The 110,311-nt window shown below is 70.3% G+C and carries 99 protein-coding genes, 9 tRNA genes, 2 pseudogenes and 1 riboswitch; of the genes and pseudogenes, 62 read left to right on the top strand and 48 right to left on the bottom strand.

Annotation, left to right across the window (positions count from 1 at the left end):
- The 5 genes and pseudogenes from SSP08S_RS63845 to SSP08S_RS42765 form a co-directional block, all read left to right on the top strand.
- Positions 1–142, top strand: a pseudogene (locus SSP08S_RS63845) (DNA polymerase III subunit gamma/tau); the annotation flags it as partial.
- 130 nt (positions 143–272) lie between these two features.
- Positions 273–1,526, top strand: a complete 1,254-nt coding sequence (gene purD / locus SSP08S_RS42750; RefSeq protein WP_019073797.1) for a phosphoribosylamine--glycine ligase — start codon at positions 273–275, stop codon at positions 1,524–1,526.
- 301 nt (positions 1,527–1,827) lie between these two features.
- A complete protein-coding gene (locus tag SSP08S_RS42755; RefSeq protein WP_019073798.1) occupies positions 1,828–3,678 on the top strand; it encodes a M48 family metalloprotease in 1,851 nt (616 codons plus the stop codon).
- Between the two features lie 199 nt (positions 3,679–3,877).
- Positions 3,878–5,395: a N,N-dimethylformamidase beta subunit family domain-containing protein gene (locus tag SSP08S_RS42760; protein ID WP_019073799.1), complete on the top strand. Its 1,518-nt coding sequence runs from the start codon at positions 3,878–3,880 to the stop codon at positions 5,393–5,395.
- Positions 5,396–5,465: 70 nt separating this feature from the next.
- Positions 5,466–6,365: a phosphoribosylaminoimidazolesuccinocarboxamide synthase gene (locus SSP08S_RS42765; RefSeq protein WP_019073800.1), complete on the top strand. Its 900-nt coding sequence runs from the start codon at positions 5,466–5,468 to the stop codon at positions 6,363–6,365.
- A gap of 56 nt (positions 6,366–6,421) precedes the next feature.
- Here the strand turns inward: SSP08S_RS42765 and SSP08S_RS42770 are convergent.
- The 9 genes from SSP08S_RS42770 to SSP08S_RS42805 all read right to left on the bottom strand — a co-directional run bounded on the left by SSP08S_RS42770 (position 6,422) and on the right by SSP08S_RS42805 (position 11,156).
- Positions 6,422–6,497, bottom strand: a tRNA-Gly gene (locus tag SSP08S_RS42770).
- A gap of 23 nt (positions 6,498–6,520) precedes the next feature.
- Positions 6,521–7,138, bottom strand: a complete 618-nt coding sequence (locus tag SSP08S_RS42775; RefSeq protein ID WP_019073801.1) for a response regulator transcription factor — start codon at positions 7,136–7,138, stop codon at positions 6,521–6,523.
- On the bottom strand, positions 7,135–7,329 hold the full coding sequence (locus tag SSP08S_RS62135; protein WP_158697290.1) for a hypothetical protein: 195 nt from the start codon (positions 7,327–7,329) through the stop codon (positions 7,135–7,137). Before SSP08S_RS62135 ends, SSP08S_RS42775 begins: the two co-directional genes overlap by 4 nt.
- A complete protein-coding gene (locus SSP08S_RS42780) occupies positions 7,326–8,621 on the bottom strand; it encodes a sensor histidine kinase (RefSeq protein WP_051106087.1) in 1,296 nt (431 codons plus the stop codon). The genes SSP08S_RS62135 and SSP08S_RS42780 overlap by 4 nt, the downstream gene beginning before the upstream one ends.
- A gap of 20 nt (positions 8,622–8,641) precedes the next feature.
- Entirely contained in the window at positions 8,642–9,418 is a 777-nt protein-coding gene (locus SSP08S_RS42785; RefSeq protein ID WP_019073803.1) for an ABC transporter permease, read from the bottom strand.
- Positions 9,415–10,353: an ABC transporter ATP-binding protein gene (locus tag SSP08S_RS42790; protein ID WP_019073804.1), complete on the bottom strand. Its 939-nt coding sequence runs from the start codon at positions 10,351–10,353 to the stop codon at positions 9,415–9,417. The genes SSP08S_RS42785 and SSP08S_RS42790 overlap by 4 nt, the downstream gene beginning before the upstream one ends.
- A gap of 122 nt (positions 10,354–10,475) precedes the next feature.
- Positions 10,476–10,551 (bottom strand) — tRNA-Gly (locus tag SSP08S_RS42795).
- 80 nt (positions 10,552–10,631) lie between these two features.
- A tRNA-Gly gene (locus SSP08S_RS42800) sits at positions 10,632–10,703 on the bottom strand.
- A 135-nt stretch (positions 10,704–10,838) separates the two neighbouring features.
- Entirely contained in the window at positions 10,839–11,156 is a 318-nt protein-coding gene (locus tag SSP08S_RS42805; protein WP_019073805.1) for a histone-like nucleoid-structuring protein Lsr2, read from the bottom strand.
- A 382-nt stretch (positions 11,157–11,538) separates the two neighbouring features.
- Here SSP08S_RS42805 and purS point away from each other — a divergent pair, with 382 nt between their 5' ends.
- From purS to purL, 3 genes are read left to right on the top strand one after another with little or no spacing between them, the layout of a single operon-like run.
- A complete protein-coding gene (gene purS / locus SSP08S_RS42810) occupies positions 11,539–11,802 on the top strand; it encodes a phosphoribosylformylglycinamidine synthase subunit PurS (protein ID WP_015659417.1) in 264 nt (87 codons plus the stop codon).
- Positions 11,799–12,479 carry a phosphoribosylformylglycinamidine synthase subunit PurQ gene (gene purQ, locus SSP08S_RS42815; protein WP_019073806.1) on the top strand — a complete coding sequence of 227 codons (681 nt, stop codon included), beginning with the start codon at positions 11,799–11,801 and terminating at the stop codon, positions 12,477–12,479. Before purS ends, purQ begins: the two co-directional genes overlap by 4 nt.
- Positions 12,476–14,734, top strand: a complete 2,259-nt coding sequence (gene purL / locus SSP08S_RS42820) for a phosphoribosylformylglycinamidine synthase subunit PurL (protein ID WP_019073807.1) — start codon at positions 12,476–12,478, stop codon at positions 14,732–14,734. Before purQ ends, purL begins: the two co-directional genes overlap by 4 nt.
- Positions 14,735–14,802: 68 nt before the next feature.
- Here the strand turns inward: purL and SSP08S_RS42825 are convergent, their stop codons facing one another.
- Positions 14,803–15,921: an FAD-dependent oxidoreductase gene (locus tag SSP08S_RS42825; RefSeq protein WP_019073808.1), complete on the bottom strand. Its 1,119-nt coding sequence runs from the start codon at positions 15,919–15,921 to the stop codon at positions 14,803–14,805.
- A gap of 372 nt (positions 15,922–16,293) precedes the next feature.
- On the opposite strand from SSP08S_RS42825, the gene SSP08S_RS42830 reads away from it, so the two are divergent.
- From SSP08S_RS42830 to purM, 3 genes are all read left to right on the top strand, one after another.
- Positions 16,294–17,091 (top strand): maleylpyruvate isomerase family mycothiol-dependent enzyme, encoded by a 798-nt coding sequence (locus SSP08S_RS42830; protein WP_019073809.1) that lies wholly within the window; start codon positions 16,294–16,296, stop codon positions 17,089–17,091.
- Between the two features lie 188 nt (positions 17,092–17,279).
- Positions 17,280–18,809, top strand: a complete 1,530-nt coding sequence (gene purF, locus SSP08S_RS42835; protein ID WP_019073810.1) for an amidophosphoribosyltransferase — start codon at positions 17,280–17,282, stop codon at positions 18,807–18,809.
- Between the two features lie 33 nt (positions 18,810–18,842).
- Positions 18,843–19,916, top strand: coding sequence for a phosphoribosylformylglycinamidine cyclo-ligase (gene purM, locus SSP08S_RS42840; protein ID WP_019073811.1), 1,074 nt, complete (start codon positions 18,843–18,845; stop codon positions 19,914–19,916).
- A 129-nt stretch (positions 19,917–20,045) separates the two neighbouring features.
- On the opposite strand, the gene SSP08S_RS42845 is transcribed toward purM, so the two are convergent.
- The gene (locus tag SSP08S_RS42845; RefSeq protein ID WP_019061825.1) at positions 20,046–20,303 is read right to left on the bottom strand and encodes a DUF3073 domain-containing protein; all 258 of its coding nucleotides are present in this window, start codon (positions 20,301–20,303) and stop codon (positions 20,046–20,048) included.
- Between the two features lie 275 nt (positions 20,304–20,578).
- Positions 20,579–21,670 carry a Leu/Phe/Val dehydrogenase gene (locus SSP08S_RS42850; RefSeq protein WP_019073813.1) on the bottom strand — a complete coding sequence of 364 codons (1,092 nt, stop codon included), beginning with the start codon at positions 21,668–21,670 and terminating at the stop codon, positions 20,579–20,581.
- 222 nt (positions 21,671–21,892) lie between these two features.
- On the opposite strand from SSP08S_RS42850, the gene SSP08S_RS42855 reads away from it, so the two are divergent.
- Complete coding sequence (locus tag SSP08S_RS42855) at positions 21,893–22,738, top strand: DUF8083 family protein (protein ID WP_019073814.1); 846 nt, start codon at positions 21,893–21,895, stop codon at positions 22,736–22,738.
- 511 nt (positions 22,739–23,249) lie between these two features.
- On the top strand, positions 23,250–23,456 hold the full coding sequence (gene bldC / locus SSP08S_RS42860; protein WP_003949541.1) for a developmental transcriptional regulator BldC: 207 nt from the start codon (positions 23,250–23,252) through the stop codon (positions 23,454–23,456).
- A gap of 401 nt (positions 23,457–23,857) precedes the next feature.
- On the opposite strand, the gene SSP08S_RS63850 is transcribed toward bldC, so the two are convergent.
- From SSP08S_RS63850 to SSP08S_RS42905, 10 genes are all read right to left on the bottom strand, one after another.
- Positions 23,858–24,034 carry a DUF6274 family protein gene (locus SSP08S_RS63850; RefSeq protein ID WP_245608065.1) on the bottom strand — a complete coding sequence of 59 codons (177 nt, stop codon included), beginning with the start codon at positions 24,032–24,034 and terminating at the stop codon, positions 23,858–23,860.
- Between the two features lie 468 nt (positions 24,035–24,502).
- A tRNA-Asp gene (locus SSP08S_RS42865) sits at positions 24,503–24,577 on the bottom strand.
- A gap of 95 nt (positions 24,578–24,672) precedes the next feature.
- Complete coding sequence (hrpA, locus tag SSP08S_RS42870) at positions 24,673–28,641, bottom strand: ATP-dependent RNA helicase HrpA (protein ID WP_019073815.1); 3,969 nt, start codon at positions 28,639–28,641, stop codon at positions 24,673–24,675.
- Positions 28,642–28,720: 79 nt separating this feature from the next.
- The gene (locus SSP08S_RS42875) at positions 28,721–29,029 is read right to left on the bottom strand and encodes a hypothetical protein (protein WP_019073816.1); all 309 of its coding nucleotides are present in this window, start codon (positions 29,027–29,029) and stop codon (positions 28,721–28,723) included.
- 69 nt (positions 29,030–29,098) lie between these two features.
- Positions 29,099–29,172, bottom strand: a tRNA-Phe gene (locus SSP08S_RS42880).
- 24 nt (positions 29,173–29,196) lie between these two features.
- Positions 29,197–29,271: transfer RNA gene (locus tag SSP08S_RS42885), tRNA-Asp, on the bottom strand.
- 49 nt (positions 29,272–29,320) lie between these two features.
- Positions 29,321–29,393, bottom strand: a tRNA-Glu gene (locus SSP08S_RS42890).
- An 80-nt stretch (positions 29,394–29,473) separates the two neighbouring features.
- Complete coding sequence (locus SSP08S_RS42895; protein WP_019073817.1) at positions 29,474–31,060, bottom strand: metallophosphoesterase family protein; 1,587 nt, start codon at positions 31,058–31,060, stop codon at positions 29,474–29,476.
- Between the two features lie 170 nt (positions 31,061–31,230).
- The gene (locus tag SSP08S_RS42900) at positions 31,231–31,581 is read right to left on the bottom strand and encodes a metallopeptidase family protein (protein ID WP_026179323.1); all 351 of its coding nucleotides are present in this window, start codon (positions 31,579–31,581) and stop codon (positions 31,231–31,233) included.
- 4 nt (positions 31,582–31,585) lie between these two features.
- Positions 31,586–32,758 carry an LLM class flavin-dependent oxidoreductase gene (locus tag SSP08S_RS42905; RefSeq protein ID WP_078532712.1) on the bottom strand — a complete coding sequence of 391 codons (1,173 nt, stop codon included), beginning with the start codon at positions 32,756–32,758 and terminating at the stop codon, positions 31,586–31,588.
- 85 nt (positions 32,759–32,843) lie between these two features.
- Between SSP08S_RS42905 and SSP08S_RS42915 the strand changes: the two genes are divergently transcribed.
- Entirely contained in the window at positions 32,844–33,602 is a 759-nt protein-coding gene (locus tag SSP08S_RS42915; protein WP_019073821.1) for a helix-turn-helix domain-containing protein, read from the top strand.
- On the opposite strand, the gene SSP08S_RS42920 is transcribed toward SSP08S_RS42915, so the two are convergent.
- Positions 33,581–34,006: a hypothetical protein gene (locus SSP08S_RS42920; protein WP_019073822.1), complete on the bottom strand. Its 426-nt coding sequence runs from the start codon at positions 34,004–34,006 to the stop codon at positions 33,581–33,583. The two genes, SSP08S_RS42915 and SSP08S_RS42920, sit on opposite strands and share 22 nt — an antisense overlap.
- 456 nt (positions 34,007–34,462) lie before the next feature.
- Here SSP08S_RS42920 and SSP08S_RS42925 point away from each other — a divergent pair, with 456 nt between their 5' ends.
- The 7 genes from SSP08S_RS42925 to SSP08S_RS42955 all read left to right on the top strand — a co-directional run bounded on the left by SSP08S_RS42925 (position 34,463) and on the right by SSP08S_RS42955 (position 44,419).
- The gene (locus SSP08S_RS42925) at positions 34,463–34,972 is read left to right on the top strand and encodes a hypothetical protein (RefSeq protein WP_019073823.1); all 510 of its coding nucleotides are present in this window, start codon (positions 34,463–34,465) and stop codon (positions 34,970–34,972) included.
- A gap of 220 nt (positions 34,973–35,192) precedes the next feature.
- Positions 35,193–37,349 carry a DEAD/DEAH box helicase gene (locus SSP08S_RS42930; protein ID WP_026179325.1) on the top strand — a complete coding sequence of 719 codons (2,157 nt, stop codon included), beginning with the start codon at positions 35,193–35,195 and terminating at the stop codon, positions 37,347–37,349.
- Positions 37,350–37,501: 152 nt separating this feature from the next.
- On the top strand, positions 37,502–40,567 hold the full coding sequence (locus tag SSP08S_RS42935; RefSeq protein ID WP_019073825.1) for an FG-GAP repeat domain-containing protein: 3,066 nt from the start codon (positions 37,502–37,504) through the stop codon (positions 40,565–40,567).
- A 69-nt stretch (positions 40,568–40,636) separates the two neighbouring features.
- The gene (locus tag SSP08S_RS42940; RefSeq protein WP_026179326.1) at positions 40,637–42,205 is read left to right on the top strand and encodes an amino acid permease; all 1,569 of its coding nucleotides are present in this window, start codon (positions 40,637–40,639) and stop codon (positions 42,203–42,205) included.
- A gap of 109 nt (positions 42,206–42,314) precedes the next feature.
- Positions 42,315–42,387: transfer RNA gene (locus tag SSP08S_RS42945), tRNA-Lys, on the top strand.
- A gap of 440 nt (positions 42,388–42,827) precedes the next feature.
- Positions 42,828–43,397, top strand: a complete 570-nt coding sequence (locus SSP08S_RS42950; RefSeq protein WP_019073827.1) for a hypothetical protein — start codon at positions 42,828–42,830, stop codon at positions 43,395–43,397.
- 68 nt (positions 43,398–43,465) lie between these two features.
- Complete coding sequence (locus tag SSP08S_RS42955) at positions 43,466–44,419, top strand: hypothetical protein (protein ID WP_245608066.1); 954 nt, start codon at positions 43,466–43,468, stop codon at positions 44,417–44,419.
- A 116-nt stretch (positions 44,420–44,535) separates the two neighbouring features.
- On the opposite strand, the gene SSP08S_RS42960 is transcribed toward SSP08S_RS42955, so the two are convergent.
- From SSP08S_RS42960 to SSP08S_RS42970, 3 genes and pseudogenes are all read right to left on the bottom strand, one after another.
- Positions 44,536–45,765, bottom strand: coding sequence for a hypothetical protein (locus SSP08S_RS42960; RefSeq protein ID WP_019073829.1), 1,230 nt, complete (start codon positions 45,763–45,765; stop codon positions 44,536–44,538).
- A gap of 41 nt (positions 45,766–45,806) precedes the next feature.
- Positions 45,807–47,310: pseudogene (locus SSP08S_RS56970) on the bottom strand (site-specific integrase).
- Positions 47,307–47,999 (bottom strand): helix-turn-helix domain-containing protein, encoded by a 693-nt coding sequence (locus tag SSP08S_RS42970; RefSeq protein WP_026179328.1) that lies wholly within the window; start codon positions 47,997–47,999, stop codon positions 47,307–47,309. The pseudogene SSP08S_RS56970 and the gene SSP08S_RS42970 overlap by 4 nt, the downstream one beginning before the upstream one ends.
- A 94-nt stretch (positions 48,000–48,093) precedes the next feature.
- On the opposite strand from SSP08S_RS42970, the gene SSP08S_RS42975 reads away from it, so the two are divergent.
- The 5 genes from SSP08S_RS42975 (at position 48,094) to SSP08S_RS42995 (ending at position 53,284) form a co-directional block, all read left to right on the top strand.
- Positions 48,094–48,324: a hypothetical protein gene (locus SSP08S_RS42975; protein ID WP_019073831.1), complete on the top strand. Its 231-nt coding sequence runs from the start codon at positions 48,094–48,096 to the stop codon at positions 48,322–48,324.
- Positions 48,325–48,764: 440 nt separating this feature from the next.
- Positions 48,765–49,838 (top strand): DUF3631 domain-containing protein, encoded by a 1,074-nt coding sequence (locus tag SSP08S_RS42980; RefSeq protein WP_019073832.1) that lies wholly within the window; start codon positions 48,765–48,767, stop codon positions 49,836–49,838.
- 212 nt (positions 49,839–50,050) lie between these two features.
- Positions 50,051–50,803 carry a DUF2637 domain-containing protein gene (locus SSP08S_RS42985; protein WP_019073833.1) on the top strand — a complete coding sequence of 251 codons (753 nt, stop codon included), beginning with the start codon at positions 50,051–50,053 and terminating at the stop codon, positions 50,801–50,803.
- 130 nt (positions 50,804–50,933) lie between these two features.
- Positions 50,934–51,578 carry a plasmid mobilization relaxosome protein MobC gene (gene mobC, locus SSP08S_RS42990; RefSeq protein ID WP_019073834.1) on the top strand — a complete coding sequence of 215 codons (645 nt, stop codon included), beginning with the start codon at positions 50,934–50,936 and terminating at the stop codon, positions 51,576–51,578.
- Complete coding sequence (locus tag SSP08S_RS42995; RefSeq protein ID WP_019073835.1) at positions 51,575–53,284, top strand: relaxase/mobilization nuclease domain-containing protein; 1,710 nt, start codon at positions 51,575–51,577, stop codon at positions 53,282–53,284. The genes mobC and SSP08S_RS42995 overlap by 4 nt, the downstream gene beginning before the upstream one ends.
- Here the strand turns inward: SSP08S_RS42995 and SSP08S_RS43000 are convergent, their stop codons facing one another.
- Both SSP08S_RS43000 and SSP08S_RS43005 read right to left on the bottom strand, forming a co-directional pair.
- Positions 53,285–53,830: a flavoprotein gene (locus SSP08S_RS43000; protein WP_019073836.1), complete on the bottom strand. Its 546-nt coding sequence runs from the start codon at positions 53,828–53,830 to the stop codon at positions 53,285–53,287. It lies immediately after the preceding gene.
- Positions 53,827–55,098, bottom strand: coding sequence for a helix-turn-helix domain-containing protein (locus SSP08S_RS43005; RefSeq protein WP_019073837.1), 1,272 nt, complete (start codon positions 55,096–55,098; stop codon positions 53,827–53,829). The genes SSP08S_RS43000 and SSP08S_RS43005 overlap by 4 nt, the downstream gene beginning before the upstream one ends.
- A 176-nt stretch (positions 55,099–55,274) precedes the next feature.
- Between SSP08S_RS43005 and SSP08S_RS43010 the strand changes: the two genes are divergently transcribed.
- The 7 genes from SSP08S_RS43010 (at position 55,275) to SSP08S_RS43040 (ending at position 61,599) form a co-directional block, all read left to right on the top strand.
- Positions 55,275–55,706, top strand: a complete 432-nt coding sequence (locus SSP08S_RS43010) for an ATP-binding protein (protein WP_019073838.1) — start codon at positions 55,275–55,277, stop codon at positions 55,704–55,706.
- 39 nt (positions 55,707–55,745) lie between these two features.
- Positions 55,746–57,029, top strand: a complete 1,284-nt coding sequence (locus SSP08S_RS43015; RefSeq protein WP_019073839.1) for a UDP-N-acetylglucosamine 1-carboxyvinyltransferase — start codon at positions 55,746–55,748, stop codon at positions 57,027–57,029.
- Entirely contained in the window at positions 57,026–58,255 is a 1,230-nt protein-coding gene (locus tag SSP08S_RS43020; protein ID WP_019073840.1) for a metallophosphoesterase, read from the top strand. Before SSP08S_RS43015 ends, SSP08S_RS43020 begins: the two co-directional genes overlap by 4 nt.
- Positions 58,252–58,791 carry a dCTP deaminase gene (gene dcd / locus SSP08S_RS43025; RefSeq protein ID WP_019073841.1) on the top strand — a complete coding sequence of 180 codons (540 nt, stop codon included), beginning with the start codon at positions 58,252–58,254 and terminating at the stop codon, positions 58,789–58,791. The genes SSP08S_RS43020 and dcd overlap by 4 nt, the downstream gene beginning before the upstream one ends.
- Positions 58,788–59,324, top strand: coding sequence for a dCTP deaminase (locus tag SSP08S_RS43030; protein ID WP_019073842.1), 537 nt, complete (start codon positions 58,788–58,790; stop codon positions 59,322–59,324). Before dcd ends, SSP08S_RS43030 begins: the two co-directional genes overlap by 4 nt.
- On the top strand, positions 59,321–60,436 hold the full coding sequence (locus SSP08S_RS43035) for a glycosyltransferase family 4 protein (protein WP_019073843.1): 1,116 nt from the start codon (positions 59,321–59,323) through the stop codon (positions 60,434–60,436). The genes SSP08S_RS43030 and SSP08S_RS43035 overlap by 4 nt, the downstream gene beginning before the upstream one ends.
- 119 nt (positions 60,437–60,555) lie before the next feature.
- On the top strand, positions 60,556–61,599 hold the full coding sequence (locus SSP08S_RS43040; protein ID WP_019073844.1) for a serine hydrolase domain-containing protein: 1,044 nt from the start codon (positions 60,556–60,558) through the stop codon (positions 61,597–61,599).
- Positions 61,600–62,242: 643 nt separating this feature from the next.
- Here SSP08S_RS43040 and SSP08S_RS60095 read toward each other — a convergent pair.
- Both SSP08S_RS60095 and SSP08S_RS62145 read right to left on the bottom strand, forming a co-directional pair.
- Positions 62,243–63,424: a hypothetical protein gene (locus tag SSP08S_RS60095; protein ID WP_245608067.1), complete on the bottom strand. Its 1,182-nt coding sequence runs from the start codon at positions 63,422–63,424 to the stop codon at positions 62,243–62,245.
- A gap of 251 nt (positions 63,425–63,675) precedes the next feature.
- Complete coding sequence (locus SSP08S_RS62145) at positions 63,676–63,840, bottom strand: hypothetical protein (RefSeq protein ID WP_019073846.1); 165 nt, start codon at positions 63,838–63,840, stop codon at positions 63,676–63,678.
- An 886-nt stretch (positions 63,841–64,726) separates the two neighbouring features.
- Here SSP08S_RS62145 and SSP08S_RS43055 point away from each other — a divergent pair.
- From SSP08S_RS43055 to SSP08S_RS43065, 3 genes are read left to right on the top strand one after another with little or no spacing between them, the layout of a single operon-like run.
- Positions 64,727–65,608, top strand: coding sequence for a CPBP family intramembrane glutamic endopeptidase (locus SSP08S_RS43055; protein WP_019073847.1), 882 nt, complete (start codon positions 64,727–64,729; stop codon positions 65,606–65,608).
- A 48-nt stretch (positions 65,609–65,656) separates the two neighbouring features.
- Positions 65,657–66,952: a sensor histidine kinase gene (locus SSP08S_RS56975; RefSeq protein ID WP_019073848.1), complete on the top strand. Its 1,296-nt coding sequence runs from the start codon at positions 65,657–65,659 to the stop codon at positions 66,950–66,952.
- A gap of 4 nt (positions 66,953–66,956) precedes the next feature.
- Positions 66,957–67,649: a response regulator gene (locus SSP08S_RS43065; RefSeq protein ID WP_019073849.1), complete on the top strand. Its 693-nt coding sequence runs from the start codon at positions 66,957–66,959 to the stop codon at positions 67,647–67,649.
- Positions 67,650–67,686: 37 nt separating this feature from the next.
- On the opposite strand, the gene SSP08S_RS56980 is transcribed toward SSP08S_RS43065, so the two are convergent.
- Positions 67,687–68,061, bottom strand: coding sequence for a hypothetical protein (locus SSP08S_RS56980; RefSeq protein ID WP_174479448.1), 375 nt, complete (start codon positions 68,059–68,061; stop codon positions 67,687–67,689).
- A gap of 41 nt (positions 68,062–68,102) precedes the next feature.
- Between SSP08S_RS56980 and SSP08S_RS43075 the strand changes: the two genes are divergently transcribed.
- Positions 68,103–68,528 carry an STAS domain-containing protein gene (locus SSP08S_RS43075; protein ID WP_019073851.1) on the top strand — a complete coding sequence of 142 codons (426 nt, stop codon included), beginning with the start codon at positions 68,103–68,105 and terminating at the stop codon, positions 68,526–68,528.
- A 123-nt stretch (positions 68,529–68,651) separates the two neighbouring features.
- On the opposite strand, the gene SSP08S_RS43080 is transcribed toward SSP08S_RS43075, so the two are convergent.
- Positions 68,652–68,930: a hypothetical protein gene (locus SSP08S_RS43080; RefSeq protein WP_019073852.1), complete on the bottom strand. Its 279-nt coding sequence runs from the start codon at positions 68,928–68,930 to the stop codon at positions 68,652–68,654.
- Between the two features lie 385 nt (positions 68,931–69,315).
- Between SSP08S_RS43080 and SSP08S_RS56985 the strand changes: the two genes are divergently transcribed.
- From SSP08S_RS56985 to SSP08S_RS43095, 3 genes are all read left to right on the top strand, one after another.
- Positions 69,316–69,681 carry an STAS domain-containing protein gene (locus SSP08S_RS56985; protein WP_019073853.1) on the top strand — a complete coding sequence of 122 codons (366 nt, stop codon included), beginning with the start codon at positions 69,316–69,318 and terminating at the stop codon, positions 69,679–69,681.
- Between the two features lie 64 nt (positions 69,682–69,745).
- Entirely contained in the window at positions 69,746–70,489 is a 744-nt protein-coding gene (locus tag SSP08S_RS43090) for an ANTAR domain-containing protein (protein WP_019073854.1), read from the top strand.
- Positions 70,486–71,253, top strand: a complete 768-nt coding sequence (locus SSP08S_RS43095; protein ID WP_026179330.1) for a GAF and ANTAR domain-containing protein — start codon at positions 70,486–70,488, stop codon at positions 71,251–71,253. Before SSP08S_RS43090 ends, SSP08S_RS43095 begins: the two co-directional genes overlap by 4 nt.
- Before the next feature lie 347 nt (positions 71,254–71,600).
- Here SSP08S_RS43095 and SSP08S_RS43100 read toward each other — a convergent pair whose 3' ends face one another.
- On the bottom strand, positions 71,601–71,999 hold the full coding sequence (locus tag SSP08S_RS43100) for a DUF5994 family protein (RefSeq protein WP_019073856.1): 399 nt from the start codon (positions 71,997–71,999) through the stop codon (positions 71,601–71,603).
- Positions 72,000–72,040: 41 nt separating this feature from the next.
- Complete coding sequence (locus tag SSP08S_RS43105; RefSeq protein WP_019073857.1) at positions 72,041–73,045, bottom strand: acyl-CoA desaturase; 1,005 nt, start codon at positions 73,043–73,045, stop codon at positions 72,041–72,043.
- Between the two features lie 205 nt (positions 73,046–73,250).
- On the opposite strand from SSP08S_RS43105, the gene SSP08S_RS43110 reads away from it, so the two are divergent.
- Positions 73,251–73,925, top strand: coding sequence for a DUF5994 family protein (locus SSP08S_RS43110; protein ID WP_026179331.1), 675 nt, complete (start codon positions 73,251–73,253; stop codon positions 73,923–73,925).
- Positions 73,926–73,997: 72 nt separating this feature from the next.
- Here the strand turns inward: SSP08S_RS43110 and SSP08S_RS43115 are convergent, their stop codons facing one another.
- Positions 73,998–74,531, bottom strand: coding sequence for a MarR family winged helix-turn-helix transcriptional regulator (locus SSP08S_RS43115; RefSeq protein WP_019073860.1), 534 nt, complete (start codon positions 74,529–74,531; stop codon positions 73,998–74,000).
- A gap of 87 nt (positions 74,532–74,618) precedes the next feature.
- Here SSP08S_RS43115 and SSP08S_RS43120 point away from each other — a divergent pair, with 87 nt between their 5' ends.
- Both SSP08S_RS43120 and SSP08S_RS43125 read left to right on the top strand, forming a co-directional pair.
- Complete coding sequence (locus SSP08S_RS43120; RefSeq protein ID WP_019073861.1) at positions 74,619–75,527, top strand: alcohol dehydrogenase catalytic domain-containing protein; 909 nt, start codon at positions 74,619–74,621, stop codon at positions 75,525–75,527.
- Between the two features lie 46 nt (positions 75,528–75,573).
- Positions 75,574–75,957, top strand: a complete 384-nt coding sequence (locus SSP08S_RS43125; protein ID WP_019073862.1) for a limonene-1,2-epoxide hydrolase family protein — start codon at positions 75,574–75,576, stop codon at positions 75,955–75,957.
- A gap of 33 nt (positions 75,958–75,990) precedes the next feature.
- On the opposite strand, the gene SSP08S_RS43130 is transcribed toward SSP08S_RS43125, so the two are convergent.
- The gene (locus SSP08S_RS43130; protein ID WP_019073863.1) at positions 75,991–76,182 is read right to left on the bottom strand and encodes a hypothetical protein; all 192 of its coding nucleotides are present in this window, start codon (positions 76,180–76,182) and stop codon (positions 75,991–75,993) included.
- A 275-nt stretch (positions 76,183–76,457) separates the two neighbouring features.
- On the opposite strand from SSP08S_RS43130, the gene SSP08S_RS43135 reads away from it, so the two are divergent.
- The 7 genes from SSP08S_RS43135 to SSP08S_RS57000 all read left to right on the top strand — a co-directional run bounded on the left by SSP08S_RS43135 (position 76,458) and on the right by SSP08S_RS57000 (position 82,060).
- On the top strand, positions 76,458–77,396 hold the full coding sequence (locus SSP08S_RS43135; RefSeq protein ID WP_019073864.1) for a metal ABC transporter solute-binding protein, Zn/Mn family: 939 nt from the start codon (positions 76,458–76,460) through the stop codon (positions 77,394–77,396).
- A gap of 71 nt (positions 77,397–77,467) precedes the next feature.
- Complete coding sequence (locus tag SSP08S_RS56990) at positions 77,468–78,301, top strand: metal ABC transporter ATP-binding protein (RefSeq protein ID WP_019073865.1); 834 nt, start codon at positions 77,468–77,470, stop codon at positions 78,299–78,301.
- Positions 78,288–79,181 carry a metal ABC transporter permease gene (locus tag SSP08S_RS56995; RefSeq protein WP_019073866.1) on the top strand — a complete coding sequence of 298 codons (894 nt, stop codon included), beginning with the start codon at positions 78,288–78,290 and terminating at the stop codon, positions 79,179–79,181. The genes SSP08S_RS56990 and SSP08S_RS56995 overlap by 14 nt, the downstream gene beginning before the upstream one ends.
- A complete protein-coding gene (locus tag SSP08S_RS43150; protein ID WP_019073867.1) occupies positions 79,178–80,017 on the top strand; it encodes a metal ABC transporter permease in 840 nt (279 codons plus the stop codon). Before SSP08S_RS56995 ends, SSP08S_RS43150 begins: the two co-directional genes overlap by 4 nt.
- Complete coding sequence (locus SSP08S_RS43155) at positions 80,017–80,442, top strand: Fur family transcriptional regulator (RefSeq protein ID WP_019073868.1); 426 nt, start codon at positions 80,017–80,019, stop codon at positions 80,440–80,442. The genes SSP08S_RS43150 and SSP08S_RS43155 overlap by 1 nt, the downstream gene beginning before the upstream one ends.
- A gap of 54 nt (positions 80,443–80,496) precedes the next feature.
- Entirely contained in the window at positions 80,497–80,667 is a 171-nt protein-coding gene (gene rpmF / locus SSP08S_RS43160) for a 50S ribosomal protein L32 (protein ID WP_019073869.1), read from the top strand.
- A 121-nt stretch (positions 80,668–80,788) separates the two neighbouring features.
- Entirely contained in the window at positions 80,789–82,060 is a 1,272-nt protein-coding gene (locus tag SSP08S_RS57000) for an MFS transporter (protein ID WP_019073870.1), read from the top strand.
- Positions 82,061–82,117: 57 nt separating this feature from the next.
- On the opposite strand, the gene arsM is transcribed toward SSP08S_RS57000, so the two are convergent.
- Positions 82,118–82,900 carry an arsenite methyltransferase gene (arsM, locus tag SSP08S_RS43170; protein ID WP_019073871.1) on the bottom strand — a complete coding sequence of 261 codons (783 nt, stop codon included), beginning with the start codon at positions 82,898–82,900 and terminating at the stop codon, positions 82,118–82,120.
- 104 nt (positions 82,901–83,004) lie between these two features.
- Between arsM and SSP08S_RS43175 the strand changes: the two genes are divergently transcribed.
- Genes SSP08S_RS43175 through SSP08S_RS43190 form a run of 4 tightly spaced genes read left to right on the top strand, consistent with a single transcriptional unit; the run spans position 83,005 to position 85,038 of the window.
- Complete coding sequence (locus SSP08S_RS43175; protein ID WP_019073872.1) at positions 83,005–83,400, top strand: ArsR/SmtB family transcription factor; 396 nt, start codon at positions 83,005–83,007, stop codon at positions 83,398–83,400.
- Positions 83,397–84,146, top strand: a complete 750-nt coding sequence (locus SSP08S_RS43180; RefSeq protein WP_019073873.1) for an aquaporin — start codon at positions 83,397–83,399, stop codon at positions 84,144–84,146. Before SSP08S_RS43175 ends, SSP08S_RS43180 begins: the two co-directional genes overlap by 4 nt.
- Before the next feature lie 26 nt (positions 84,147–84,172).
- The gene (locus SSP08S_RS43185; RefSeq protein WP_019073874.1) at positions 84,173–84,595 is read left to right on the top strand and encodes an arsenate reductase ArsC; all 423 of its coding nucleotides are present in this window, start codon (positions 84,173–84,175) and stop codon (positions 84,593–84,595) included.
- Positions 84,592–85,038, top strand: a complete 447-nt coding sequence (locus tag SSP08S_RS43190) for an NUDIX domain-containing protein (protein ID WP_019073875.1) — start codon at positions 84,592–84,594, stop codon at positions 85,036–85,038. The genes SSP08S_RS43185 and SSP08S_RS43190 overlap by 4 nt, the downstream gene beginning before the upstream one ends.
- 367 nt (positions 85,039–85,405) lie before the next feature.
- Here SSP08S_RS43190 and SSP08S_RS43195 read toward each other — a convergent pair whose 3' ends face one another.
- From SSP08S_RS43195 to SSP08S_RS43210, 4 genes are all read right to left on the bottom strand, one after another.
- Positions 85,406–86,359: an SGNH/GDSL hydrolase family protein gene (locus tag SSP08S_RS43195; RefSeq protein WP_043260194.1), complete on the bottom strand. Its 954-nt coding sequence runs from the start codon at positions 86,357–86,359 to the stop codon at positions 85,406–85,408.
- A gap of 162 nt (positions 86,360–86,521) precedes the next feature.
- The gene (locus SSP08S_RS43200; RefSeq protein ID WP_043260195.1) at positions 86,522–88,741 is read right to left on the bottom strand and encodes an MMPL family transporter; all 2,220 of its coding nucleotides are present in this window, start codon (positions 88,739–88,741) and stop codon (positions 86,522–86,524) included.
- A 130-nt stretch (positions 88,742–88,871) separates the two neighbouring features.
- A complete protein-coding gene (locus tag SSP08S_RS43205) occupies positions 88,872–89,513 on the bottom strand; it encodes a GTP cyclohydrolase II (RefSeq protein WP_019073878.1) in 642 nt (213 codons plus the stop codon).
- A 143-nt stretch (positions 89,514–89,656) separates the two neighbouring features.
- Positions 89,657–90,154, bottom strand: coding sequence for a MarR family winged helix-turn-helix transcriptional regulator (locus tag SSP08S_RS43210; RefSeq protein ID WP_019073879.1), 498 nt, complete (start codon positions 90,152–90,154; stop codon positions 89,657–89,659).
- A 68-nt stretch (positions 90,155–90,222) separates the two neighbouring features.
- On the opposite strand from SSP08S_RS43210, the gene SSP08S_RS43215 reads away from it, so the two are divergent.
- A complete protein-coding gene (locus SSP08S_RS43215; protein ID WP_019073880.1) occupies positions 90,223–91,353 on the top strand; it encodes a dihydrofolate reductase family protein in 1,131 nt (376 codons plus the stop codon).
- A gap of 27 nt (positions 91,354–91,380) precedes the next feature.
- Here SSP08S_RS43215 and SSP08S_RS43220 read toward each other — a convergent pair whose 3' ends face one another.
- Together SSP08S_RS43220 and SSP08S_RS43225 are read right to left on the bottom strand one after the other, a co-directional pair.
- Complete coding sequence (locus SSP08S_RS43220; protein WP_019073881.1) at positions 91,381–92,304, bottom strand: NADP-dependent oxidoreductase; 924 nt, start codon at positions 92,302–92,304, stop codon at positions 91,381–91,383.
- A gap of 86 nt (positions 92,305–92,390) precedes the next feature.
- Positions 92,391–92,762, bottom strand: a complete 372-nt coding sequence (locus SSP08S_RS43225) for a winged helix-turn-helix transcriptional regulator (RefSeq protein WP_019073882.1) — start codon at positions 92,760–92,762, stop codon at positions 92,391–92,393.
- A 226-nt stretch (positions 92,763–92,988) separates the two neighbouring features.
- Here SSP08S_RS43225 and SSP08S_RS43230 point away from each other — a divergent pair, with 226 nt between their 5' ends.
- The 5 genes from SSP08S_RS43230 to SSP08S_RS43250 all read left to right on the top strand — a co-directional run bounded on the left by SSP08S_RS43230 (position 92,989) and on the right by SSP08S_RS43250 (position 97,919).
- Positions 92,989–94,194: an alginate lyase family protein gene (locus SSP08S_RS43230; RefSeq protein WP_026179334.1), complete on the top strand. Its 1,206-nt coding sequence runs from the start codon at positions 92,989–92,991 to the stop codon at positions 94,192–94,194.
- 52 nt (positions 94,195–94,246) lie between these two features.
- A tRNA-Met gene (locus SSP08S_RS43235) sits at positions 94,247–94,320 on the top strand.
- Positions 94,321–94,484: 164 nt separating this feature from the next.
- Positions 94,485–95,588 carry a PP2C family protein-serine/threonine phosphatase gene (locus SSP08S_RS43240; protein WP_158697292.1) on the top strand — a complete coding sequence of 368 codons (1,104 nt, stop codon included), beginning with the start codon at positions 94,485–94,487 and terminating at the stop codon, positions 95,586–95,588.
- Positions 95,589–95,751: 163 nt separating this feature from the next.
- Positions 95,752–95,908: riboswitch (cyclic di-AMP (ydaO/yuaA leader) on the top strand.
- An 11-nt stretch (positions 95,909–95,919) separates the two neighbouring features.
- Positions 95,920–96,927 carry a M23 family metallopeptidase gene (locus SSP08S_RS43245; protein ID WP_019073885.1) on the top strand — a complete coding sequence of 336 codons (1,008 nt, stop codon included), beginning with the start codon at positions 95,920–95,922 and terminating at the stop codon, positions 96,925–96,927.
- A gap of 47 nt (positions 96,928–96,974) precedes the next feature.
- On the top strand, positions 96,975–97,919 hold the full coding sequence (locus SSP08S_RS43250) for an aldo/keto reductase (RefSeq protein ID WP_019073886.1): 945 nt from the start codon (positions 96,975–96,977) through the stop codon (positions 97,917–97,919).
- A 6-nt stretch (positions 97,920–97,925) separates the two neighbouring features.
- On the opposite strand, the gene SSP08S_RS43255 is transcribed toward SSP08S_RS43250, so the two are convergent.
- From SSP08S_RS43255 to SSP08S_RS43270, 4 genes are all read right to left on the bottom strand, one after another.
- The gene (locus SSP08S_RS43255; RefSeq protein ID WP_026179335.1) at positions 97,926–99,230 is read right to left on the bottom strand and encodes a PrsW family intramembrane metalloprotease; all 1,305 of its coding nucleotides are present in this window, start codon (positions 99,228–99,230) and stop codon (positions 97,926–97,928) included.
- A 49-nt stretch (positions 99,231–99,279) separates the two neighbouring features.
- Complete coding sequence (gene trmB / locus SSP08S_RS43260; RefSeq protein ID WP_019073888.1) at positions 99,280–100,083, bottom strand: tRNA (guanosine(46)-N7)-methyltransferase TrmB; 804 nt, start codon at positions 100,081–100,083, stop codon at positions 99,280–99,282.
- Between the two features lie 102 nt (positions 100,084–100,185).
- Positions 100,186–101,439, bottom strand: a complete 1,254-nt coding sequence (lhgD, locus tag SSP08S_RS43265; protein WP_019073889.1) for an L-2-hydroxyglutarate dehydrogenase — start codon at positions 101,437–101,439, stop codon at positions 100,186–100,188.
- 149 nt (positions 101,440–101,588) lie between these two features.
- Complete coding sequence (locus SSP08S_RS43270; protein ID WP_026179336.1) at positions 101,589–103,013, bottom strand: NsdA family TPR-like regulatory protein; 1,425 nt, start codon at positions 103,011–103,013, stop codon at positions 101,589–101,591.
- A 671-nt stretch (positions 103,014–103,684) separates the two neighbouring features.
- Here SSP08S_RS43270 and SSP08S_RS43275 point away from each other — a divergent pair.
- The gene (locus tag SSP08S_RS43275) at positions 103,685–105,784 is read left to right on the top strand and encodes an asparagine synthase-related protein (RefSeq protein ID WP_019073891.1); all 2,100 of its coding nucleotides are present in this window, start codon (positions 103,685–103,687) and stop codon (positions 105,782–105,784) included.
- Between the two features lie 402 nt (positions 105,785–106,186).
- Positions 106,187–109,453: an AfsR/SARP family transcriptional regulator gene (locus tag SSP08S_RS57005; RefSeq protein WP_051106089.1), complete on the top strand. Its 3,267-nt coding sequence runs from the start codon at positions 106,187–106,189 to the stop codon at positions 109,451–109,453.
- Here SSP08S_RS57005 and SSP08S_RS58470 read toward each other — a convergent pair.
- A partial coding sequence (locus SSP08S_RS58470) for an NPCBM/NEW2 domain-containing protein (protein WP_174479449.1) occupies positions 109,440–110,311 on the bottom strand: 872 nt, incomplete at its 5' end. The genes SSP08S_RS57005 and SSP08S_RS58470 overlap by 14 nt on opposite strands.

Raw genomic sequence — 110,311 nt, forward strand, 5'->3', positions numbered from 1 at the left:
CCCCGTTCACCACACGGTCTCCGCCGAGGACGACACCCCCGAGGACGACGACCCCGACCTCGACGAGTCGGCCCTCTCCGGCCACGAACTGATCGTGCGGGAGCTGGGAGCAACGGTGATGGAGGAGTTCACCAACGAGTAGGGAGCGATCGGGCAGGGGCCCTTGTCGGCACTCCGACACCGCCCCGCACGATCACCCGACACCACCCCGTACGACTACCCCGGCACCGCCCCGGACCACCCCGCCCTCCCCGTGTCCTAGGCTGACCCCCGTGAACGTCCTTGTCATCGGTACCGGCGCCCGCGAACACGCCCTGTGCCGTTCTCTGTCCCTCGACCCCGACGTCACCGCGCTGCACTGCGCCCCCGGCAACGCCGGCATCGCCGAGGTCGCCGAGCTGCACCCGGTCGACGCCCTCGACGGCGCCGCCGTCGCCGCGCTGGCCACGGAGCTCGGTGCCGAGCTGGTCGTCGTCGGTCCGGAGGCACCCCTTGTCGCGGGGGTCGCCGACGCCGTGCGCGAGGTCGGCATCCCGGTCTTCGGCCCCTCCGGGGAGGCCGCGCAGCTGGAGGGCTCCAAGGCCTTCGCCAAGGAAGTGATGGCGGCGGCCGGTGTCCCGACCTCCCGCTCCTATGTCTGTACGACCCCGGAAGAGGTCGCGGAGGCTCTCGACGCCTTCGGTGCGCCGTACGTCGTGAAGGACGACGGACTGGCCGCAGGCAAGGGAGTCGTCGTCACCGACGACCTCGAAGCGGCGAAGGCGCACGCGGCCGCCTGCGAGCGCGTGGTCATCGAGGAGTTCCTCGACGGCCCCGAGGTGTCGCTCTTCGCGATCACCGACGGCGTGACCGTCGTCCCGCTCCAGCCCGCGCAGGACTTCAAGCGCGCGCTCGACGGCGACGAGGGCCCGAACACGGGCGGCATGGGCGCCTACTCCCCGCTGCCGTGGGCCGACCCCAAGCTGGTGGAGGAAGTACTCCAGTCTGTCCTCCAGCCGACCGTCGACGAACTGCGGCGCCGCGGCACCCCCTTCTCCGGCCTCCTCTACGCCGGTCTCGCGATCACGTCGCGCGGTGTGCGGGTCATCGAGTTCAACGCCCGCTTCGGCGACCCGGAGACCCAGGTGGTCCTGGCCCGCCTGAAGACCCCGCTGGCCGGCGTCCTGCTCGCCGCGGCGAACGGCACCCTCGAAGACCTGGCCCCGCTGCGCTGGAGCGAGGACGCGGCGGTCACCGTCGTCATCGCCTCGCACAACTACCCCGACACCCCGCGCACCGGCGACCCGATCACCGGCCTCGACGAGGTGGCCGCGCAGGACGCCCCGTACGCGTACGTGCTGCACGCCGGGACCAGGCACGACGGTGACGCGGTCGTCAGCGCGGGCGGCCGGGTCCTGTCCGTCACGGCCACCGGCACGGACCTCACGCAGGCCCGCCAGCGTGCGTACGCGGCCGTGGCCCGCGTCCGCCTGGACGGCTCCCAGCACCGCACGGACATCGCGGCGAAGGCGGCGACGGGCGAGTAACCCCAAGCGCTCCCGCGCACCGATGAACCCCACAGGCCCCGATCCCGTCTCAGGATTCGGGGCCTGATCCTTGCCCTCACCCTTGCCCTCCGTCATCCACCTTTCCCCTGAGCCATTCCATCGAGTGACCGATGCCCCATCCGGCTGACGGGGGCCGGGGCCCCAACTATGGTGCGGCGCAAGCGTTCCGGCACTTGGCCCACCGGCATTGCGATGTCAGTGGCGGGTGCCACAGTGGGGGAGTGAGCAACGCCAGCAGAGCGGGACAGCACGGAGGGGGTGAGGTCCGGTCGTGACCGGTATGGGTGTGGAGGCGGGCGCGCAGGCGGCGCGTTCCCGGGCCTTGGCCGTGCTGCGCATCCGCAGCCGCGCGCTGGCCGTCGCCCTGTTGCCCGCCGCCGTCGCGGTGATCCTGCTCGCCGGCGGTTCCACCGGCCATCTCGTGGGCCGGGGCTGGGACCTCGCCCGCTGGATCATGGGCGTGACCGCGGTCCTCGTGCTGCTCGCGGCCGGCGCGATCGCGCTGGTCGTGGCGCGCTCCCGCCCAGCCGTGAGCCCTACGGTCGCGATCGCCGAGGAGTCGGCCCCCGACCTGTACCGCATGGTGCGCGACCTGGCCGACCGCCTCGACGTCCCCGCGCCCTCCGCGATAGCCCTCACCCCGGACTGCGACAGCTGGCTGGAGGACCGCACCCACCCGGCCCACGGCCCGCTCCCGCAGGAGGACCGCGACGAGATCACGGGCGTACGCGGCCTCACCCCGGCGCGCTCCCGTCGTACGGCGGCCTCGCCCGTCCTTGTCATCGGCTCCCCGTTCCTCTGGTGGATGCGGGTCGGTGAGCTGCGCGCGGTGCTGGCCCCGGTCGTCGCTGGTACGGGACCCTCCGCGCACCCGGACATAGCCGCGGCCCGCCGTTTCGTACGGGGCCTGGACGCGGCGGTGGCCGTGGCCTCGGCGCCCCGTGGTCCCGTGTTCCGCTCGGTGCTCGCCGGTGTCGGCTGGGTGGCGCGGCTGCTGCTGCGCAGTTGCCGGGTGCACGCGGCCGAGATGGAGCGGGGGGTGGCCGCAGCCGCCGCCGAGCGTGCACAGGCTGTGGATTACGGACTGCGGATCGTCGCCCAGGAGCAGGTGGGACTGGCGTACGCGGGCTGGGACCGGCTGCTGACCCGGGTCGCGCTGCCCGCGTGGCGGATGGGCCGCTGGCCGTCCCGGCTGGACGCGGGCGTCGTCGCGGCGCTCACGGAGCTGTCCCGCCGGGACCGGCTGGCCGAGGGCTTCGCCTCCCGGCTCGGCGAGCGCCCCGCCTGCGACCTGCTCGAGGAGCCCGGCACGATCGACGAGGCGACCTCGCTGCTGGCCGCCCGCCTCTTCCACGGCGGCCCGGCCGAGGCCGGTCCCGACTGGGCGCCGGTGGACTGGCAGGAGTACCCGGAGGAGGTCGTCGACCGCACCTGGCGCACCGACGCGGCCCGCCTCCACCGCGTCCTGGACACCCTCGGCGTCCGCCGGTCGCCCGACCCCGTCACCCCGCACCACGACGCCCCGACCCTGGCCCGGGTGGTGGACCACCTGACGGACCCGGCGGCGGACGCCTCCGGCCGGTACGCGGAGTCGGACGCGGACGACGAGCGCTACGCGACCGGCCCGACCGTCACCACTCCCCCCACGGAGCCGGACACCGCCCCCCGCTCCCCAGAGCCCTACAAGGCAATGGCCGCCGACGACGACGAAGAGCTCGGCGAAAGCTGCTCGCCGCACAGCGCGGCCCTCGCCGCCGGGCTCACCGCGGAGCTGGCGCGCGAGGAGGCGGCGACCCCGGCGACCGGTTCGGCCCCGCCCGGGCAGGGGCCCGACGCCGCGCTCTGGGACGACGGCTCGCTGCCCCTCTTCCCGCTCCAACCGCCGCGCAGCGGACGGGAGTTGCTCGCCGATCACGTCACGGCGATGGTGTGCTGCGCCGCGATGGACACGGCCGGCGCGACTCCCGGCCTCGACTGGCTCGACGGCCCCACCCTGCTCGTCAACGGCACGAGAGCGGCCGACCTCGCCCCGAGGGTCCTCAGCCTCGTGGAGGACGGCGACCCGGCCCCGCTGCGGGCCTGGCTGATCGACCTGGGCATACGCCCGGAGAAGCCGGTACGCCTCGTCTGAGGTCCCGCCCCACCACCCCTCACGCGTATCGGAACCCAGAGCTCCACTTTTGGTCAATTCGCAACGACCAGTGACAGAGTGAGTGCTTAATGTGATGTGCTGGGGCCGATCCCGTGCGCCGTCCGGTATCGGGCAAAGGCATGCGGCATACGACAGTTGGGCGAAGAACCGGCACGGGGGCACGAGGGAGGGGAGCGACATGGGGTCGGAGCAGATCCGCCGCTGGGAGTCGGGAGCGCTGGCGCACGCCGTGACGGACCCCTTCGGACAGGGCCCGGTCCCGTGGCTCCGGGGCAGCGAGACCTACTTCGACGACACCGGTCACGTGGTCCCCTGGTACGTGGACCCGACCCCCGCCCGGACCCCGGCGCACGCCCCCGGCAGGAACACCCCCAAGGTCCCCGCCCCGCGCGCCTCCGCGTCCGGAGGCGGCCCGCGCTCGGCCGACGACGTGCGCCGCCAGATCAAGGGGTTCACCAACGCGAGCGCGGTCGCACCCGGCGAGGCCCTCGACTTCCATGTCACGGTCGACCCGCCCCAGGAGTTCGGCGTCGACATCTACCGAATCGGCCACTACGGCGGTGACGGCGCCGCCAAGATCACCACCAGCCCCCGTCTCTCGGGCATCGTCCAGCCCCCGCCGCTCACCGCCGACCGCACGGTCTCCTGCCACCACTGGTGGCTGTCCTGGCGGCTGCAGATCCCGAGCTACTGGAGCATCGGCGCCTACGTAGCCGTCCTCACCACCGCCGACGGCTACCGCTCCCACATCCCCTTCACGGTCCGCGACAACCACCCCGCCGACCTGCTGCTCCTCCTGCCGGACATCACCTGGCAGGCCTACAACCTCTACCCGGAGGACGGCCACACCGGCGCGAGTCTCTACCACGCCTGGGACGCCGACGGCCGGCTGCTCGGCGAGTCCGAGGCCGCGACCACGGTCTCCTTCGACCGCCCGTACGCGGGCGCGGGCCTGCCCCTGCACGTGGGCCACGCCTACGACTTCATCCGCTGGGCCGAGCGCTACGGCTACGACCTCGCCTACGCCGACCACCGCGATCTGCACGCGGGCCATGTCGACCCCACCCGTTACCGGGGGCTGGTCTTCCCGGGCCACGACGAGTACTGGTCGACCTCCATGCGCCGTACCGTCGAGCTGGCCCGCGAGCACGGCACGTCCCTCGTCTTCCTCTCCGCCAACACCATGTACTGGCAAGTGGAGTTGGCCCCTTCCCCGTCCGGTGTCCCCGACCGGCTGCTCACCTGCCGCAAGCGCCGGGGCCCGGGCCGCCCGGTGCTGTGGCGCGAAGTCGACCGCCCCGAACAGCAGTTGGTGGGCATCCAGTACGCCGGCCGGGTCCCGGAGCCGCATCCCCTGATCGTCCGCAACGCCGACCACTGGCTGTGGGAGGCGACCGGCACCGCCGAGGGCGAGGGCATCGAGGGCCTGGTCGCGGGCGAGGCCGACCGGTACTTCCCGCGCACCCAGCTCCCCCCGCACGACGAGCGCATCCTGCTCGCCCACTCCCCGTACACGGACAACGAGGGCGCCCTCCGCCACCAGGAGACCTCCCTCTACCGCGCGCCGTCCGGCTCCCTCGTCTTCGCCTCCGGCACCTTCGCCTGGTCACCGGCCCTGGACCGCCCCGGCCACGTCGACGCCCGCGTCCAGCGCGCCACCGCCAACCTCCTGGACCGCATCTGCAAGCACGACTGACCCCGTGACCGGAGGCCGGCCGCGCATACGGGACAATCGAGCCAGTTGGACAGACCCACTGGAGGAACCCGTGTCCGGATTCGTAGAAAAGCCCGAGCCGCTCCAGGTCCCGGGCCTGACGCACCTCCACACCGGCAAGGTGCGCGAGCTGTACCAGAACGAGGCGGGCGAACTCGTGATGGTCGCCAGCGACCGCCTGTCCGCCTACGACTGGGTGCTGCCGACCGAGATCCCGGACAAGGGCCGTGTCCTCACCCAGCTCTCCCTCTGGTGGTTCGACCAGCTCGCCGACCTGATCCCCAACCACGTCCTCGGCACCGAACTCCCGCCCGGCGCCCCCGCCGACTGGGCCGGCCGCACCCTCATCTGCAAGTCCCTCCGCATGGTCCCGGTGGAGTGTGTGGCCCGCGGCTACCTCACCGGCTCCGGCCTGCTGGAGTACAACGCCTCCCGCACGGTCTGCGGCCTCGCCCTCCCCGAGGGCCTGGTCGACGGCAGCGAACTCCCCGCCCCGATCTTCACCCCGGCCACCAAGGCCGCCGTAGGGGAGCACGACGAGAACGTGTCGTACGAGGAGGTCGCCCGCCAGGTCGGCGCGGACACCGCCGCCCAGCTGCGCCAGGCGACCCTCGCGATCTACTCCCGCGCCCGGGACATCGCCCGCGAGCGGGGCATCATCCTCACGGACACCAAGTTCGAGTTCGGCTTCGACGGCGAGACCCTGATCGCCGCCGACGAGGTCCTCACCCCGGACTCCTCCCGGTTCTGGCCGGCCGAGGAGTGGGAGCCGGGGCACGCGCAGCCGTCGTACGACAAGCAGTTCGTGCGCGACTGGCTGACCGGGCCGGAGTCCGGCTGGGACCGCAAGAGCGAGCAGCCTCCGCCGCCGCTGCCGCAGCAGGTCGTGGACGCGACCCGCGCGAAGTACATCGAGGCGTACGAGCGCCTGACGGGCCAGAGCTGGAGCTAGCCGCCAAAAAACGGGGCACGAAAAAACCCCGGTCCACCCGGACCGGGGTTCTTACTTGGAGCGGACGACCAGGTTCGAACTGGCGACCTCAACCTTGGCAAGGTTGCGCTCTACCAACTGAGCTACGTCCGCGCTGCGCCGTGGCGCGAGAGCAACTATACCCAACCTCGCTCGCGTGCGAGACGCACTGCCGTATGACGGTTCTCGGCACCGAGTTTCGAGGCGGCCGAGGAGAGATAGTTCCGTACGGTCCCCTGGGACAGCGCGGCCCGATCGGCGATCTCCGCGACCGGCGCCCCGTCGGCGGCCAGTTCCAGGACCTCGGCCTCGCGCGCGGTCAGCGGGGAGTCCCCGGCGGAGATGGCGTCGGCGGCCAACTCCGGGTCGACGTACCGCTGTCCGGCATGCACCGTACGGATGATCTCCGCGAGCCGCTGCGCGCTCACCGTCTTCGGCACGAACCCCCGCACCCCCGCCGCGAGCGCCCGCTTCAGATGCCCGGGCCGCCCGTGCCCGGTCACGATCAACACCTGGCAGTCAGGCAGTTCGGCCCGCAGCGATGTGGCGACCTTCACACCGTCCGCCCCCGGCATCTCCAGATCCAGTACGGCCACATCGGGCCGATGCGCCCGCGCCATGGCCAACGCCTCGGGCCCGGTCGCCGCCTCCGCGACCACCAACAAATCGTCCTCAAGCCCGAGCAACGCGGCCAGCGCCCCCCGAATCAGATGCTCATCATCGGCGAGCAGCAGCCGTACGACGTCGGCGGTCATGACGCGACTCCGGTGACGGGGGTGGTGGCGGGCAGCGGGCGGGCGGTGAACCGGCGAGCTGCGGGCGCCGGGCGGGTGGTGACTCCGCGCGCGGCCGACGGCGGGCGAACGTCGCCCCGGCCTGCGGCGGACAGCGAGCCCACCATGACTCCGCTCGCGCACACCGCCGGCCGCCCGGCGATCCCGGTCACGACCCGACACCCCCCGCCACCGCCGGCAGCGGCACAGTCGCCCTCACCCGGAACCGGTCGTCGTCCACAGTCCCCGCCTCCAGCTCCCCGCCGACCGCGCTCAGCCTCTCCCGCAGCCCGACCAGCCCCGCCCCACCGCCGCCGGAACCGATACCCCCACCGACGGAACCGGTACTCCCGCCACTGTCCCCGACACCCCCGCCGACCGCCGTCGCCCCGTCGTTCTCCACCGTCAGCACCACGTTCCCCTCCGCCACCCGGACCGCGACCGCGCAGCGTCCCGCGTTGCCGTGGCGCAGGACGTTGGTGGTCGCCTCGCGGACCACCCAGCCGAGGGCCGACTGGACCTCGGACGGTAGCCCCGCCGCCTGCCCGGTCACCTCGCACTCGATGCCCGCGGCGGTCAACACGCCCTGCGCACCGGCGAGTTCGACGTCGAGCGCGGCCTCGCGATAGCCCCGTACGACATCGCGTACCTCCCGTTGCGACTCGCGGGCGATCCGCTGCACCTCGATCATCTGGTCCACGGCCTCGGCCCGCCCGCGCCGTGCGAGCTGTACCGCGAGTTCGCTCTTCAGCGCGATCACCGACAGGTTGCGGCCCATGACGTCGTGCAGGTCGCGCCCGAACCGGAGCCGTTCCTCGGCGACGGCGAGCCGGGCCCGGGTCTCGCGGGCCTCGTCGAGTTCGTAGACGGCGTCGAGGAGCCAGACGGAGAAGACAGCGGTGAAGGCGAGACCACCGCCCGCGATGAGGACGATGAACGCGGTGACGAGCGCGGTCGCGGCGGCCACACCGAGCGCGAGCTGCAGGACCAGCGTTCCGCCGACCACGCCCGCCACCACCGCGAGGACCTGCCGCAGACCACGCACCCCGAGCGTCAGCGTGCCGGTGCCGAAGCTCAGCACGCCCACCAGGAGCGTGGTCGCGGCGGCCTGCGCCTGGTCGTCGTCGTGACCCCGCTCCCCCAGGACGACCGCGACGAGGGCGATCAGCGCGGTCACCGCCCCGAGGAACCACAGCAGCCGTACGGGCTGTGCCCGCAGGTCGCGCGTCCAGTCGAGCGCCCGGGAGGCGGTGGCGGAACAGAGCAGCGCGTGCACGGTCACGAGCACCGCCATCCAGCTCGCGGCATCCGTCCCGACCTGTGCGAACAGCGGCAGCCCGACCGCCGCGACCTCGATCAGCGCGAAGAAGTGGAACGACCACCGGGTGTACGTCTCGACCTTCGCGGGCGTGGTCTTCCGCCCCCACCAGCCGCCGGAGCCGCGCGTGCTGCCAGATGTCCGCATGATCCGGTGCTCTCCGTACGTCAGCGCCGCGGTTCCCAGCGGAACCACCGCCGTACAGCAAACACCGCGAGGACGGTCCAGGCCAGAGCGGTCAGGACGGCGGTCAGCGCGTCGTAGGCGGACAGGTCGCCGGTCCAGCCGCCGCCGATCAGCCGGATCGCGGGGGAGAGGGGGAGGAACCGGCAGACGTCGGCGACCCGGTCGGACAGGAGCTGGAGCGGGACGATGATCCCGGAGCCCATCATGGACACCAGCACCACCGGCAGCGCGGTCACCTGCGCGCTCTCCGCCGTCCTGGTCACACTCGCCGTGAGAGCCGCCAGCGCGGCGCACAGGACGAGGCCGAACAGCAGCCCCAGGAAGGCGAGTTGGGGTATCGCGGGCGCCCCGGCGTCCAGCAGCAGCACACAGGCCGCGGCCAGCAGCACGGACTGCACGAACCCGAGGCAAACCGCCGGGAGCGCGGTCCCGGCGAGGATCTCGGAGTCGCCGAGCTCCCCGGTGCGCAGCCGCTTGAGGACGAGTTCCTCCCGGCGCGCGACGAAGGCGCTGACGAGGGACGAGTAGACGGCGAAGAGCAGCGAGAAACCGATCGCGGCGGTCAGCATGACGGAGCCGACCGACAGTCCCTCCCCCTTCAGATCCATCTGGTCGATCGCGGGCCGCACACTGAACGGCAGCGCCAGCGGCACGAACAGCGCCGTGACCACCGCGTTCCGGTTCCGCCCGAGCAGGCTCAGCTCGGCCCGCCCGAGCGCCCGCATCCGCCCCGCCGGAGTGGTCGCCACGGCGTTCATACGGCCACCTCCTGCTCCCGCGCGATCCCCAGGAACGCCTCCTCCAGCGAGGCCGACCGCATCTCCAGCCGCCGCAGCTCGATCCCCGCCCGCTCGGCCCACACCAACACACCGGTGGCCGCCCGCTGCAACTCGTGCGTCCGCAGCCGTACGACCCTCCCGTCCACCTCGTGCCCGACGACCCCCAGTTCGCCGAGCGGCGGCAGGTCCCCCACGAAGTACCCGGCGGGCAGTTCGAAGGAGATCCGCGAGGGCCGCCCCGCCGTCACCTCGGCCGGAGTGCCGGTGACCGCGATCCGCCCCTCGCTCATGATCGCGAGCCGGTCGGCGAGCCCCTCGGCCTCCTCCAGGTAGTGCGTGGTCAGCAGCACGGTCGTCCCGCCGTCGCGCAGCGCCCGCACCAACTCCCAGGTGTCCCGGCGCCCTTCGGCGTCCAGACCGGTCGTCGGCTCGTCGAGGAACAGCACCTCGGGCTCCCCGAGCAGCGCGAGCGCGAGATCGAGCCGCCGCCGCTCACCCCCGGACAACTGCTTCACCCGTACGGCGGCCCGCCGCTCAAGCCCGACCAGCGCGAGCGCCTCCGCCACCGGCCGCGCCCCGCTCGTGCAGCCGGCCCACATCCGCGCGGTCTCGGCGACGGTCAGCTCGGACGGAAAGCCGCCCTCCTGGAGCATCACCCCGGTCCGCGGCCGTACGGCGGCCCGCTCGGTGTGGGGATCGTGGCCGAGGACCCGCACCCGGCCGCCGGACGGCGCCGCGAGCCCCTCCAGCACCTCGACGGTCGAGGTCTTGCCGGCGCCGTTGGTGCCGAGCAGAGCGAAGACCTCTCCGCGCCGCACGGAGAATGTGATCCCCCGCACAGCCTCGAACCCGCCCCCGTACACACGGCGTAGGTCGGTGACCTCAATCACGTGTTCGTGTTCGTTGGTGTCCATGGCTCCAGCGTCCCGGCGGCGGAGGCGCGGCGGCAGTGTCCGGTGTCATCACTCGGCATGACAAATGTCAGACGGACGCCAGGTACGGCAAAAGCCCCGGTCCAGTGGACCGGGGCTTTCTCTGGAGCGGACGACCAGGTTCGAACTGGCGACCTCAACCTTGGCAAGGTTGCGCTCTACCAACTGAGCTACGTCCGCATTGCCTCCGACCGGCTCTCACCGATCGGCGCGAGCACCAGCCTACCCGATCCACCAGAGTGGTCCGGACGGCGATGCAGAGCGGGTGACAGGAATTGCACACTGCGCCTTCCCCCTGGAAGGGGGATGTTCTGCTACTGAACTACACCCGCATGTACTCCGTGAGCTGGGCCTTTCGGCCTCGCCCCTCGGCGTGCTCCGAACTCTAGCTGACCAGGAGGGGTGCTGCGCAAGTCGGTTCCCCCGAGGGCCCGGTGACCGGTCGTCGGGGGAACCGCGCGGTCCGGCTACTGCGCGGCGGCGAACGCCTCGTAGACCTTCTTGGGGATGCGTCCGCGGGCCGGTACGTCCATCTTGTTCGCCTGTGCCCAGGCGCGGACGGCCGCCGGGTCGGGGGCCACCTCGGTCTGGCGGTAGGCCTTGCCCGACCTCGACCGCTTGCGACCTGCGTCCACGTACGGCGCGAGCGCCTTACGCAGTTTCTTGGCATTGGCTTGATTCAGGTCGATCTCGTACGACTTGCCGTCGAGTCCGAAGGCGATCGTCTCCGCCGCTTCCGAGCCGTCGATGTCGTCAAAGAGAGTGACCACGACCTTCTGCGCCACGAATATCGGTCCCTTCGTGCGACACCTGAAACCGCACTATCCGCGAGGGCGCACGGAGACGCCACGGAGGTGCGGAGATGTCGACTGTCCGCCTGTTAATGGGCAAAGTATCGGCTATTGCCAATTCATTTGTACAGTGCCCGGCAATGCAATGTGAAGCCCGACTAAATCTTCCCGCGTGTCTCCGCGCAATAGTGAACCGGGATCGATCCGGGATCTTTCCCTGAACTTTTCGTGAAGACCCCCACCCGATGCCGGATCGTGACGGTCCTCACGTAGATTCCTACAACTCTACCCGCGTAGAAATTTTGTGCGGGTAGTCTGAAGACACCTGTCGAAGACCCGCAGGAACACGCTCAGCACCACAACACCGGGAGTGCCAGTGGCACGCGTCGTAGTCGACGTCATGCTCAAGCCGGAGATCCTCGACCCCCAGGGCCAGGCGGTCCAGCGTGCGCTGCCGCGCCTGGGTTTCGAAGGCATCTCCGACGTACGTCAGGGAAAGCGATTCGAACTGGAAGTTGACGGCCCGGTCGACGAGGCCGCGCTCGCCCGCATCCACGATCTTGCGGAATCCTTCCTCGCCAACACCGTGATCGAGGACTTCACCGTCAAGGTGGAGGAAGTCGCGGAGGCCGCGAAGTGACCGCTCGTATTGGCGTCGTCACTTTCCCGGGCAGCCTCGACGACCGGGACACCCAGCGCGCGATCCGCCTCGCCGGCGCCGAACCGGTCGCCCTCTGGCACAAGGACAAGAACCTCCACCAGGTCGACGCGGTAGTCCTCCCGGGCGGTTTTTCCTACGGCGACTATCTGCGCGCGGGTGCCATCTCCCGCTTCTCGCCGGTGATGGAGACGGTCATCGAGCAGGCGAAGTCGGGACTCCCCGTCCTCGGTATCTGCAACGGCTTCCAGATCCTCACCGAGGCGCACCTCCTCCCCGGCGCGATGCTCGGCAACAACCACCTGCACTTCATCTGCCGTGACCAGAAACTGCGGGTGGAGAACGCGGACACGTCCTGGACCGGTGACTACACCGCCGGCCAGGAGATCCACATCCCGCTGAAGAACATGGACGGCCGCTACGTCGCCGACGAGCACACGCTCGACGAGCTGGAGGCGGAGGGCCGTGTCGTCTTCCGCTACCTGGACGTGAACCCGAACGGCTCGCTGCGCGACATCGCCGGCATCACGAACGCCGCCGGGAACGTCGTAGGCCTCATGCCGCACCCCGAGCACGCGGTCGAGCCGCTGATCGGGTCCGGCCGCACGGACGGCCTTCCCTTCTTCACCTCGATCCTCAAGAAGCTGGTCAACGCATGAGCCGGACGCCTCTGGACACGGTCGAGCACGCGGCCGAGACCCCCGACGTCGAGCTGCCCTGGGCCGAACTCGGCCTGAAGAAGGACGAGTACGAGCGCGTGGTCGAGATCCTCGGCCGCCGCCCGACCGGCGCCGAGCTCGCCATGTACTCGGTCATGTGGTCCGAGCACTGCAGCTACAAGTCCTCCAAGGTCCACCTCCGCCAGTTCGGCGAGAAGGCCCCCCAGTCCGACGCCCTGCTCGTCGGCATCGGCGAGAACGCGGGCGTGGTCGACGTCGGCCAGGGCTACGCGGTCACCTTCAAGGTGGAGTCGCACAACCACCCGTCCTACGTCGAGCCCTACCAGGGCGCGGCCACGGGCGTCGGCGGCATCGTGCGCGACATCATCGCCATGGGCGCCCGCCCGGTCGCCGTGGTGGACCCCCTGCGCTTCGGCGCGGCCGACCACCCCGACACCAAGCGCGTCCTCCCGGGCGTGGTCGCGGGCATCGGCGGCTACGGCAACTGCCTGGGCCTGCCGAACATCGGCGGCGAGGTCGTCTTCGACGCCTGCTACCAGGGCAACCCGCTGGTCAACGCCGGTGCCATCGGCGTCATGCGGCACGAGGACATCCACCTCGCGAAGGCCTCCGGCGCGGGCAACAAGGTCATCCTCTACGGCGCCCGCACGGGCGGCGACGGCATCGGCGGCGCGTCGATCCTGGCGAGCGAGACCTTCGACGACGCGAAGCCGTCGAAGCGCCCGGCGGTCCAGGTGGGCGACCCCTTCCAGGAGAAGCTGCTGATCGAGTGCACGCTCGAGGCGTTCGCCGAGAAGCTGGTCGTGGGCATCCAGGACCTCGGCGCGGCCGGACTCTCCTGCGCCACAAGCGAGTTGGCGTCCAACGGCTCCGGCGGCATGACGGTGACCCTGGACGACGTACCCCTCCGTGACTCCACGCTCTCGCCCGAGGAAATCCTCATGAGCGAGTCGCAGGAACGCATGTGCGCGGTGGTCGAGCCGTCGAAGGTCGACCGCTTCCTGGAGATCTGCGAGAAGTGGGACGTCATCGCCACGGTCATCGGCGAGGTGACCGACGGCGACCGGCTGGAGATCTTCTGGCACGGCGGCAAGATCGTGGACGTCGACCCGCGCACGGTCGCGCACGACGGCCCGGTCTACGAGCGCCCGTACGCCCGCCCGTCCTGGCAGGACGCGCTCCAGGCGGACGACGCCAACAAGCTTGCCCGGCCCGGGACTTCGGAGGAACTCAAGTCCCAGGTCCTGGCCCTGGTGTCGTCCCCGAACCAGGCGTCGAAGAAGTGGATCACCTCGCAGTACGACCACTTCGTGCAGGGCAACACGGTGCTGGCGCAGCCCGAGGACTCGGGCATGATCCGCATCGACGAGGAGACCGGCCTCGGGGTGGCCATCGCGACGGACGGCAACGGCCGGTACGCGAAGCTCGACCCTTACGCGGGCGCGCAGTTGGCACTCTCGGAGGCCTACCGCAACGTGGCGACCACGGGCGCGAAGCCCCTCGCGGTCTCCGACTGCCTGAACTTCGGTTCGCCCGAAGACCCGGCGGTCATGTGGCAGTTCGCGGAGGCCATCCGTGGACTCGCCGACGCCTGCCAGCAGTTGGGCACCCCGGTGACGGGCGGCAACGTCTCGCTCTACAACCAGACGGGCGACGTCGCCATCCACCCGACCCCGGTGGTCGCGGTGTTGGGCGTGATCGACGATGTGGCGCGCCGCACGCCGGTGGCGTTCCAGGAGGAGGGCCAGCTCCTGTACCTCCTCGGCGACACCCGCGAGGAGTTCGGCGGCTCGGCCTGGTCCCAGGTCGTCCACGACCACCTCGGCGGCCTGCCCCCGAAGGTCGACCTGGAGCGCGAACGCCTCCTCGCCGAGATCCTGATCTCCGCCTCCCGCGACGGCATGATCGACTCGGCGCACGACCTGTCCGACGGCGGTCTGATCCAAGCGGTCGTGGAATCGGCCCTGTTGGGCGAGAAGGGCGCACGCCTGATCGTCCCGGACGGCCTGGACGCGTTCACCTTCCTCTTCTCGGAGTCGGCGGGCCGCGCGGTCGTCGCCGTCCCGCGCTCGGAGGAACTCCGCTTCAACGACATGTGCGGCGCCCGGGGCCTCCCGGTCACGCGCATCGGTGTCGTCGACGGCGACTCGGTGGACGTCCAGGGCGAGTTCGCGCTCTCCCTGGCGGAACTGCGCGAGGCCCACGAGGGGACGATCCCGGCGCTGCTGGCGTAGCGCACGGGTGGGGAAAGCGTCCGTGGACGCGGTCACGGTGATGACCGCTCCACGGACGCTTTCGTCTGTCAGCCCTCCTGGTCGAAGAAGGCGAACGGGTCCGTACCGATGGCCTCGTTGGTGGCCACGGCCTCGGCGGCGGCTGTGGCGCTACGGGGGAACAGTGCCTCCTCGTATGCGGTGAGCGCCCGCTCGATGTCGTCCGGGTACGCGGCGATGGCCAGGGCGAGTTCGGCGCCGTCCTGCATGGCGAGGTTGGCGCCCTCGCCGTCCGGCGGCGCGAGGTGGGCGGCGTCACCGACCAGGGTCACTCCCGGGAGCCGTTCCCAACGGTGGCCGATCGGCAGGGAGTTGAGGGGGCGCAGGACCGGAGCGGTGTCGCTGTCGGTGATCAGGGCGGTGATCTCGGGGGCCCAGCCCTCGAACTCCGCGGCGATGCGCGCGGTGGCCGCGGCGGCGTCGGTGAAGTCGATGCCGTCGAACCACTCCAGCGGCCTGGCCAGCGTCATATAGGCGTGCAGCGTCTCGCCGCTCTCGCGGTGGGCCGCGATCCACTGCCTGCTCGTGCCCTTGTCGAACACGAACAGCGATCCGCCGCCGACCGCCTTCGCGGCGGCGGGATGCCGGGTCTCGGCGTCGTAGAGGTAGGTCTCGACGAAGGTGCGGCCGAAGTACTCCGGGGTGGCGTCGGACAGCAGCGGCCGTACGCGGGACCAGGCGCCGTCCGCGCCGACGAGCAGACCGGTGACGACGGTCCCGCCGTCCGCGAGGACCACCTCGTGTCGGCCCTCGCCGAGACCGCGCACCCCGGTGACCTTGTGTCCCCACCGCACGGTGCCGGCCGGGAGCGAGTCGAGCAGGATCTGCCGCAGTTCGCCGCGCTGCACCTCGGGGCGGCGGCCCGTGCCGTCGTCCGGGTTGTCGAGCAGGACGGTGCCGTCCGGGGCGAGGACGCGGGTCGCCTGCCGCCCCGGCAGGACGATGGCGCGGAACTCCTCCAGCAAGTCGGCTTCCTCCAGGGCGAGTTGGCCGTTGTAGTCGTGGATGTCGAGCATGCCGCCCTGCATCCGGGCCATCGGCGAGGCCTCCGCCTCGTAGACCGTGGCCGGTATGCCGTGGACGTGCAGGACACGGGCGAGGGTCAGTCCGCCGAGTCCGGCGCCGATGATCGTGACGTGCGTGGTCATGACGATTCCTTGCGTGCGACGGGCCTGCCGGACGGCTGTCCGGTGGGATCCCCGTCAGGTTTCAACGCGGCACCGACAGCCCGCCGACGCGCCGCCGACACCTCCGACAGAACGCCGATACGGCGTCCTCCTGGCGGAGGAGACCCGCGATTTGATGCCCGTCACGACCGCCGCCACCGTGATCAGCGCCGCGCGCAACGCCCTGATCGAGGAGCACTCCCGTCGTATCGACGCCGGCGAACCGACCATCGCGGTCACGGCCGAAGCCCCGAACGAACCGGGCGCTCCTGCGCGTCGGTGGAGCACGGACTCGGCGACCACGCGCGAAAACCGCGATGAGACCGCCCCCCGACACCCACTAGGCTCCCCGCCATGCCCACGGCCAAGAAGCGTGCCCGCACCTATGACCCGGCGAAGACCCGCACCGCGGTGCTCGCCCAGTTCGGGAACGTACGGGAGGCGGTGGCGGGCCTCGGCCCCGAGCAGTTCGCGTTGCCGACCCGGCTCGGGGAGTGGACCGTGCGGGAACTCGTCGCGCACATCGGGGCCGCGCTCTCCGCGATCGGACGCTTCCTCGACCGGCCGGAGCCCGGCGCGCCGGACGCCGCCCTACTCGACTGGCCGTTCGCGACCTCCGCCAGCTCCGACGCCCTCGCCGACCTGGCCCACCGACTCGCCGAGCGGAACCCCGACCTCGGCACCTACCTCGCCGACATCGAGCAGACCCTCACCGGGCACCTGGACGCCCACCCCGGCACCCGGCTCCTCGAAACCAACGTCGGCGCCATGCCCCTCGCCGACTACCTCGTCACCCGCACCGTAGAACTCGTCGTCCACACCGACGACCTGAACGCCGCCGCCCCCGGCCTCGACATTCCCTACGACCGCCAGGCCCTCGCCGCCTGCACCCGGCTGCTGGCCGACGCGCTCGCGGTGAAGGCGCCGGGGGGTTCGACGGAAGTGCGGATCCCGCCGTACGCCGTCGTGCAGTGCGTCGAAGGGCCCCGGCACACCCGCGGCACCCCGCCCAACGTCGTGGAGACCGACCCGCTGACCTGGATCCGGCTCGCGACCGGGCGGACGTCGTGGAAGGACGCCGTGGAAGAGGCGAAGGTCAGGGCCAGTGGGGAGCGGGCCGACCTCGGGGGGCTGTTGCCGATCATGTCCTGAGTGCGGTTCGGGGGCGGTCGGGGCGCGGCAGGATGTGCGACCGCTCACCTCGTAGAGCGGGCGGCGGGGCCGTCGTAGCGTCGCTTTCCGCGTTTTCGCTGGTGAGGGCGGTGGCGTCGGCGAGTGATCCATTGCAGGCGTGTATCCCGAATTCGGACCAGTGGTCGATCTCGCCTACACTCGGTGCCGTGCCACGTGGTGACGGTCGACTCAGTCATGATCTGCTCCCCGGCGAGAAAGGACCCCAGGACGCTTGTGGCGTCTTCGGAGTCTGGGCTCCCGGTGAAGAGGTCGCCAAGCTCACTTACTTCGGGCTCTACGCCCTCCAGCATCGAGGCCAGGAATCCGCGGGAATCGCGGTCAGCAACGGCTCCCAGATCCTCGTCTTCAAGGACATGGGCCTCGTTTCGCAGGTCTTCGACGAGACCTCGCTCGGTTCGCTCCAGGGTCATATCGCGGTCGGTCACGCCCGCTACTCGACCACCGGCGCCTCCGTGTGGGAGAACGCCCAGCCGACGTTCCGCGCCACCGCGCACGGTTCGATCGCGCTCGGCCACAACGGCAACCTGGTCAACACCGCCCAGCTCGCGGAGATGGTCGCCGACCTCCCCAAGAAGGAGGGCGGCCGCACCCCGCGCGTGGCCGCGACCAACGACACCGACCTCCTGACGGCCCTGCTCGCCGCCCAGGAGGACCTCGACGGCAAGCCGCTGACCATCGAGGAGGCCGCCCACGCGGTCCTCCCGCAGGTCCAGGGCGCCTTCTCGCTCGTCTTCATGGACGAGCACACCCTCTACGCGGCCCGCGACCCCCAGGGCATCCGCCCGCTGGTCCTCGGCCGCCTGGAGCGCGGCTGGGTCGTCGCCTCCGAGTCCGCCGCCCTCGACATCTGCGGCGCCGCCTACGTCCGCGAGATCGAGCCGGGCGAGTTCGTCGCCATCGACGAGAACGGCCTGCGCACCTCCCGATTCGCGGAAGCGAAGCCCAAGGGCTGTGTCTTCGAGTACGTCTATCTGGCCCGCCCCGACACCGACATCGCCGGGCGGAACGTGTACCTCTCCCGTGTGGAGATGGGCCGGAAACTCGCCAAAGAAGCTCCCGTAGAGGCCGATCTGGTCATAGCGACTCCGGAGTCCGGCACCCCGGCCGCGATCGGCTACGCGGAGGCCTCCGGCATCCCGTTCGGCGCCGGCCTGGTGAAGAACGCCTATGTCGGCCGTACGTTCATCCAGCCCTCGCAGACCATTCGGCAGCTCGGCATCCGCCTGAAGCTGAACCCGCTGAAGGAAGTCATCAAGGGCAAGCGCCTGGTCGTCGTCGACGACTCGATCGTGCGCGGCAACACCCAGCGGGCGCTGGTGCGCATGCTCCGCGAGGCCGGGGCAGCCGAGGTCCACATCCGGATCTCCTCGCCGCCCGTGAAGTGGCCCTGCTTCTTCGGCATCGACTTCGCCACCCGCGCGGAACTCATCGCCAACGGCATGACCATCGACGAGATCGGCACCTCGCTCGGCGCCGACTCCCTGTCGTACATCTCCCTGGACGGCATGATCGAGGCGACCACCATCGCCAAGCCGAACCTGTGCCGCGCCTGCTTCGACGGCGAGTACCCGATGGACCTCCCGGACCCCGAGCTGCTCGGCAAGCAGCTCCTGGAGACCGAGCTGGCGGCCGGTCCGGCCGCCACGGCCGCGGCCGACGCGATCCGTCGCCCGTAAGCCCCGTATCGCCAACCCGAAAGATCCCAGGCAATGTCTGAGAGTCCCGCTTCCGGTGCCTCCTACGCGGCTGCCGGTGTCGACATCGACGCCGGCGACCGCGCCGTAGAACTCATGAAGGAGTGGGTGAAGAAGACCCAGCGCCCCGAGGTCCTCGGCGGCCTCGGCGGCTTCGCCGGGCTCTTCGACGCCTCCGCCCTCAAGCGGTTCGAGCGCCCCCTGCTCGCCTCCGCCACGGACGGCGTCGGCACGAAGGTCGACATCGCCCGCCGCCTCGGCGTCTACGACACGATCGGCCACGACCTGGTCGCGATGGTCATGGACGACATCGTGGTGTGCGGCGCGGAGCCGCTCTTCATGACCGACTACATCTGCGTCGGCAAGGTGCACCCCGAGCGTGTCGCGGCCATCGTCAAGGGCATCGCCGAGGGCTGTGTGCTGGCGGGCTGCGCCCTGGTGGGCGGCGAGACCGCCGAACACCCCGGTCTGCTCGGCCCGGACGACTTCGACGTCGCCGGCGCCGGTACGGGCGTCGTGGAGGCCGACCGGCTGCTCGGCGCGGATCGCATCCGCACGGGTGACGCGGTCATCGCCATGGCCGCCTCCGGACTTCACTCGAACGGGTACTCGCTCGTCCGGCATGTGCTGCTCGACCGGGCCGGCCTGGACCTGGAGGCGCGGATCGACGAACTCGGCCGCACCCTCGGCGAGGAACTCCTCGTGCCCACGAAGATCTACTCGCTGGACTGCCTCGCGCTGACCCGTACGACCGACGTGCACGCCTTCTCGCACGTCACCGGCGGCGGACTGGCCGCGAACCTCGCCCGGGTGATCCCGGACGGCCTGCACGCCGTCGTGGACCGCTCCACCTGGACCCCGGCGCCGATCTTCGACCTCGTCGGGAAGACGGGCCGGGTCGAGCGCCTGGAGCTGGAGAAGACCCTGAACATGGGCGTCGGCATGATCGCGATCGTGCCCGAGGAGTCGGCGGACGTGGCCCTGGAGACCCTGGCCGACCGCGGGGTCGAGGCATGGGTCGCCGGCGAGATCACCGAGCGCGGCGACCACGCGACGGGCGCGGCCATGGTCGGCACGTATTTGATCTAAAGCGCCGCGGTCTGATCACAGCGGCCGCCTGCCGAACGGCAGCACAAAACCCGGTCCGGCGGTGTTGCCCCGGACCGGGTGAGGTGCAGTTGTTCCGGATATGCGGAAACTGCGAGGGACGCTGTTGCGTCAAGCGCCTCGACGTTGCGACTGAGGACCGGACTCGTCGTCCTCGTCCTCATCGTCGTCGTTATAGAGATCCGCGTACTGAGCGTACGGGTCGTCTTCTTCCTCGTCGTCGTCCTCGAACGGCTCGCCATTCGGCGGCTGGCTCGAAGTCGAAGCGCCCAGCTCATTGGCCAGACGCGAGAGGTCAGTCCCGCCGCTGCTGTACTTCAGCTGGCGGGCGACCTTCGTCTGCTTGGCCTTTGCCCGGCCGCGCCCCATGGCTCGACCCCCTCGGATACGAGGCTCGGTGGCCTCAGAGTCTTGACACGCGTTCATGATCTGGAACGGACTCTCCGTGGAGAGACCGGTCCGTAGGGCTTCCACGGTACCTGAGCCCGCGCCCATACGGTACGTCGCCCGCAGCACGTGCCGGGCCACAGGACCCGCGAGGTGCCCTGTCCTCGCTGGTCAACCGCGATTTTAACCACTTCTTGGCAGGCGACCCGCCGACGAACGTGAGAGTTCTCTCGAAGTCTTCGCCGGCGGGTACCGGCTCACCTGTTCCGCGAGGCCGCCTCGTGCATCCGCTGCTCGGCGATCCGGTCGGCCGCAGCGGCCGGCGGAATACCGTCGTCCTTCGCACGTGCGAATATGGCCAGCGTGGTGTCGAAGATCTTCGCGGCCTTCGCCTTGCACCGCTCGAAGTCGAACCCGTGCAGCTCGTCGGCGACCTGGATCACACCGCCGGCGTTCACCACGTAGTCCGGCGCGTAGAGGATTCCGCGGTCGGCGAGGTCCTTCTCGACGCCCGGGTGCTCCAGCTGGTTGTTGGCCGCGCCGCACACGACCCTGGCGGTCAGCACCGGCACGGTCTCGTCGTTCAGGGCACCGCCGAGCGCGCAGGGGGCGTAGATGTCCAGCCCCTCGACCCGGATCAGCGCCTCGGTGTCCGCGACGGCCCGCACCCCGGCCGGGTGCTTGTCGAGGATCCGTCGTACGGACTCCTCGCGCACATCGGTGATCACGACCTCGGCGCCCTCGTCCCGCAGGTGCTCCACCAGGTGGTGCCCGACTTTGCCGACGCCCGCGATGCCGACCGTACGGCCGCGCAGCGACGGGTCGCCCCACAGGTGCTGGGCGCTGGCCCGCATGCCCTGGAAGACGCCGAAGGCGGTCAGCACGGAGGAGTCGCCCGCGCCGCCGTTCTCCGGCGAGCGCCCGGTCGTCCAGCGGCACTCGCGCGCGACGACGTCCATGTCGGCGACATACGTGCCGACGTCGCACGCGGTGACATAGCGCCCGCCCAGCGAGGCCACGAACCGGCCGTAGGCGAGCAGGAGTTCCTCGGTCTTGTCGCGCTCCGGGTCGCCGATGATCACGGCCTTCCCGCCGCCGTGGTCCAGGCCGGCCATGGCGTTCTTGTACGACATCCCGCGGGCGAGGTTGAGCGCGTCGGCGACGGCGTCGGCCTCGCTCGCGTAGGGGTAGAAGCGCGTGCCGCCCAGAGCGGGGCCCAGCGCGGTGTTGTGGATGGCGATGACGGCCTTGAGGCCGCTGGCCCGGTCCTGGCAGAGCACGACTTGCTCATGACCGCCCTGGTCCGAGTGGAACAGGGTGTGCAGGACGCCGTTGTCTACGTCGGTCACTGTGGTGACTCCTGGGTAAGTGGCGGCGGTTGGAGACAGGCCCCCGTAGGGGTGGCGGGTGCCGTGGCACGAGCGTAGGGCCTGCGTGTGGCCGCCATCGGTGCAGTGTTCAGGATCACCTACCGAAGGGGGGTGGCCGTGCGACGATTTGCATAGTTTTCCCGCCCGTTTGTGAGCGGGTTCCGAAGGTTTTCCTGACGGTCGGCGGGGGAGGGAGCAGGCGTGCCCAAGAAGGTGTCCTCGGTGATCGTCCCGTACGCGACCTATCTGCGGGTCTACGAGCCGCTGGCCGCTTTCCCGGAGCCGGAGCGCGGCCACTGGGCGCGCTACGCCCGCCGGCCCGACCGTCCCTCGTACCAGGACGAACTCCGCCGCGCGCTGGCCGACTTGCTGCCCCTCCCGCCGGTCGCGGTGCCGGTGCACGAGAGCGCCGACGCCTTCGTGGTGGAGGTCGACGGCGTGGTCTGCGTCTGCCCCTGGCGCACCCGGCTGCGCGGCTGGCAGGCCCTGGGAGACCTCGCGGAGGAACTTCCGCCGTCGGTCCTGGACGCCGTACTGCCGCCGCTCGTACGGCACCAGGCCACCCAGGACTACGAGCGCTGGCTGGCCCGCAACCCGGACGCCCGGCCGTGGATCCGGACGGCGACCTGGCAGGTGCCGCTGAACTGGTTCGTGCTCGTCGGGGACGAGGAGCGCCGCTACGACAAGGCGTCCGGGGACGATCCGCCGATGCTGCGCTATCGGACGCCGATGGTGCAGGCGCGGCGGCGCACGGCGCGGGCGCTGCGGACCCTGAAGGACGCGATCGACGACGGGCCGCTGATCGACGGTCTGGTGGACGTGGGGCGCTGGCTGGAGGAGTTCCATCCGCGTTCGCTGGTGGAACTGGACTACGGCGGGCTGGTGCACGTCCTGCCGGCCGGCGAGCTGGAGGACGACCACTCGGCGGCGGACGTGGCCGCGGGCATCGAGGCGCTGCGGACCGGGGACGGGGCGGCGGCGGGCGAGGCGTACGGGCGGCTCGTGGAGCGGTGGCGGTCGGTCCGGGACCGGCGTTCGGCGAACTGACGCCCGGGCCGACGAGGCTGACACCTTCGAACAAGTGCGCATAGGATTCTTACGGTTCGTCAACACGGGACGTAGGTCCCGATCCGGACGATTGATGTCAAGGGTGACGGATCGCACGTGCAGATCCCTTGCGCCCCTTGCCCGCCCTCATGCCAAAATAGGACAAGGAGTCCGGGGAGGACTCTGTCCGTCCCGTTGTGGGCGGAATCTCAGCATTGCGTGCTTTGGGGGGTCTCGATGACTCCTGATCATCCTGTGACTGATCGTCACAGTGGTGTGACTGTCCGTTATGGCATGGTCCATCGGCTTCCGTCGCTGATGGACACCTGGGATGGCAATTCCGTCGGTTTGGCCGTAGCGGTTGGACAGATGGTGTAGTTGTAGTGCCGAGGACATGCCGTTCGTCCTATAACCGACTCGACTCGCGTCCGCCATTTCGGGCAACGCGGGTCAAGGTGCAGAATTTAGAGGAAAGAACCGAGAAGGTTCGGTTCTCCCGAGGAGGCCGCTCATGACCGCTCGCACCCCTGATGCCGAGCCGCTGCTGACCCCGGCTGAGGTCGCCACGATGTTCCGTGTTGACCCCAAGACGGTCACGCGGTGGGCGAAGGCCGGCAAGCTCACTTCGATTCGCACGCTCGGCGGACACCGCCGTTACCGCGAGGCGGAGGTCCGTGCACTGCTCGCGGGCATTCCGCAGCAGCGCAGCGAAGCCTGACCAACTGAATAAGGGCGAAACGGCTGGTCCCCCAACCGGTCAAGCGCCCGACAGCACAGCTCCAAGCGACGCGGGTTCTGCCCCAACAGGGCCCACGCCCAACGCTCTTAGACATGTGAACACAGGGTGCGTCGTAGATCGCGCTGGACTCCGCCGGGTCCAGCGCGATCTTTTTTGTGCCTGGTCGTGGCTCCGTGCGCGCCTCACGAGGGGTCCTGTGAGGGACCTTGTCGGAGTCTGGGGAGGGCTGTCGGATCTCCTGTGGACCATCGCTCACAGGGGTGCAATTGCACATATTAAATTGACCAGTTGTAGGTGAGTCTTAAGTTCCACCGTTTCAAAAACTTATGCGGTGACACCCGTCACATGCCAGAGGACTTGTTGCCCATGGTCTATGTGCGCTAGGGGAGTTGGTCCGGTGGATCGTCCTGGGGCTCCGGTGACGGAGGGGAGTCCAGGGCCAGCCGCAGCAGTCGGTGGCAGATCGGACAGTGCCGGGTCACATGGCGGTAGGAACTGGCGGCCGACAGATGCGCACGGAGCAGAGCCCGCGTCTCACGCCTGACCGAAGCCGCCATACGCCACCTCCAGTGGCCCTGCGGGAACGGGGCCTGGTTTCTGGGTACCGGGCGCCTGCGGCGGCGTCAAGGGGGCCGTCTGCGCCGGGCGCCGTCGCTGGGGGTGCCGTCCCTGGGGGCTCCGCCCCCAGACCCCCATCGGCCCTGAAGGGGCCTCGTCCTCAAACGCCGGACGGGCTGGATGAAGCCGGCCGGTGCCGATACGCCGCCGCGTGTGCACGAAAAACCCACCCCCCGAAGGAAGTGGGTCTCGTTCACTGGCGACGGAGACACGAATAAGGCCCGCGTCTCCGGAGAGGTGCGGGCCCTGGTCGTTCACTGCGGTCCTGACGGGATTTGCTGTACCCGATTGCGGCTGCGCCGCGGGCGCGGCTTCCACCTCGACAGGGCGGCGAGCGCGGTTGGTGTCGGCGGGGGTACGAGTGAGGCCCGCGTCTCCGGAGAGGTGCGGGCCCTGGTCGTTCACTGCGGTCCTGACGGGATTTGAACCCGCGGCCTCCACCTTGACAGGGTGGCGAGCACTCCAAGCTGCTCCACAGGACCTGGTTTCGCGGCACTTGATGGTGCGTTGTGCTGCGAGACGAGACTGTACAGGAGGGTGGCCCGCCTGGTCGAACTCACCCTGTGTGCAGGTGCTGTTACGGCGCGGCGGCGTCGATGGCCTTCACGATCCGCTTGTCGGAGACCGGGTACGCCGTGCCCAGCGCGTGGGCGAAATAGCTGACCCGGAGCTCCTCGATCATCCAGCGGATGTCACGGACGGAGGAGGGGACCGGGCGGCCCTGCGGGAGTTGTTCCAGGAGCCAGGCGTACTCGTCCTGCATCTCGTGGACCTTCTCCATGCGTGTGGTGTCCCGCTGGACGCCTGTCGGCATCTGCTGGAGACGGCGGTCCGCGGCCACCAAGTAGCGCATCAGGTCAGGCAGGCGACGTATCCCGGCCGCCGTCACGAACCCGGGCTTCACGAGGGCGTCCAGCTGCGCGCGTACGTCCGCGAGGTTCGGGAGGAGGGCCGGGCTGTTCGCGGCCTTCAGACGGCGCTCACAGGCCTGCCAGGCGGCCAGCACCTGTTGGACCTGGCTCACGGCCCGGACCGTCGTGTCGACGATCTCCGCGCGCACCCGCTCGTACAGCTTCCGGTACGACTCCTCGTCCCACGCCGGCCCGCCGAAGTCACCGATGAGTTTGTCGGCCGCCGCGAGCGCGCAGTCGTCGAACAGCGCCTGGATCGAACCGTGCGGATTCGCGGACAGCGCGAGCTTCTGCGCGTTGGTCAGCTTTTCGGAAGCGAACTTCGCTGGATTGACCGGGATGTTGCGGACGATCAGCCGCCGCGTGCCCTTCCACATCGCCTCGGCCTGCTCGGCCTCCGTGTCGAAGAGCCGTACGGAGACGGTGTCGCCGTCGTCGACCAGGGCTGGATACGCCTTCACCGGCTGGCCCGCCCGGCGGGTCTCGAAGACGCGCGACAGCGTGCCGATCGACCAGTCGGTGAGGCCCTTCCGCTCCAGGGACTCCCCGCCCTCGCGCTCCGCGGTCGCCGCGGCCGCCTGCGAGATCGCCTGCCGTGCCTTCGGCTTCAGCCGGAGCTTCAACGCCTCCAGGTTCTTGTCCTCGGCGATCTTCCGGCGCCGCTCGTCGACGATCCGGAAGGTGATGAGGAGGTGGTCCGGGACCTTTGACCAGTCGAAGTCGTCGGCCGTGAAGGGGACTCCGACCATCCGCTTCAGCTCGCGGGCCATGGTGGTGGTCAGGGGCTCCTGGAGGGGGACCGCTTGGCTGAGGAAGCGTTGGGCGAAGTTCGGTGCCGGTACGTAGTTGCGGCGGATCGGCTTCGGGAGGGAGCGGATCAGCTCCGTCACGACCTCCTCCCGCAGGCCCGGGATCTGCCAGTCGAAGCCCTCGTCGGTGACCTGGTTGAGGACGTGCAGCGGGATGTGGACCGTGACACCGTCCGCGTCCGCGCCCGGCTCGAACTGGTACGTCACCCGGAACTTGAGCGGCCCCTGCCGCCACGAGTCCGGATAGTCGTCCTTGCTGATGTCGCCCGCGCGCTCGTTGATGAGCATCGAGCGCTCGAAGTCGAGGAGTTCGGGCTCCTCATGGCGCTTGTGCTTCCACCACGAGTCGAAGTGGGCGCCGGAAACGACGTGTGCGGGGACCCGCTGGTCGTAGAAGTCGTAGAGCGTCTCGTCGTCGACCAGGATGTCCCGGCGCCTGGCGCGATGCTCCAGCTCCTCCACCTCGGTGAGGAGTTTGCGGTTGTCCGCGAAGAACTTGTGGTGCGTGCGCCAGTCGCCCTCGACGAGTGCGTTGCGGATGAAGAGTTCGCGGCTCGCCTCCGGGTCGATGCGGCCGTAGTTGACCTTGCGCTGCGCGATGATCGGGACGCCGTAGAGCGTGACCTTCTCGAAGGCCATCACGGCCGCCTGGTCCTTCTCCCAATGCGGTTCGCTGTACGTCCGCTTGAGGAGATGGCCGGCGAGCGGCTCGACCCACTCGGGCTCGATCTTGGCGTTGACGCGTGCCCAGAGGCGCGAAGTCTCCACCAGTTCCGCCGACATGACGAAACGCGGCGTCTTCTTGAAGAGGGCCGAACCCGGGAAGATCGCGAACTTGGCGCTGCGGGCGCCGAGATACTCGTTCTTCGCGCCGTCCTTCACGTCCTTCATGCCGATGTGGGAGAGCAGTCCCGCGAGGAGGGAGACGTGGACGCTCTGCTCGGCCGCGTCCTCCTCGTTGAACTGGATGCCCATCTGCTTGGCCACCGTACGGAGTTGGCTGTAGATGTCCTGCCACTCGCGGATGCGGAGGAAGTTCAGGTACTCCTGCTTGCACATCCGGCGGAAGGCGGAGGAGCCCCGCTCCTTCTGCTGCTCGCGGATGTACCGCCACATGTTCAGGAAGGCCAGGAAGTCGCTCGTCTCGTCCCGGAAACGGGCGTGCTGCTGATCGGCCTGCGTCTGCTTCTCGGCGGGGCGTTCGCGCGGGTCCTGGATGGAGAGCGCGGCGGCGATCACCATGACCTCGCGGACACAGCCGTTCTTGTCGGCCTCCAGGACCATGCGGGCCAGCCGCGGGTCCACGGGCAGTTGGGCGAGCTTGCGGCCGGTCTGCGTGAGCCGCTTCCGGGGGTCCTTCTCAGCCGGGTCCAACGCGCCCAGTTCCTGGAGGAGTTGGACACCGTCACGGATGTTGCGGTGGTCCGGCGGGTCGATGAACGGGAACTTCTCGATCTCGCCGAGGCCGGCCGCGGTCATCTGGAGGATGACGGAGGCGAGGTTCGTACGGAGGATCTCGGCGTCCGTGAACTCCGGGCGGGCGAGGAAGTCGTCCTCGGAGTAGAGCCGGATGCAGATGCCGTCCGACGTACGGCCGCAACGGCCCTTGCGCTGATTGGCACTTGCCTGGCTGACCGCCTCGATGGGCAGCCGCTGCACCTTCGTACGGTGGCTGTAGCGGCTGATCCGGGCGAAGCCGGGGTCGATGACGTACTTGATGCCCGGGACGGTGAGGGAGGTCTCGGCGACGTTCGTCGCCAGAACGATCCTTCGGCCCGTGTGCTGCTGGAACACACGATGCTGCTCGGCGTGCGAGAGCCGGGCGTAGAGGGGGAGGACCTCCGTGAACCGGTAGTTCTTCTTCGTGAGCGCGTCCGCCGTGTCGCGGATCTCCCGCTCCCCCGAGAGGAAGACCAGGATGTCGCCCTTGCCCTCGCCCTGGAGCTCCTCCACGGCGTCGCAGATCGCGGTGATCTGGTCACGGTCGGAGTCCTCGGAGTCGTCCTCGAGGAGCGGGCGGTAACGCACCTCCACCGGATACGTCCGGCCGCTCACCTCGATGATCGGGGCCTCGCCGAAGTGCCGCGAGAAACGCTCCGGGTCGATCGTCGCCGAGGTGATGACGACCTTCAAGTCCGGGCGCTTGGGCAGCAGTTGGGCCAGATAGCCGAGCAGGAAGTCGATGTTGAGGGACCGCTCGTGGGCCTCGTCGATGATGATCGTGTCGTAGGCGCGCAGTTCGCGGTCGGTCTGGATCTCGGCGAGCAGGATGCCGTCCGTCATCAGCTTGATGAAGGTCGACTCCTGGTTCACCTGGTCGGTGAAACGGACCTTCCAGCCGACGGCCTCGCCGAGCGGGGTGTCCATCTCCTCCGCGACACGCTCCGCCACGGTCCGGGCGGCGATACGACGGGGCTGGGTGTGCCCGATCATGCCGCGGACGCCGCGACCGAGTTCGAGACAGATCTTCGGGATCTGGGTCGTCTTGCCGGAACCGGTCTCACCGGCCACGATCACGACTTGGTGATCACGGATGGCTGCCGCGATGTCGGCCTTCTTCTGGCTGACCGGCAACTGCTCGGGATACGAGATCGCGGGGATACGGCGGCGCCGCTCGGCCATCCGCTCCTCGCCGCGGGCCACCTCGGCCTCGATCTCGGCGAGCACGGCGGCACGGGCCTCCGGCTTCCGGATCCTGCGCGCGCCTTCGAGCCTGCGCCCGAGCCGGTGCGCGTCGCGCAGGGTCAGCTCGGTCAGGCGGGGGGCGAGATCGCCGAGGGCGGGGGCGGCGGGAGTGCCGGGGGCGGAGGCGGGGTGCGTAGACATACGCCGTCCAGGATCTCACCTCGGCGAAATTCCTGGCGAATGAATTGTCCGGGGCCGGTGCTGCTGCTGGGGGCGCTGGTTATTGCTGGTCTGTGCTCGACCGGGTGTCGGCGTCTTGTTGCTGCTGGCGCTCGGCGTCCTGCTGCCTGCCCGCTTCTTTGGACATCGACTGGGCCGTGTTCGAAACGGCCTTGATGCCCAGGTATGCCGTCGTCAGCCCCGCCATCGCGGTGAACGCCGAGGTCAGGACGCCCACGATCACCGCCCGGTCGCCGTCCAGCTGCCACACCCCGAAGATCGCCACCGCGGTGATCGCCACGTTGCTGCCCACGACCGCGAGCAGCCCGTACCGCGCCCGTATCTTCTCCAGGTCGATGTCCTGGCCCATCGCGCCCCACCCTGTGTCGTCCGGCCACGACGAAAGCCCCGTCCCGATGGGACAGGGCTTTCGATCCGGTGGCTGGGGCCGGGGTCGAACCGGCGACCTATCGCTTTTCAGGCGATCGCTCGTACCAACTGAGCTACCCAGCCACGAGGCTTCCGGGGAAACCTCAGCGGTCCTGACGGGATTTGAACCCGCGGCCTCCACCTTGACAGGGTGGCGAGCACTCCAAACTGCTCCACAGGACCAAGCTGTTGCGCGCGAACTGGCTGAGCCAGTGTCGCACACGGTGTTGCGTGCCCCCAACGGGATTCGAACCCGTGCTACCGCCTTGAAAGGGCGGCGTCCTAGGCCGCTAGACGATGAGGGCTATCGGCCCGCCTGGGCGCTTCTCAGCGCGTCGGGGACGTGAGAAGCATATGGGATGGCGGGAGGTATCGCCAAAACGGTTTACGGGGTCCTCGACGGGGCCTCCGACGCCGGACTCGGAGAGGGGCTCGGGGACGGGCTCGAGGACTGCGGTGCGCCCGGCAGGTTCTCCTTCGGGAGGTGGCGGCTGACCTCGGCCGTCGTCAGGCCCAGGCCGCCCAGTTTGATCTCGTCCCAGGCCTGGAGGCGGTGGGTGTCGCGGTCGATGTAGAGGATCGACGCCTCGATGGGGTCGGGGTACTTGCCCTCCACCGCGCGCAGGCCGCTGCCGCCGGTCGAGCCCTCGATGCGCAGGCGGGTGCCGTGCTTCATGACCTCGGTGCCCTCGTGGTGGAGGTGGCCGGCCAGGACGAGCGGGACCTCGCCGTCGGTCTGGCGTGCCGCCGACGGTTCGTGGACCAGGGCGATGTCGACGGGGGTGCCGGCGGCCCGCTGGTCGCGGAGGGAGGAGGCGAGCTGGTCGCCGGCCAACTCCTCGGCCGCGTTGCCGCCGGGGGCGACCGAGCGGTCGGGAGTGAACTGGGGGTCGCCGATGCCCGCGAAGCGCACGCCCGCGACCGTCTCCGCCCGGCCCTCGTCCAGGACGTGCACGTTCTTCATGCGCTCCAGATGGCGCTGGGTGACCAGGGAGTCGTGGTTGCCCCTGACCCAGACGTAGGGGACGCCGAGGTCGGCGACGGGGTCCAGGAAGCCGTTCTCCGCCGCCGTGCCGTGGTCCATGGTGTCGCCGGTGTCGACGATGACGTTCACCTTGTACTGCTCCACCAGCGACGCGATGATCTTCCAGCTCGCGGGGTTCAGGTGGATGTCCGAGACGTGGAGCACGCGGATCGTCGTCGGGTCCGGCTGGTACGCGGGGAGAGTGGACGTGACGTCGTACAGCTTGGTCACGTTGGTCACCAGGCGGGCCAACTCCTGCTGGTAGACGTCGAATTCGGTGACGATGCTGCGCGCGTTGCCGACCACGGAGGGGGCGGAGGAGAGCAGCCCGGAGAACTTGGGTTCCAGGATGGACTTGGGGTTCCAGGTCGCGTAGGCGGTCGCGCCGGACGCGGCGAGGAGGGTGAGGGCCAGGCCGCCGGCGGTGAGGGCGCGGCGGGGGCGGCGGTAGACGGCGAGGCCGAGGGCGGTGGCGCCGAGGACGACGGCGGTGCAGGAGCGTACGGCGAGGTCGAGGGTGCCGTGTTCGACGTCGTGGGCGACCTCGTCCTGGAGGCCGGAGATGCGTTCGGGGTGGTCGACGAGAGCCTGGGAGCGTTCGGGGTCGAGCTGGTCGACGTTGACGTCGAGGCGTACGGGGGCGTGGTGGCTGTCGAGGGAGAGGGCGCCGAGCGGGGAGATGTTGATCTTGGTTCCGCCGGTGAGGGAGGGGCGCAGGGTCATGGTGGTGTTCATGGGGCCGACCTGGGCGCGGACATTGCCGACGATGAGCAGGCCGAGCCAGGCTCCGACGAGGACGACCGTGATCAGGCCGAGGGCGCGGGGCCAGGGGTGGGGCTGGGGGACGAGTTCGAGCGTGGGGCGGGGGCGGCGGGCGCGGTAGTGGTGGGTCAGGGCGCGCTGGGCCCGGCGGAGGCGGTTCAGGGCTGCGACGGGGACGCTGGCCATTGGTCCCGTATGCCCAGGAGTGGGGGTGGGTATGCGGGGCGGGGCGTGGGAGTGGGTCAGGGCCTGGCCGGCGGATCCCGTCGCAGACGCGGGGTCCGGCACGCTTACCTGCGGCGCAGCCGCTGATCAGGCACTGTCACTTTCCTGCGACCTGATCCGCCGGACAGGCCCTAGCCCCAGCCGAGTTCGTGGAGGCGTTCGTCGTCGATGCCGAAGTGGTGGGCTACTTCGTGGACGACGGTGACGGCGACCTCGTGGACGACGTCCTCGGTGGTCGCGCAGTAGCGGAGGGTCGGGCCCATGTAGATCGAGATCCGGTCGGGGAGGACGCCGGCGTACCACTCGCCGCGTTCGGTGAGAGGTGTGCCTTCGTAGAGTCCGAGGAGTTCGGGGTCGGACGGGTCGGGTTCGTCCTCGACGAAGACGGCCACGTTGTCCATGACCCGCGTCAGTTCGGGCGGAATCCGGTCCAGGGCCTCGCTCACCAGCTCTTCGAACGCCTCGCGTGTCATTTCCAGCACATGCCTATTGTCCGGGACGAACGCGGGTTCGGGGCGGTGACGGGGTCGGCAGGTCGGGGATGAGTGCGGCGACGCGTTCCAGCTGCTCGCGCTGGGCGCGCAGGTTCAGGGCGGCGGGGCGGGTGACGAGGTGGCGGGCGCCGGCGGTGACGTACTGGCTGAGGCGTTGGGCCACCTGCTCCGCGGTGCCCGCGGCGACGGCCTGGATCTTCTCCAGTTCGGGGAGGGGCATGCCGTAGGTGGCCCGGGCGTAGTCGTCGAGTGCGGCTCGGGCGGTCCGGGGGTCGTCGTCGATTCGTACGGTGATGAAGAGGGCCGGGGTGATGGCCTCGGGGGTTCGGCCCGCCGCTGTCGCCGCCTCGTGGATGTCGTGCAGGCCGGTCGTGTAGTCGGCGGGGTCGGGCGGGTAGGGGAGCCAGCCGTCGTAGAGGCGGCCGGTGCGGGCCAGGGCGGTGGGGGTGGCGCCGGCGAGCCAGACGGGTGGGCCGGTGGGGCGGGTGGGCCGTAGGGCGGGCGGGAGGTCTGTGAAGTGGTGGAACTCGCCGTCGAAACTGTCGGCGCCCTGCCAGAGGGCCCGCCAGAGCCGGACCGTCTCGTCGAGGCGGGCGAAACGGCGGGGCCACGGGACTTCGGAGAGGTCGTAGAACGGCCGCCCGAAGCGGCCGGGGAAGCCGGCGCCGACGGCGAGGGTGAGGCGGCCGTCGGAGAGCAGGTCGATGGAGGCGAGGGCCTGGGCGGTCTGGACGGGGCGGCGCAGGAAGGGGAGCAGGGCGCCGGTGCCGAGGGTGGCCGTCTCGGTGGTGACGGCGAGGGCGGCGAGCATCGTGAGGGCTTCGATGCGGGGGGTGATGAGGGAGTCGTTGACGAAGAGGGAGGTGAAGCCGAGGTGTTCGGCGGTGCGGCCGAGGGTGATCAGGTCGCGGGGGTTGTCGTCGGTGGCCCATTGGGCGGTTCCGGTGGGGAGTAGGACGCCGAGGTTGATGGGGGTGGTGGTTGGCGGTCCGTCGGCTGATGGGGGTGGGGGTGTGCGCCTAGTAGTTCGGGAGTTCCGTTGGGGGGCGGCTGCGGGTAGTCCGTGGTTGCCCGCGCAGTTCCCCGCGCCCCTGGGAGACGCGGGCTCGGTTCCAGTAGTGGCTGCGGGTGGTACGCCGGTGTCGGCGGGGTTGGCGGTGTTCATGGGCTCGATGGTCGTAGGCGGCGGGTATGGCCTCAATTCCCTGCGCGGAATGGCCGGTTGGGGCGAGGCGCCGTAGAACTGGTCCGTGGACTTTTCCCAGGTGCTGCGTGAGTGTCGTGCGGGTCGTCGGCTGAGTCAGCTGGAGTTGGCGTCGCGGGCCGGGACCACTCAGCGGCATCTGAGTTTCATCGAGTCGGGGCGGTCGGTGCCGGGGCGGAACATGGTCGTGCGGCTCGCCGAGTCGCTCGAACTGCCGTTGCGGGAGCGGAACGAGCTGTTGCTGGCGGCCGGGTTCGCGCCGGTGTACGCGGAGAGTTCGCTGGAGGGGCCGGTGCTGGCGCCGGTGCGGGCGGCGATCGGGCACATCCTGCGCGGGCATCTGCCGTATCCGGCGGTGGTGGTGGATCGGAAGGGGCAACTGGTCGATGCCAACAGCGCGTTCGGGGTGATCACGGAGGGTGCGGCGGCGGAGTTGCTGGGGCCGGGGGCGAATGTGTACCGGCTGGCACTGCATCCGGACGGGGTGGCGCCGCGGATTCTCAACCTCGCCGAGTGGGCGCGGCACATCGTGGCGCGGCTGGGCGGGTTGCCGGAGCTGCGGGCCGAGTTGGCCGGTTATGTGCCGGAACTGGGGTCGTCGGAGGGGCAGTTGGGGTTCGCGGTGCCGTTGCGGCTGCGGTCGTCGTACGGGGAGCTGCGGCTGATGACGACGGTGACGACGTTCGCGACGGCGGTGGATGTGACCTTGGCGGAGCTGAAGTTGGAGGCGTTCCTGCCGGCCGACGCGGCGACGGCCGAGGCGTTGGCCGCCGCGTCGGCGGATCAGGCACCGGGGAACATGTAGTCGGTGCGGATGCGGCCGTCGCTGTCGAGCGCGAGCAACTCCATCCCGCCGCCCACCACTTCGCCGTCGGCGACGGTGACCGTGTCCCAGTGGAACCGGACCAGGTCGTCGAGCCGTACGGCGTCGGCGCGGGCCCGGAAGCTGAACTCGCCTTTCTCGACGAAGCGTTGGTAGCTACGTGTGACGCGGGTCTCGATGGCGTCGTAGCCCCGGGCCCGCAGGGTCGGGTGATCGAAGCCGAGGCCGGCCGCGAGTTCACGGATCTCGGCGGGCGGCTGGAGGACGTGGGTGCCGTCCTCGGCCCAGAGACTCTCGATCGCCGCCCGGCGGCGGGCGGGGTCCGGTTCCGCCCACTGCGCGATGTAGCGGGCGGCAAGGTCCTGGGGTTCGGTCGTCCCGGTCATCCGTGACTCCTTCGAGCGCTGCGGTCGATGCGGTGCCGATCGTGCTGGGGGCGGGGGCTGGGGGCAATTCCCGGCAAGGAGTGGGCGACGGGGGTGGGGCAGGCCTGGCCGGGGGTGGGTGACTGAGGCGGGGCAAGTTCCGGCGAGGAGTGGGCGACGGGCGCGGGGCAAGCCCCGGCCGGGAGCGGGCGACTGGGGTAGGGCAAGTCCCGGGAAGGCGTGGGCGACGGGGGCGGGGCACATCCTGGCCGGGAGTGAGCGGCGCGCGCGGCGCAACCCCCGGCCAGGACTGGGCGACTGAGGCGGCGCATGCCCCGGCCAGGAATGAGCGACGGGCGCCGGACAAGTCCCGGCCGGAAAAGCGTGCCGGGGTGCTGGGCGCGTGTCTTCCGGTGGGCGGTGGGAGTTGAGAGGGCGACTCCTTTTTCCGCCCTCGGAGGTGGCCCCGTGCGCCCCATGTACGTACCCGTCCGTCTGGCCGCCGCGGTCGCCGTCGTCGCCGCTGCCGCCGGCTGTATGAGCGTGGGCGACGACGCGGGCGGCGGTGCCAAGCCCTCGCACTCGGCCGGGCGGCACGCCGGTGAGGTGCCGGACGGCGGTTCGGGGGCGCCGGGCGGCGGGCTCGGGTACGGCGGGTCGGCGGGGGACGGGAAGCACGGGCACGGGAAGCCCGAGCCCGGTGAGTCGGCGTCGGGGTCGGCCTCGCCGTCGCCGGCGGGGGGCGCGGCCAGTCCGTCCGCCTCCACGGCGCCCAGGCCGGGGACGAGCGCCAAGCCCGGCGCGCCCACCACCGCCGCGCCGCAGCCGACCCCGTCGCGGACCCCGCCGCCCCCGGACCCGACGCCGAGCCAGCAGCAGCCGTCCCCGGACCCGACCGTCGCCGAACCCTCGTCCTCGGCGCACGAGGACCCGGCCCCGCAGCTGGTGGACCGCGAGCCGGCACCCGCGGCCGGATCACCGGCGTAGGAGCGGTTGTGACGCAGGTCAATCGAGGCCGGTTTGCCTCGGGGGGTGGTGGGTGCGTATGGTGGTAGATCGTTTGATCCCATTGCCCGGCGCCACTGCAGAGCGCGCCGTGTGGCGCGTACTCTCCCTTGCCGTGGCGGACCGCATTGAGGCGGTCGATAGCGAATCACGGAGTTGACGGGCGCGTGCCGACGGAGACTCCGGAAGGTTTCGCATTCGCATGTCCATTTCCAGTACTGATCACGTCGTCATGCCCGAGAACGAGGGCACCGAGACGGCCGTAGACACCGCCGCGGAGGCCCCCGAGGTGACGTTCGCGTCCCTCGGTCTCCCCGAGGGCGTCGTGCGCAAGCTCGCGCAGAACGGCGTGACCACCCCCTTCCCGATCCAGGCGGCGACCATCCCGGACGCCCTGGCCGGCAAGGACATCCTCGGCCGTGGCCGCACCGGCTCCGGCAAGACCCTCTCGTTCGGTCTGCCGCTGCTGGCGACGCTGTCCGGCGGCCGCACCGAGAAGAAGCGCCCCCGCGGCATCATCCTCACCCCGACCCGCGAGCTGGCCATGCAGGTCGCCGACGCCCTCCAGCCCTACGGCGACGTCCTCGGCCTGAAGATGAAGGTCGTCTGCGGCGGCACGTCGATGGGCAACCAGATCTACGCCCTTGAGCGGGGTGTGGATGTACTCGTCGCCACCCCGGGCCGCCTCCGCGACATCATCAACCGCGGCGCCTGCTCGCTCGAAGACGTGCAGATCGCGGTCCTCGACGAGGCCGACCAGATGTCCGACCTGGGCTTCCTGCCCGAGGTCACCGAGCTGCTCGACCAGATCCCGGCCGGCGGCCAGCGCATGCTGTTCTCGGCGACCATGGAGAACGAGATCTCCACGCTGGTCAAGCGCTACCTCAAGAACGAGGTCACGCACGAGGTCGACAGCGCGCAGGGCAACGTCACGACGATGTCCCACCACATCCTCATCGTGAAGCCCAAGGACAAGGCGCCGGTCACCGCCGCGATCGCCTCCCGCAAGGGCCGCACGATCATCTTCGTCCGCACCCAGCTGGGCGCCGACCGCATCGCCGAGCAGCTGCGCGACGCCGGTGTGAAGGCCGACGCGCTGCACGGCGGCATGACGCAGGGCGCCCGTACGCGGACGCTGGCGGACTTCAAGGAGGGCTACGTCAACGCGCTCGTCGCGACCGACGTCGCCGCCCGCGGCATCCACGTCGACGGCATCGACCTGGTCCTGAACGTGGACCCGGCCGGCGACCACAAGGACTACCTGCACCGCGCCGGCCGTACGGCCCGTGCCGGCCGTACCGGAACCGTCGTCTCCCTCTCCCTGCCGCACCAGCGCCGTCAGATCTTCCGGCTGATGGAGGACGCGGGCGTCGACGCCGGCCGTCACATCATCAACTCCGGTACGGCCTTCGAGCCCGAGGTCGCCGAGATCACCGGCGCCCGTTCGATGACCGAGGTCCAGGCCCAGTCGGCGGGCGACGCCGCGCAGCAGGCCGAGCGCGAGGTCATTCAGCTCACCAAGGAGCTGGAGCGGGCCACGCGCCGCGCCGCCGAACTCCGCGAGGAGTCCGACCGCCTGGTCGCCCGTGCCGCGCGCGAGCGGGGCGAGGACCCGGAGGTCGCGGTGGCCGAGGCCGCAGCGGCCGTCGTCGAGGCGGCTGCCGCCGCGCCGGTCGCCGAGGCGCCGGTGCGCGAGGAGTCGTCGTACGACCGTCCGCGCCAGCAGCGCGACGACCGGGGCAACTACGAGCGCCGTGACCGTCGTGACGACCGTCCGTCGGGCGGCTTCCGCCGCGACGACCGTGGCGGCAACGACCGCGGTGGCCGTTCCTTCGAGCGTCGTGACGACCGTCCGTCCGGTGGCTTCCGCCGCGACGACCGTCGTGACGACCGACGTGACGGTGACCGTGGCGGCCGTTCTTTCGATCGTCGTGACGAGCGTCCCTCGGGTGGCTTCCGGCGCGACGACCGTCCCTCGGGCGGCGACCGCGGTGGGCGTTCCTTCGACCGTCGTGACGAGCGTCCCTCGGGTGGCTTCCGCCGGGACGACCGTCCGTCGGGCGGCGACCGTGGCGGCCGTTCCTTCGAGCGTCGTGACGACCGTCCGTCCGGTGGCTTCCGCCGGGACGACCGTCCGTCGGGCGGCGACCGTGGCGGCTTCCGTCGCGACGACCGTCCCGCGACCGGTCACCGGGGCAGCGACCGCCCGTTCAACCGTGACCGCCAGGGCGACCGCCCGGGCTTCCGCGCCGGCGGCCACGACCGTCCGTCCGGCCACCGCGGCACGACCGGCACGGGTACCGGCACCGGCACCTTCGGCCGCCGCGACGACAAGCCGCGCTGGAAGCGCAACGGCTGACGTCGACGGCTGACGCCAAGTGACGTGGCGCAGCACTGAGATGGCCCCCGCCCGGGTTCGGGCGGGGGCCATTTTTGCGCACTCTTGGCTGTGTGTTGACTGTATGATCAGCCGACTTCCATGGGGTTCAGGTCTGTTTCCGGGGGGAAACTTTGGCTCGTCGTGTCTTCACAGGCATCGCCGTCTCTGCCGTACTCGCGGCCGGGCTCGGCCCGCTGCTGCCGGCGCCCGCGTTCGCGGTGGGGGACGCACAGGAGACGGTCGTACCGGCCACCCTGCGCGGCACCTACACCTCGGCCGCGCTGCTCGCGTCCTCGACCCAGGGCGGCCACGACAGCGCCGGGGCGCAGGGCGTCTTCCACCGGGTGGAGGGCGTCACGCCGACGCTGTGGACGCGCTACTCGGACGGTGTGGCGGTGCCCGTGCCGGTGCGGACCGGGGCGAGCATCCGGGCGACCGGTACCGATGTCCTCGCGTACCAGTACCCGGACGGCCGGTTCGAGTTCTGGGACCCGACCGACGGTACGACCCGGAGTCTCCAGGTCCCGGCGGGCCTCGGCGTCCTGAGCGCCTTCGACGACCTCACCCTCGCCTTCCGGAACTCCACCGCCGAGGACGGCACCAGCACCCGGATCATGCATCTGCTGACTCCCGGCCCCGACGGCACCACCCGGGACGTGACCGTCACGGGCGGACCGGCGGGCCTGATCGTCGGCCTGCCGGCCGGCACGGACGCCACGAGCGTGTTCTTCCGCTCCTCGCTGGACGGACAGCAGGTGCTGATCGCCGTGGACCGGGAGACCGGCCAGGTGCAGAGCACGAGCGGTCCCCTGCCCCTCGAGTACACGCATGTGTACGCGTCCCGGGACCACGTGGTCGTCGCCGCCTACGACAAGGCCAAGGTGCTCGTGCTGCCGCGCGCCGACCTGTCGGCGACCCCGGCCGAGGTGGTGCTCAAGGGTGTCAGCGACGGCGCGAACGCGACGCACGACCTGGCTCTCGTGGGGGACTGGCTGGTCAACGGCACCGGTGCGGTGACGGCCCAGCCGATCGCCGGCGGCGCCTCGGTGACCCTCATGCCGTCGTCGTCGTTCGGGATCGCGGCCGGCCCCGACGGCACCGCCGTGAAGATCGGCCGCACCGGGAGTGACGACTGGGGCATCCAGCGCATCCAGCCCGGCCCGGCGGGCGTCCCGGTCGTCACCCAGGTCAGGGCGCTGCCCAAGCCGCCGGTCAGGATCCAGGGGCTGTCCCTGGAGCAGGGGCGGCTCCTCGTCGCCGACACCGGTGGCCCGAACGGATACCGCGACGACTACATACGTACGGTCTCCGTGACCGGCACGCCGGAGTTCGGCGCCCGCTCGTCGTTCGACGGCGCCCAACTGAACCTCGGTACCTGCACGTTGACGGAACTCGGCTGCTCCCAGCTCTACGGCACGGCCGACGGCCGCGCCGCCTGGCTGACGAAGGACACCACGACGAGCGACCGTATCCGCGTCAACGGGCCCGCCCCGTACACCTTCTGGGAGCGCGCTGTCCCCGCGGGCGGCCGCATCACGGACGTCTCCGGCCGCTATCTGATCCACACCACGGCGACCGCGCAGACCGTCTACCGGATCGGCAACGACGGCAACCCGGCCCTCACCCGCACCCCCGGCGCCGCGGCCCTCTCCGGCGACACCCTGTGGACCCCGGGCACCACCCCCGGCACCCTCACGGCCTACAACCTCACCACCAGGAAGACCGAGACCCTCACCACCGACACCGGCTGCGCACCCACCGAACTGCGGGCCAACGGCCGCTGGCTGTACTGGAGTTGCGCCGACGGCACGGCGGGCGTCTACGACCGTACGGCGAAGAAGTCCGTCCAGGTACCGTCCGGCGAGGCGGAGTTGGGCGACGGATTCGTCGTCACGCACGACAGACAGGCCGGGCAGCTGGTCCTCACCACGGTCGCCGACGGCACCCCCGCGAGCCGGGTGATCGGCGCGCTGCCCGACACCGGCGTCTCCCAGCGCGAGGTGCGCTGGACGGTCGACGAGTCGACCGGGAACGTGGCCTACGTCGACGACCAGGAGCGCGTCCACCTCGTGCCGGCCGGTGTCACCCAGCAGCAGCCGCTGCGCCTGCTGGCCCCGGTCGAGGCGGCCCCCTCCGTCCAGGCGCACGAGCGCGACACGACCGAGGACACCCTGGCCGCCGTACTGCTGTCGAAGCCGTCCGCGAGCTGGCGGCTGACCGTGCGCGACCGGGCCACCGGCAAGGTCGTGGACACGCGCGACGGCGGCGCGGCGCGCGGCGAGCTGAAGGTCGGCTGGTCCGCGTCCTTCGGGGCGACGCTCCTGACGAAAGGGTCGTACGACTGGACGCTGTCCGTCGCACCGGCCGACGGGGTCGGCGCCCCGGTGACGGCGAGCGGCACGGTCGCGCTGCGCGGCGGTTCCCCGGCGCGCCACGACCACGTCGGCGGCGATGCCGTAGGTGATCTGCTGACGCTTGACCCGTCCGGCGCGCTGACGTATCAACTGGGCACGGGCAAGGGCGGGTTCGCCGGAAAGGTCACCGGCACCGGCTGGGCGACGAGCGTCAAGGCGGTCCCCTTCGGCGACCTGAACGGGGACCACTGCAACGACGTCCTGGTCCGCCTGAGCAGCGGCGCCCTGCGCGCGTACAGACCGGCCTGCGACGCGGCGCTCAAGCCGTCGACGGCGTACACGTCCTTGGGGACGAGCGGCTGGAACCAGTACGACGTGCTGACCGCGCCCGGCGACATCAGCGGTGACGGCCGCCCGGACCTGATCGCGCGGAGCGCGTCGACGGGGACGGTGTACCTGTACAAGGGCACGAGCGCGGGCAAGCTGTCGGCGCGCGTGAAGCTGTACGCCGACTGGAAGACGTACAAGAAGGTCGTCGGCGTAGGTGATCTGAACGGTGACGGCATCGGTGACCTGCTGGCGCAGGACAAGTCGAACAACCTGTACCGCTACTACGGCACCGGCCACGGCACGTTCGGGGCGCGGGTGAAGCTGTTCACCGCGTGGGGCGGGTCGTACAACGCGGTGGTCGGGGTCGGGGACATCACCGGGGACGGGAAGGCGGACCTGGTGGAGCGGGACTCGGCCGGGGTGCTGTACCGCAACGGCGGTGACGGGAAGGGGTCGTTCGGGGCGCGGGTGAAGATCGCGACCGGCTGGGGCGGGTACAGGGGCATTTTTTAGCCACATCGAGTCCTTATCGATTCCTTAAGTGGCGCATGTCACGTCCCCGGCGGGGGAATCGCTGGGGGCATGACAGATGACGCCATAGCGAGTGGGCTGTCAAAGGGAGACGCTCCCGGTGACTCCGGTCTCTCCGACGAGGAACGCCTTGCCCAGCTCGGCTATACGCAGGTTCTCGCCCGCCGCATGTCGGCGTTCTCCAACTACGCGGTCTCCTTCACGATCATCTCGGTCCTGTCCGGCTGCCTGACCCTCTACCTCTTCGGCATGAACACGGGCGGCCCGGCGGTCATCACCTGGGGCTGGGTGGCCGTAGGCCTGATGACGCTGTTCGTCGGCCTGTCGATGGCCGAGATCTGTTCGGCCTACCCGACATCGGCGGGCCTGTACTTCTGGGCCCACCGCCTGGCACCGCCCCGTTCGGCCGCGGCCTGGGCGTGGTTCACGGGCTGGTTCAACGTCCTCGGCCAGGTCGCGGTGACCGCGGGTATCGACTTCGGTGCCGCGTCGTTCCTGGGCGCGTATCTGAACCTCCAGTTCGACTTCAAGGTCACCCCGGGCCGCACGGTCCTCCTGTTCGCGGCGATCCTGATCCTGCACGGCCTGCTGAACACGTTCGGGGTGAGGATCGTCGCTCTCCTCAACAGCGTGAGTGTGTGGTGGCACGTGGTGGGAGTCGGCGTGATCGTCGGCGCGCTGGCGTTCGTCCCCGATCACCACCAGTCGACGACCTTCGTCTTCACGAAGTTCGTGAACAACACGGGCTGGGGCAGCGGTGTGTACGTGGTGCTACTGGGCCTCCTGATGGCGCAGTACACCTTCACCGGCTACGACGCCTCCGCCCACATGACGGAGGAAACGCACGACGCGTCGACGGCCGGCCCGAAGGGCATCGTCCGCTCGATCTGGACGTCGTGGATAGCCGGCTTCGTGCTGCTGCTGGGCTTCACGTACGCGATCCAGTCGTACAACGCGGAGCTGAAGTCGCCGACGGGGGCGCCGCCGGCGCAGATCCTGCTCGACGCGCTGGGAGCGACGTCGGGCAAGTTGCTGTTGTTGGTGGTGATCGGGGCACAGCTCTTCTGCGGGATGGCCTCGGTGACGGCCAACAGCCGCATGATCTACGCCTTCTCACGCGACGGCGCGCTGCCGTTCTCGCGGGTCTGGCACACGGTGAGCCCGCGCACCCGGACTCCCGTCGCGGCGGTCTGGCTGGCGGCGACGGGCGCACTCCTCATGGGCCTGCCGTACTTGATCAACTACACGGCCTACGCGGCGGTGACCTCCGTCGCCGTCATCGGCCTCTACATCGCGTACGTCATCCCGACACTGCTACGACTGGCAAAGGGCGACGACTTCCAGCGCGGCCCGTGGCACCTGGGCCGCTGGTCCCGGCCGATCGGGGTCGTGTCGGTGGTCTGGGTGGCCGTGATCACGATCCTCTTCATGCTCCCGCAGGTCTCCCCGGTCACCTGGGAGTCCTTCAACTACGCGCCGGTCGCTGTGCTGGTGGTGCTCGGCTTCGCGGCGGCTTGGTGGGCGGCTTCGGCCCGGCACTGGTTCCTGAACCCGGAGCACGCGCGCACGAAGGCACGGGAGGCGGCGCGGGCGGGCGCGCCCGAACCGGTAGATCCGTAACACTCCGGACCCGCCCGGGCGCCTTCCCCTCATCCGGCACGGCCGTGTCCCCGATACCCGATCGGAGACACGGCCACGTCCCGCTATGCTCGGGGAGGCAACATCGCGGGGACCCTTAGCTCAATTGGCAGAGCAGTGGACTTTTAATCCATTGGTTGTGGGTTCGAGTCCCACAGGGTCTACGGTGCGGGTGATGGGGGTACCCCCTCTGACCTGCTGTGCAGCGTCCGGGTCGGCTTCGGTCGGGTCGGGCGCTGTGGCGTTTTCAGGTCTCTGCGTGAGCGATGCGTGAGCGGATGTTCGATCACGGCCGCGCGTTTGGTGATGCTGACAAGACTCCTCGCGGGTGCGTCGGAGAGGCTTCGCAGCGACGCGGCGCCTCTCGCCCCGTGCTGCGGGAGCCGACGGACCGGCCGCAGCCGAAGCTGACTAGCTCATCTGTCGTTTTCTCAGCCTGCGATGTCAGAGCAGTAGCCCACACCCTGCCACCTGATCTGCCATGACTGACGGCAGCTGACTCAACATCAAACTTCAGTGGACTACTGCGTGCGGGACAGCGCAATCCCATGCCGCTTTAGGCTTGGGCACGCGCGCAACGCTAATCACGAGAGGGCTCCTGCTGATGGCCAAAGAGATCACCGGTGATGTGACACGCTGGGACATCTCAGCGGCAGACCTGCCCGAGACGGTGCTCACTGCCCCAACGGGCGACCGCGTGTTTCTGCTCCCCGACTCAAGCATCGACGAGATGGCCGTCTACCGGGACGATGTGGCCGGCTTGATCAAGACACTGCGACATCGTGGCGTGGACATCGACTTCGCATGCGCGCGAGAAGACCGCCGCTATCTCAGTGAGTACGGGGCCACCGAGGTGGTGGCCACCATCGCTATCGCTGTGGCCACCACGCTCACCACCGATCTGGTCAAGAGCATCGTTCTGACTGCCTGGCAGCGGGCACGCTCCTCACTGGGGCCCGGCTGCCCTGCTGAGGAGGTCGACGAGGCGCGTGTGACGGTCAAGATCGCTGAGATCGTCCGGACCGAGAACGAAACGGCTATCCGAGGTCTGGAGATCACCAGCCGGCTGGCAGACATCGAGAACCTCATCCAAGCCGCCGTGTCCGACCCGGCCCGTGTCGGGCTTCCCCCGGCAGAGCCGGACGATGCCGCTCCGGAGGACACCACCGGATGAGAGTCTCCGGCCTTGTCATCCGCACCGGGGTACCTTTGCCCCCGGCGTCAGGCCCTGTACGTCTGGCCATGATGCACCAGGACGGTGTGACGGCCCTGCGAGAATCCATGCGCCTGTACGGGCAGTGCTGTCGCAGTATCTCCCTCACCTGGGGCCTGTCCCTGGCCCGCTTTCCGTCCTGGACATCGACGACAGAGGAAATTCACCGTCGCGGACTGTGGACGATGAGCGCACAACGGGACTTCCTTATCCGCGTGTGGTCGCAGGCCCGACGCCGACTGCGAGCCAACATCGCAGCACTCACCTCGCCGTCTCAGTGGTCTATCGGTGCATCCACCTCCAACCGGTGGAGCCACCGCCAGTACATGGCGATGGCGCGTTTGCCGCACACACCGCACGACACGCGCCAGCCAACCGATCCGTGGCAGGACCTGGAAGCGGCGGCACGCACCTCTCTGGGCCGTGCCGTCGACGCCTACAACTTCCTGGAGGACAGCGAGCTTTCCGAAGTTGCCCACCGACACGCTCATCAAGTCGCAGCTCTCGTAGGCGGGCTCTTCGACTGCAACATCGAGTACTCCGAGGACACCTACTGGGACGTCTGCCGCCTCACGCTTATGCACAGAAGATGGGGCATGTCTGCCGGCTTCACCGCGACTCGAAATTGCTCCTTGTGCGGGCAGGACATCGATTACTGCCCGCACCTGCTCGATACCCGATACGACGTCACCGTGCGGCATGACGCTGACGGAGCGTGCAACGTCTGCGGCTTGCGTAGCTGTTCACACACCGATGGTGAGACCGTCTCCGCCTTTCCGCGATCCGTCATGTCCGAGCTGCAGCTCCACGAAGTGAGTTGGGTGTCCCGGCCCAGAGACCCCTTGGCCCGCTTCACCAAGATTGAGTTGAGCCAGGAGGTACTCCGGCTCGGCTTGGGAGAAGACCCGACAGGCAGAGACATCTGTTGCTACCGGTGTCTTCACCCCTGCAGCGGATTTAGCCGGCTGCCGAATCGGAACTAGGGGACCCGTCCCGCATCGGTGGCAGCTTCCTGGACGCGGCGGCCGACGTTTCCGCCCCATACCAGAACTGTTTAAGCCACCCGTCAGCAGAGGTCAGAGAGATCGGCCCGCCAGAGCTATTGCGCGGAACTGGCAGAGGAGGAACGCGCTTCCAGACGCTCCTCGATTGCCGCTACAGCGTCATTAAGTCGACGGTAGACCTGTGCCGAGAGTCCCATGCGCTTCAAGCCATGCTGCAATGGGTCGCGCATGTGCTTCTCGCAGACGACGAAGTCCGCGTACCCGGCTGCACAGGACAGGTAGACCATGTCCGTGAGATCGTTCCGTCGCCACGTGGTGCCCTTGTTGAGGTGTCGGCTCTGTAGCATTTCCCGGAAGAGGCCGACGGCCGGAGCCTCTCCGATGGCCCGCACCCATCCCTTGAACCCCCACTGGCGGAACAGTTCCTTCGGGACGTCTGCCGCAGCTGCCTCTTCTGCCAGTTCCTGCTGTAGGTCCTTCACGAGGTGGATGTCGATGGCCCTGCGCTTCTGCTGTGAGTCCTGATCCAGCTCGTCCAGCCAGTCACTGAAGCGCTGGCTCGCTGCTATCCACCCGGTGTCCGGTCCGTCCTCGACTTGCTGGGTGTCGAGGATGGCGTCGATGGAAACGGAGGCAGTGAGCAGCGCCTTGGTTTGGAAAGCCAAGCGATTCTGTGGCGTTGGCATTCGCTCAACACCAGTCCACCGGGTGGGGGCGTATAGGGCGTCCGCGTCGAGGGTGAAGACCGGGGCGGAGTGTACTCTGTCGGGCCGGTCCATTCGGTGGCAGAAGGCATCGTGAAGCTCGTTCCGCCGGACCTGCAAAGGATCACGCATCTGCCAGCCGCGGCTGTACTGCAAGATCGTCAGTCCGAGGCCGTAGCGCTTGTCCGTGCTGAACGTCTTGCCGGTCTCGAAGTAGTGGCCGGCAGAGGCAGGTAGAACGATTTGACGTTGGTTCACCCACTCCTTCAGCTTTCGGGCAGCGACCCGGTCCATCTCGCTGCTCTTCTCTGCGCCGCGATCGGCGTTGCTCAGCATGCTCCACTGGTTCTGGTCGAGGTACACGACGAGCCGTCTTGCCAGCTGATCACCGGCCTCCTGCAGCGGCATCTCAAAGAGGACCTGATCGCCGCTCAGAGTGGTGGCGAGGAGCGCTCCGTAAGCCGGAGTGAAGTCGAGTCGGGCTAGGACGCTCGTGTCTTCGAACGGGGACGGGTCCAATGGAAAGCGGGCCTCCTTCCCGTCCGAGCGGGTGAAGATGGTGCACTCTGCCGCGCGGTCCATCGTGATCAGAGTGATGGACAGGTTGCTCTCGTTTTCCACGACACCAATGTTGCGCGGTTTCTCTCAGGATGTGGCCTGATTTATTCTGCGGTCTTATCAAGGCGGACGCGTGGCACTAGCCGGGCCGCTGCTTCAGCGGCTGCCAGGTCGACCTCGGGGAGCAAGCTCGTGTACGTGTCCGAGGTCAGCGTGATTGTGGAGTGGCGAAGCGTTTCCTTGATCGTGTGGAGGTCACCGCCACCGCCGTGGGTGAGGGTTGCCGACACATGACGTAGATCACGAAGGGTGATCGGCGGTAGGCCGGTGCGGGCCAGGATCTGCCGGAACGTCTCCGACGCGGTCTCGGGGTGGAGCCAGGCGCCGTTCTCCTGGGTGAACACCTTGCCGGTGTCCTGCCAGGCGTCACCCCACTTCTCCCGCTCCTTCAGTTGGTGGGCGCGGTGCTCGCGCAGGGCTGCGATGTTCAAGCTGTCCAAGGCGATCGTGCTGGCGCTGCCGTCCGTCTTCGGCTCGGACTCATACGTGTCCCAGCCGTCCACCACGATTTCCTTGGCGGGCGTGATGAGGCCGGCGTCGAGGTCGATCTCGTGCCAGTCCTGGCCGACCGCCTCGCCGCGACGGAGGCCGCGGGTACCCATGAGGTGGAAGATCGCGTACAGGCGGTCACCCTCGGCCGCGTCGAGGAAGGCGCCGAACTGCTGCGGGGTCCACACCATCACGGGGCCGGGGATCTCGCCCGTCCCGCTCATCGGTCCAGAGGAGAGGCTTCGGGCGCTTGCCGGACTCCAACTCGACGTGGGACGCCGGGTTGAAGGTGATGAGTTGTTGGGCGATCGCGGAGTTCAGGGCCGCGCGCAGGGTGCGGCGGATCGCCTGACGGGATGCCGGACCGGTGATCTTCCGGAACGGCTTCATCTCCGCCAGTTTGGCCCGTTCAACCGCGAGCAGCTTCCGCTCGGCTCCTACAGGGCGGCCGGGCTTACTCGGCTTGCAGCGGGCGATCTGCTCGCGGCGGGCCTCGTTCTCGGCCGCGATGACCTCGTTGTCGTCGGCTATCCCGTCGAACATCTCCACCAGGTGGCCGACGTTGAGGCGGTCGAGGCGTACCTGGCCGATGCGCGGCTTCAGGTGGACGCGTATGTGGGACGCGTAGCCGTTGAGCGTGGTCTTGCGGCGCTTCTTCGCTGCGAACCACTGATCGAGCCACTCGCCAACGGTGAGGCTGCCACGGAGAGCCAGGCCCGCCCTGAGGCGGCGCCGGGTCTCCTCGATGGCGGGCAGCGGGGCCTTCTCGGCTGCGACCTCCTCCAGCAGAGCGATGAGGCGCTGGAGGCTGTCGGGGTCGTCCTTGTCCGCCAGGGCGAGCAGAGCGCGGACGTGGTCGAGGTCGGCCTGAGCCGTCTTCAGGGACTCGTAGCCGGCGCGGCTGAAGGAGCGGCGGGTGCCGTCTTCGTGCGGCGGGAGTTCCTGACGTATGGAGTACGAGCCGTGTTTGCGGCTGGAGAGCTTGGGGCACTTCTTGCCGAGCGGCTTGCCGGTGTGGGGGTCCCGGCAGTAGCAGCGGCGGTGGGTGGAACCCTTCAAAGATCGTTTTCCTCGGTGGTGTCGGGGTCGGTTTCGGGTGGGTCGACATCGGAGAGTTCCGGCGGCAGGGTCGGTGGCCTGCCGCCGTCTTCGCGGATGAAGGCGCGGGCGCTGCGGAGCCGGTACTTGGCTTCCAACGCCCTCTCTGCGTAGTCGGCTTGCGCGAGTACGGCTTCTTCGCGTTCTGCCTGGTTGGGTGCTGTCTCGGCTTTCCAGCGCTCGTGCTTCTCGCCCTTCAGAGCGGCCAGGGCGGCACGCTGGTGGCGGATGTGGGCGCGGAAGGAACGGAGCATGGCGTCTTCCCTGCCGAGCTCCTCACTGTCGCCGGTGAACCAGCGCATGGCATCCCAGGTCCGTTCGGAGTGCTGCAACGGGAGGCGCTGGACTCGGTCGACGTAGCCGACGGGGTAGAGCAGGCAGATCGGGTAGGTGTCCAGGGCTTCGGCGAGGACGAGGATGTCGACCAGGGGCAGGTTGGCGCGGCGGCTGGACTCCATGTTGGCGATCACGTTGCGGGGGATCGGGTGGCCGATCTCCTCGCAGCGGTCAGCTAGGTCCTGGGCGCTCATGCGCAGCTCCTTCCTTCGTCTGCGGACCTCGGCGGCCACCGTGGCCATCACCTGGTCCACCCACTCCGGGACGTCGTCCTCGTCCCTGTCCCTTCCAGCATCCGAACCGCGTTGTGTCATGCAGACACATTAACTTCCCTACCGTTGATTCCATGGCCTGGAGACGAGCGCGATCGCCGTGTTCGCCGAGGGCTCAGTCATGGATGGAGCGCGTATGCGCGAGAACGGGCCCGTCGGCCGGGTTAAGGGCATGAGTCGCGAGGAGCTGCTGGAGCTTCCCGCTGCCGTTGACCTGGAGACGGGCAACCGGGCGTTGGGGCTGGGGCGGAGCAAGGGGTATGAGCTGGCGAAGCGCGGCCAGTACCCGTGCAAGGTGCTGCGGCTGGGCAACGCCTACCGGGTGGTGACCGCGGACCTGTTGGCCCTGCTGGGCCTGGCCGCGTGAGAGCGAGGGACCGTAGCAGGCCGTTCTGCGCTGAGCTGACACAGAAAAGCTGGACTGTTGCCGGGCGCAGACGTACGGTCCGTGTTCCCTCGCGATCACCGAACGCTCGCGAGAACGGGGTGGGCCCCCGGCGGTGCAACGCCGGAGGCCCCAGCAACCCCGTACGGCCCGTGAAGTACCAACCCGGCGGCAAGGGCGTGCAAGCCCGCAGCCGCCAGACGAGGAGCTGCCCCGTGGAACATGCGGGAGCCGAGCACTATTCCGACTCCAACACGCTTTCGTGGCCGCCGGTCGCTGTCCCCGGCCAGCCGGTTGACGGCACGGCATTGCCTTCACCGGATGTACCTGCCAGCCCAGTTGAGGCGCCGACCGCATCGCACGACTCCGAGGGCGCGTAGGTCCTGGTCGGCCTGCGGGCGCAGATCAAGCGGTACGTGGCAATGCCGGGTGAGGAGGCTCTCACCGCGGTCACGCTGTGGATCGCGGCTACGCATCTGCAGCGTGCGTGGCAGCACGCGCCGCGTCTGGCGATCGTGGCTCCGGAGAAGCGGTGCGGCAAGTCACGGCTGCTGGATGTGGTGACCGAGACCGTCCGCAACCCGCTGATCACGGTCAACGCCAGTGCGGCGGCTATCTTCCGCTCGATCGACGACGAGGACCCGCCAGCTCTCCTGGTCGACGAGGCCGACACCCTCTTCAACACCGTCAAGGCGGCGGAGAAGAACGAGGAGGTACGCGGCCTGATCAACGCCGGGCATCAGCGCAACCGGCCCACGCTGCGGGTGACCGGGCCCGAGCACAAGCCCACCGCGTTCCCCACGTTCGCCATGGCGGCGCTCGCCGGGATCGGTGATCTGCCGGACACGGTGATGGACCGGTCGGTGGTCATCCGGATGAGGCGCCGGGCGGACGGCGAGGAGGTGGCGCACTTCCGCACCCACCGCGACACCCCTGCCCTGCACACGATCCGAGACCGGCTCACCGCCTGGCTCCAGCCGCTGTACGCCCAGGCGCTGGAGACGGAGCCGCCCATGCCGGTCGAGGACCGCGCGGCCGACACCTGGGAACCCTTGGTGGTCATCGCCGACATCGCCGGGGGCGAGTGGCCCGCACTCGCCCGCACCGCCTGCCGCGTCATGACCGACTACGAGGCCGGGCAGGACGAGGAAGGCGGCCTGCGCACCCGCCTCCTGGTCGGCATCCGCCGGGCCTTCGCCGCCGAGAACGACCCGGCGGTCCTGGGCACGAAGCGCCTGCTGGAAGCCCTCAACGCGGACAAGGAGGCGCCGTGGGCCGAGTACGGCCCCAACGGGCTGACCCCGCGTGGCCTGCAGCTGCTGCTGAAGCCCTACGGCATCAGCTCAGCCAACCGTCGCTTCCCCGACGGCACCCAGGCCAAGGGTTTCGCGCGCACCCAATTCCTCGACACCTGGGCCCGCTACTGCCCTGATCCGGCTCCGGCGGCCGAGCCCGCACAGCCGTCGGCCAATCCCCTTCCCGGCTCCGCGGCCTGACCCGCGCCGACTCGTCGCACTCGTCCCCGCGCAGGTCAGCGCGGGGACGAGTGAACGGCCCGCAACGAGTCGTCTCGACATCGCCAGCCCACTCGTACCTGCTCTGACCAGGCATGCGACGAGTGGTACGAGTCAGCGCACCGCACGGCGGCAACGCCTCGCCCTCCCCTGCTCCGCGGCCGCCGCCCCCAAGCCCACCTGGAGTACCCCGCTTGTCTGCCCGCATCACCGCTACCGCCGCGATTCGCGTCGGCATCGCCCTGCTCGCCGTTTTCGCCTTCGCTCTGTCCTACGACGCCCTGCGGCAGATGGCCGTCGCCACCCACATCCGCGGGCTTCTCACCTATGTCTTTCCGCTTGTGATCGACGGGTTCATCGCCATCGGCGTGGGAGCCCTCGTGATGCTGCACGCCGCCTCGACATGGTCTCGCGTGTACGTATGGACACTCGTCGGTGCTGCAACCGTGACGAGCATCTGGGCCAACGCCCTGCACGCCGTCCGCCTCAACCAGCAGACCCGCCAAGGCGATGGCCTCCGCCTCGACGACTTCACCGTCGGCGGCCTGTCCGCCATTGCTCCGCTCGCCTTGGCCGGCGCGGTTCACCTCTCCATAGTCGTCCACCGCCAGCCCACTGTTCACGGACCCGCCGATGTGGCGCGGGTTGCCGTCGATGTGGCTCCGGACACCACCGAAGTGGCTGAGGAACCGCAATCCTCCGCCGAACCGCAGGATCACGAGCCCAGCGAAATCTCTCCCGAACGGCTCGCCCTTGCGCGCACCGCGCCACTGGGACGCCATGGCCGCGCCTCGCGCCGCCACATCGAAGCCACCTTCCGCAGCAGGGACTTGACCATTGGAAGGAAGGAGGCGGACCAGCTCAAGGACATCCTTCAGGCCGAACTCGACGAAGCCGCCTCCCCGCAACGGAGGGAGCCCGACACGGCCTCCGCCAGCGCCGCCTGACCTCTGCGCTGGTGCCGATCGCCCCGCCGCCCTACCGGGCTCGCCCTGTGTCCCAGTGCAGCCGAGCACGGGGGCACAGGGGCGGCGTACAGCGAAGCATCCGACCCCAAACAACCTCCGGAGACCCCAATTGCACGACCCGTTCCAGGAACTCCCCATCTCCGAGCAGGAGATGGCCACCGGCCTGAACAGCGCAGCAAGGTATCCCGTTGGACCGTCCAAGGGCCGGTCCAACGAGGGTGCCTCCGCCCCGGGGGTGGCGGAGGGGCTCGGGCACCAGGGGGTGCCCGAGGAGGACAAGCTCGTCGAGATCCCCGCCGTTCCGCTGCCGCGAGCTGCCGATGCCGCCGCGCTGCACCGCGTCGCCCGCCGTCGTCAGCGCGAACCCGTCCAGCGCAAAGAGCGCGTCGACGTGCGCTACAGCATCGACGAGAAGACCGCGATCCTCGCCAAGGCCCGGTCCCTGAACATCGCTGGCGCCCACTACGTCGGCGCCGTTGTCATGGCCCACCTCCACGGCGACCTCGCCCTCCCCGGCCAGCGCACCCCACTCGACGACTACATCGACGAACTGACCGCCCTGCGCCGCGAGGTCGCCAGGATCGGCCACAACATTAACCAGATCACCAAGAAGCTCCACTCCGGCGGCCATCCGCACCCTGGGGACAACGCCATGCTGGCCCAGGTCGAACCCGCCTTGGAGGCAGTAGGCGCCACCGTCGGCCACATCGCGTCCGCCGCGAACCAAGCGGTCGCCAAGAGGTCCGCCCGATGATCGCGAAGATCAGCGGCGGCACGGACACCGCGGGCCTGATCCGGTACCTGTTCGACACGAAGAAGGCCAAGGACCACACCGACCCCCACCTGGTCGCCTCCTGGGACGGCTTCGCCCCCGACCCCGGCCGCACCGACGACTTCGAAGCCACGAAGAGGCTCCTCGTGGCCGACCTCGACCTGCACGTCAAGCAGGCCCGGCGACTGGGCCGCGCCCCCGAGAAGCACACGTGGCACTGCTCGATCCGGGCCGCCGAGAGCGACCGACACCTCAGCGACGAGGAGTGGGCCGACATCGCCCGCCGCGTCGTCGCGGCCACCGGCATCGCACCCGACGGCGACCCTGACGGCTGCCGTTGGGTCGCCGTCCGCCACGCGCCGGACCACATCCACATCGCCGCCACCAAGGTCCGCGCCGACCTGCGCACCGCACGTCACTGGAACGACTACCTCACCGCCGACCGCGAACTCGCCGCGATCGAGAAGGAGTACGGCCTCTTCCAGATCGTCCGCGGAGACCGCACCGCCGCCAAGCGCCCCACCCGCGCCGAACAGGAGAAGGCCCGCCGCGCCGGCCACGATACGACCGCCCGCGAACGCCTGCGCACCACTGTCCGCACCGCCGTGGCCGCCGCCTCCACCATCGACGAGTTCGTCGACCTGCTCAGCCACCTCGACGGCGTACTCGTCGAGATCGTGCACTTCCCCTCAGGCGACGTACGGGGATACAAGGTCGCCGTCGCGGACGACGCCCACGGCCCCATCTGGTACTCCGGCTCCAAACTCGCCCCGGACCTGTCCCTCCCCAAAATCCAGGAACGCCTGGCGAGCATGGGACCGCAGCCCACCGGACAGCCGGGCAGGCGCAGGCCCAACCCATGGCACCAGGCCACCGCCGCAGCCGAACGCATACCCCACCACTTCGACCAACCCGACGACGAAGCCTCCCAAGCACACCTGGCCGCCTTCGGCGAAGCTCTCGACGCCCTTCCCCTCGTCACACCTCAAGCCGTACACCACCAACTCCGAGAGGCGGCAACCGCGTTCGAGCGCGCTACCCGCTCCCGCATCCACGCCGAACACCACCACGCCCGAGCCCTGCGCGGCGCCGTACGCGCAATGCTCCGCGAACCCGCGCCCAAAGACGGAGCCGTCCTGGCGATGTTCCTCGACGCCGCGATCCTCGTCGTCATCGCCGCCGCCCGCTGGCACCAACTCCACCATCACGACCAACAAGTCGCCGCCGCGCGCGAGACGCTCATCCATCTCCAGGCCGCTTACAGCCAAGCCGCAACTGCACCTCTAGCCGCTCTCGCGCAACGCCGACCGCCCCAGCCGACGGTCGACCGACACATCCGACACCTGCGCCAGGCCGCGCCCCACCATGTCGAGAAGGTCGTCGATGACCCGGCCTTCGCCGCCCTCACCGCCACCCTCGCCGAGGCCGAGGCAGCGGGCCATGATCCGGAGCAGCTCCTTCAGCAGGCCGCCGATCAGCGAGCCCTGGACGACGCAGACTCTCCCGCACGAGTCCTGACCTGGCGTATCCAACGCCTCAGCACACGACCGGCGCCCAGCGCACGAGCCCGTGCTGCGCAGGCACGCAGCACAGTACGGACCGGCAGCGCACCACAACTCCCCGATGCCGCAGGCCACACATCCGCTGCCATCCCGATCTCACAACCACCGCAAGCAAGGCGCCGCTGATCACGATCTCGCGGAGATCCTCGGGGCAAGCAGTTCCAGCACTTCTTCCCAGCGATACCGGTCGGCCCCGCCGCCAGCCTTCGGCCGGTGAGGCTCGTACGACCCGATCAGTACGCCCATCTCGCGTAGCCGTTCCAGGCTCTGGCGGTACGCGGGGTGGGCGGCCTGGGCGGAGTTCAGGTACGGCAGCAGGGCGATCGGTACGCCCATCGCGGGTGCTTCGCACAGGATGCCCAGGGCGAGGTTGTCGGAGATTCCGGCGGCCCATTTGTTGACTGTGTTGAAGGTGGCCGGGGCGACCGCGATTGCGTCCGCGGGGCGGGTGGGGCGCGGTTGGTCCGGTGTTCGCCAGGCCGAGCGGATGGGGAGACCGGTCTGTGCCTCGACCGCCTCGACGTCGAGGAAGCCGAGTCCTTGCGGGGTGGCGACGACACCGACGTCCCAGTGCCGTTCCTGTGCTGCGGTGATCAGCTTGCCGACGTCGGCGGCGACTCCGGCCGCGCAGACGACGATCTGGAGGAACGGCTTGTCGGGCTGGTCACTCACGCGGGCACTCCCAGTTGGCGGCTGAAGTGGTGCAGCTCGGGCAGTGCCCGGCGGCGGTCGCGGGCTGCCATGTCGGCGACCAGTTCGCGTACGGCCGGTCGGCGGATGTCCTGGGCCGCACAGCTCTCGGCGATGCGCAGGGCCTGGTAGCCGTCGGCGAGTCTGCCCTGCTGACTGTAGGCGCGGGCGGTCTCCACCCAGAGCGCGGCCCGGCGCTCGGGGACGGGAATGTGGCGTCGCATGAGGGGCCGTGCGGTTTCCAGCGCGATGCCGGCGTCGCCGAAGGAGACGGCCGCGCTGATCTCGTGCAGAGCCACGTTGGTGGGGCTGAAGTTCGCCCAAGCGTCGGGCCGGTCGAAGGAGACGTAGCGTGCCACTTCCTTGGCCTCGGTGAGGAAGTCCTGGGTGGTGGCGCGATCGCCGTTTCTACTGGCGGCGGTCACCCCGCGCAGCAACAACAGGCCGACCGCTGCCAGATACCGGGGCGAGCGCTGGTCGTAGGAACATGTGAGCTGGTCGGCAGTGTGGCGGACCATGTTCACGGCCTGGGCTGTGTGTTTCTCGCGTACGAGGACGTGGGCGTGAACGCGGACACTGGCGGCGAGGACGATGGGATCCCCCGACCGTTCCGCCTCGGCCATGGCCCGACCGGCCGCGAGCCAGGCGTTGCCCTGATCGGCTCGCTTCAGCAGCAGACTCACCGACGTCTGGTACGCGGTGGCGAGCAATCCGGACGCCTCCGCCGAGCCGGATGAGCCGCTGGCGGCATGGCGCAGGTCGGTGATCAGACCCGGCAGCGTCCGCTCCAGATCCGTGTAGTCGCACGTGCAGAACATCCGGCGTACGTCCCGTGTCCGGTCCCGTAGCTCGTCGATGTCCAGGGCTTGCCCGGTGGCAGCAGGGATCGTGCTTGGCAGCAGGACCTGTACCAGGTCGAAATGCGCTGCGGTGGACGACGGCGTAGCCGCGAGAGCTGCGACGCTCGCGGCCAGGAAGGTACGGCGGTGCATGTCCTCTGTTCCGGGGTCGGCGGGGCTGGTGTCGGAGGAGGCGGCGAGACCGAGACGGTCCAGTGGAATGTCCAGCACCTGCGCGATCTCGCGCAGCGTGCGCACGTCCTCGGTGCCCCTGCCGCTCTCCAGACGGCTCACCTTCGACTGGTGGTACCCCAGGGCGGCGGCAACCTCAGTCTGCGAACGCCGCTGTAACACGCGGGCCTGACGGATCACTTCGCCGATCCGTCTCGCTTCACTCTGTGCCTCGGCCATCTGTGCCACGGCCCCTTCTGCCGTCGCCGATCCTGCCAGCTCAACCGAGCGTAACCGAGCGGCAATTGACCGCGATGCAGCTCCTGCATAAGTCATGCGGCGCCAGCACACGGCGTGGCCCCGCCTGCCTCCGAAGCGGTTGCGTGGAGTTGCCACACCGATCCAGGAGGCCGCTCATGGAAGCGCATCAGATCCATTTCCCCGTTCACGGCACACCTGCTGCCGCCAGCTCCGCGCGCCGGCAACTCGCCATCGGGATACGGGCCTGGGACGCCTCCCTCGATCAGGAACTCCTGGAAACAGCGGAGTTGGTCGCCGCCGAGTTGCTCGCCAACGCGGTACGGCACGCGGGCCACGGCCCCATCTCGGCCGGCGCCCGACTGAACGACGAACGCCTGCTGATCGAAGTGACCGATGCCAGCTCCAAGGCCCCGCAGATCGGACTGCCTGACGTGGAAGAGGAAGGCGGGCGCGGCCTGTTCATCGTCGCCGCCCTCGCGGACCGCCACGGGATCGAGCCACTGCCATCCGGCAAGCGGTGCTGGGCCGAGTTCAAGGTCAGCGGCCCGGACCAGCCCTCACGATGCCTTCCCCTGCAAAGGAGTTGACGGTTGACAGCCGTAAGGATTCCCCCGGTCGCCGCCGAAGTGGTCGCTATCCGGCCAGGCACCTCTCTCACCGGTTCCGTGACAGTCGACGGGTCCAAGAACGCAGCCCTGCCACTCCTGGCAGCCGCCGCGGCCCTGCACCGCCCAGTACATGTGGGCAACGTCCCGGCGAACACCGACGTCGAAACGATGCTCACCCTGCTCCAGCAGTCCGGCTGGCACACGGCCCACCCCGTCACCGATCCCCACACCGCGGTCATCCTGCCCAGCGACAGGCCGCAAGCGGAGCCCGACCCCGAGACCGCTGCACGCATCCGAGCCTCGTACTACCTCGTACCAGCACTGCTCGGCGCCTGCGGACGGGCCCGTCTCCCCTGGCCAGGCGGGTGCCGGATCGGGGAGCGCGGCATGGAACAGCACTTCGCGGTCTACGAGCGCTTCGGCGACCGTACGACCGTCGACGACCGGGGCTACCTCGTGGAAGCAGCCGCCGCACAGACCGGAACGGTCTCGATCACGCTGCCCTTCCGCTCCCGAGGTGCGACCATCGCCGCCGTCCTGCGCGCGGTCGTGGCCGGACGCGCACTGCGGCTGGGCGGGCCCAATCTCTCGCCGGAAGTGCTCAGTGTCGTAGAGGCGTTGCGGATGGCTGGATGGCAGTGCCGGGCCGGCGAGTCTCTTCTTTCGCTCGCGCCGCCCCCGTCCGCTCCCACGGAGTCCATCGCCTGGAAGGTGCCCGGCGACAAGATCGAGGCAGGCACGCTGGCCTGTGCCGTCGCAGTGACGGGCGGCGAGGCGCGTATCTGCGGCGTACGCGGCGATGACGTCGTTCCCCTGGTCAGCGCTCTACGACAGCTCGGTGTGCCCGCGAGCACCGAGGACGACGTACTGACCATCCACGCCCAAGACACCCACCCCACCAGCCGGCCGCTACGAGCCGTCGCCTCCCTCGCCCCCGGCGGCCTGGACGCCGACTTCGAACCGCCCCTGATGGCCTTGGCCCTCACCCGCCCCGGCACCCATCTCTTCTCCGACACCATCAACCCCGGCCGCCACGGCAACCTCCTGCCTCAACTCGCCCGCCTCGGCGCCGAGATCCACGACCTGTCGCCCACCAAGTGCCGTCTCACCGGCCCGCAGCAACTGACCGGCACCGGAGTGGAGGCCACCGACATCCGCACGGGCTCCGCCCTGCTCATCGCCGGCCTCACTGCACGCGGTGTCACCACGCTGGGTGGCCTCGACCAACTCCGTCGCGGACACGCCGACTTGCCCACCAAGCTCCACGCCCTCGGCGCCGACATCTGTGAGGTCACCCCATGAGCCGACGGTTACGGAAGATCGTCGCTACGACCGACGTCCACTCCGCCTTCGACGCGGCCATGCCGATGCTCACCCACCTCCACACCGCCAGGGCCGAGAGCCTGATCGTGGACTGCGGCGACTTCTTCGAAGGGAGCGGCTACTACCGCTTCGGCAAGGGCCAGATCGAGCGCGAGATCCTCACCAGCCTGTACGACCTGCTCGCGCCCGGGAATCACGGCTGGCCGCACTACTTCGAACCAGGGCTGCACGACATGACCGTGTGCGCCAACGCCTCCGACACCAACGGCAAACCGCTCTTCGACCGCGTGCGAATCAAGCGGATCGGCGGCCAGCGAGTCGCCATCACGGCGGTGATCGGTCCCCAGGCGTTCAACACGATCCCCACCCGCGACCGCAAAGGCCACCGCGTCACCAACCCGGCCCATGCCCTGCGCGAGGTGATGCTGGAGAACCACCACCGAGCCGACGCCTGGATCGTGTTGTCCCACTCCGGCTTCGAGGAGGACCTGAAGCTGGCCGCCGCCTGCCCGTTCGCGGACGTCATCTTCGCCGGCCACTGCCACAGCGACACCTACGGCCCGGTGCGCATCGGCGACACCTTGGTCGTCAAGGGACGCGAACTCTGCATCGGCTACGCCACCGCAGAACCGGGCGGCAGCGGCTGGGCCGCCCGCACATGCACCTTTCCCAACGCCACCGCAGTTCCCGAAGACCTCGCTACGGTGCGGGAGAAGATCTCCCTCTTCAGCCGGAAGCTGGCGAGCCCGCTCGGAACCGTGAACGAGCCCTACCGCAATGGAGAGTTGGACCGCAGCCGTCTGCTGCGAGAGATCGCCGGTCGACTCCACTCCGGCCTCGGCGCAGACGCGGTGATCCTCAACGAGACCGCGCTCCGTTCCGTACCGCTCGGCGAAGTACTCACCCTCGGCGACCTGTTGGCCATCGAGCCCTTCGACAACCACCTCGTCCACGCCGTCCTTCCTGACGAGCACGCCCAGGACCACGACAAGCTGCTCACGCAACTCGCTGAATGCGTGGGCCCGTTGGTCATCGCTCCCACGCCTCTTCCGTCGGCGATAAGCAGCGTGCTGACGACGGGCTACCTCGCCGACAGCCATCTGGGCGGCCGAACACATCAAGCCGGGCTCCGGCTCAGCCAAGCAGTACGCCGCGTCCTGGCCACCACCTTGCCCGGCGGCGCCACCGAGGGAGGCGAGCAGTGATCCTCACCGGCCCCGAGATCACCGCCGCTGCCCGCGACGGTCGCCTGACCATCGACCCCTTCGAGCTGGAGCAGGTCAACCCCAACAGCTACAACGTCCGCCTCGGCCCCACCCTGCTGACCTACGCCGACACCGTGATCGACTCCCACCGTCCCAACCTCACGCGTGAGATGGAGATCGGGACAGACGGATACGTGCTCCAGCCCGGCGAGTTGTACCTCGGGCACACCCTCGAACAGGTCGGCTCCAACTCCTTCGTGCCGCTGCTGTTCGGCCGCTCCTCGGTCGGCAGGCTCGGCCTCTTCGTCGAAATCACCGCACCCATCGGCGACATCGGCTTCCACGGCCAGTGGACGCTGATGCTCTCGCCAGTCCGTCCGCTACGGGTGTACGCCGACATGAAGATCGCGCAGATCATGTTCTTCGTCTCCACCGGTGAAATTGACCCCTACCAAGGCAAGTACCAGGCCGCCACAGGTCCGCAGCCGTCGAGGTACTGGCGGGATGTCGCTCCGGTGAAGGCGGTCGCCTCGTGATCCTGACCCGCCCCGCGATCAGAGCCGCCCTTCAGGCTGGCGAGATCACGATCGAGCCGTACGATCCCGCCCGTCTCTCCCCGAACGCCTACGACTGGCGGCTCGGCGACACTCTTCGCGTCTGCGCTGGTGAACTAGACGCCGCCGCCCCCACCGCGTTCGTCGAACAGGTCATCCCCGCAACGGGCTTGGTGCTCAAGCCGGAGGTGCTCTACCTCGGTGTCACGCTGGAGAAGACCGGTTCGGAGACGTACGCGCAGATGCTCAACGGCGATCGGACCATCGGCACCCTCGGCATCTGGGTCCACGTCTCCGCCCCGCTCGGCCACCAAGGTCACGCCATTCGCTGGACGTTGGAGATCCGGGCCGCCAAGCCCGTCCGGGTCTACCCGGGGATGACCTTCGGCAAGCTCGTCTTCCTCACCGCCTTCGGCACGTCGGCCAGCTACCAGCAGCAGCTTTCCAAGTACGCGACGACGGACGGCATCGACATCTCCCGCCTCTACGAGGAGATCCCCGGAGGAGTCCTGTGAGTCCCCGCCCAGCCGCCGGGCCGCTGGCCGCCACCCTGCTGGACCTGCCCGCCGGAAGTCCGGGCGGCAGCGTCGAACTCTTCCTCGACCTCTACACGGGCGAGTGCCCCCTCATCCCCGCACGGGCGTTCATGCTCGGCCCGTCCAACCCGAAGCGTCTTCTCCCCGCTGGGCTCGACCTGCTGTCCGTGGCCGGCAAGTGCCTGGAAGGCCCGGCCTTCGGCAGCTACGTCACAGCCCTACGCAGGGCCCTCACAGCCGCGATCGACCCAAACCAGATCGGCGTCCTGCACCTTCAGCACCTGACATTCGGCGCCACCCCAGCCCTGATCCGAGCCCTGCCTCTGCATCCCCGCATCGCCCTGGTCCACGGCACCGACCTGATCTTCGCCGAGACCCACCGTGATCAACTCCGAGTCCTGCGCGAGACCGCGAGAGCCGCAGACGCGATCGTCGTGCCCACGGTGGCAATGGCCGACCGCCTGCTCAAGCTCGCCCCGCAGATCGACCGCAGGAAGATCACCCACATCCCCTGGGGCATCCCCGACCACCTGCTCACCGACCCACCACCCCGGCCAACTCGCGCCTCTGCCAGCCACCTACGGCTGCTGTACGCGGGACGGCTGACCGCAGAGAAGGGAGGCGACGCCCTGATCAAGAGCCTGGCGCCCGTGCCAGGTATCGAGCTGAGCATCGCTGCGCCTAGGTCCCAATTCCACGCCCTGGCACCGCTGTTGCAACGGGCCGGCCTACGGCCCCGCTACCTCGGCTGGCTCCGCCGTCCACAACTGTGGAAGACGTTCGCCGAGCACGACGTACTGGTCATGCCGTCCACCACTCTGGAGGCCATGGGCCTGGTCGCGCTGGAGGCGCAAGCCTGTGGACTGCCCGTCCTCTACCAACCCGTACCCGGCCTCAACGAGGCCCTCGCCGCCTCCGGAATGGCCACAGATTTCACCAACTCGGCCGCTCTCGCCAGCGATCTGGATCGGCTGCGAACTTCTCCGGGCCTACTCTCCGCGCTGCGGCAGTCGGGCTACGCGAACGCTGCTCGCTACCCACTGTCGGTTGCCGCACAAGCTCTGATCGACCTCGGCCACCAACTCTCCTGAGCAGGTACAGAAACCGGGCCATCCGGCGGGGCGAGGGCAGCCCCGCACGCCGTTCCTCCACTCACCCCACCCGCGTCACTACGCTGACCGACGGGATGCCCACTGCGAACAGGGAGACCATGACGTATCGCACCGACCGCATCGAAGAGCTCCTGAATGAAGGCGTCCGAGACAAGGTCTACCCAGGCGCTGTATGGGCCGTCGGAGACGCCGCCGGAACCCGCATCCACGGCAACACAGGGGTTCTCGACCCCGAGCAGCCGGACGCGCCGATGCGGTCCGACACCGTCTTCGACGCCGCCAGCCTCACCAAGATCCTCGCCGTGTGGTCCTCCATCGGCTCCCTCTGGGAAGAAGGCAAGCTCGACCTCGACTCTCCCCTCGGTACCTTCTGGCCCGAGGTCGAAGGCCACGCGCTCGGATCGGTGACCGCCCGCCAGTTGCTGACCCACACGGCAGGCGTCCCTCTGCGGGCTCAACTCAAGAACCTGTACGGCACCGACCCGCAGGACATCCGCGACGGCGTGCTGAGAGAAGCACTGCACCGCCAGCCCGGAGAAGCCGTCGAGTACACCGACCGGGCCGCCCTCATCCTCGGTTACCTCGCCGAACACCTCTCCGGACACCGCCTCGATCAACTCGCCACGGAGCGGATCTGGCAGCCGCTCGCCATGAACACCACCCGGTTCGGGCCGCTGCCCTCCGAGATCGCCGCGCGGTGCGCACCAACCGAACTCGACGAGGACACCAGCACTCACCTCAAAGGCGTCGCCCACGACTTCTCCGCTCGACTGCTGGGCGGTGTGTGCGGCATCGCCGGCGCATTCACCGTCGTCGACGATCTCGCCGCTTTCCTGCATTACATGCTGGGCGAGACTTCCACTTCTGAGCAGGCCGGCTTCGGGCCGGCCTGGGTGACTGAGTCGCTGACGATCCAGACCGGTGAACTGGAGCCCGTACGCGGCCTGTTCTGGCACCCAGCTCCTGGTACCGAGCCGACCCAGGATGTCTGGGTGCACTACGGCTTCACCGGAACCGGCATGTGGATCTCACCCGACCAGGAGCGGTGGGCCGTACTGCTCACCAACAAGCTCTACTACACCCGCGACCGCCAGCCCCTCACCGAGATCCGCAACACCTTCCGCGGACTTGCCTTCGGCTGAGAAGCAGCCTGACCGACGTCGTCGCCTGGAAGGAAACCCCAACTTCAGGTGGTTCCGCAGCGGAGTGATTTCGCGTCAGTCTTGCTACTCCGGTTCCTGAGTGAGCTAAGGAGTCAGGGTTGTAAAGCTCTCGGCTACAGGCTTACTGGGGAGATAGTTGAACACTTGTGCGTAAAGCGCCTAGTCCGAGCTTTGCGAGTGGTGGTGGCCTTCACTGCGAAGGGCGAAGCAACCATCGTTATCGTCGGCCCACACAGCGATGATCCGTACATAAACGTCTACACGCTTCTCTACGAGCTGGCTGGCTTGGAGCATCCGCCGCAGGGTGAGCGTGCGAAACCACCCTGCTGCAGCGCTGAGGATGGTCTTCCGCCGCTTGTTGGTCAGAGACTTGCTGATGATTTGGTGAGCCGGGCTCGAAACTTGACGAGGGCTGGCAGTCGGCGGACTAGCCGGCGGGGCTGACTGGTCGCAGCAGCCACAACCGCCCTGCAGTCGAGGTGAGGTTCCGATAGCTGCCAGATTCGCCACCGTGCCACATGCTCGGTTCTAGCTCCTTTACCGGCAGCGGCTGGCATTCCACTGCAGACATGTGTCCGCTGGAATCGAAAGTAGCCTTCAGCGACCAGCTTGCGTCGTGCCCTCAGTTTTCGGGGCTCGGCCGACGCCGGGGAAAAGCGTCCCCGATCGGCCAGTGCTCCGGCAGATCAAGAGATGTGTGGATGGGGCGAGTTGCTGGTTGACGTTCGACGTGAACATCGACCAACCGTGCCGTCTCCCAAGTGGGGAGAACGGGAGCCGGGAGCGAGCCTGGTGCCGGGCTTTGCCAGAGGACTGGGACCTTCTTCGTCCAGGTCCAAGGTGCCGGGTTGTCGACGGTCAGTACGCCGCTTACCCGGCTGTGGGGCTGATCTTGCGCAGTAGTCCAGTAGCCGTCGGGATTGCGACCGAAGGTCGATCCGGTGCGGTGGGCGTACTCGACCGAGGTCCCGTACAACGCGCTCTCGATGTCCTCATCTTCGGGAAAGAGGGCCGAATTACCAACCGCTACGATGAATGGCAGCGCCAAGTCTCCGTACTTCCTGCCCTTTTTTCTCACAGCTTTGAGCAAGCGATCTGAGTCATCGGCGACCCACACCGAGGGATGGATTCCGATTGTCCTGCTCGTCGGATCGCCTCGCTTGCCGGAGCTGCGGGGGATCGCCTCGAAGCTGAGGTGCCAACCTGCCTCTTGCCAGGTGCGCTTGGGCAGCGGCACCTTCTGTTCATACTCGGCGATGACCTGGTCGGGGTCCAAGCTTGCCAGCCATTGCGTGAGCTCGTTCTTCAATCGCTTTTGCGGCGGCGTGGTCGAGCCAACACTGTCCACCTTGTATGACACGTAGAAGTTTGGACTCGGAACGCGATCGATCGCGTCCGCGACCTGAGGCGGGAGCGAGCTGCTCCCGGTTGCGTCCAGATTCTCGGCTGTCCAGATTGCCTCGACAATGAATTGTTCGTCGCCACGGGTGACCAGGAAGTCTGGATACTTGCCCTCGGTGCCTATTTGCTGCTCGATTCCCACCGTGCAACCGGAGCCGAGCAGCATCTCGTGCACGTACAGCTCCCACAACGCGGAGAAGACGTTGGCATCGAAATTACGATCCCGTAGCCGACTGAGCAGACCGGGCTGAGCATCGGGGGGAAAGTGTGACCACCACTCGTTGATCACATCCCGAACTTGGTCCCAGAAGGGGCCGGCGATCCGTTCGAAGAACTCGGCATTCGACTCTGATGCTCGCTTCGGTGCCGCATCGGTCCGATGTCGGCTTATGTACACGCCCATGGCGAACGATCGTAGATTGCTCCGCGCGGCGCTGACACCCGTTTTCTACAGCGTCCCGGTGGCCCTTGGGATGAGTCTGAGGTGCCTGCTCAGAACTGACCAGCACCTGCGGCTGTTCTGAAACGGAACGCCGCGCCCATTCGTGACCAGGCCGGGCGAAGTGATCCAGTCCGGCGGTGAAGCGGTCTCGGCTGCCGAGAGCCTCGGCCTGGCGCCGACCGTCCGCCGCCCAGTCGGTGCGAGGGCAGCGGTCAGCCCTGCTGTTCCTCCTGCTCGTCCCGCAAGGCGTCGCGCATAGAGCGCCAGGCACGGATTGTGTTACCGATGTCCAGCAACAGCCCTCGGAGTTGGCGAATCAGAACCCGCGCAGCACAAATGGCAGTAACGACGTCGAATTCCACCGCGAGCCCGCTCATCGGCTGCTCCCCACCTCGGGCACCAGCCTCTCCGCCTCGCACCGCGAAGTCTGTACCCCGCTGGGCACATTTCGTGATCACCCTCGGCTTCACCCGCGCGATCAGACGGACGCGCGGCTGAACCCAACGAGCCGAGCCTCTTTGAAGCACCGCGTACAAGACTCGCCGCAGTGAGGGCGCGGGTCAGCCTCAGATTTGATGCATTTGCTGATCTTGAAGATCCGCGCCACGGGAACGGGGCTGAGCCGATGCACCCAGGCTGCTCGTCGAACGGGCTGGCGTCTGTAGGGTCGAGCCTACTTTTTGTGATCTTGAATGGATCCGCAAGCGTGGCCCGTTCAGAGTGTTCTGTGCAGTTCATGTGGTGTGGCCTGCGTGAGCGATGCGTGAGCGGACGATCCGGCAGGAGCCGTCCTGACGTGGACCGGGCCCCACAACAAACCCGTCCTGACCTGGTGGTTCCGGACATCGAGTCAGTGTCCGCAACCACCCAGCAAGATCCAGCCAGGACTTTTAATCCATTGGTTGTGGGTTCGAGTCCCACAGGGTCTACGGGGTCGTTCCTCTTCGGAGAGGCTTGACCTGCAGTTTTACGGTGCCCCGATCGTCTTCGGACGGCCGGGGCACCGGTGTGTCCGGCCCCATGCGTGAGCGGTTGTACCGGCGGAGCTCTTGCCCGGGTCCCTTAGCGACGATGTGGGAGCAGGCGTTGCGGGCGGCGGGGGCCGCCAACAGGAGGCGGCGGACCCGTCGGCAGGCGTGGCGCATCCCCCGTGAGAGCTACCCGGACCGTCCCTGCGCGGGTGATTCGCGGATTCCGGTGGATTTCTAGCGTGGTCGTCAGGTCGGCCGCCGTCGGAGTGGCCGTCGCCGCAGGGAGGTCACCATGAGCACGCCGTCCGCCGCACACGACGACGCAGGGTCCCGCACGGACGAGGACGGTGGCGGCCGGGGTGGTCGTCTCGGCCGGATCGTCCGCGCTCCGCTCGGCTGGATGGTGACGGGCATCGTGGGTGTCGGCCTGGTCTCGGGGCTGACCGCGACCGGCCCCGGTCCGGTGCCGGTGCTGGGCGCGGTCGTGGCGGTCGCCGTGTACTGGGTGGTGATGCGCCGGGTCGCGGGACGCTCCACTCCGGAGATCGCCCGGCAGGGGGCCGGCCGGGAGGCGCTGCGCGGCGGTGCGGTCGGCCTGGGCTTCGTCCTGGTCTCCGCCCTCCTGATCACGGTGTTCGGGGGCTACGACTTCTCCTGGGCGGGCAACGGCTTCTTCTCCGTCGTCTGGTCCGCCGCGATGGTGCAGGCCGGCGCCGCGGTCACCGAGGAGCTCATGTTCCGCGGTCTCGCCCTCCAGGCTCTGGAACAGCGGTGGGGCAGCCGGGCCGCCATCGTGATCACCGGGCTGTTCTTCGGCGTCGCCCACCTGGGGGCTCCGGGAGCCGGTGCGTGGAGCGCGCTCGCCATCGCCCTGGAGGCCGGTGTGATGCTCGGCGTCGCGTTCCTGTGGCGGCGTAGCATCTGGTTCGTCGCGGGCCTGCACTTCGCCTGGAACACCGCCGAGCAGCTGCTGGGCATCCCGGTCTCCGGACACACTCCCCAGGGCCTGTTCACGGTCGACACCCACGGCTCCGCCCTGCTCAGCGGCGGCACCTTCGGTCTGGAGGCATCGATCGTGCCCGTCCTCATCGGTGTGCTGCTCACCGTCCGGATGGTCGTCCTCGCCGGCCGGAGCGGTGGACTGCGGCCGGCCCGGCGTCCAGGCCGGCGCTGAGGCGGGCCGCCGTACGGGACACCGGCTGATCGGAGGAAGACGCAAGTGATGTTCCGTCAGGGTCCTTTGCGGACACCGTGGTTGCGGGTACCGCTCGAACGGTGGAAGGAGCAGGACGCCTTCCTCAAAGACGGTGTTCTCGCCCTGGTGCTCACCCTGCTGGCCTTCGTGCCGACCCTGTCGGCCATCGGGGCGCAGATCGGTGATCTGCCCGAGCGGCCGGCGAACGCGCTGGGCCTCGGACTGGTCCTTGCCCAGACCCTGCCGCTCGCGGCCCGCCGCCGCCGGCCCGCGGGCTGTCTGGTGGTCGTAGCCGCCGCGTTCGCCGCGCACCAGGCGCTGGGTTTCGCGACGACGTTCGGCAGCATGGGGCTGTATCTGGCGCTGTATTCGGCCGGAGCCCACCAGGCCCGCTTCCGCCTGGGTCTGGCGGGCGCGGCGAGTGCGGGGTACGTGGTGCTGGCCGTCGTCCTGCACCGGCTCGGTTCCCCGCAGGACCCGACGGACTATCTCGCCTTCTATCTGGTGCTGGCCGGGGTCCGGCTGGTGGGGAGCGGTGTGCGCAAGCGGCGCGGTGAAGAGGCGGAACGGCGGCGGCTGGCGGCCGAGTTGGCCACGGCCGCCGAGCGGGCGCGGATCGCCCGGGAGCTGCACGACGTGGTCACCCACCATGTGACGGCGATGGTGGTGCAGGCGGACGCGGCACAGTTCCTGATCACGTCCGCGCCGGAACGGGCCGTTACGGGGATGGCCTCGGTCAGCGACACCGGCCGCCGGGCCCTGACCGAACTGCGGTATCTGCTCGGGGTGTTGGAGGCGACCGGCGAGTCCACGACCGACGGAACCGGCGCCGATGAGGGCTCCTCGCAAGGGAATCGGGGACCCGCCCTCGGCCGGCTGGGAGACCTCGTCGAGCAGGCCCGCAGGTCGGGTCAGCCGGTGGAGTTCGGCGAGCGGGGCGAGCGGCGGCCCCGGAGCGTGGACGTGGAGCTGGCCGCGTACCGGGTCGTACAGGAGGCGCTCACCAACGCGATGAAGTACGCGACCGGGCAGCCGACACGGGTCCTGGTCCGGCACGGCGAGGAGCGCGTCGAGATCGGGGTGACCACCGACGGCCCCGTCCTCGCACCAGCGGCTGTGTCGGCCACCCGAGAGCCGGGCCCCGAGGGCGGGCGAGGACTGGCCGGGCTGCGGGTCCGGGTGCGGATGCTCGATGGTGAACTGGAGGCCGGACCCCGGCCCGGGGGCGGGTTCGAGGTCCGTGCCACGATTCCGTCCCAGCCGCAGCCGCAGCCGCAGCCCGAGCCCCAACCCGGGCCCGATCCCGAGCCCGTTCAGGAGTGACCCCGTGAGCGACGCGCCGCCACCGATCCGTGTGCTCGTCTGCGACGACCAGGAACTGGTGCGGACCGGCTACGTCACCATCTTCTCGGCCCAGCCCGACATGGAGGTCGTCGGCGAGGCGGAGAACGGGCACGCGGCGGTGGAAGCCGCACGGCGGCTGCGCCCCGACGTCGTCGTGATGGACATCCGGATGCCCCTCCTCGACGGCATCCAGGCGACCCGGCAACTGGCCGGCCCCGGCGCCGGAGAGCCGCCGAAGGTGCTGGTCGTCACCACGTTCAACGTCGACGCCCATGTCTACGACGCGCTGCGCGCCGGAGCCAGCGGGTTCCTCCTCAAGGACGCGCCACCCGCGGAGCTGGTGAACGGCATCCGGACCGTCGCCCGGGGCGAGGCCCTGCTGGCGCCCGCCGTCACCCGCCACCTCATCGGCCACTACGCCGAGCACCTGCGCCCGGCCGAGTCCTCCCGGCCGGCCAGAGAGGACGTCGTACGCGCGCTGACGCCCCGCGAACTGGAGGTGCTCCGGCAGCTGGCCGAGGGCTTGTCGAACGCGGAGATAGCGGCGGAGCTGTACATCACCCCCGAGACGGTCAAGACCTACGTCTCGCGGATCCTGGCCAAACTCGCCCTGCGCGACCGGGTCCAGGCAGTCGTCCTCGCCTACCGCGTCGGACTGGCGTCCGGCACACCGTGAACCGGCTCGCCACGGGCGCGGTTGCTCCGGTGTCCGCTCACCCGCCGTCGGCGCGGATCGTCCGCCGTACGAGGTCCGCCCAGGTGGCCTGGAGGCGTGGCACGGGGACTTCGCATCCGAGGTGCAGATAGTCCATGGTCTCGAAGGTCACGAACGCGAGCAGGGCGTGGGCGAGCATGTCGTGGTCTCCATCAACTCCTGCCTGACGTAGGAGAGTTGAGACGTGGTGGTGGAAGGCGCGGCCGGTGTCCGAGGCGTGGCGGCGGTCGTGGAGCACCTGGCGTCCGAGCGCGGCGCCGAGGTCCGCGTCGGTGGCGACGCGCTCGATCAGCGTGCGGCCGAACGCCTCCAGCCGGTCCCCAGGGGGTGCGCCCGGGCCGGGAGCGCGCCCAGGGTGCCGGGACTCCGGCACCACCGCACCCGCTGCCGGATGGTCTTCCGAACCGAGGCGCCATGCCCCTGCCACAGCTCACCGTCCACCGCCATGACCGAAGGACACGGGCGCTGCTCACCCTGGCCGGTGAGATCGACCTCGAATCCGCGCCGTTGGTCCTTGTGTACCTGGAGCGATGCCTGCGAGACGGTATGCGCGCCATCGACGTCGACCTCGCGTCCGTCACCTTCTGCGACTGCAGCGGGCTCAACACGTTCCTCCGCGCCGCACAGCAGTCCGAAGCGCTCGGCGGGACCCTGCGACTGCACCATCCACCGACCGTGCTGCTGCGGATTCTCGACCTCGTCGGCGACGGGTTCCTGCTCCTCGGCCCTTCGTCCGGGCGTCCACCATCTCCTCGCGCGGACACCCGGGCCACGCCTGTTCCGGGCCCGGCGCACCGCTCCGTGCGGCCGGCGTCCGTCTTTTCGGGAGATACGCGATGACGGCCGACCGCCGCCCCCGCGGGGCCTCCTCCCGCTCGGCGGGCAGGACGTCGTCGGTGCCGGGTGGGCAGCCCGATCCGTACGGTGGTGGCGTGGACGACCCTCCTGGGCCCACTCCGCGGGTCACCCGCGGTATTCGCGGTCCTGACGGTCCTCGCGTCGTCGGCGCGCGCGGTGCTGACGGTTGTACCGGCGGTCCCAGCGTTCCCGACGATCCCGGCGCTCCTGGTAGTCCCGGTAGTTCCCGAGATCGGAACCGTCGTCACGGCTCCGGCCTCCGCCACGGTCACGGTCGAGGCGGGTGACGCCGTAGACCAGCACCGCCGCGGCCATCCACCAGAGGGGGTTGAGGAATCCGAGGCCGAACAGGACCAGGACGGGGATGAGGAGCAGGACGAACACAACGGGCCTCCCGGGAGCTGGAATCAGCGTCGATACCGGGGACTGGGGCCTCTCCTCGCAGCGTAGTCCTGCCCGAAGGCTGCGGATACGGTGCGACGTCGCACGTCTTGCCCGGTCGGTCGCGAAACGACCGGCTCCCGGGCCGACCTCGATCCTGAACACTCTCTTGCGTCTTCGCCGCCGATTCCGTCAGGAACCGACCGGGGACGACACTTTCGACCACTCCCACGCGGACCTGGAGAGAGAGCGACGGCCCGTCCCTCCGCGCCAGTACGCTCGTTCTACGGTCCGCCCGTGACCCCGGCCCTCTCCGTGCCGTCCCGTTCCGCGCAACAGAGGCCCTGCGCAAGGCGAAAGCCCCCTGGTGACAGAGGAGTTGGGTCGCATGGGCCCCCATCACGACCTGTTCGACGAGTTGCGTGTGGTCACGGCCGGCGGCGAGCTGGACCTGACGACCGCGCCGGCCTTCGCGCGTGACCTGCTGGACGCCCGGCACGGCAGCGGGAGGCTGCTTCTGGTCGTGGATCTGCGCGGTGTCACGTTCATGGACGGCAGCGTCCTGGGGCCGCTGTGCGCGGCGTGGGAGGACTGCCACGAGCGGCTCGGCCGGCTGCGGGTCGTGCACCGGCCGGGCGCGGATCTCGTGTTCCGGGCCGCCGGTCTGCGGGACCGTTTCCCGCGCTACGCGACCGTCGAGGACGCCTGGCGGGATGTACCCGCGGACCGTGCGACGGCGGACCGGGGCACGTAGTGTACGGCGCAGGCCGGGTGACATCTCACCCCGAAGTGCCCCGGCCCGCGCGGGACGGAGACGGGTGATCAGTGACGGCATGGCCGAGGTCCTGCGGTCGCTGCGCCTGGGCGAGGCCGGCGATCCGGCCCAGGCGTGTGCGCGGGCGCTGGGCGCCGCGGGCGTCGCACTGTCGCTGCTGGTCGGCGCCGATCGGACGGCCGAGCCGCTGTGGTTCCATCCGGACCTGAGCGCCCGGTTCGAGGAACTCCAGTTCACGCTGGGGGAGGGCCCGGGGCCGGACGCGGTCCGCGCCGGTTCGCCCGTGCTGGAGCCGGACCTGGCGCGGGTGCGCGCCGAGCGCTGGCCCGCGCTGCTGCCGGCCGCGCGCGAACTGGGCGTGAACGGCGTGTGCTGCTTCCCGCTGGGCATCGGCGCCATCCGGATCGGCGTCCTGACCGTGCTGTGCGACGCCGAGCGGCGGCTGAGCCGGCAGCAGTACACGGACGCCACCGCCCTGACCGCCGTGCTGACCGACGCCCTGCTGAACGGCGACCGGCGCGACGCGGACCGGCCCGGGTTCGGCACGGCCCTGGAACCTCCTTCGGTGCTGCGCGGCGCGGTCGTGCACCAGGCCACGGGCATGGTCAGCGCCCAGCTCGACGTGTCCGTGCAGGAAGCACTGCTGCGCCTGCGCGCCCACGCGTACAGCAGTGAACGGCCCCTCCGCGAGATCGCGGCGGATGTGGTCGCCCGCAGGCTGCGTTTCACCGACGGCTTCGACGACGATGTAAGCGGGCCGTACTCGCCCGACGGCGGAAAGGGATGATGACCATGGCCCGCGAACGACGCCTGGCAGAGATCTTCGTGGAGGTCGCCGACTCGCTCGTCGAGGACTTCGACGTCATCGACCTGCTGCACCGGCTCTCCGCGCGCTGCGTCGAACTGCTCGACGTGTCGGCGGCCGGGATCCTGCTCGTGGACGCGCACGGCGAACTGCAGATCATCGCCGCCTCCGACGAGCACACCCGCCTGCTGGAACTCTTCGCGCTCCAGCAGGACCAGGGCCCCTGCGTCGAGTGCTACCGCACCGGCGCCGCCCGCACCAACATCGACCTGACGCGGGCGGAGACGACCGCCGCCTGGCCGCGCTTCGCCAGGCAGGCCCGCGAGACCGGGTACGTGACCACGCACGCCATCCCGCTGCGGCTGCGCAACCGGGTCGTCGGCGCCCTCAACCTCTTCCAGACCACCCCGCACCGCCTCGGCGACGACGACATCGCGCTCGCCCAGGCACTCGCCGACGTGGCCACCATCGCGATCCTGCAGCAGCGCACCCTGGAGCAGTCCCATGTCGAGAACAGCCAGCTGGAGAACGCGCTGACGAGCCGCATCCTGATCGAACAGGTCAAGGGCTTCCTGGCGGAGCGCTGGAACACCTCCGTCGACGACGCCTTCGCCGTGTTCCGGGCCTACGCCCGCGCCCGTCATCTGCGCCTCTCGGACCTCGCCGCGCGGATCGTCTCCGGCGACTTCGACACCGCGGCCATTCCGGCCCCCGCGACGGCCCGGCCCGGCGACCACCACGGCTGACCGGCAGCACCCGGTGTCTTCGTCAACGGCCATGTGATGAAGGTCGGTCGGTCCACCGCGGAGCCGGATCCGCACGGGGCCTGTTGCCGTCCGGCATGTCTGTCATGTCCGTCGTGCCGGGCGGCTGGGGCCTCCTGGTGATTCCCCCGGAGACCGCCGCCCCTCGGCCGCCCGGCTGATGGCCGCCGCGAGCGCGGGCACCGCCCCGCGGTCGGCCGCGAGCGGCCTCATGACGGCGGAACAGGCCCACAGCACGCCCCCGTCGTGCGGAGCAGCCAGGGATCCCCGCCGTCAGGCGGTGGCGGGGAGGTGACGGGCCGGTCCGTGCGTGACCGTGCCGGGCCGGATCAGACGTGGCCGCCCGTGGCGGCTGCCATGAGCGGTTCGGCCGCCTGCTCGGTCGTGTCCGGCGGCACGACCAGCAGATCCCAGCGCCCCCGGCCGGGGGAGAGCAGCACGATGGTGTGCGGGGCGGATTCCCCCTGGGTCCCGCGCAGTCGTACGACCTGGCCGGCGACGAGGATCCGGCCGGGCATGGCCGACCACGTCGCTCCGTTGACCGTGGCACTGGTGATGCGGCCCCACTTGCGCGGCAACCCGGCCAGCAGTCCCGGGAGTTCGGCCGGCAGGTCGTACGAACGGGGCCACCACGCGCCGTCGATGGCCCGGGGCAGGTTCCCGTGGGGCGCCAGGCGCAGGCGGAGGACAGGATGGGAGGGAAGCGGGGGCTGCAGCACGGTGGTCATGAGGCTCCTGCCAACTGCCGTACGTGGATGGGCGTTTGACGTCAGGCGCGGCGGGCGGCGACCCGGTCGGGGGTCGGCCAGCGTACGTCGTGGACCCAGCCGGCGCGCTCCATGAGGCGGATGACGGCGGCCGACGGGTCGATCTGGCCGCGGTCGACACCGTGCCGGGCGCAGGTGGGGTCGGCGTGGTGGAGGTTGTGCCAGCTCTCGCCGAAGGAGAGCAGGGCCAGCGGCCACAGGTTGGTGGCGCGGTCGTGGCGCCGGGTGCGGAAGGGACGCTCACCGATCATGTGGCACAGCGAGTTGACGCTCCAGGTGACGTGGTGGAGCAGCGCGATACGCACAAGTCCCGCCCACAGCAGGCCGGTTACGCCGTAGAGCCAGCTGCCGCCGATCGCCCAGCCGAGACCGAACGGCAGCGCGAGCGTGAGCAGGCACAGCCACGGGAAGGCGCGGGAGACGGCCCGGATGTCGGGGTCGGCGACGAGGTCGGGGGCGTAACGCTCCGCCGGTGTCCCCTCGTTGCGGAACAGCCAGCCGACGTGGGCGTCCAGCAGTCCGTGCAACTGGCCGCGCAGATGGGTGCCGTAGCGGTACGGCGAGTGCGGGTCGCCCGGCCGGTCGGTGAAGGCGTGGTGGCGGCGGTGGGTGGCGACCCAGCCGATGACGTCGCCCTGGAAGCTCATCGACCCGGCCACCGCGAGCGCGATGCGCACGGGGCGGATCGCCCGGTACGAGCCGTGGGTGAGCCCGCGGTGGAAGCCGACCGTGACGCCGAGGCCGGTGACCGTGTAGAGGACGGCCGCGAGCACGATGTCGACGGGGTGGACGAGCCGCCCCCACAGCAGCCAGCCCGCCAGGCCGAGGCCGACGAACGGCAGGACGACGATCATCGCCGTGATGGCGACGTATATCCGCTGCCCGGTGTCCCGCGCGGGCGCGGGGCCCTCGTCGGCCGGGAAGGGGGAGGTGCCGTCGTAGGACGGGGGCGGCGGGTCGGTGCCGGCCGGAATCTCTGTCGTGGACGGGGTGGAGAGGATGGACATGCCGGGACTCCTCGGCCTCGCTGCGGATGGCGCGGCCGGGGTCACGGGCTGCCCCTGGGAAAGGGAAACGCGAGGACAGGACGCCGGACCGGACACCGGCACGTCAAGAGCCCTCGGTCTCTCCACCGTACTCCCGCATGCTCCGGAACGGGCCGGTCCGGAGCATGCGGTCACCGATCCGCGCTGTCACAGGGCGCGGAGTACCGTGAACAGTACCGAGGGCACTTCGCACACCGGCCGCCACGCCGGGTCGTCCTCGGCGATGGACGAAACCCGTGCCGCCGCAGAGGTGGCCCGGAGACGGGTCCGCATCATGTCGGCGACCTCATACCCCACCCTGCCGCGTCCCGAGCCCGTCGCAGTACCGGCGGCCCGTCTCGCACTGAGGAGCGACGGCGCCGCCCGTGGCCTCCTGGACGGTGCCTGGTGGCCCCGCTCCCGGGACCTGCTGAGCGAACTGCCCGCGCTGACCGCCGTGTTGGACCCGTTGTGGGGCCGTATCACCCGCATCGCCGTCAACCCGATGTACTGGCCGACCGTCCCCCGCAAGGTTCCCGTGGACGGTCACATCGTCAAGGTCGGCTGGTTCGCCGACGAGATCGACCCGCACAAGGTGCTGCTGCTCTCCTACGGCATCGGACGATGGGACCTGCTGATCATCCCGCCGGAGACCGGGACCGGGGCGGCGGCCCGGCTGATGGCTGCCGCGTCCGACCCCGACCGCCCGCCGCTGACCGCGAGCGCGCTCATCGCCGCGGACGGGGGCCCGCACGGCGTCGCCGCGACCGAGGCACCGCCGGATCCGCAGAAGGTGTGGGAGTACGAGGGCGGCGTGTCCGCGGTCGTCCCGGAACAGCCCCCGGTTCGCCCGGCCGCCTGACGGTCGGCAGGTCTGTGTGACAACCGCGCTGCCCACGCCAGGACCTCTGGGGACGGGCAGCGCGGTTGCCCGTCACTCACCCCCTGGCGGATGCCAGTCCACCGGCGGTGGCAGCGTCCCCCGCGCGATCGTGTTCGCGTAGACGCTCTCCAGCGCCTGGCTGAGCGGCCCGACGAGCTCGCGCGGCAAGCCGTCGAAGAACAGGCGGCGCACGAGTTCCACGTGTCCCAGAGCCGCGGCCTCCAGGACCGTGCGGCCGTGTCGGGTCAGGCTCACCTCGGTCACGCGCCGGTCGTTCGCGGACGGGCTGCACCTCACCAGTTCCCGCTGGGTCATCCGCCGCACGTGGTGCGAGACCCGGCTGCGCTCCCAGCCGATCTGCGCGGCCAGCACCGTGATCGGCATCGGGTCCCCGCCGGCGACGCTGAGGGCCGTCAGGACGTCGTAGTCCGGCAGGGACAGATCGCTGTCGGACTGCAGCTGGCGATTCATCTCGTACGTCAGCCGCAGCTGAAGCCGGATGTACGCCAGCCAGGCGCGCTGCTGTTCGCCGTCGAGCCACCCGCCCTCGGGCGCCGGCGCGCTGCCGTTGGCATTGCGTGACATGTCACCTATGCTTTCTGTCCAGCACCACCGTCGAGGCGTGCCGCTCCCCCATCATCCCGCGCGGACCGCCAGGAGCAGGAGGTACCGATGCCGTACGCAGCCGTGCTCACCGGATACGGATCGCCCGAGACGCTCGTGTGGTCGGAAGTCGCCCTGCCCGTACCCGGGCCCGGCCGGATCAGGATGCGCGTCCACGCGGCGGGAGTCGGCCCGACCGACCTGAAGATCCGGCGCGGCGACCTCCACGCGGTCTTCCCGCTGCCCGACCCCGCCGTGCTCGGCTTCGAGGCCGCCGGTACCGTCGACGCCCTCGGCCCGGGCGTGACCGGCGTGTCGCCGGGTGACGAGGTCGCCGCCCTGCTGCCCGCGCTCGGCGGGTACGGCGAATACGCCCTCGCCTCGGCCTGGACCGTCAAACCGGCCACCGTCGGCTGGGCCGACGCCGCGGCGCTGTCCGCCTCGGCCGAGGCCGCCGTCGGCGTTCTGCGTCAGCTCGGCGTCACCTCCGGCGAGACCCTGCTCGTACTCGGGGGAGGTGGCTCGGTCGGTGTGATCGCCACCCAACTGGCCCTGGCCCAGGGCCTTACCGTCTTCAGCGCCACCGGCCCGAGTGACGAGCAGTTCGCCAAGGATCTCGGCGCGATCCCGGTCCGCTACGGATCGGCGCTCCTCGCGCAGATGCGCGCGCACGTCGGCAAGGTGGACGCCGTCCTCGACGCCGGCGGCAAGGGCGGCCTCCGTGACGCCGTCGAACTCGCGGGCGGCCCCGAGCGCGTGATCACCCTCGCCGACGAGCACGCGGCCGACTTCGGTGTCGCCCTCTCCGCCCCCACCCCGGACCGTGCCCCCGACGCGGTCGAGCAGACCATGCCACTCCTCGCTTCCGGGCAACTCCGCCTGCGCGCCCGGCGGTTGCTGCCGATGCGGGACGCCGCGCGGGCGCACGCCCTGCTCGAAGCGGGCACGGCACACGAAAAGATCGTCCTCACCGTCTGACGGCCTGTCGCAGCGCACTGTCGAGATCAACCACAGGGAGAGCCCGATGGAGAGCCCGATCGAGGTGGTGCGCAGGTTCTGCGCGGCGTGGTCGGACAACGCCGGGGCCGCCGAACTGGCGGCGTTCTTCACCGATGACGCGGTCTACCACAACATCCCGCTGGCGCCGATCACCGGCCGGACGGCCATCGCCGACACCATCAGCTCGTTCATCCGCCCCGGCCCGCCGGGCATCGAGCACATCGAGTTCCGCGTCCTCAACATCGCGGCCGACGGGCCGGTCGTGATGACCGAGCGGGTGGACGTCTTCAAGCTCCCTGACAGATCGTTCGAACTGCCGGTCATGGGGGTCTTCGAGGTCACGGACGGCAGGATCGGCGCCTGGCGCGACTATTTCGACATGAACCAGTTCACCAGCCGGATGGGCTGAGGCCGGACCTCCTCGGCGCTCCGGCCCACCTCGTCAGTCCGGCTGGGCGGCGAACAGTTCCAGGTGCGCGCAGGTGGGGCAGCGATAGGCGTCGATCTGCCAACGCGGCCGGCCCATCCTCTTGGCATTGCCGAACGGGCCTCGCTGAAGGGGGCCCGCGATCCACCGCGCGAACCCGCGGGCGCCTTGTCCGGAGTCCTCGACGAAGCCCGGCTCCAGCCCCACCGCACCGCATTGGGTGCACCGTATGTTGTTCATCGCCGGAGTGTAGTGAGCCGCAGCGGGTGCGGTCACCAGGGCCGCTTGCCCTCGCCCACGGCCCCTCCCTCACGCTCCGAAGCCCCACAGCGGCCATCGCCCGAGTCAAGTTTCCATAATGATTTTCATTAGAGATAACTCCTTCTCTAGTAGTGACAATCATTTCCATCTACGGTCGAGGTGCCCCCGCTCCACAGGACCCAGTCCCCTGTGAGCCCCCAGCCCCTCAAGGAGACCGAGTCGTGCGCACCACCCCCCGCCTGATCGCCGCCACCCTGGCCACCGGCGTCGTACTGGCCGTCACCAGCGGCTGCTCCACCGCCTCCTCCGACACCGCCGACGCCGGTTCGACGACGACAGGCAAGACCATCAAGGTCGTAGCGGCGGAGAACTTCTGGGGCAGCATCGCCACCCAGCTCGGCGGCACCCACGTGCAGGTCAAGAGCATCATCGACAATCCGAACGCCGACCCGCACGACTACGAGCCGACCGCGGCGGACGGCCGGCTCGTGGCCGGTGCGCAGTACACGATCGTCAACGGCATCGGCTACGACGCCTGGGCGGACAAGCTGCTCTCCGCGAACCCCGAGAGCGGCCGTACCGATCTGAAGGTCGGTGACCTGGTCGGCATCAAGCCGGGCGGCAACCCGCACCGCTGGTACTCGCCGGACAACGTCCACCAGGTGATCGAGAAGATCACGGCCGACTACAAGAAGATGGACCCGGCCGACGCCGCCTACTTCGACGCGCGGAAGGCGACCTTCGAGACCAAGACCCTCGCGCCGTACAACAAGCTGATCGCCGACATCAAGGCCAAGTACGCCAACACCCCCATCGGCGCCTCGGAGTCCATCGTGACCCCGCTCGCCGAGGGGCTCGGCCTGAAGATGCTGACGCCCGAGTCCTTCCTGGACGCCATCAGTGAGGGCACCGACCCGACGGCCAAGGACAAGCAGACGATCGACCGGCAGATCAGCCAGAAGCTGATCAAGGTGTACGTCTACAACAGCCAGAACGCCACCCCGGACGTACAGGCCCAGGTCAAGGCCGCCGAGGCGAAGGGCATCCCGGTCGCGACCGTGACCGAGACCCTCACCCCGGCCGGGGCGTCCTTCCAGGCGTGGCAGGTACGGCAGTTGGAGGGCATCGAGAAGGCCCTGGGGCAGGCGACGGGTCGGTGAGTACGGTGAATCCGGCCGCCTCTCGGCACGTCCCCGCGCAACGGGCCGCCGCCGAACCGCCTTCTCCCGTCGTGTCGTTGCGCGGCGCCGCCGTGCGCGTCGGCGGCCGGACCCTGTGGTCCGGTGTCGAACTGGACGTCGGCGCCGGGGAGTTCGTGGCCGTCCTCGGTCCCAACGGGGTCGGGAAGTCGACCCTGGTCAAGATGCTGCTCGGCATCCTGCCTCCGGCCGCCGGTGAGGTCAGGGTGCTGGGCGAGGCGCCCGGCAGGGCGGGTCACCGGGTCGGCTATCTGCCGCAGCGGCGCAGCTTCGACGCGAGCCTGCGCATCCGTGGCACCGACATCGTGCGGCTGGGCCTCGACGGCGACCGCTGGGGCGTACCGCTGCCGTTGCCCGGCCGGTTCGGTGCCCGGCGGCGGGCGGCCCGGGACCGTGTCGCCGAGGTCGTCGAGCTGGTCGGGGCGAGCGCGTACGCGCACCGGCCGATCGGTGAGTGCTCCGGCGGCGAGCAGCAGCGGCTGCTGATCGCCCAGGCACTCGTCCGCGATCCCGAACTGCTGCTCCTGGACGAGCCGTTGGACAGTCTCGACCTGTCCCACCAGGGCGCGGTCGCCGCGCTGATCGGGCGGATCTGCCGGGAGGCGGGCGTCGGCGTCGTCATGGTCGCGCACGACGTCAACCCGATCCTGCCGTGGCTGGACCGGGTCGTGTACATCGCCGAGGGCGGTGCGGTCGCCGGACGGCCGGAGGACGTGATCACCACGGGGACGCTGTCGCGGCTGTACGGCGTGCCGGTGGAGGTGCTGCGCACCAGTGACGGGCGGCTGGTGGTCGTCGGCCAGCCCGAGGCGCCCGCCCGCCACACCGACCGGCACGCTGAGGGAGGCCGCCGTGAACTGGGCTGACACGGGCGGCGGTTGGTCGTGGAATCCGGTGACCGACCTCCAGCAGATCTGGGCGTTCCCTTTCATGGTGAACGCCTTCCGGGCCGGTACGGTCGTGGCCGTACTGGCCGCCGTGATGGGCTGGTTCATGGTGCTGCGCCGGCAGAGCTTCGCCGGACACACCCTGGCCGTGGTCAGCTTTCCGGGCGCGGCCTGCGCGACCCTGCTGGGCATCGGCGCGGGCTTCGGCTACTTCGCGTTCTGTGTCGGCGGCGCCCTGGTGATCGCCGCGATCCCGCGTGCCGGAGCGGGCGGCGGAGGGCAGGAGTCGGCGCTGACCGGCACCGTCCAGGCATTCCTGCTGGCCTGCGGATTCCTCTTCGTCGCCCTCTACAAAGGGTTCCTCGGCGGGGTCAACTCCCTGTTGTTCGGCAGCTTTCTGGGCATCACCACCGTCCAGGTGGCCGTGCTGACGGTCGTGGCGGCCCTCGCGCTCGGCGTGCTGGCGGTCATCGGGCGGCCACTGCTGTTCGCGTCCGTCGACGAGGACGTCGCCGCCGGACGCGGGGTGCCGGTACGCGCCCTGTCCGTGGCCTTCCTCGTCCTGCTCGGGGCGGCGACCGCGGAGGCGAGCCAGATCACCGGCACGCTGCTGGTGTTCGCCCTGCTGGTGATGCCCGCGGCAGCCGCCCAACAGCTCACGGCGCGGCCCGCGTCGAGCCTGGCGCTCTCGGTGGTGATCGCGATCGCGGTGACCTGGACCGGGCTGATCGCCGCCTACTACTCGCCGTACCCGATCGGTTTCTACGTGACGACCTTCGCCTTCGCGGTCTACGTCCTGGCCCGCACGGGCCGCACCCTCGGCAGGTACCGGACGGTGGGAGCGGGTGCTGTGGCATGAGCGCCTTCACACACCCGTACTTCACGCACGCCCTGTTGGCCGGCACGGCGATCGCCCTGGCGGCCGGGCTCGTGGGGTACTTCCTGGTGCTGCGTGCCCAGGTGTTCACCGGCGACGCGCTCAGCCATGTCGCGTTCACCGGGGCGCTCGCGGCCCTCGCGCTCGGCTACGACCTGCGGTCGGGGCTGTTCGCGGCGACCGTGCTGGTCGCGGTGGTGCTGGGCGCGCTGGGCCGCCGCAGCCGCGCCGACGACATCGTCATCGGCAGCCTCTTCTCCTGGATCCTGGGCCTGGGCGTCTTCTTCCTCACCCTCTACACCACGTCCCGCAACACCGGGAACGGCACCGCCGGCGTCAACGTCCTCTTCGGCTCGATCTTCGGACTCTCCACCGGGCAGGCGCAGTTGGCGGCCGTCGTCGCGGCCGCCATCTGCCTCGCCGTCCTCGCGGTCGCCCGCCCGCTGCTCTTCGCCTCCGTCGACGAGGCGGTGGCCACGGCCCGCCGGGTACCGGTACGACTGCTCGGCCTCGCCTTCCTCGTCCTGGTCGGCGCCTGCGCGGCCGAGGCCACCCAGGCGGTCGGCTCGCTGCTGCTCCTGGGCCTGCTCGCCGCCCCCGCGGGCGCGGCCCAACGGCTCACCGACCGGCCGTACCACGCCCTCGCCCTGTCCGCGGGACTGGCGGTCGCGGAGATGTGGGCGGGCCTCGCCCTGAGCTACTACGTCCCCCAACTGCCGCCCAGCTTCTGCATCATGGCCGTCGCCACGGCCGTCTACGCGGCAGCCGTCGCCGTCGTACGGCGGCCCCGCGCCCGCGCCGGCCTCGTGGCGGCGTGATGGTCGGCCCGACCGACGACCTGGACCTCATCGGCCGCCGCACCGCCCAACGCGCCTGCGTCGTCAGGGCGTTGATCGACCACGGCGGCTTCGTCGGCGCCCGCGCCCTGCACGGCATCCTGGAGTCCCAGGGTGCGCGCGTGGGCCTCAACACCGTCTACCGCACCCTGGCCGCGCTGGTGGGCGCGGGCCGCGCCGACGTCGTACGCGACCGGGGCGGCGAACGGCTCTTCCGCCACCGCCCGTTCCCCGAGCACCAGCACTATCTGCTGTGCCGCGTCTGCGGGTTGAGCACCCCGGTCGACTCCGAGGCGGTCGAGAGCTGGGCGGAGCGGGTGGCCGAAGCCTCCGGTTTCGCGGAGGTCGAGCACACCGTCGAACTCACCGGGCTCTGTCCGCGATGCCGCTCCCACCCCACTTATTAATGACATTCATTTTCATGTAATGTCTCCCGTGACCCATCGAGCAGGAGGATTCCCATGGCCGTTCCCAAACGGAAGATGTCCCGCAGCAACACCCGCCACCGACGCGCCCAGTGGAAGGCGACCACCCCGGCACTCGTCCCGATCACCATCGACGGCGTCCCGTACCTGGTACCCCAACGACTGGCCAAGGCGTACGAGCGCGGCCTGCTGCGCCCCGAGGGCTGACGGTCCGTAAGGGCTTGCCAAAGATTCGGCCCGCGGGTGGTTGTGGTCCCTGGTTGTGGATACCTGACTACACCGGGACGCGTGAGGCCGGCTCCGGCGGCGAGGAGAGGATTCTCTGTCGGTGGGGCTTCGACGGGACGCTGCCGGGACCGCGGTCTTCCTCGTCCTGATGATCGACTCGGTGGTCAACGGGCTCTTCGTGCCGTTGTCCATGCTCTATCTGTCGGCTCGTTCGGGCGCGTCGCTGGTCGAGGTGGGGTTCCTGCTGAGCCTGGCCGGGCTGGTGTCGCTTCCGTTGCCGTTGTGGGTCGGGCGGCTCGTCGACCGGCACGGGCCCAAGCCGGTCGTGCTGGTGGCGCAGCTGCTCCAGGCGGCGGGCTTTCTCGGGTACCTCGTGGTGCGCGACGGCGCTGGGATCCTCCTGGCCGCGACCGTCGCGTCGCTGGGCCAACGGGCCTTCTGGTCCTCGGCGTTCACCCTCGTCAGCGATCTGTCCGACCGTGATCCCGGCGGGCACTCCCGCGAGCGGTGGTTCGGCGTCATCGGCTCGTTGCGTGCGATGGGGTACGGGCTGGGAGCCGTGGTCGCGGGAGTCGCCCTGTCGGTGAAGTCGGGCCCGGTGTACCGAGGGGCGATCGGCGCCTGCGCCTGTCTGTTGCTGGTGGCCGCCGTGCTGCTCGAACGGGGAGTTCCGCGGAGCGTGACTCTGAAGGAGAAACCGGCGAACGAGGAGGCGGGCGGCCGTGGTTACCGGGTGCTGTGGGCCGATCGTCCCTATCTGGCGCTCGTCGGACTGAACACGGTGTTCGCGCTCTGCAACGTCATGCTCAGCATCGCCTTCCCGCCGTTCGTCGACCGCCAACTACCCTCCGCGACATGGGTCGTTGGTCCGCTGCTGGCGATGAACACGGTGGTACAGGCCGCGCTTCAGACCTCGGTCGTCCGTCTGATACGGCCGCTGCCCCGGCCCGTGTCCCTGTGCCTGGCCGGAGTCCTCTGGGCGTCATGGGCGGCCCTGACCGCCGGCCCGCTCTGGCTGCCCCGGGCCTTGTGGGTCCCCTGTCTCACCGTGGCCGTGCTCTGCTACTCGGCCGCTCAGCTCGTGCACTCGCCCGTGTCGAACGCGCTCTCCGCCGATGCCGCGCCCGCCGACGTCCGCGGGCGCTACATCGCCGTGTTCCAGTACTCGTTCGCGATCGCCACGGTCGTGGCGCCGCTGCTGTTCTCGGTGCTGTTCGACCTGTCGAGCGCGGCTCCATGGGCGACTCTGGCGGCGCTCGCCCTGCTGACGGTTCCGGGCATGCTGGCCCTCGCGCCGCGCCTGCCGCGGGCCGCACTGGCGACGGGCGGGGCCGGACGGAGCGCTGCCCGACAGCGTGGGGGAGCTCCCTGACCTGCGCGAGCTTGAGGAAGCCGACGGTGTTCGCGTCGGCCTCGACCCCGTTGTGGCTCAGCTTCGGCGGTCGTCCCCCGACCCGCTCGCCGCAGGCTTCGTCGCGCGGACGATCGCCGAGTGCATGCCGTCCGCGACGGGGTGGGTCGGGGTGATGTCCACGTCGGTGAAGCCGGCCGCTTCGAGGCCGGTGCGGTACTCGGTGAAGGACAGCGCGCCCGCGATGCAGCCGACGTAGTCGCCGCGTTCCGCGCGCTGGGCGGGGGTGAGGGTGTCGTCGGCGACGACGTCCGAGACGCCGATACGGCCGCCGGGGCGCAGGACGCGGAAGGTCTCGGCGAAGACGGCGGGCTTGTCGACGGACAGGTTGATCACGCAGTTGGAGATGACCACGTCGATCGTGTTCGCGGGCAGAGGGACGGCCTCGATGGTGCCCTTGAGGAACTCCACGTTCGTGGCGCCCGTCCGCTCCGCGTTGCCGATGGCGAGGGCGAGCATCTCCTCCGTCATGTCCAGCCCGTACGCCTTGCCGGTCGGGCCGACGCGGCGGGCGGAGAGCAGGACGTCGATGCCGCCGCCGGAACCGAGGTCCAACACGCGTTCGCCCTCGCGGAGTTCGGCTACGGCGGTGGGGTTGCCGCAGCCGAGGGAGGCGGCGACCGCTTCGGCGGGGAGGGCGTCCCGGTCGGCGGTGGGGTAGAGGGCGGAGCCGAAGTTGTCGTCGATCTCGACGGGTGCGGGGCCGCAGCAGGCCGTGCCGCCCTCGGCGACCTTGAGGGCCGAGGCGGCGTAGCGCTTGCGGACGGTTTCGCGCAGGTCGGTGGAGTGTGCGTCGCTCATCGAGTCGCTCCCGGGCGAGGTGGGTCGGGTGGGGTGGGCCAGCTTGTATTGACGTTCGTTGATGCAAGCTTGCGCCTTGTATCGAAAGACGTCAACATAGAGGTATGTCGAAACAAGAGCTCGGGGTCCTCGAAGTGACCGGTGAGGTGATCGGCCGGGACGCCGCGTGCTGCCCGGGTCTGGCCACCGCGCCGCTGGACGACGAGCGCGCCGCGGAACTGGCCAGGGTCTTCAAGGCACTTGGCGATCCCGTACGCCTGCGGCTCCTGTCGATGATCGCCTCGCGGGAGGGCGGCGAGGTCTGCGTGTGCGAGATGACACCGGCCTTCGACCTGTCGCAGCCGACGATCTCCCACCACCTCAAGCTCCTGCGCCAGGCCGGCCTGATCGACTGCGAACGCCGTGGGACGTGGGTGTACTACTGGGCGCTGCCCGGCGTCCTGGACCGGCTCGCCGCGTTCCTGACGACGACCCGGACCGCGGAAGCCACGCAGGCATGACCGCGTCCCTCGCCCGCCGTGCCGCCGCCGAGGCGATCGGGACCGGACTGCTGGTGACGGTCGTCGTGGGCTCCGGCATCCAGGCGACGGAACTGTCGCACGACGTGGGCGTACAACTGCTCGCCAACTCCCTCGCCACCGTCTTCGGCCTGGGCGTACTCATCACGCTGCTCGGGCCGGTCTCCGGCGCGCACTTCAACCCCGTTGTCACGCTGGCCACTTGGTTCGCCGGCCGTCGTGACGGCACCGGGCCGGGGCCGCGGGAGGTCGCCGTGTACGTCACGGCGCAGGTCGGCGGGGCGATCGCGGGAGCGGTGCTGGCGGACGCCATGTTCGCCGAGCCGTTGGTGCGGTTCTCCGGTCACGACCGGTACGCCGGTCATCTGTGGCTGGGGGAGGTCGTCGCCACGGGCGGACTGATCCTCCTCGTCCTCGGACTGGAACGGGTCGGCCGCGCCGCCCTGGCCCCGGCGGCCGTGGCCTCCTACATCGGGGCCGCCTACTGGTTCACCTCCTCGACCTCCTTCGCGAACCCCGCCGTCACCGTCGGCCGCGCCTTCACCGACACCTTCGCCGGGATCGCGCCGGGTTCGGTCGCACCGTTCGTCGGGGCCCAACTGCTGGGAGCCGTAGTCGGGTTGGCCGCCGTGGCCGTCGTATGGGAGCGTCCTGTCCCTACGGCGGACGCGGTAGTCCCGCACAGCGAACCCGAACCTGAACCCAGCTCCGAACTCGCCCCCTCCTGACCGCCCCTGCCCGCAAGGACACCGCCATGACCACGAGTTCCGCCGCCCCGCCGCCGTCAGTCCTGTTCGTCTGCGTCCACAACGCCGGCCGTTCGCAGATGGGCGCGGCCTTCCTCACCCACCTCGCCGGTGACCGGGTCGAGGTCCGGTCGGCGGGCTCGGCGCCCGCCGACGCCGTCAACCCGGCGGTGGTGGCGGCCATGGCGGAGGTGGGTATCGACGTCTCCGCCGAGACGCCGAAGGTGCTCACCGTCGAGGCCGTACGGTCCTCGGACGTCGTGATCACGATGGGCTGCGGGGACGCCTGCCCCGTCTTCCCCGGCAAGCGGTACCTGGACTGGCAGCTCGACGATCCGGCGGGCCAGGGCGTGGAGGCCGTACGGCCCATCCGCGAGGAGATCGAGCGCCGGGTGCGCGGTCTGCTGGCCGAACTCGGAATCGCCGTATGACCCTTCTCGTCGCCGCCGTCATCGTCCACGACCGGGCCGAGGGCAGGGTCGTCCTCATCCAGCGGGGTGAGCGGGCCAAGTTCGGCCGCGGCATGTGGGACCTCCCCGTCGGCAAGAACGAACCCGGCGAGCCCGTCACCGACACCGCCGTGCGCGAGCTGTACGAGGAGACCGGGCTCGTCGTGGCACCGGAGTCCCTGAAGGTCGTCCACCTCATCCACGCCGCCCACGGAGTGGACGCACCCCACGGCTTCCTCACCGTCGTCTTCGCCGCCGACAAGTGGTCCGGCGACCCCGAGAACCGCGAACCCCGCAAGCACGCCCAGGTCCGATGGGTCCAGGTCGACGCCGTACCCGAGGAGTTCGTACGGGGAAACGGGCAGGCCCTACGGCAGTACCTGGACGGCGTCGAACCGCAGGTGTCGCCGTACGGGTGGGAGTAGGCGGAGCCCCGCGTTACCTCTCAGGTGTGAACCAGGCCGTCTCCCGCGTGGCTGAATCCGGTCTTCGGGGTCCCGTACGGACACCGGGTTCGTGGCGTCGGGAGGTGTCTCGTTCCCGTGGGTCCGGGCGCCTCGGACCCGACTGGTGGCGTGATTCAGTCACATCCGGATATTCCCGCAACATATACAGTTCGACGCCCAGTTGGGATGACCAGGGGGCGAAACCGGTGAATGTGGTGCAAGGTGAAGGTCTGGCCTTCGGATATGCGGCCGGTGGTGGTGGGTTGCGGCGGGCGGATCTCACGCTGCGCCAAGTCACCCAGCCCAGCCCAGCCCAGCCCCGCGGACCGGATCGTGAACGCCCCCTCTACAGCGCCGACTTGACCGCCCGCAGCACCGCATCCGCCATCCCCCGTTCCCCCCGCGCATTCGGATGCACCGGTGCCGCCGGATTCTCCGGTGCGAGCGGTTCGATCCAGCGGGTGGCCTTCGCCGTGCAGGCGTTGTGGTCGGTGGAGGGGGTGTACGTGTCGACGTAGCCGACCCCTGCCTCCGAAGCCCGTTGGCGCAGTGCGGTGTTGAGTTGTTGTTCCTTCTCGCGGAGGTAGGTCACGTCGCCCGGGGCGAGGGACATTCCGCGGCCGCAGTCGGCGCTGTCGGTCGGGAGGAGCGCCGGGTAGGAGACGACGTAGACGCGGGCTTCGGGGGAGCGGCGTTTTACCTCGGTGAGGATCCGGGTGAGCCGGTTGCCCGCCGTGGCGATCTTCTTTTCTACGGCGTCGGCGGCGGAGCCGGAGTCGGAGTCGGCCTCGCGGGCGCAAGGTGCGTCCTCCGTGAAGTACTTGCCGCTGCCGGTGAGTCGGTACAGGGCGCCCATGGCGACGCACCGTTTGATCATCGAGCTGAAGCCGATGTCGTTGCCGCCGATGCCGATCGTCACCAGGCGGGTGTCCGACGAAAGTGCCCTGAGCTGGGGCGGGTTGGTGCCGTTGTCGGTGTGCTGGGATGCGGTGAGGTCGGACGTCGTGGCGCCGCTGCAGCTCACATCGCGGAACTTGGCGCCCTTCAGGCCGAGTTCGGCGGCCACCAGGGCCGGGTAGTTGCCGGCGGAGCGGTCGCAGCCGGCGGGGGTGCCGGTGGGGTCGGTGATGCCGGGGCCTGCGGTGTAGGAGTCGCCCAGGGCCACGTACGGGCCCTTCGACGTGGTCGAGTAGGTGACGCCGGTGTGGTTGTCGTCGCCGTCGCGGGTGACCAGGACCACCGTGAGCAGCGTGCCGCAGGCGAGGAGCCCGGCCACCCCGGCCTGCACTGAGGTTTTCATCGAAGTGCCCTATCTGGCTGGTGAGTTGTGGACGTCCGCGGGCCCGGCGACGGGCGGGGGGAGTGCCCCGTCGCCGGGCCCTGGCGCCGGGTCCCCGTCCCCACGGGATCCGGGCGCCGCGGGGCCGCCTCCGCTCTCGGCGGCCCCGGTCGGTGGGGTCCCCTACGGGACCGGGGTGAGATGAGGGGTCGGAGTCTCGGAGACGACCGGCGCCGGGACCTTGCGGCTCAGGGCCTCGCCCTCGACGTCCATGCGGGGGAGGATCCGGTCGAGCCAGCGGGGCAGGTACCAGGCCTTGTGGCCCAGCAGGGACAGGACCGCCGGCACGATCGCCATCCGGACCACGAACGCGTCGAACAGGACCGCGATGGCCAGCCCGAAGCCGATCATCTTGATCATCGAGGCGCCCGCGCCGATGAAGCCCGAGAACACCGCCATCATGATCAGCGCGGCGGCCACGACCACCCGGGCGCTGTGCCGGAACCCGGAGACGATCGCCTGGCCGGGGCCGTCCCCGTGGACGTACGCCTCGCGCATCCGGGAGACGAGGAACACCTCGTAGTCCATGGCGAGTCCGAAGACGATGCCCACCAGGAAGATCGGCATCAGGCTCATGATCGGGCCGGTCTGGTCGACGCCGAGCCAGGACGCCAGGTGCCCTTCCTGGAAGACCGCGACCACCGCGCCGAGCGCCGCGAGGACCGAGAGGAGGAAGCCGAGGGCCGCCTTCAGCGGCACGAGCAGCGAGCGGAAGACCAGGAGCAGCAGCACGATCGCCAGGCCCACCACCAGCGCCAGATACGGGATCAGCGCGTCCTGGACCTTCTGCGCCACGTCGATGTTCAGCGCGGTCGTACCGGTGACCTCGAAGCTCGCACCCGCATCAGCTGCGATGTCCGGCCGTTCGTCGCGGATCGTCTGGACCAGCTGCTTGGTCTTCTCGTCGGTGGGGCTGGTGGCGGGGGTCGCGGAGAACACCGCTGTGTCGCCCGCCGAGTTGAAGCGCGCCGGTGAGACGGAGACCACTCCGTCCGTGGCGGCTATCTCCTTCGAGATCGTCGCTACGGCGGTCTTCGCGTCGCCCGCCTTCTGCGCGTCCACGACGATGGTCAGCGGGCCGTTGAAGCCGGGGCCGAAGCCCTCGGCGAGGTCGTCGTAGGCGCGGCGTTCGGTGGTGGCGGTGGACTTGGCCTCGTCGCCGGGCATGCCGAGCTGGAGGTTGAGGGCGGGCAGGGCCATCGCGCCGAGGCCCACGACGCCGAGCAGCAGGACGGGGATCGGGTGCCGTACGACGATCCGGGCCCAGCGGCTGCCGCCGTTCTCGCCGTTGCCGCGCTTGGCCTTCGCCTTGGCCTTCTTCTTGCGGTCGCGGCGGGAGAGGACGGCGTTCGGCCAGAAGCCGAGGACCGCCGGGACCAGGGTGAGGCAGATCAGGACGGCGAGGAGGACCGCGCCGGCCGCCGCCAGGCCCATCTTCGTCAGCATCGGGATGCCGACCACGGACAAACCGGCTAGAGCGATGACAACGGTTAGGCCGGCGAACACAACTGCCGAACCCGCCGTCCCGGCCGCCAGTCCGGCCGCTTCGCGAGGCGCGTGGCCCTTGGCCCGTTCCTCCCGGTAGCGCGATACGACGAAGAGCGCGTAGTCGATGCCGCAGGCGAGGCCGAGCATCGTCGCGAGGGTGCCGGTGGTCTCGGAGAGGCCGAAGGTGCTGCCCAGGGCAAGGACCCCGGACATGCTGATGGCGACGCCGATGATCGCGGTGAGGAGGGGCAGGCCGGCCGCGGCCAGTGAACCGAACGTGATGAGGAGGACGATCGCGGCTATCGCGATACCGATCGCCTCGGCGCTGCCGCCCGCCGCGGGCTGGGTGGCGAGCGCGTCGCCGCCGACCTCGACGGTCAGGCCCGCGTCCCGGGCCGTGTCGATGGCCCGCTCCAGATGGGTCTTGGCGGCGCCGGTGAGGTCGTCGGCCTTCACCTTGAAGGTGACGGTGGAGTACGCCGTGGAAGCGTCCTTGCTCACCGCCTTCGCCGCGAACGGGTCGACGGCGGAGGCGACTTGGGAACCGTCGGCCGCCTCGGTCACCAGCTTCTCGATCGCCGCCTTGTTCTCCGTCGCGGTGACCTTCTCGCCGTTCGGCGCGACGAAGACGATCCGCGCGCTCGCGCCGTCCGCCGCCGTGCCCGGGAAGCGCTGCTCCAGCAGGTCGAAGGCCTTCTGCGACTCGATGCCGGGCATCGTGAAGCCGTCGTCGGGGGCGGCGGGGGCCTTGGTGGCGGCGAATCCGACGGCGCCGAGGACCGCCACCCACAGGAAGGTGACGAACCAGCGCCACCGGAAGGCCACGCGGCCCAAGTGATAAAGGAGAGTAGCCATGGCTGGGGAAGGCCTCCACGTCGGCGGTCGGTCGAGATCGTGGTCTCAACCCTTCCGCCGACGGCCCTCGGTCACGAGGGAGTGCCCTCCCGAATGGATGGTGTAGCCCGCTACACCATCGGCCGGACCCTCAGCCCACGTTCAGCTCGGTCAGCCGGCCCAGCGGCAGCGTGTGGTGGGTCTGCAGGACCTTCGCGCGTAGATACCGGACGTTGTGGGGCGTGGTGAACACACCGGTCGGCACCCGGTCGTGCACGTCGATGCCCAGGCCGCGCAACTGGTCGGCCTTGTCCGGGTTGTTGGAGAGCAGGTCCAGCTCGTCGATCCCCAGGGCCTGGAGCATCTGGGCGGCGGCCGTGTAGTCGCGGGCGTCCTCGGGGAGGCCGAGCGCGGTGTTGGCGGCGTAGGTGTCGAGGCCCTGGTCCTGGAGGGCGTACGCGTCGAGCTTGTTGTAGAGGCCGATGCCCCGGCCCTCCTGGCGCAGGTAGAGCAGCACGCCGCCGCGCTCGGCGATGCGCTCGACGGCCTCGCGCAGCTGGGGGCCGCAGTCGCAGCGGGCGGAGCCGAAGACGTCTCCGGTCAGGCACTCGGAGTGCAGGCGGACCAGCGGGGTGGTGCCGGGCGCCGGATCGCCGAGCACGACGGCGAGATGTTCCAGGCCGTCGGTCAGGCCGTGGAAGGTGACGAGTTCGGTGTCGACGCTGTAGCCGTCGTGGAAGCGCAGCGGTACCCGGACGCGGGCACGCGGGGTGGCGGCGGGGAAGTCGGGCATGCGGGTCTCCGAGTCCGAAGGGTGACGTAGCGATGTGTTTCAAAACTGAAGCACATCCACGATCACGGACCCTACCTCATGCTTGAAATTTGAAGCAACAGATTTGTGTGACGGCTCACGAAAGACGGCTCACGAAAGACGGCTCACGAACACGGAGGCGTGGAGCGGCGGCGCCACGGCACGTCCTCCGGTGTCTCCAGCGCCCGCGCGATGCCCGTGCTGATCTCCTCCAGCTGCCCCACCTGCTCCGGAGTGAGGTGGTCGAAGATCGCGGCCCGGACGGTCTCGACATGCCCCGGCGCCGTACGCACCAGCACCGCCATCCCCTCGTCGGTCAGCACCGCCGTACTGCCCCGCTTGTCCGACGGACACCCCTCCCGCCGCACCAGCCCGTCCTTCTCCAGCCGCGTCACGGCGTACGTCAGCCGGCTCCGGGTGATCTTCGACTTCTCGGCGAGGTCGGTCATCCGCAGCCGGTGGTCCGGAACGTCGGACAGGTTGGCCAGGATGGAGTAGTACAGGTGGGGCATGCCGGCCTCCTGCTGGAGCTGCCGGTCGATCGCGTCCTCCAGGAGGTGCGTCGCGGCGATGTAGGCGCGCCAGGCGCGCTGCTCCTCGGCGGTGAGCCAGCGAGTCGTCATGCCCCCAGTGTAGGTTTGTTTCAAACTTGAACCAAGCCCCGTCATTCCACCGAGCCGGGAGCGCGTCGATGCCCCATCCGTACGTCCTGCTGTCCGCCGCCGTCTCCCTCGACGGCTACCTCGACGACACCGGCCCCGACCGGCTGCTCCTCTCCAGCCCCGCCGACTTCGACCGCGTCGACGAGGTCCGCGCCTCCGTGGACGCGATCCTCATCGGCGCCGGCACCATCCGCGCGGACAACCCGCGCCTGCTCGTGAACTCCCCGGAGCGCCGCGCCGCCCGCATCGCCGCCGGCAAGCCGGAGTACCCCCTCAAGGTCACGGTCAGCGGCTCCGGCGACCTGGACCCGGGCGCCAACTTCTGGCACACGGGCGGCGACAAACTCGTCCTTACGACCGACAAGGGCGCGGAGCGGGTACGCCAACTCGGCCTCGCCGCCGACGTGTTCGCCCTCGGCCCCGAACTCGACTGGCGCCGGCTGCTCGAACACCTCCACTCCGTCAGGGGAGTTGACCGCCTGATGGTCGAGGGCGGCGGCACGATCCACACCCAGCTCCTCCAGCAGGGCCTGGCCGACGAACTCCAACTCGTCCTGTCCCCCCTCTTCGTGGGCACCCCGGACGCCCCCCGCCTCTTCGGCCCGGGCACCTACCAGTCGGGCCGCCTGCGCCTGCTGGAGACCCGCCCCGTCGAGGACGTCGTCCTCATGCGCTACGAACCCACCGCCCCCGGCACCGGTGACCTCCCCTCCGCCGCCGACCATCACTGGCTCGCCCTCGCCTGCGACCTGGCCGGGGACTGCCCGCCCTCGGAGACGGCGTTCAGCGTCGGCGCGGTGGTCGTGGCCGAGGACGGCACGGAGCTGGCCCGCGGCCACTCCCGCGAGGCCGGCGACCCGGTGGTCCACGCGGAGGAGGCGGCCCTCGCCAAGCTGGACGCGGCGGACCCCCGCCTCGTGACCGCCACGGTCTATACGAGCCTGGAGCCCTGCACCCACCGCGCCTCCCGCCCCAAGCCCTGCGCCCGCCTCATCCTCGACGCGGGCGTACGACGCGTGGTGACGGCCTGGCGCGAGCCGGACACGTTCGTGACGGCCGCCGACGGCAGCGGGGCGCTGGCCGCGCAGGGGGTCTCCGTGGTCGTACTCCCGGAGTACGAGGACCGGGCGAAGGCGCCGAACAGGCATCTGCAGGGCTGAGCCGGGACTCCGTGCCGGTCACGGTGGTCACGGGACCAGTACGATCCGGCCGCGCAGGCCGCCCCGGGCGAGGCGGGCGTGGGCCTCGGCGGCCTGTGCCAGGGGGTACACCTGGGCGACGCGGGGTGTCAGGACGCCGACCTCGGCGAGTGCGGAGAGATGTGCGAGCCGGGGCGCGTCGGGGCCGGCGGCGGTGTGGCGCACCACCACGCCCCGTTCCGGCGCCGGCAGCACGTCCAGCCGCACGCTCACATAGACCCCGCCGTCCCGGACGGCCGCCATCGCGGGTGCGCCCAGCGCCGCCGCGTCGAGCACGCCGTCCACACCCTCCGGCACCAACTGCCGTACCGCCGGGCCCGGTTCCTCGTCGCGGGGCACGAACCAGGTGGCGCCGCGAGAGCGCAGATACGCCTCGTCCTCGGGCCGCCCCTGCGCGACGATCCGCACGCCCCGGGTCCGGGCCAGCTCCACGGCGTAGCCGCCGACGGCCCCCGCGGCGCCGGTGATCAGCAAGGTGTCGCGGGGGCGGAGCGGGAGGTGGTCCAGGGCCAGCGAGGCGGTCGTCGCGTTGAGCGGGATCGTCGCCGCGAGCGTCGGGTCCATGCCCTCCGGGGCGGGGGCCAGGGAGTTGAGGTCGGTCACGAGGTATTCGGCCTGGGCCTTCGTGGGGCGCAGCACGGGGGCGTCGAACACGATCACCGGAGTGCCGACCGCGAGGAGCACACCCGGGCCGACGGCCTCGATGGTCCCGGCGGCATCCAGCCCGAGACCGGTGTGGTCGACCTCCGGCATCGGCCCGAAGTACCCGGCCCACACCGCGGAGTCGGCGGGATTGAGCGCGGCGGCGGCGACCTTGACGCGGACCTCCAGGGGACCCGGTTCCGGCAGCGGGACCTCCAGCACCTCGACGACCTCGGGTCCCCCGGTCTTCCTGACGACTGCTGCGCGCATGATATTCGCTCTTCCGTTTGCGAAATAGAATCAATCAAACGGTAGGCGCGTTGCGGCCGATGCGTAAGGAGGCACTTTCAAGTGCGTTACACCCCCGCGTCGTAGCGGGCCCGCGCCTCGTCGACCTCGCCGGTCTTCTCGGCGGCCCAGTCGTGCACCTGGGACACCAGGCCGTACAGGCCCTGCCCGAGCGGGGTCAGTTCGTAGTCCACGCGCACCGGGACGGACGGTGTGACCGTCCGCCGCACCATGCCGTCGCGCTCCAGCATGCGCAGGGTCTGGGTGAGCATCTTCTGGCTGACGCCCGGGATTTCGCGGCTGATGTGGTTGTACCGCATCGCCTCGCCGTGGGACCCGAGGGTGCACACCGCCAGGCTGACCCACCGGTTGCTGATCGTCGAGAGCAGGGCCACCGCGGGGCAGTCGCGCAGGTACTCCTCGTACGCCTTCGTGGTCATCGTCGCTCCAGTCCCTCCCGCAGGGGAGTAACGCACTCAAAAGTGCCTACTTACCGATCGATCGTAACTCACCTAGTATGCAGAGAGTTGTCAATAGCAAATCCAAAGGCACCCGTCAGACATCCGTCCCGCGCGGGTGACCGATCGGCCCATCAGATCCTGCGCCCCACCGCCCACCGGGTCACGCTCACAGGGAACCGGTGCGGACAACGCGGAGGTAGGACACATGAGGGCAGTGGCGGTGCTGGGCGCGTCCGTGGCCGTAGGGCTTCTCGCCTCGTGCGGGGCGGCGGACACCGGTACGCGGACCATGGCGAGGGCGCTGCCCGCCGACGCGGCGTTCACGCACCCCGGTGTGCTGGTCAGCAAGGCCCAGCTGGACGCCGTACGGAAGAACGTGACGGCCGGGAAGCAGCCGTGGCTGAAGGCGTACTTCGGGATGCGGGACAGCAAGTACGGGTCGTACAAGTACACGGCGAAGCCCTACGCCGACGTCGACTGCCCCTGGAACGGCAAGGCCGCGCACGGGTGTGTCGAGGAGCGCGAGGACGCGATCGCGGCGTACACGCAGGCGCTGCTGTTCAGCATCACGGGCAAGGAGCACCACGCGCTCAAGGCGCGGGAGATCATGGACGACTGGTCGGCGAAGATGAAGGAGCACACCTCCGAGGACGCCGGACTCCAGACCGCGTGGGCCGGATCGACATGGGCGCGGGCGGCGGAGATCGTGCGGTACGCGCCGGGGGCCGGATGGCCGGCGGACCGGGTGCAGCGGTTCGCGACCATGCTGCGCACCGCGTACCAGCCCGAGGTGACGAAGGACCTGCCGGACTACAACGGCAACTGGGACCTCGCGATGACCGACGCGGCGATCGGCATCGCCGTCTTCCTCGACGACCACAAGGCCTTCGACGCGGCCGTCGCCCGCTTCCGCGACCGGGTGCCCGCCTACTTCTACCTGGAGAAGGACGGCAAGGTGCCGCTCACCCCGGCCCGCTCCACCGTCACCACCCCGCAGAAACTCACGACGTACTGGTTCAAGCAGACCACCTTCAAGGACGGCATCGCCCAGGAGACCTGCCGCAACTTCAAGCACGTCGGGTACTCGCTGGCCGCCACCGGGCACATCGCCGAGACCGCCTGGCACCAGGGCGTCGACCTCTACAAGGACGTCAAGGACCGGCTCGCCGCCGCCCTCGACTTCCACGCCCGCTACCAGCTCGGCGAGGCCGCGCCGGCCTGGCTGTGCGGCGGCAGGGTCGACCGGAACATGGGGCCCGACCTGGAGGTTCCGCTCAACCACCTGGAGGACCGGCTCGGCATGAAGGTGCCCGCCGCGCACAAGCTCGCCGAGACCACCAGGCCGGCCGGCAGCGACGACCTCTTCGTCTCCTGGGAGACCCTCACGCACGCCGGTAACCCCGCCGACTGAAACGTGTGTGACATCGGACCCCGCGGATGGCGTATAGTTGGGAACACAACGGCGCGGGGTGGAGCAGCTCGGTAGCTCGCTGGGCTCATAACCCAGAGGTCGCAGGTTCAAATCCTGTCCCCGCTACTAAGGCCAAGGGCCGGAATCCGGAAAACGGATTCCGGCCCTTGGTGTTTCCCCCGCCCGGTCGGCCCACCCCGCTCGCCGCGCTCTCCCGGCCAGGAAAAACTGGACGTGTGGAGGCGGAGGGTCCGTACGTGCGAGCCGGCGGGCGTCTGCCAGGCGATCCCGTGCCCGACCCCGGCCTCGGCCCCGACGAGGGACGGCGGACCGCCCGTGTCCTCGCCCTCGTCCGCCGGCTGCCCGCGCTGCTGCTGATCGTCGGAGCCTGCTACGACTACCTCACCCCGCAGGCCTTCACGGCGGCCCCCTTCTTCACCGCCGCCCCGCTCGTCGCCGCCCCGCTCTACTCCCGGCGCGGCACCGTCCTCACCGGCCTGGCCTCGCTCGCCGTCGTCCTCGCGATCCACATCAGGCTCGGCATCGTCCTCCACATCGACGCGGTCACCGAGGTGGCCACCGTGGCCACGGTCGCCGTCCTGGCCGTCCTCATCAACACCCTGGTCCGCCGCAGCAGCGAACAGCTCGCCTCCGTACGCGAGATCGCCGAGGCCGCCCAGCGCGCCGTACTGCCCGAACCGGCCGAGCGGATCGGCGGGTTCGAGATCGCGGCGCGCTACGAGGCCGCGCAGGAGGGCGCGTTCATCGGCGGCGACCTGTACGCGGTGCAGGACACCCCGCACGGCGTACGGCTGGTCGTCGGCGACGTACGCGGGAAGGGCATGGGCGCGGTGGCCGCCGTGGCCGTGGTGATCGGGGCGTTCCGGGAGGCCGCCGAGCAGGAGACCACCCTGGAGGCGGTCGCGCAGCGGCTGGAGCGGGCGCTGGCCCGCGAGGGCACCCGGCGCGACGGGCTCGACGCGTTCGAGGGGTTCACCACGGCCGTCCTCGCCGAACTCCCGCACGGCGACGGCGTCCTGCGGATCGTCGACCGCGGCCACCCGCCGCCGCTGCTCCTGCACGCGGACGGCACCGTGGACACCCTGCTCGTCAAGGAGCCCGCACTGCCGCTGGGAATGGGGGAGTTGGGGTTCTGGCCCGACCGGGCCGAGGAGTTCGCGTTCCCCGGCGGCGCCACGCTGCTCCTCTACACCGACGGCCTGTCCGAGGCCCGCGACGGCCACGGCGTGTTCTACGACCCGGGGGAGCGGCTGACCGGGCGGACCTTCCGCAGCCCCGAGGCGCTGCTCGGCATCCTCGCCAAGGAGGTGCGCCGCTATGCCGGGGGCGGGATGACGGACGACATGGCGCTGATCGCCGTACGCCATCCATGACCGGTCGACGACCGGTCAACTCACCCGTTTTTCGCCGGTCGTGGGCCCTTCGTCCAGCAAGGAAAGGTTAATGATCAAGCGAACGGGCTTGGAAACGGGCGCCCGTGTCTATTAACGTTCGATAACGCAGCACGGTCGTCCCAGCCGTCACAAGAGACAGCTCCGTGCGCACGCGCCGAATCCCGCAAGGGAACCGGGGAACCACCACTTGGGGTGAATCGCACGTCGACAGTCGTGGGAACACGACCGGTTTACGCGCGTAGGAGACCTTCCTGCTCCGAACCCGTCAGCTAACCCGGTAGGCGAGAAGGAAGGAAAGGAGCACGCCCACGTGGCGTCCAACCAGGCTGCCCCAGAAGCCCCGTTCGTCTACGGCGGTTACCGCCCCGACGAGGGCCCCTGGGAGGAGTGGAACCCCAGCGCGGAGTCCGTTCTTCCCAACCGCGGCAAGCACCGTGTCGCCAAGCAGCGTGGTGGCGGGGGATTCGCCCGCAGCTCCACCGTCCTGGGCGTCGGTGTCATAGCCGCCGTCAGCGCCGGCGGGATGGCCAGCGCCAACACCGGCAAGCCGCCCGTCTCGATCTCCATGCCCGACCTGCCCAACGTGGGCCACCTGCTGGACGACTCCTCCAGCACCCCCAAGGGCTCCGCGACCGCGCTCAGCAGCGTCGGCGTGACCACCACCGAGACCGCCAAGGGCACCTCGGACGCCGGTGAGCTGCTGCGCAACCGGATCATGGAACAGGCCGAGCTCCAGCAGCTCCAGGTCGACGGCAAGTCCCAGGCCGCCGCCGAGGCCGCCGTCGCCAAGCAGGTCGACGCCGCCGCCGCGAAGGCCGAGCAGGACGCCGCGAAGAAGGCCGCCGACGCCAAGAAGGCCGCCGAGGCCGCCGCCAAGAAGAAGGCCGAGGCCGCGAAGCTCGCCGCCCTCGCCAAGCAGTACACGCTGCCGGTCGCCTCGTACACGATCACCGGCACCTTCGGCCAGGCCGGCTCCATGTGGTCCTCCGGCTACCACACCGGACTCGACTTCGCCGCGCCCACCGGCACGCTGATCAAGGCCATCCACAGCGGCACGATCACCGAGGCGGGCTGGGCCGGGTCCTACGGCTACCGCACGATCCTCACCCTCGACGACGGCACCGAGCTGTGGTTCTGCCACCAGTCCTCGATCAACGTCAGCGTCGGCCAGAAGGTCGCCACCGGTGACGTCATCGGCCGCGTGGGCGCCACCGGCAACGTGACCGGGCCGCACCTCCACCTCGAGGTCCACATCAACGGCGCGGCCACCGCGAGCGACCCGGCGCCCTGGCTGCGCAGCAAGGGCCTCAACCCCTGACCCACCCGCTGGAATATCCGGTTCCGGCCCGGCGGTTGAACTGAGGTATGACTTCACTTCGCAAGCTGGGCCGGTCCGACCTGGAGATCTTCCCGCTGAACCTCGGCGGCAACGTGTTCGGCTGGACCGCCGACGAGGCGACCTCCTTCGCCGTGCTCGACGCGTACACCGCCGCGGGCGGCAACTTCGTCGACACCGCCGACTCGTACACCGCGTGGGTCGAGGGCAACAAGGGCGGCGAGTCCGAGACCGTCATCGGCAAGTGGCTCAAGGCCCGCGGCAACCGCTCCGACGTCGTCATCGCCACCAAGGTCAGCCAGCACCCCGAGTACCCGGGGCTGTCCGCCGCCAACATCAAGGCCGCGGCCGACGCCTCCCTCGGCCGCCTCGGCACCGACTACATCGACCTGTACTACCCGCACTTCGACAAGGAGGAAGTGCCGGTCGAGGAGATCGTCGGCGCGCTCGACGACCTGGTCAAGGCGGGCAAGGTGCGGCACATCGCCGCCTCCAACATCACGCCCGAGCGCCTCCAGGCCTCCCTCGACTTCTCCGACCGCGAGGGCCTGGCCCGCTATGTCGCCATCCAGCCCCACTACAACCTCGTCTCCCGCGACACCTACGAGGGCGAACTCCGGGACGTGGCCGAGCGCAACGGCCTCGCGGCGCTCCCCTACTTCTCCCTCGCGGCCGGCTTCCTCACCGGCAAGTACCGGCCCGGTACGACCGTGGACAGCCCGCGCGCCGGACGCGCCGAGCAGTACCTCGCCTCGGAGCGCGGCCAGAAGGTCCTGACCGCCCTGGACGAGGTGGCGCAGGCCCACGACGCCTCCGTCGCGACGGTCGCCCTCGCCTGGCTCGCCGCCCAGCCCACGGTCGCCGCACCGATCGCCTCCGCCCGGACCGTGGACCAGCTGCCCGACCTGCTCGCCGTGGCCGAACTGGCCCTCACGGACGCCGAGATCGAGCGGCTGACCCAGGCCTCCGCCTGAGTGTCGTCAGGACCGGTACGGGTTGTACACGGGAGTCCCGTACGACCCGTACACCGGCCACGGCGGCACCACCACCGGCACCGGTGGCGCGATCCGCCGCGCCGCGTACTCCAGCGCGGGCCGCGCCACCTCCCGCCGCTGCCACAGCTCGTGCAGCAACTCCCTTTCCCGTACGGCGAAGTCGGCGCCGGCGCGGCCCCGCGCGGCCCGGTGGCGCAGGAACGCCAGGGAGGTCGCGCAGGCCTCGTAGCGGGCCACCGAGCGGGCCCCGGGACGGCCCAGGTGGTGGCCGGCGTAGTCGCGGGCCAGCCTGCGGGCCTTCATCGAGCCGAGCGCGAACGGTTCGACGGGGGTCAGCCAGCCCGCGAGGACATACACGGGCAACTCCTCGCGCACGGCGCGCAGTTCGCGCTGCCGGGTCCAGACCGCGAGCCAGGTCAGCAGGCCGAACGCGGGCACCATGAACAGGCCGTAGACCTCGAAGAAGCCGTACTGGCCGAAGGTCGAGGAGCCGTTCCAGACGGCGTGCATGCCCATCGCGAGGAGCAGTCCGGTCAGCGGGACTAGGACGCGCCGCACGTGCCGGCGGTCGGGGGTGAGCGCGGCGATGCCGAAGCCGATGCCGGTGAGGACGGTGAACAGGGGGTGCGCGAACGGGGACATGACGATGCGCACGAAGAAGGTCGCCGCGGTCACGGAGGTGAAGCCGCGGTCGCCGGTGAGCTGGTCGGTGCCGAAGGCGGTGCCGAGGTAGAGGATGTTCTCGGTGAACGCGAAGCCGGTGGCGGTGACCCCGGCTATCACCACCCCGTCGACGATCCCGGTGAAGTCCCGTCTGCGGAACAGGAAGACGAGCAGGACGGCCGCCGCCTTCGCCGACTCCTCCACGATCGGGGCTATCACCGTCGCGCCCAGGGTGTCCGCGCTGGTCGGGTCGGCGGTCGCGGTCGCTATCCATCTGGTGGCGAAGCTGTTGGCGACGATCGCTATCAGCGCGGCGGCGCAGGCGCCCCAGGCGAAGGAGAAGAGGAGGTTCCGCCAGGGGCCGGGGTCGACCCGGTCCAGCCAGCGGAACGCGGCGACGAGCAGCGGCACGGGCAGCACGGCGAGCCCGAGACCCACCAAGAACCCTTCCGTACCGGTCTGTTGGCGCACCAGGGCGAGGATGACGAGCCCGGAGAGCGCGAGCAGGGTGATCAGCGCGCCGTAACGGACCCCCGTCCGGTGCCACCAGCGTCCGCGCGGCACGTGCCCGGGCACACCACCGGCCGGGTGGCCGGGGTGTGGGGGGTACGGCGAGTACGTGGCCACGGCATCGACCCTAACGAGGTAAGGGCACGGCCCGCGAGGGAGCCTGGCTTCAGCGCTGGTCGTCGTGGGGTACGCGACGGAACAGCAGATCGTTCACGACATGTCCCTTGTCCAGTCCCTGCCCCTCGAAACGGGTCAGCGGCCGGAAGTCCGGACGAGGCGCGAAATCACCGTCGGGTTGGCTGTTCTCGAAGTCCGGGTGCGCGCCGAGCACTTCGAGCATCTGCTCCGCGTACGGCTCCCAGTCCGTCGCGCAGTGCACGGTCGCGCCGGGCTTGAGACGGGACGCGGCCAGCGTCAGGAACTCCTCCTGGATCAGCCGCCGTTTGTGGTGCCGCTTCTTCGGCCAGGGGTCCGGGAAGTAGACCCGCAGCCCGTCGAGCGAGTCCGGCGTGAGCATCTCGCGCAGCAGGATGATCGCGTCCCCGTTGGCGACCCGGATGTTGGAGAGCCCGTGGTGGTCGGCGAGGCCCAGCAGATTGCCCTGGCCCGGGGTGTGCACATCGGCGGCGAGGATGTTCGTCGCCGGGTCCGCAGCGGCCATCTGCGCGGTCGCCTCACCCATCCCGAAGCCGATCTCCAGCACGACGGGGTTGTCGTTCCCGAACAGCTCGGTCAGGTCGAGGTTCCGCTGCCCGTCGATGTCCAGGCCCCACTTGGGCCACAGGCGTTCCAGGGCGTCGGCCTGGGCCGTTGTGACGCGGCTTCTGCGCGGCTGGAAACTCCGGATGCGGCGCTCGAAGTGGGAGCCGGCGGGGTCGGGCTTGGGGCCGTCGGGGAAGCGGGGCTCGTCCCTGCGGGTTCGCTGCGCGGGCTGGGCGGGGGCGTCGGGGGTGTTGGGGGAGTCAGACATGGTGCGGTGATTTTACGGGGCGTGCGCATAGGCGTCTGCGTGGCTTGTGCCGTCTTGCGGGTGCGGGTCCGCCGTGGCTGGTCGCGCAGTTCCCCGCGCCCCTTAGGGGGTTGCCCTGCCCGGGGTTTCAAGGGGGAGGCGTTTCTCCTGGCCCAATACGGCCAGAGCCCGCCTCGCCACCTCCCTCCCGATCGGCAGGGACGCCGTCGCCGCCGGGCTCGGGGCGTTGAGGACGTGGACCGCGCGCGGGCCCTCCTTGATCAGGAAGTCGTCTACGAGGGTGCCGTCCCGGAGGACGGCCTGGGCCCGCACCCCGGCTGACGAGGGCGTGAGGTCGTCGGGTGTCACTGCGGGGAGCAGCCGCTGTACGGCATTGGTGAACGCGCTCTTGGAGAGTGACCGGCGCAGCTCCCCCGCCCCGTACCTCCAGTGCTGGCGCGCCATCCGCCACACCCCGGGCCAGGCGGCCGTGGTCGCGATCTCACGGGGGCGTACGACACCCCAGCCGTAGCCCTCGCGGGCCAGCGCCGGCACCGCGTTCGGCCCCACGTGCACGCTGCCGTCGATGCCGCGCGTGAGGTGCACACCGAGGAACGGGAACGCCGGGTCGGGCACCGGATACACCAGGCCCCGCACCAGCTCGGGCCGTGTCAGCGTGTAGTACTCGCCGCGGAACGGCACGATCCGCATCCCGGGGTCGTCACCGGTCAGCCGGGCCACCTCGTCGCACTGCAGGCCGGCGCAGTTCACCAGCACGCGCGCGCGGACGATGTCTCCGCCCCCGGCACCGTCCGTCGTCCGCACGGCGACCCCGCGCTCCGGGCGCCGGTCGACATGGGCGACGCGCGCGCCGTAGCGGATCTCGGCGCCGGAGGCCTCGGCCAGGTGCCGGGCGACCGCGACGTAGTCACAGATCCCGGTCGTCGCGACCTCTATGGCGGCGAGGCCGCGCACCTCAGGCTCGTACTCGGCGATCTGGGACCCGCCGAGCTCGCGCACCGGAATGCCGTTCTCCCGGCCGCGCTGTACGAGCGCGTGCAGGCGGGGGAGTTCGGCGCGCTCCGTGGCGACGATCAGCTTGCCGGTGACGGCGTGCGGAATGCCGTACTCCGCGCAGAACTTGACCATCTCGGCGGCGCCGCCCACGGCGTACCGCGCCTTGAGCGAGCCGGGCCGGTAGTAGATCCCGCTGTGGATCACCCCGCTGTTCCGCCCCGTCTGATGCCGGGCGGGCCCCGCCTCCTTCTCCAGCACGGTCACCCGCGTGCCCGGTGCGGCCCGCCCGATCGCATACGCGACCGACAGCCCGACGATCCCACCCCCGACCACGAGCACATCACAGTCGTACCCGACCACCGCGCACCACCTCCCGGCTTCGATAGTGCACTGCACCACTGACAGTGCCTTCAAACCCGGGGAAGGGCAGCCCACCCAGGGGCGCGGGGAACTGCGCGACCAGCCACAGCAGACCCGCACCCGCAAGACCACACAAGCCAGGCAAATCCCTAGGCGGGCGCCATCAACAACGGCCGAGCCCGCTCCCGCAGCTCGACAACCCGAGGCTCATCCCCATACGGCTCCAGCCGATGCAGAAGATCCTTCACATACTCGGTAGTCCGAGCCGACGAGATCCGCCCGGCGACCTCCACCGCCCGCACCCCTTGCTCGCACGCCGCATCAAGATTCCCCGACTCCAGCTCGGCCACCGCGGAAACCACCAGCCGCAGCCCGTGCGACCGCACGAACTCCTCGGTCGGCTTGGACAGGGCCTGCTCGGTGAACCGCCGTACTTGCCGGGGCGCCTTCAGATCCCGGTAGCACTCGGCCGCGTCCGCGGCGAAGCGGTCGTAGGAGTAGAAGCCGAGCCAGGACGGGTCGTTGTCGCCCTCCCGGGACCGCTCGAGCCATCCCTCGGCCGCCTTCAGCGCCGCCCCGGCGGCCTGCGCGTCCCCCGCCTTCGCGTGGGACCGCGCCTCGACAAGCCGGAAGAAGCTCATGGTGCGGGCGGTCGCAAGCCCCCGGTTGCGCTCGAGCGCGGCCTGCGCGAGATCGACGCCCTCGTCGCCGAATCCCCGGTAGGTCGCCTGCAAGGACATCGAGGCCAGGACATAGCCCCCCAGCGGCACGTCCGCCGCCGCGCGGGCGAGCCGCAGCGCCTGGATGTAGTACCGCTGCGCCGCCTCCTGCTGCCCGGTGTCGAAGGCCATCCACCCGGCGAGCCGGGTGAGTTCGGCGCTCGCGCCGAAGAGCGCTCTGCCGACCTCGTCGGAGTACGAGCCGAGCAGCAGCGGTGCCGCCTCCACCCGCAGACATTCGGGCACCATGGACGAACGCCAGTCGCCGCCCCCGTACTTGGAGTCCCAGCGCCTGGCGTCCTCCGCGGCCTCCCGCAGCTTCTGCACATCGCTGTGGCCGACTTTCAGCGGTGCCCCGGAGCCCTCCGCGGAGTTGGCCTCGCGCGCCACCGAACTGTCGGCCGGGGTTATCAGCCACCGTGAGGCGGGCGTTGCGTATGCGCTGACTGCGAACGACCCGGCGAGGGACTGCCAGATGCCGCCGGAGCCGGCCCGGCGGCCGGCGAGGTCGAGGCGGTACAACTCCGTTGCGGAACGCACGGCTTGACCGACGTCCCGGGGGAATGCGAGGCCCACTTCCGGCGCGGGATCCGCGTCCGCCAGGCCGATCTCGTGGAGCGGCACCGGGCGGCCGAGCTTCTGGCCGATGGCGGCCGCGATGAGGTGCGGGGCGGCGCCCTGGGGCACCATTCCCTTCGACACCCAGCGCGCCACCGACGTCTTGTCGTAGCGAAGTGTCAACCCGCGTTGAGCGCCAAGATCGTTGACGCGACGCGCGAGTCCTGCGTTGCTGATTCCCGCGAGGGCGAGAACGGTGCCGAGTTTTTCGTTCGGCCCGCGTTGCTCCCTGGACATGCGCCACCCCTCGACACAGACGGCTGCCGCGCTGGCATAACCATGCGGCATTCGTAAACCCAGCGTAGTTCGCCGCATCCCAAGCGTTAAGGGGCATTGTTCCGGATGGCGGGATTGTGGTCCGTACGCGAGTGCGGGGTTTGCACGGAGGGTTGCGACGTGCCCCCGCCGTGTGGCCGTGCGCCCGTCCGTGCGCTCTTCTCCGGCCATCGCGGGAGCGCTTCGATGGATCGTGCGTGGGTCGGCCCGCTGTACTGGATCCAGTGGGCTGGGGGACACCGCCGCCTACATCCCCGCGGGCGGCGGACCGGTCCGGGAGGCGTACTCCGCCTCCCGGACTGTGCGCGGTACGAAGCGGTGCGCACGGCATGTACGGAGCGTGCGCGAGCCTGTGCTCGTAACACCGATTTGGCCGAAAATCGCCCCCGCCTCTCGGTGCCGAATACCGCTCCTACCACGGGAGTTGAGGGCGCGTTAGGGGTTTTGGGGGAGCGTATCGGGGGCGCATTCGCGTCGCGGACGTAGGGTCGTCCTTGTCCGGTTGTCCCTCGTCCAGGGCGTCCTCACGCGATCTCGAGCGGCTTCTCCGGCCCTCCGGAAGGCGTCCTTCATGGCAGCATGGTGCCCAGTTCGTGCGGTGCACTGGTTGTCCACAGCCTGTGGAGGCGTCGATGCGGTGGTTGGTGGGATGGAGCAGTACCGCCGCTGGAGCCGCCGCGATCGGTTCGGCGGGAGCGACCGGACTCGACGGTGAGACGGTCCACCCGGTGGGGTCCCAACTCCTGTGGGGAGACCCGGATCCGCTGTGGGCGGTCGGCGACTGGCGGCCCGACGAGGTGCGCGTCGTCAAGGTCGACGCGGAGACCCGGATCGCGGTCCTCGGCACGTGCGGCGCCTCCGACGAGGAGCTGCGCCTCAGCCTGTTCTCTGCGCGCGGAGGGGCACTTCGGCATCTGACGGCCTGGTCGGGGAGTTACACGGCGGTCGTCAAGGTCGGCCGCCGCACCATGGTCTGCGGCGATCTCGCGGGCGCCAAGCCGGTGTTCTACACCCCCTGGGCCGGCGGTACGGCCTACTCGACCGCCGCGCTCCCGCTGGCCGATCTCATCGAGGCCAACCTCGACTTCGGGCACCTGGCGGCCCTGCTCGCGGCCCCCGATGTCCCCGCCGCGCTGCACGACTCCACGCCGTACGACGGCGTACGTCGCATTCCGCCGGGGCATGCGCTGATCCTGCGCGCCGGGGCGCGCGAGATCGCCGGGTACGAGCCGGTCGCCTCCCTCGCCGTCGCCGCCGCGCCTGTTGACCCCGACAGTGCGGTGGACGCCGTACGCGACGCACTGGTCGACGCCGTGCGTGCGCGCCTGTCCGCGCCCCGGCACGTTCCCGACATCGACCCGGGCCCGGTGCCCGGCATGGGACCCGCCGAACGGCGTGCCGCGCGCGGGATGCCCGTCCCCGGCATCGGCGCCGACCTCTCCGGGGGGCCCGCCTCCGGGACGCTGGCCCTGCTCGCCGCCGGGCTGCCGGGAGCGCCCGGCACGGTCCTCGGACACGGCACCGGCGCGGGCGAGCGGCTCCTCGCCGTCACGTTCAACGATCTCGCCGTTCGCGGCCGCGAGTCCGAGGTGGAGCGCGCGGGCACCCTCGCGGCCAACCCCCGCCTGCACCACGTAGTGGTCACCGGCGGCGAGGACGTCCTCCCGTACGCCGAACTCGACGGCCCCCTCACCGACGAACCCGGCCCCTCCCTGATCACCGCCGCCCGCCACCGCGCCCGGCTCGCGGCGGGCAGCGCCGACCACTTCACCGGGTACGGCGCCCGCCAGGTCCTCGACGCACACCCGGCCCGACTCGCGGATCTGCTGATGGACCGCAAACGGCGTCATCTGGTGCGCCCGGTGGCCGCGTTGGCGAAGGCGGACGGTTCGGTGATGGTCCCCGGGCGCGTGTACGGCGCGGCCCGGCGGCTGGCCCGTACGCCCTACGGCGCGGGTCTCGAGGTCCTCGCCGACCGGCTCCTCCAGAAGCGTTTCGACGAGCCGGGGGGTGCCGTAGGGGCCTCTCTCGCGGCGCTCACGTGGGCCAGACCGGGGCCCGCGGCGCGTTGGCTGACCGGTGAGGCCCTGGCTGAAGTATCGGTTCGCCTACAAGGGGCGCCCAGCCGTCAGGGCCAGGGGGTCGGCCCGGGACAGCGCCCGGGCGACTTCCGCGCGCGGGCCGCGCTCGCCAGACACGCGGGGGACCTGCGCGTCCTGGAACAGGCCGCCGAGATCCGCTCCCAGCGCCTGCACATGCCCTTCCTCGACAACCAGGTCGTCCGGGCCTGCCGGACCCTTCCCGAGGCGCTACGCGTCCAGCCAGGGGCCCGCGCGGCCATCCTCCGCACGGTCCTGGAGGGCGCCGGCGTCGGCGACCTCCCGCCCGGCTGGGGCGCCCCGTCCCACGCCTCGGCGGCGGCCGCGTCCCGCACGGGACTCCGGGTGGCCGCGGACTCCCTGATGGCCCTCTTCGACACACCCCTGCTGGCACAGGCCGGCCTGGTCGAGGCCCGCGTCGTCCGCAAGGCGCTCCGCGCGGCGGCCCAGGGCGAACCCCTCCCCCTGGACGGCCTCGCGGACCTGGTCTCCCTGGAACTGTGGCTCGGCCGCCTGCTGGCCCGCCGAGGCACCTGCTGGACGGGAACACCGGCACGCGCGCGTGCGGTACCGGCGGGGATCAGGCCGCAGCGGGGGGCGTTGGCTTCGGGTGGGGGAGCGGGAGTGGCCTGAGGGAGCCGCCGACGGCAGTGGCTTGAGTGTCCTGACGTGGCGGCCTGGGCGGCGCGCACCGGTACAACCGGGGCTCTGGGCCGGCCGGTTGTCGGCTCGCGGGGGCACCGGCACGTGCGCGTGCGATGTCGGAGGGAGCGGCGGGAGTGTCCTGACGCGGTGGCCTGGGCGGCGCGCACCGGTACAACCGGGGCTGTGGGTCGGTCGGCTGGCGGCCCGCCGGGGACACCGGCACGCGCGCGTGCAATGCCGCCCGAGTGGCCTGAGCCTCCCGCCGGCGGGAGCGGCTTCAGCGTCCCGCCACGACGACCTCGGGCAGCGCACCCGCACAAACCGCCCCAACCGAGGGCCCCGCCCGCAAACGCCGTGACCTCGGCCCTCGTGCCCGGCGACAATGGGCCGGTGCGGTACGGAATCCTGGGCAGTACCCGGGCGGAGGACGAGCGGGGCGCTGTCGTGGCGCTCGGCGGTGCGCGGCTGCGCGCGCTGCTCGCCGCACTCGCGCTGCACCCGGGCCGGATCGTCCCCTTCGGGACCCTGATCGACGAGGTGTGGGCCGACGAGCCTCCCCAGGACGCCCCGGCCGCCCTCCAGGCCCTCGTCGGCCGACTGCGTCGTACCGTCGGCAAGGACGCGATCGTCTCCGAGCCCGGCGGCTACCGGCTCGCGGCGACCCGGGACGACGTGGACCTGTACGTCTTCGAACGGCTGGTGCGGCAGGGCACGGCCGCCCTGGAGCGGGGCGAGGCGACCGCCGCCGCCCGCGACCTCGGCGAGGCGCTCGCCCTGTGGCGCGGGCCCGCCCTCGCCGACCTCCCCGACCGGTCCGCCGCCGCCCGCGCGGACGCGCTGCGCGAGGAGGCCACCCGCGCGCGGGTCGAGGCCGACCTGCTGCTCGGCCGCGCCGCAGACGCCGTACCGGAGTTGAAGGAACTGACCGCGGCGCACCCGTACGACGAACCGCTGCACGCGCTCCTCATCCGCGCCCTGCGCGACTCGGGCCGGGGGGCCGACGCGCTCGCCGCCTACGAGACCGCCCGGCGCGCGCTCGCCGACGGGCTCGGCACCGACCCGGGGCCGGAACTCCGCGCCCTGCACGGCGAGTTGCTCGAGTCGCCGTCCGCGGACCGTCCGGCCCGGAACGGCGGCCATCCCGTCCGGCAGTCCGAACGCGACGGCAACCTGCGTCCACGGCTTACCTCGTTCGTGGGCAGGGAACCCGAGATCGCCGCCATCCGTTCCGAAGTGCACAGGGCCCGCCTCGTCACGCTCACCGGACCGGGCGGCTCCGGAAAGACCCGTCTCGCCGAGGAGGCCGCCGCCGGGCTCCCGCAGGCGTGGCTGGTCGAGCTCGCCCGGCTCGACCGGCCGGAGGCGGTGCCGGGCGCGGTGGTCAGTGCCCTCGGTCTGCGCGAGACCGTGCTGATGACCACCGAGCTGGCGGTCCCGCAGGACGACCCCGTCGCCCTGCTGATCGAGTACTGCGCGGCGCGCAGCCGACTCCTGATCCTTGACAACTGCGAACACGTCATCGGTGCGGCGGCCGACCTCGCCGAGACCCTCCTGACCCGCTGCCCGGGGCTCACGATCCTCGCCACCAGCCGTGAACCCCTGGGCGTCCCCGGCGAGTCGGTGCGCCCGGTCGAACCCCTCGTCCCCGACCAGGCCCACCGCCTCTTCGCGGAGCGCGCCGCCGCCGTCCGCCCCGACGCGCAGACCGTGCTCCAGGACACCGAAGCGGTCACGGAGATCTGCCGGCGCCTCGACGGCCTGCCCCTGGCCATCGAACTCGCCGCCGCCCGGCTGCGGTTGCTCACCCCGCGCCAGATCGCCGACCGCCTCGACGACCGCTTCCGCCTCCTCACCTCCGGCAGCCGTACGGTCCTGCCCCGCCAGCAGACCCTGCGGGCCGTCGTCGACTGGTCCTGGGACCTGCTCGACGAGCACGAGCGGACCCTGCTGCGCGAGGCCTCCGTGTTCGCCGGCGGCTGGGACCTCGCGGCGGCGGAGAGCGTGTGCACCGGTCCCGCGGCGGACCTGATCGGCGCCCTCGTCGACAAGTCCCTGATCGTGGCCACCCCGGGGGAGGCACCCGACGGCATGCGCTACCGCATGCTGGAGACCATCCACGAGTACGCCGTCGAGCGCGCCGCCGAGACCCCGGCCCTGCGGACAGCGGCCGAGCGCCGACACCGATCCTGGGTACGCGCCCTCACCGAGGAGGCCGAACCCCTGCTCCGCTCCTGGGAGCAACTCCCGTGGATCGCCCGCCTGGAGACCGAACTCGACAACATCCGCGCGGCCCTCGACCGAACCATCACCGCAGGCGACGAGGCCGAGGCGGGCACCCTGGCCCTCGCCGTCGGCTGGTTCTGGTGGCTCCGCAACTACCGCCGCGAGGGCGTCGACTGGACCGAGCGCATCCTTGCCCTGATCACCACCGGGACCGCTCAGGACCCGTTCGAGGCCTACCTCACCGCCCCGGACGCCGGGACCGACCACCCCCTCTACACCCAGCGCATGAACCTCCGGATGCTGCACCTCTTCCTGGGTGCCGAATCCGGAGCGCTGGATCACCTGCCGAACGGGCTGCGGGACGAGCGGCTGCGTCGGTACGTCTCGTTGGTGCAGGGCTTCTTTGCCGGTGGCGGCCCGGACGCGGCGCGGATGCCGGGGCTCGCGTGGCCGTTCACCGCGTACTTCCTGCGCGACACGATGGACATCCGGGACGTCATGGACGTGGCGGTCGCCAACGCCCGTGCGTACGGCGGGGATTGGGAGGTCGCCGTCATCCTGATGTTCCGCACGCACATGGTCGTCGACTCCCCGGGCGGCATGGCGGGCGTCGACGACGACCTGGCGGAACTGCGCGAGCTCTGCCGCCGCGTCGGCGACCGCTGGGTGCGGGCCCAGGTGTCCAGCGCGGTCGGCGAGGCCGCCATGAGCCGCGGCCGGTTCGAGGAGGCCAAGGGCGCCTACGAGGAGGCACTCGCGCTCGCCTACGAGGTCGGCGCCCACACCGAGACGCCGTTCCTCATCGCCCGGCTCGCCGAACTGGCCTACCGCGCGGGTGACCGCGAGGCCGCGATCGCGGGCCTGGACGAGGCGACCGAGGCCTCCGACCGGCACGGAGTCGCGGACGCCCACGCGTTCATCCAACTGCTGCGCGCGCACATCTCCCTGGAGGACGGGGACGTGGCCCACGCCCGCGCGCTCTGCGAACAGGCCCGTGAGGAGAGCGAACGCGGCACACCGCCGCCCCAGTTCCGGGCGGCGCTGGGCGCGGTCGACGCCCTGGTCACGGCCGCCGAGTCCGGCCCCGCGCGCGGGCTGGTGGCGATGGCGGCCGCCCTGCGCGAGGCGGTGGAGCTGCGCTGCGCCGAGGTGGTCACCGCGGCCCTGGTCGACCACGCGGCGACACTGTTCGCCGAACTCGGTGAACTCCCGCGCGCCGTAAGGCTGTTCGCGGCGTCCGACCGCTTGCGCGGCGGCCATCCGCGCCCCATGCCCGAGCGCGCCCGGACCGAGCACATCCAGGAGACCGCCCGCACCGCACTGGGCGCCGAGCGCTACGCCGCCGAGCGCACCCGGGGCGAGTCCCTCACCGTGGACCAGGTGCTGACCGAACTGCCGTATCCGGAACCGGAGCCGGGCCCTACTGGCAAGTGAACTTCGACTCCGCCCAGTCCGCAAGGGCCAGGTCGTCGAAGGAACTGCGCGGCTCGACCACCAGCCGTACGGTCTTGCGCCCGGCGAGGTCCACATGGACCGGCACCGCAGGGTCCCCGCCGTCGATCTCCCCGGAGCTCCACAGCCGGGCCCCGTCGGCGTACACCGAGAAGTAGACCCTGCCGAGCCCGAGCGTCATGTCGTCGACGCCGACCCGCGCGTCGTAGGAGACGCACTGGCGGTTGAGGTCGATCGTGACGGAGGAGCGGCCGTGCACGGTGACGCCGTGGGTGTAGCGCGTGCCGCCGATCGCGACGCCGTAGCGCTGCCACACCCAACTGCTGTCGCCGAGCCGGATCTCCGGGGCGGTGCCGTCGCCGTTGACGTTGTAGGAGAGCTCGCTCACCTGGAAGATCGTCGGCGCGGGTGGGGGCGTCGGGGTCGGTGTCGGGGTGGGCGTCGGTGTAGGCGTGGGCGTGGGCCGGGGAGTCGGTGTCGGAGTCGGAGTGGGGGTGGCCTTGGGGGGCGGCGTCGGCTTGGGCGTAGGCGTCGGGCTCGGAGTGGGGGTCGGCTCGGGGGCCAACACCGCCGGTTCCGGGGCGGGTTGCTTCTTCGGGGGCGTGGGCGTTGGCGACTCGGGCTTGACGACGGGGGAGGAGGACGGGGCCGGCTTGGCCTCGGGCGGCTTCGTCGAATCCCCGTGGTTGGCCAGCGCGAACGCCACCGCCGCGACCACGCCCACCGCGACCACACCGGCCGCGATACCCGCCTTCACCGGCGCCCCGAGCCCCTCGGAGGCCGCCGCGCCCCCGGCACCGGCCCCGCCCGACGAACTGCCGCCCGCCGCCGCGGACGCAC

It is taken from the genome of Streptomyces hokutonensis (assembly GCF_000376565.1).
Taxonomy (GTDB): Bacteria; Actinomycetota; Actinomycetes; order Streptomycetales; family Streptomycetaceae; genus Streptomyces; species Streptomyces hokutonensis.

Coding starts and splice junctions, on each gene's coding strand:
- SSP08S_RS42755 (WP_019073798.1), top strand. CDS start 1,828: ATGGGTGTGGAGGCGGGCGCGCAGGCGGCGCGTTCCCGGGCCTTGGCC.
- SSP08S_RS42760 (WP_019073799.1), top strand. CDS start 3,878: ATGGGGTCGGAGCAGATCCGCCGCTGGGAGTCGGGAGCGCTGGCGCAC.
- SSP08S_RS42775 (WP_019073801.1), bottom strand. CDS start 7,138: ATGACCGCCGACGTCGTACGGCTGCTGCTCGCCGATGATGAGCATCTG.
- SSP08S_RS42780 (WP_051106087.1), bottom strand. CDS start 8,621: ATGCGGACATCTGGCAGCACGCGCGGCTCCGGCGGCTGGTGGGGGCGG.
- SSP08S_RS42785 (WP_019073803.1), bottom strand. CDS start 9,418: ATGAACGCCGTGGCGACCACTCCGGCGGGGCGGATGCGGGCGCTCGGG.
- SSP08S_RS42790 (WP_019073804.1), bottom strand. CDS start 10,353: ATGGACACCAACGAACACGAACACGTGATTGAGGTCACCGACCTACGC.
- purL (WP_019073807.1), top strand. CDS start 12,476: ATGAGCCGGACGCCTCTGGACACGGTCGAGCACGCGGCCGAGACCCCC.
- SSP08S_RS42825 (WP_019073808.1), bottom strand. CDS start 15,921: ATGACCACGCACGTCACGATCATCGGCGCCGGACTCGGCGGACTGACC.
- SSP08S_RS42830 (WP_019073809.1), top strand. CDS start 16,294: ATGCCCACGGCCAAGAAGCGTGCCCGCACCTATGACCCGGCGAAGACC.
- purM (WP_019073811.1), top strand. CDS start 18,843: ATGTCTGAGAGTCCCGCTTCCGGTGCCTCCTACGCGGCTGCCGGTGTC.
- SSP08S_RS42845 (WP_019061825.1), bottom strand. CDS start 20,303: ATGGGGCGCGGCCGGGCAAAGGCCAAGCAGACGAAGGTCGCCCGCCAG.
- bldC (WP_003949541.1), top strand. CDS start 23,250: ATGACCGCTCGCACCCCTGATGCCGAGCCGCTGCTGACCCCGGCTGAG.
- SSP08S_RS63850 (WP_245608065.1), bottom strand. CDS start 24,034: ATGGCGGCTTCGGTCAGGCGTGAGACGCGGGCTCTGCTCCGTGCGCAT.
- hrpA (WP_019073815.1), bottom strand. CDS start 28,641: ATGTCTACGCACCCCGCCTCCGCCCCCGGCACTCCCGCCGCCCCCGCC.
- SSP08S_RS42875 (WP_019073816.1), bottom strand. CDS start 29,029: ATGGGCCAGGACATCGACCTGGAGAAGATACGGGCGCGGTACGGGCTG.
- SSP08S_RS42895 (WP_019073817.1), bottom strand. CDS start 31,060: ATGGCCAGCGTCCCCGTCGCAGCCCTGAACCGCCTCCGCCGGGCCCAG.
- SSP08S_RS42905 (WP_078532712.1), bottom strand. CDS start 32,758: ATGAACACCGCCAACCCCGCCGACACCGGCGTACCACCCGCAGCCACT.
- SSP08S_RS42920 (WP_019073822.1), bottom strand. CDS start 34,006: ATGACCGGGACGACCGAACCCCAGGACCTTGCCGCCCGCTACATCGCG.
- SSP08S_RS42925 (WP_019073823.1), top strand. CDS start 34,463: ATGTACGTACCCGTCCGTCTGGCCGCCGCGGTCGCCGTCGTCGCCGCT.
- SSP08S_RS42930 (WP_026179325.1), top strand. CDS start 35,193: ATGTCCATTTCCAGTACTGATCACGTCGTCATGCCCGAGAACGAGGGC.
- SSP08S_RS42940 (WP_026179326.1), top strand. CDS start 40,637: ATGACAGATGACGCCATAGCGAGTGGGCTGTCAAAGGGAGACGCTCCC.
- SSP08S_RS42950 (WP_019073827.1), top strand. CDS start 42,828: ATGGCCAAAGAGATCACCGGTGATGTGACACGCTGGGACATCTCAGCG.
- SSP08S_RS42955 (WP_245608066.1), top strand. CDS start 43,466: ATGATGCACCAGGACGGTGTGACGGCCCTGCGAGAATCCATGCGCCTG.
- SSP08S_RS42970 (WP_026179328.1), bottom strand. CDS start 47,999: ATGACACAACGCGGTTCGGATGCTGGAAGGGACAGGGACGAGGACGAC.
- SSP08S_RS42975 (WP_019073831.1), top strand. CDS start 48,094: ATGCGCGAGAACGGGCCCGTCGGCCGGGTTAAGGGCATGAGTCGCGAG.
- SSP08S_RS42980 (WP_019073832.1), top strand. CDS start 48,765: ATGCCGGGTGAGGAGGCTCTCACCGCGGTCACGCTGTGGATCGCGGCT.
- SSP08S_RS42995 (WP_019073835.1), top strand. CDS start 51,575: ATGATCGCGAAGATCAGCGGCGGCACGGACACCGCGGGCCTGATCCGG.
- SSP08S_RS43005 (WP_019073837.1), bottom strand. CDS start 55,098: ATGGCCGAGGCACAGAGTGAAGCGAGACGGATCGGCGAAGTGATCCGT.
- SSP08S_RS43010 (WP_019073838.1), top strand. CDS start 55,275: ATGGAAGCGCATCAGATCCATTTCCCCGTTCACGGCACACCTGCTGCC.
- SSP08S_RS43020 (WP_019073840.1), top strand. CDS start 57,026: ATGAGCCGACGGTTACGGAAGATCGTCGCTACGACCGACGTCCACTCC.
- SSP08S_RS43040 (WP_019073844.1), top strand. CDS start 60,556: ATGACGTATCGCACCGACCGCATCGAAGAGCTCCTGAATGAAGGCGTC.
- SSP08S_RS60095 (WP_245608067.1), bottom strand. CDS start 63,424: ATGGGCGTGTACATAAGCCGACATCGGACCGATGCGGCACCGAAGCGA.
- SSP08S_RS62145 (WP_019073846.1), bottom strand. CDS start 63,840: ATGAGCGGGCTCGCGGTGGAATTCGACGTCGTTACTGCCATTTGTGCT.
- SSP08S_RS43055 (WP_019073847.1), top strand. CDS start 64,727: ATGAGCACGCCGTCCGCCGCACACGACGACGCAGGGTCCCGCACGGAC.
- SSP08S_RS56975 (WP_019073848.1), top strand. CDS start 65,657: ATGTTCCGTCAGGGTCCTTTGCGGACACCGTGGTTGCGGGTACCGCTC.
- SSP08S_RS43075 (WP_019073851.1), top strand. CDS start 68,103: ATGCCCCTGCCACAGCTCACCGTCCACCGCCATGACCGAAGGACACGG.
- SSP08S_RS56985 (WP_019073853.1), top strand. CDS start 69,316: ATGGGCCCCCATCACGACCTGTTCGACGAGTTGCGTGTGGTCACGGCC.
- SSP08S_RS43095 (WP_026179330.1), top strand. CDS start 70,486: ATGATGACCATGGCCCGCGAACGACGCCTGGCAGAGATCTTCGTGGAG.
- SSP08S_RS43100 (WP_019073856.1), bottom strand. CDS start 71,999: ATGACCACCGTGCTGCAGCCCCCGCTTCCCTCCCATCCTGTCCTCCGC.
- SSP08S_RS43105 (WP_019073857.1), bottom strand. CDS start 73,045: ATGTCCATCCTCTCCACCCCGTCCACGACAGAGATTCCGGCCGGCACC.
- SSP08S_RS43115 (WP_019073860.1), bottom strand. CDS start 74,531: ATGTCACGCAATGCCAACGGCAGCGCGCCGGCGCCCGAGGGCGGGTGG.
- SSP08S_RS43120 (WP_019073861.1), top strand. CDS start 74,619: ATGCCGTACGCAGCCGTGCTCACCGGATACGGATCGCCCGAGACGCTC.
- SSP08S_RS43125 (WP_019073862.1), top strand. CDS start 75,574: ATGGAGAGCCCGATCGAGGTGGTGCGCAGGTTCTGCGCGGCGTGGTCG.
- SSP08S_RS43150 (WP_019073867.1), top strand. CDS start 79,178: ATGAGCGCCTTCACACACCCGTACTTCACGCACGCCCTGTTGGCCGGC.
- SSP08S_RS43155 (WP_019073868.1), top strand. CDS start 80,017: ATGGTCGGCCCGACCGACGACCTGGACCTCATCGGCCGCCGCACCGCC.
- rpmF (WP_019073869.1), top strand. CDS start 80,497: ATGGCCGTTCCCAAACGGAAGATGTCCCGCAGCAACACCCGCCACCGA.
- arsM (WP_019073871.1), bottom strand. CDS start 82,900: ATGAGCGACGCACACTCCACCGACCTGCGCGAAACCGTCCGCAAGCGC.
- SSP08S_RS43175 (WP_019073872.1), top strand. CDS start 83,005: ATGTCGAAACAAGAGCTCGGGGTCCTCGAAGTGACCGGTGAGGTGATC.
- SSP08S_RS43180 (WP_019073873.1), top strand. CDS start 83,397: ATGACCGCGTCCCTCGCCCGCCGTGCCGCCGCCGAGGCGATCGGGACC.
- SSP08S_RS43185 (WP_019073874.1), top strand. CDS start 84,173: ATGACCACGAGTTCCGCCGCCCCGCCGCCGTCAGTCCTGTTCGTCTGC.
- SSP08S_RS43190 (WP_019073875.1), top strand. CDS start 84,592: ATGACCCTTCTCGTCGCCGCCGTCATCGTCCACGACCGGGCCGAGGGC.
- SSP08S_RS43195 (WP_043260194.1), bottom strand. CDS start 86,359: ATGAAAACCTCAGTGCAGGCCGGGGTGGCCGGGCTCCTCGCCTGCGGC.
- SSP08S_RS43200 (WP_043260195.1), bottom strand. CDS start 88,741: ATGGCTACTCTCCTTTATCACTTGGGCCGCGTGGCCTTCCGGTGGCGC.
- SSP08S_RS43205 (WP_019073878.1), bottom strand. CDS start 89,513: ATGCCCGACTTCCCCGCCGCCACCCCGCGTGCCCGCGTCCGGGTACCG.
- SSP08S_RS43210 (WP_019073879.1), bottom strand. CDS start 90,154: ATGACGACTCGCTGGCTCACCGCCGAGGAGCAGCGCGCCTGGCGCGCC.
- SSP08S_RS43215 (WP_019073880.1), top strand. CDS start 90,223: ATGCCCCATCCGTACGTCCTGCTGTCCGCCGCCGTCTCCCTCGACGGC.
- SSP08S_RS43220 (WP_019073881.1), bottom strand. CDS start 92,304: ATGCGCGCAGCAGTCGTCAGGAAGACCGGGGGACCCGAGGTCGTCGAG.
- SSP08S_RS43225 (WP_019073882.1), bottom strand. CDS start 92,762: ATGACCACGAAGGCGTACGAGGAGTACCTGCGCGACTGCCCCGCGGTG.
- SSP08S_RS43230 (WP_026179334.1), top strand. CDS start 92,989: ATGAGGGCAGTGGCGGTGCTGGGCGCGTCCGTGGCCGTAGGGCTTCTC.
- SSP08S_RS43250 (WP_019073886.1), top strand. CDS start 96,975: ATGACTTCACTTCGCAAGCTGGGCCGGTCCGACCTGGAGATCTTCCCG.
- trmB (WP_019073888.1), bottom strand. CDS start 100,083: ATGTCTGACTCCCCCAACACCCCCGACGCCCCCGCCCAGCCCGCGCAG.
- SSP08S_RS43270 (WP_026179336.1), bottom strand. CDS start 103,013: ATGTCCAGGGAGCAACGCGGGCCGAACGAAAAACTCGGCACCGTTCTC.
- SSP08S_RS43275 (WP_019073891.1), top strand. CDS start 103,685: ATGCGGTGGTTGGTGGGATGGAGCAGTACCGCCGCTGGAGCCGCCGCG.